The 110,388-nt window shown below is 73.4% G+C and carries 98 protein-coding genes and 2 pseudogenes (1 of these 100 cut by a window edge); 45 read left to right on the top strand and 55 right to left on the bottom strand.

The genetic code is table 11. The features are described 5' to 3' along the window. Positions 1–192, bottom strand: a pseudogene (locus tag OP18_RS33395) (sugar ABC transporter permease); the annotation flags it as partial. Continuing rightward, the gene (locus OP18_RS33390) at positions 189–992 is read right to left on the bottom strand and encodes an IclR family transcriptional regulator (RefSeq protein ID WP_033363075.1); all 804 of its coding nucleotides are present in this window, start codon (positions 990–992) and stop codon (positions 189–191) included. The gene OP18_RS33390 and the pseudogene OP18_RS33395, both read right to left, overlap by 4 nt. Before the next feature lie 85 nt (positions 993–1,077). Here OP18_RS33390 and OP18_RS33385 point away from each other — a divergent pair, with 85 nt between their 5' ends. The 5 genes from OP18_RS33385 to OP18_RS62030 all read left to right on the top strand — a co-directional run bounded on the left by OP18_RS33385 (position 1,078) and on the right by OP18_RS62030 (position 6,433). Then, a complete protein-coding gene (locus OP18_RS33385; protein WP_033363074.1) occupies positions 1,078–2,223 on the top strand; it encodes a mandelate racemase/muconate lactonizing enzyme family protein in 1,146 nt (381 codons plus the stop codon). Continuing rightward, on the top strand, positions 2,220–3,161 hold the full coding sequence (locus OP18_RS33380; protein WP_245635606.1) for a dihydrodipicolinate synthase family protein: 942 nt from the start codon (positions 2,220–2,222) through the stop codon (positions 3,159–3,161). The genes OP18_RS33385 and OP18_RS33380 overlap by 4 nt, the downstream gene beginning before the upstream one ends. Next, the gene (locus OP18_RS33375; RefSeq protein ID WP_033363073.1) at positions 3,158–3,871 is read left to right on the top strand and encodes an SDR family NAD(P)-dependent oxidoreductase; all 714 of its coding nucleotides are present in this window, start codon (positions 3,158–3,160) and stop codon (positions 3,869–3,871) included. Before OP18_RS33380 ends, OP18_RS33375 begins: the two co-directional genes overlap by 4 nt. A gap of 85 nt (positions 3,872–3,956) precedes the next feature. After that, complete coding sequence (locus OP18_RS33370; RefSeq protein ID WP_052387702.1) at positions 3,957–4,895, top strand: sugar kinase; 939 nt, start codon at positions 3,957–3,959, stop codon at positions 4,893–4,895. Positions 4,896–5,143: 248 nt separating this feature from the next. After that, entirely contained in the window at positions 5,144–6,433 is a 1,290-nt protein-coding gene (locus OP18_RS62030) for a methyl-accepting chemotaxis protein (protein ID WP_033363072.1), read from the top strand. Between the two features lie 334 nt (positions 6,434–6,767). Here the strand turns inward: OP18_RS62030 and OP18_RS33360 are convergent, their stop codons facing one another. The 4 genes from OP18_RS33360 to OP18_RS33345 form a co-directional block, all read right to left on the bottom strand. Then, positions 6,768–7,916 (bottom strand): MFS transporter, encoded by a 1,149-nt coding sequence (locus OP18_RS33360; RefSeq protein ID WP_211273751.1) that lies wholly within the window; start codon positions 7,914–7,916, stop codon positions 6,768–6,770. 71 nt (positions 7,917–7,987) lie between these two features. After that, positions 7,988–8,803 (bottom strand): YhjD/YihY/BrkB family envelope integrity protein, encoded by an 816-nt coding sequence (locus OP18_RS33355; protein WP_052387701.1) that lies wholly within the window; start codon positions 8,801–8,803, stop codon positions 7,988–7,990. A 222-nt stretch (positions 8,804–9,025) separates the two neighbouring features. After that, positions 9,026–10,864 (bottom strand): chorismate-binding protein, encoded by a 1,839-nt coding sequence (locus tag OP18_RS33350; protein WP_052387700.1) that lies wholly within the window; start codon positions 10,862–10,864, stop codon positions 9,026–9,028. A 231-nt stretch (positions 10,865–11,095) separates the two neighbouring features. Next, positions 11,096–12,070 (bottom strand): aldo/keto reductase, encoded by a 975-nt coding sequence (locus OP18_RS33345; RefSeq protein ID WP_033363069.1) that lies wholly within the window; start codon positions 12,068–12,070, stop codon positions 11,096–11,098. 52 nt (positions 12,071–12,122) lie between these two features. On the opposite strand from OP18_RS33345, the gene OP18_RS33340 reads away from it, so the two are divergent. Then, on the top strand, positions 12,123–12,542 hold the full coding sequence (locus OP18_RS33340; protein WP_245635605.1) for a MerR family transcriptional regulator: 420 nt from the start codon (positions 12,123–12,125) through the stop codon (positions 12,540–12,542). Here the strand turns inward: OP18_RS33340 and OP18_RS33335 are convergent. Further along, positions 12,479–13,312, bottom strand: coding sequence for a hypothetical protein (locus OP18_RS33335; protein WP_052387698.1), 834 nt, complete (start codon positions 13,310–13,312; stop codon positions 12,479–12,481). The genes OP18_RS33340 and OP18_RS33335 overlap by 64 nt on opposite strands. A gap of 87 nt (positions 13,313–13,399) precedes the next feature. On the opposite strand from OP18_RS33335, the gene OP18_RS33330 reads away from it, so the two are divergent. Genes OP18_RS33330 through OP18_RS33320 form a run of 3 tightly spaced genes read left to right on the top strand, consistent with a single transcriptional unit; the run spans position 13,400 to position 15,505 of the window. After that, positions 13,400–14,059: a copper resistance CopC family protein gene (locus OP18_RS33330; protein WP_081971322.1), complete on the top strand. Its 660-nt coding sequence runs from the start codon at positions 13,400–13,402 to the stop codon at positions 14,057–14,059. A 36-nt stretch (positions 14,060–14,095) separates the two neighbouring features. Next, complete coding sequence (locus tag OP18_RS33325) at positions 14,096–14,485, top strand: response regulator (protein ID WP_033363066.1); 390 nt, start codon at positions 14,096–14,098, stop codon at positions 14,483–14,485. Positions 14,486–14,521: 36 nt separating this feature from the next. Continuing rightward, entirely contained in the window at positions 14,522–15,505 is a 984-nt protein-coding gene (locus OP18_RS33320; RefSeq protein ID WP_052387697.1) for a YihY/virulence factor BrkB family protein, read from the top strand. Between the two features lie 4 nt (positions 15,506–15,509). Here the strand turns inward: OP18_RS33320 and OP18_RS33315 are convergent, their stop codons facing one another. Further along, a complete protein-coding gene (locus OP18_RS33315) occupies positions 15,510–15,902 on the bottom strand; it encodes a roadblock/LC7 domain-containing protein (protein WP_033363065.1) in 393 nt (130 codons plus the stop codon). Beyond that, on the bottom strand, positions 15,899–18,031 hold the full coding sequence (locus tag OP18_RS33310; protein ID WP_033363064.1) for a sensor histidine kinase: 2,133 nt from the start codon (positions 18,029–18,031) through the stop codon (positions 15,899–15,901). Before OP18_RS33310 ends, OP18_RS33315 begins: the two co-directional genes overlap by 4 nt. Positions 18,032–18,267: 236 nt before the next feature. On the opposite strand from OP18_RS33310, the gene OP18_RS33305 reads away from it, so the two are divergent. Further along, entirely contained in the window at positions 18,268–20,190 is a 1,923-nt protein-coding gene (locus OP18_RS33305) for a DUF1800 domain-containing protein (protein WP_052387696.1), read from the top strand. Positions 20,191–20,215: 25 nt separating this feature from the next. Further along, entirely contained in the window at positions 20,216–21,568 is a 1,353-nt protein-coding gene (locus OP18_RS33300) for a DUF1501 domain-containing protein (RefSeq protein WP_052387695.1), read from the top strand. 36 nt (positions 21,569–21,604) lie between these two features. Here OP18_RS33300 and OP18_RS33295 read toward each other — a convergent pair whose 3' ends face one another. Then, complete coding sequence (locus tag OP18_RS33295) at positions 21,605–22,021, bottom strand: subtilase-type protease inhibitor (RefSeq protein ID WP_033363063.1); 417 nt, start codon at positions 22,019–22,021, stop codon at positions 21,605–21,607. A 1,167-nt stretch (positions 22,022–23,188) separates the two neighbouring features. On the opposite strand from OP18_RS33295, the gene OP18_RS53420 reads away from it, so the two are divergent. Both OP18_RS53420 and OP18_RS33285 read left to right on the top strand, forming a co-directional pair. After that, complete coding sequence (locus tag OP18_RS53420; protein ID WP_052387694.1) at positions 23,189–23,797, top strand: MarR family transcriptional regulator; 609 nt, start codon at positions 23,189–23,191, stop codon at positions 23,795–23,797. A 92-nt stretch (positions 23,798–23,889) separates the two neighbouring features. After that, entirely contained in the window at positions 23,890–24,234 is a 345-nt protein-coding gene (locus OP18_RS33285) for an STAS domain-containing protein (protein WP_033363062.1), read from the top strand. Positions 24,235–24,285: 51 nt separating this feature from the next. On the opposite strand, the gene OP18_RS33280 is transcribed toward OP18_RS33285, so the two are convergent. The 3 genes from OP18_RS33280 to OP18_RS33270 all read right to left on the bottom strand — a co-directional run bounded on the left by OP18_RS33280 (position 24,286) and on the right by OP18_RS33270 (position 28,001). Further along, positions 24,286–24,852 (bottom strand): GtrA family protein, encoded by a 567-nt coding sequence (locus OP18_RS33280; protein ID WP_063745659.1) that lies wholly within the window; start codon positions 24,850–24,852, stop codon positions 24,286–24,288. A gap of 67 nt (positions 24,853–24,919) precedes the next feature. Then, positions 24,920–26,734 (bottom strand): tetratricopeptide repeat protein, encoded by a 1,815-nt coding sequence (locus OP18_RS33275; protein WP_156089972.1) that lies wholly within the window; start codon positions 26,732–26,734, stop codon positions 24,920–24,922. 265 nt (positions 26,735–26,999) lie between these two features. Then, a complete protein-coding gene (locus OP18_RS33270; protein ID WP_033363112.1) occupies positions 27,000–28,001 on the bottom strand; it encodes a glycosyltransferase family 4 protein in 1,002 nt (333 codons plus the stop codon). Positions 28,002–28,112: 111 nt separating this feature from the next. Between OP18_RS33270 and OP18_RS33265 the strand changes: the two genes are divergently transcribed. Beyond that, on the top strand, positions 28,113–30,440 hold the full coding sequence (locus tag OP18_RS33265) for a bifunctional diguanylate cyclase/phosphodiesterase (protein ID WP_081971320.1): 2,328 nt from the start codon (positions 28,113–28,115) through the stop codon (positions 30,438–30,440). 170 nt (positions 30,441–30,610) lie between these two features. Here the strand turns inward: OP18_RS33265 and OP18_RS53415 are convergent, their stop codons facing one another. Beyond that, the gene (locus OP18_RS53415) at positions 30,611–31,381 is read right to left on the bottom strand and encodes a hypothetical protein (protein ID WP_052387692.1); all 771 of its coding nucleotides are present in this window, start codon (positions 31,379–31,381) and stop codon (positions 30,611–30,613) included. Between the two features lie 148 nt (positions 31,382–31,529). Between OP18_RS53415 and OP18_RS33255 the strand changes: the two genes are divergently transcribed. After that, positions 31,530–31,766 (top strand): DUF2795 domain-containing protein, encoded by a 237-nt coding sequence (locus tag OP18_RS33255; protein WP_052387691.1) that lies wholly within the window; start codon positions 31,530–31,532, stop codon positions 31,764–31,766. 13 nt (positions 31,767–31,779) lie between these two features. On the opposite strand, the gene OP18_RS33250 is transcribed toward OP18_RS33255, so the two are convergent. Continuing rightward, positions 31,780–33,414, bottom strand: coding sequence for a RecQ family ATP-dependent DNA helicase (locus tag OP18_RS33250; protein WP_033363060.1), 1,635 nt, complete (start codon positions 33,412–33,414; stop codon positions 31,780–31,782). Positions 33,415–33,463: 49 nt separating this feature from the next. Between OP18_RS33250 and OP18_RS33245 the strand changes: the two genes are divergently transcribed. Further along, positions 33,464–34,549, top strand: a complete 1,086-nt coding sequence (locus OP18_RS33245; RefSeq protein WP_033363059.1) for an S-(hydroxymethyl)mycothiol dehydrogenase — start codon at positions 33,464–33,466, stop codon at positions 34,547–34,549. A 108-nt stretch (positions 34,550–34,657) separates the two neighbouring features. Next, positions 34,658–35,236, top strand: a complete 579-nt coding sequence (locus OP18_RS33240) for a PadR family transcriptional regulator (protein ID WP_052387706.1) — start codon at positions 34,658–34,660, stop codon at positions 35,234–35,236. Between the two features lie 60 nt (positions 35,237–35,296). Here the strand turns inward: OP18_RS33240 and OP18_RS33235 are convergent, their stop codons facing one another. From OP18_RS33235 to OP18_RS33155, 17 genes are all read right to left on the bottom strand, one after another. Next, positions 35,297–36,187: a DMT family transporter gene (locus tag OP18_RS33235; protein ID WP_033363057.1), complete on the bottom strand. Its 891-nt coding sequence runs from the start codon at positions 36,185–36,187 to the stop codon at positions 35,297–35,299. 10 nt (positions 36,188–36,197) lie between these two features. Then, positions 36,198–37,031: an AraC family transcriptional regulator gene (locus OP18_RS33230; protein ID WP_033363056.1), complete on the bottom strand. Its 834-nt coding sequence runs from the start codon at positions 37,029–37,031 to the stop codon at positions 36,198–36,200. Continuing rightward, positions 37,028–37,771 carry an energy-coupling factor ABC transporter ATP-binding protein gene (locus OP18_RS33225; RefSeq protein WP_033363055.1) on the bottom strand — a complete coding sequence of 248 codons (744 nt, stop codon included), beginning with the start codon at positions 37,769–37,771 and terminating at the stop codon, positions 37,028–37,030. The genes OP18_RS33230 and OP18_RS33225 overlap by 4 nt, the downstream gene beginning before the upstream one ends. Continuing rightward, positions 37,768–38,532, bottom strand: coding sequence for a cobalt ECF transporter T component CbiQ (gene cbiQ / locus OP18_RS33220; RefSeq protein ID WP_033363054.1), 765 nt, complete (start codon positions 38,530–38,532; stop codon positions 37,768–37,770). The genes OP18_RS33225 and cbiQ overlap by 4 nt, the downstream gene beginning before the upstream one ends. 1 nt (position 38,533) lies before the next feature. Beyond that, on the bottom strand, positions 38,534–38,896 hold the full coding sequence (locus OP18_RS33215; RefSeq protein WP_033363053.1) for a PDGLE domain-containing protein: 363 nt from the start codon (positions 38,894–38,896) through the stop codon (positions 38,534–38,536). Next, positions 38,893–39,594 carry an energy-coupling factor ABC transporter permease gene (locus OP18_RS33210; protein ID WP_033363052.1) on the bottom strand — a complete coding sequence of 234 codons (702 nt, stop codon included), beginning with the start codon at positions 39,592–39,594 and terminating at the stop codon, positions 38,893–38,895. The genes OP18_RS33215 and OP18_RS33210 overlap by 4 nt, the downstream gene beginning before the upstream one ends. A gap of 63 nt (positions 39,595–39,657) precedes the next feature. Next, positions 39,658–41,127 (bottom strand): GGDEF domain-containing protein, encoded by a 1,470-nt coding sequence (locus tag OP18_RS33205; RefSeq protein WP_081971319.1) that lies wholly within the window; start codon positions 41,125–41,127, stop codon positions 39,658–39,660. Positions 41,128–41,187: 60 nt separating this feature from the next. Next, positions 41,188–42,387, bottom strand: a complete 1,200-nt coding sequence (locus OP18_RS33200) for a cytochrome P450 (protein WP_033363051.1) — start codon at positions 42,385–42,387, stop codon at positions 41,188–41,190. Positions 42,388–42,423: 36 nt separating this feature from the next. Next, positions 42,424–43,101 (bottom strand): ABC transporter ATP-binding protein, encoded by a 678-nt coding sequence (locus tag OP18_RS33195; RefSeq protein WP_052387689.1) that lies wholly within the window; start codon positions 43,099–43,101, stop codon positions 42,424–42,426. Then, positions 43,098–43,829 (bottom strand): ABC transporter ATP-binding protein, encoded by a 732-nt coding sequence (locus tag OP18_RS33190; protein WP_033363050.1) that lies wholly within the window; start codon positions 43,827–43,829, stop codon positions 43,098–43,100. Before OP18_RS33190 ends, OP18_RS33195 begins: the two co-directional genes overlap by 4 nt. Next, positions 43,822–44,769 carry a branched-chain amino acid ABC transporter permease gene (locus tag OP18_RS55785; RefSeq protein ID WP_033363049.1) on the bottom strand — a complete coding sequence of 316 codons (948 nt, stop codon included), beginning with the start codon at positions 44,767–44,769 and terminating at the stop codon, positions 43,822–43,824. The genes OP18_RS33190 and OP18_RS55785 overlap by 8 nt, the downstream gene beginning before the upstream one ends. Before the next feature lie 23 nt (positions 44,770–44,792). Then, positions 44,793–45,662, bottom strand: a complete 870-nt coding sequence (locus tag OP18_RS55780) for a branched-chain amino acid ABC transporter permease (protein ID WP_245635604.1) — start codon at positions 45,660–45,662, stop codon at positions 44,793–44,795. A gap of 5 nt (positions 45,663–45,667) precedes the next feature. Continuing rightward, a complete protein-coding gene (locus tag OP18_RS33175) occupies positions 45,668–46,852 on the bottom strand; it encodes an ABC transporter substrate-binding protein (RefSeq protein WP_033363048.1) in 1,185 nt (394 codons plus the stop codon). A 65-nt stretch (positions 46,853–46,917) separates the two neighbouring features. Continuing rightward, a complete protein-coding gene (locus OP18_RS33170; RefSeq protein WP_033363047.1) occupies positions 46,918–47,493 on the bottom strand; it encodes a GTP-binding protein in 576 nt (191 codons plus the stop codon). Further along, a complete protein-coding gene (locus OP18_RS33165) occupies positions 47,490–47,885 on the bottom strand; it encodes a roadblock/LC7 domain-containing protein (protein ID WP_033363046.1) in 396 nt (131 codons plus the stop codon). The genes OP18_RS33170 and OP18_RS33165 overlap by 4 nt, the downstream gene beginning before the upstream one ends. 32 nt (positions 47,886–47,917) lie before the next feature. Further along, the gene (locus OP18_RS33160) at positions 47,918–50,674 is read right to left on the bottom strand and encodes a sensor histidine kinase (protein WP_156089971.1); all 2,757 of its coding nucleotides are present in this window, start codon (positions 50,672–50,674) and stop codon (positions 47,918–47,920) included. 337 nt (positions 50,675–51,011) lie between these two features. After that, the gene (locus OP18_RS33155) at positions 51,012–51,698 is read right to left on the bottom strand and encodes an aldolase/citrate lyase family protein (protein ID WP_052387687.1); all 687 of its coding nucleotides are present in this window, start codon (positions 51,696–51,698) and stop codon (positions 51,012–51,014) included. Between the two features lie 122 nt (positions 51,699–51,820). Between OP18_RS33155 and OP18_RS33150 the strand changes: the two genes are divergently transcribed. Both OP18_RS33150 and OP18_RS33145 read left to right on the top strand, forming a co-directional pair. Then, positions 51,821–52,261, top strand: a complete 441-nt coding sequence (locus OP18_RS33150) for a hemerythrin domain-containing protein (RefSeq protein ID WP_052387686.1) — start codon at positions 51,821–51,823, stop codon at positions 52,259–52,261. 58 nt (positions 52,262–52,319) lie between these two features. Then, positions 52,320–53,198: a helix-turn-helix domain-containing protein gene (locus OP18_RS33145; RefSeq protein ID WP_063745658.1), complete on the top strand. Its 879-nt coding sequence runs from the start codon at positions 52,320–52,322 to the stop codon at positions 53,196–53,198. A 58-nt stretch (positions 53,199–53,256) separates the two neighbouring features. Here OP18_RS33145 and OP18_RS33140 read toward each other — a convergent pair whose 3' ends face one another. Then, the gene (locus tag OP18_RS33140; protein WP_052387685.1) at positions 53,257–53,985 is read right to left on the bottom strand and encodes a TetR/AcrR family transcriptional regulator; all 729 of its coding nucleotides are present in this window, start codon (positions 53,983–53,985) and stop codon (positions 53,257–53,259) included. 70 nt (positions 53,986–54,055) lie between these two features. Between OP18_RS33140 and OP18_RS33135 the strand changes: the two genes are divergently transcribed. The 5 genes and pseudogenes from OP18_RS33135 to OP18_RS61050 all read left to right on the top strand — a co-directional run. Further along, entirely contained in the window at positions 54,056–55,558 is a 1,503-nt protein-coding gene (locus OP18_RS33135) for a fibronectin type III domain-containing protein (RefSeq protein WP_156089970.1), read from the top strand. An 84-nt stretch (positions 55,559–55,642) separates the two neighbouring features. Beyond that, complete coding sequence (locus tag OP18_RS33130; protein ID WP_033363044.1) at positions 55,643–58,207, top strand: fibronectin type III domain-containing protein; 2,565 nt, start codon at positions 55,643–55,645, stop codon at positions 58,205–58,207. A gap of 121 nt (positions 58,208–58,328) precedes the next feature. Then, entirely contained in the window at positions 58,329–59,285 is a 957-nt protein-coding gene (locus OP18_RS33125; RefSeq protein ID WP_245635608.1) for an AAA family ATPase, read from the top strand. A 2-nt stretch (positions 59,286–59,287) separates the two neighbouring features. Next, the gene (locus OP18_RS33120; RefSeq protein WP_033363042.1) at positions 59,288–60,514 is read left to right on the top strand and encodes a DUF58 domain-containing protein; all 1,227 of its coding nucleotides are present in this window, start codon (positions 59,288–59,290) and stop codon (positions 60,512–60,514) included. Positions 60,515–60,546: 32 nt separating this feature from the next. Continuing rightward, positions 60,547–62,019 (top strand): annotated as a pseudogene (locus OP18_RS61050) (transglutaminase TgpA family protein); the annotation flags it as partial. A gap of 722 nt (positions 62,020–62,741) precedes the next feature. Here the strand turns inward: OP18_RS61050 and OP18_RS55775 are convergent. The 4 genes from OP18_RS55775 to OP18_RS33095 all read right to left on the bottom strand — a co-directional run bounded on the left by OP18_RS55775 (position 62,742) and on the right by OP18_RS33095 (position 66,432). Beyond that, positions 62,742–63,935, bottom strand: a complete 1,194-nt coding sequence (locus tag OP18_RS55775) for an alginate lyase family protein (protein ID WP_033363041.1) — start codon at positions 63,933–63,935, stop codon at positions 62,742–62,744. Between the two features lie 76 nt (positions 63,936–64,011). Next, entirely contained in the window at positions 64,012–64,641 is a 630-nt protein-coding gene (locus OP18_RS33105) for a nucleoside/nucleotide kinase family protein (protein ID WP_081971314.1), read from the bottom strand. A 7-nt stretch (positions 64,642–64,648) separates the two neighbouring features. Beyond that, complete coding sequence (locus OP18_RS33100) at positions 64,649–65,467, bottom strand: SDR family oxidoreductase (RefSeq protein ID WP_033363040.1); 819 nt, start codon at positions 65,465–65,467, stop codon at positions 64,649–64,651. Next, entirely contained in the window at positions 65,467–66,432 is a 966-nt protein-coding gene (locus tag OP18_RS33095) for an LLM class F420-dependent oxidoreductase (protein ID WP_081971329.1), read from the bottom strand. Before OP18_RS33095 ends, OP18_RS33100 begins: the two co-directional genes overlap by 1 nt. A 128-nt stretch (positions 66,433–66,560) precedes the next feature. Between OP18_RS33095 and OP18_RS33090 the strand changes: the two genes are divergently transcribed. Further along, complete coding sequence (locus OP18_RS33090) at positions 66,561–66,767, top strand: hypothetical protein (protein ID WP_033363038.1); 207 nt, start codon at positions 66,561–66,563, stop codon at positions 66,765–66,767. Between the two features lie 145 nt (positions 66,768–66,912). Next, positions 66,913–68,331 (top strand): GH1 family beta-glucosidase, encoded by a 1,419-nt coding sequence (locus OP18_RS33085; RefSeq protein WP_081971313.1) that lies wholly within the window; start codon positions 66,913–66,915, stop codon positions 68,329–68,331. A 122-nt stretch (positions 68,332–68,453) separates the two neighbouring features. Here the strand turns inward: OP18_RS33085 and OP18_RS33080 are convergent, their stop codons facing one another. Further along, on the bottom strand, positions 68,454–69,119 hold the full coding sequence (locus tag OP18_RS33080) for a response regulator (RefSeq protein ID WP_033363037.1): 666 nt from the start codon (positions 69,117–69,119) through the stop codon (positions 68,454–68,456). A gap of 293 nt (positions 69,120–69,412) precedes the next feature. Beyond that, positions 69,413–71,257, bottom strand: a complete 1,845-nt coding sequence (locus OP18_RS59220) for a histidine kinase (protein WP_169788977.1) — start codon at positions 71,255–71,257, stop codon at positions 69,413–69,415. 184 nt (positions 71,258–71,441) lie between these two features. Here OP18_RS59220 and OP18_RS33070 point away from each other — a divergent pair, with 184 nt between their 5' ends. The 5 genes from OP18_RS33070 (at position 71,442) to OP18_RS33050 (ending at position 74,952) form a co-directional block, all read left to right on the top strand. Next, positions 71,442–71,927, top strand: coding sequence for a DUF1707 SHOCT-like domain-containing protein (locus tag OP18_RS33070; RefSeq protein ID WP_063745657.1), 486 nt, complete (start codon positions 71,442–71,444; stop codon positions 71,925–71,927). Between the two features lie 72 nt (positions 71,928–71,999). Then, the gene (locus tag OP18_RS53395) at positions 72,000–72,632 is read left to right on the top strand and encodes an SDR family NAD(P)-dependent oxidoreductase (protein WP_052387679.1); all 633 of its coding nucleotides are present in this window, start codon (positions 72,000–72,002) and stop codon (positions 72,630–72,632) included. 42 nt (positions 72,633–72,674) lie between these two features. After that, on the top strand, positions 72,675–73,484 hold the full coding sequence (locus OP18_RS33060) for a metal-dependent hydrolase (RefSeq protein ID WP_033363036.1): 810 nt from the start codon (positions 72,675–72,677) through the stop codon (positions 73,482–73,484). Continuing rightward, positions 73,481–74,350, top strand: a complete 870-nt coding sequence (locus tag OP18_RS33055; protein WP_245635603.1) for an amidohydrolase family protein — start codon at positions 73,481–73,483, stop codon at positions 74,348–74,350. Before OP18_RS33060 ends, OP18_RS33055 begins: the two co-directional genes overlap by 4 nt. Next, positions 74,347–74,952, top strand: coding sequence for a hypothetical protein (locus OP18_RS33050; RefSeq protein WP_033363035.1), 606 nt, complete (start codon positions 74,347–74,349; stop codon positions 74,950–74,952). Before OP18_RS33055 ends, OP18_RS33050 begins: the two co-directional genes overlap by 4 nt. 48 nt (positions 74,953–75,000) lie before the next feature. Here the strand turns inward: OP18_RS33050 and OP18_RS33045 are convergent, their stop codons facing one another. After that, on the bottom strand, positions 75,001–75,897 hold the full coding sequence (locus OP18_RS33045) for an SRPBCC family protein (RefSeq protein ID WP_260710329.1): 897 nt from the start codon (positions 75,895–75,897) through the stop codon (positions 75,001–75,003). Between the two features lie 139 nt (positions 75,898–76,036). On the opposite strand from OP18_RS33045, the gene OP18_RS33040 reads away from it, so the two are divergent. Further along, the gene (locus OP18_RS33040; RefSeq protein ID WP_033363033.1) at positions 76,037–76,858 is read left to right on the top strand and encodes a CPBP family intramembrane glutamic endopeptidase; all 822 of its coding nucleotides are present in this window, start codon (positions 76,037–76,039) and stop codon (positions 76,856–76,858) included. A gap of 41 nt (positions 76,859–76,899) precedes the next feature. Then, entirely contained in the window at positions 76,900–77,220 is a 321-nt protein-coding gene (locus OP18_RS33035; RefSeq protein ID WP_211273749.1) for an ester cyclase, read from the top strand. A gap of 40 nt (positions 77,221–77,260) precedes the next feature. Here OP18_RS33035 and OP18_RS33030 read toward each other — a convergent pair whose 3' ends face one another. The 3 genes from OP18_RS33030 to OP18_RS33020 all read right to left on the bottom strand — a co-directional run bounded on the left by OP18_RS33030 (position 77,261) and on the right by OP18_RS33020 (position 81,054). Beyond that, positions 77,261–78,112, bottom strand: coding sequence for an FAD binding domain-containing protein (locus OP18_RS33030; protein ID WP_033363032.1), 852 nt, complete (start codon positions 78,110–78,112; stop codon positions 77,261–77,263). Continuing rightward, positions 78,109–80,415 carry a xanthine dehydrogenase family protein molybdopterin-binding subunit gene (locus OP18_RS33025; RefSeq protein WP_081971311.1) on the bottom strand — a complete coding sequence of 769 codons (2,307 nt, stop codon included), beginning with the start codon at positions 80,413–80,415 and terminating at the stop codon, positions 78,109–78,111. The genes OP18_RS33030 and OP18_RS33025 overlap by 4 nt, the downstream gene beginning before the upstream one ends. A 126-nt stretch (positions 80,416–80,541) precedes the next feature. Next, complete coding sequence (locus OP18_RS33020) at positions 80,542–81,054, bottom strand: (2Fe-2S)-binding protein (RefSeq protein WP_211273748.1); 513 nt, start codon at positions 81,052–81,054, stop codon at positions 80,542–80,544. Between the two features lie 389 nt (positions 81,055–81,443). Between OP18_RS33020 and OP18_RS33015 the strand changes: the two genes are divergently transcribed. Further along, positions 81,444–81,722 carry a LysR family transcriptional regulator gene (locus tag OP18_RS33015; protein ID WP_033363031.1) on the top strand — a complete coding sequence of 93 codons (279 nt, stop codon included), beginning with the start codon at positions 81,444–81,446 and terminating at the stop codon, positions 81,720–81,722. Here OP18_RS33015 and OP18_RS33010 read toward each other — a convergent pair. From OP18_RS33010 to OP18_RS32995, 4 genes are read right to left on the bottom strand one after another with little or no spacing between them, the layout of a single operon-like run. After that, a complete protein-coding gene (locus tag OP18_RS33010; protein ID WP_081971310.1) occupies positions 81,710–82,936 on the bottom strand; it encodes an XdhC family protein in 1,227 nt (408 codons plus the stop codon). The two genes, OP18_RS33015 and OP18_RS33010, sit on opposite strands and share 13 nt — an antisense overlap. Then, positions 82,929–83,993, bottom strand: coding sequence for a vWA domain-containing protein (locus OP18_RS33005; RefSeq protein WP_081971327.1), 1,065 nt, complete (start codon positions 83,991–83,993; stop codon positions 82,929–82,931). The genes OP18_RS33010 and OP18_RS33005 overlap by 8 nt, the downstream gene beginning before the upstream one ends. Then, positions 83,983–84,852, bottom strand: a complete 870-nt coding sequence (locus OP18_RS33000) for an AAA family ATPase (protein WP_033363029.1) — start codon at positions 84,850–84,852, stop codon at positions 83,983–83,985. Before OP18_RS33000 ends, OP18_RS33005 begins: the two co-directional genes overlap by 11 nt. A 33-nt stretch (positions 84,853–84,885) precedes the next feature. Then, positions 84,886–85,554 carry a nucleotidyltransferase family protein gene (locus OP18_RS32995; RefSeq protein WP_389253631.1) on the bottom strand — a complete coding sequence of 223 codons (669 nt, stop codon included), beginning with the start codon at positions 85,552–85,554 and terminating at the stop codon, positions 84,886–84,888. On the opposite strand from OP18_RS32995, the gene OP18_RS32990 reads away from it, so the two are divergent. The 3 genes from OP18_RS32990 to OP18_RS32975 are packed head-to-tail and all read left to right on the top strand — an operon-like array spanning position 85,543 to position 88,003. Continuing rightward, positions 85,543–86,046, top strand: a complete 504-nt coding sequence (locus OP18_RS32990) for an NUDIX domain-containing protein (RefSeq protein ID WP_033363028.1) — start codon at positions 85,543–85,545, stop codon at positions 86,044–86,046. The genes OP18_RS32995 and OP18_RS32990 overlap by 12 nt on opposite strands. Then, positions 86,043–87,794, top strand: coding sequence for a WD40 repeat domain-containing protein (locus OP18_RS53390; RefSeq protein WP_052387677.1), 1,752 nt, complete (start codon positions 86,043–86,045; stop codon positions 87,792–87,794). The genes OP18_RS32990 and OP18_RS53390 overlap by 4 nt, the downstream gene beginning before the upstream one ends. Continuing rightward, positions 87,779–88,003 (top strand): hypothetical protein, encoded by a 225-nt coding sequence (locus OP18_RS32975; RefSeq protein WP_033363025.1) that lies wholly within the window; start codon positions 87,779–87,781, stop codon positions 88,001–88,003. Before OP18_RS53390 ends, OP18_RS32975 begins: the two co-directional genes overlap by 16 nt. A 179-nt stretch (positions 88,004–88,182) precedes the next feature. On the opposite strand, the gene OP18_RS32970 is transcribed toward OP18_RS32975, so the two are convergent. From OP18_RS32970 to OP18_RS32940, 7 genes are all read right to left on the bottom strand, one after another. Continuing rightward, positions 88,183–89,844: a bifunctional 3'-5' exonuclease/DNA polymerase gene (locus OP18_RS32970; protein ID WP_033363088.1), complete on the bottom strand. Its 1,662-nt coding sequence runs from the start codon at positions 89,842–89,844 to the stop codon at positions 88,183–88,185. Between the two features lie 84 nt (positions 89,845–89,928). Further along, positions 89,929–90,846: a carbohydrate ABC transporter permease gene (locus tag OP18_RS32965; protein ID WP_063745656.1), complete on the bottom strand. Its 918-nt coding sequence runs from the start codon at positions 90,844–90,846 to the stop codon at positions 89,929–89,931. Between the two features lie 10 nt (positions 90,847–90,856). After that, positions 90,857–91,765: a carbohydrate ABC transporter permease gene (locus OP18_RS32960; protein ID WP_033363024.1), complete on the bottom strand. Its 909-nt coding sequence runs from the start codon at positions 91,763–91,765 to the stop codon at positions 90,857–90,859. A gap of 13 nt (positions 91,766–91,778) precedes the next feature. Further along, the gene (gene ngcE, locus OP18_RS32955) at positions 91,779–93,224 is read right to left on the bottom strand and encodes an N-acetylglucosamine/diacetylchitobiose ABC transporter substrate-binding protein (RefSeq protein WP_033363023.1); all 1,446 of its coding nucleotides are present in this window, start codon (positions 93,222–93,224) and stop codon (positions 91,779–91,781) included. Positions 93,225–93,245: 21 nt separating this feature from the next. Beyond that, the gene (locus OP18_RS32950) at positions 93,246–93,998 is read right to left on the bottom strand and encodes a sugar isomerase domain-containing protein (RefSeq protein WP_033363022.1); all 753 of its coding nucleotides are present in this window, start codon (positions 93,996–93,998) and stop codon (positions 93,246–93,248) included. Next, positions 93,995–94,906: a MurR/RpiR family transcriptional regulator gene (locus OP18_RS32945; RefSeq protein WP_033363086.1), complete on the bottom strand. Its 912-nt coding sequence runs from the start codon at positions 94,904–94,906 to the stop codon at positions 93,995–93,997. Before OP18_RS32945 ends, OP18_RS32950 begins: the two co-directional genes overlap by 4 nt. Positions 94,907–95,365: 459 nt before the next feature. Continuing rightward, the gene (locus OP18_RS32940; protein WP_033363021.1) at positions 95,366–96,634 is read right to left on the bottom strand and encodes an aspartate aminotransferase family protein; all 1,269 of its coding nucleotides are present in this window, start codon (positions 96,632–96,634) and stop codon (positions 95,366–95,368) included. A gap of 66 nt (positions 96,635–96,700) precedes the next feature. Between OP18_RS32940 and OP18_RS32935 the strand changes: the two genes are divergently transcribed. Then, positions 96,701–97,708, top strand: a complete 1,008-nt coding sequence (locus tag OP18_RS32935; RefSeq protein WP_033363020.1) for a coiled-coil domain-containing protein — start codon at positions 96,701–96,703, stop codon at positions 97,706–97,708. A gap of 15 nt (positions 97,709–97,723) precedes the next feature. Here OP18_RS32935 and OP18_RS32930 read toward each other — a convergent pair whose 3' ends face one another. Next, on the bottom strand, positions 97,724–99,280 hold the full coding sequence (locus OP18_RS32930; protein WP_033363019.1) for a PucR family transcriptional regulator: 1,557 nt from the start codon (positions 99,278–99,280) through the stop codon (positions 97,724–97,726). Between the two features lie 74 nt (positions 99,281–99,354). On the opposite strand from OP18_RS32930, the gene OP18_RS32925 reads away from it, so the two are divergent. From OP18_RS32925 to OP18_RS32895, 7 genes are all read left to right on the top strand, one after another. Beyond that, on the top strand, positions 99,355–100,146 hold the full coding sequence (locus tag OP18_RS32925; protein ID WP_156089968.1) for a M23 family metallopeptidase: 792 nt from the start codon (positions 99,355–99,357) through the stop codon (positions 100,144–100,146). Positions 100,147–100,903: 757 nt separating this feature from the next. After that, on the top strand, positions 100,904–104,338 hold the full coding sequence (locus tag OP18_RS32920) for a penicillin-binding transpeptidase domain-containing protein (protein ID WP_156089967.1): 3,435 nt from the start codon (positions 100,904–100,906) through the stop codon (positions 104,336–104,338). Continuing rightward, complete coding sequence (locus OP18_RS32915; protein WP_033363016.1) at positions 104,335–105,027, top strand: hypothetical protein; 693 nt, start codon at positions 104,335–104,337, stop codon at positions 105,025–105,027. Before OP18_RS32920 ends, OP18_RS32915 begins: the two co-directional genes overlap by 4 nt. A gap of 2 nt (positions 105,028–105,029) precedes the next feature. Next, the gene (locus OP18_RS32910) at positions 105,030–106,454 is read left to right on the top strand and encodes a protein kinase family protein (protein WP_033363015.1); all 1,425 of its coding nucleotides are present in this window, start codon (positions 105,030–105,032) and stop codon (positions 106,452–106,454) included. Further along, positions 106,442–106,756, top strand: coding sequence for a hypothetical protein (locus OP18_RS32905; protein ID WP_162189870.1), 315 nt, complete (start codon positions 106,442–106,444; stop codon positions 106,754–106,756). The genes OP18_RS32910 and OP18_RS32905 overlap by 13 nt, the downstream gene beginning before the upstream one ends. After that, positions 106,753–108,528: a hypothetical protein gene (locus OP18_RS32900; RefSeq protein ID WP_033363013.1), complete on the top strand. Its 1,776-nt coding sequence runs from the start codon at positions 106,753–106,755 to the stop codon at positions 108,526–108,528. Before OP18_RS32905 ends, OP18_RS32900 begins: the two co-directional genes overlap by 4 nt. Next, a protein-coding gene (locus tag OP18_RS32895; protein ID WP_156089965.1) for a hypothetical protein crosses the window boundary here: on the top strand, positions 108,521–110,388 show its 5' portion. 397 nt of this gene lie beyond the right edge of the window; the window shows 1,868 of its 2,265 coding nt (coding positions 1–1,868); the start codon lies at positions 108,521–108,523; its stop codon lies beyond the right edge, outside the window. Before OP18_RS32900 ends, OP18_RS32895 begins: the two co-directional genes overlap by 8 nt.

The following is a 110,388-nucleotide window of genomic DNA, read 5'->3' as shown; positions in this document are numbered from 1 at the left end:
CAACACCGGCCAGAAATTGCGCCGCAACACCTCGGTGAAGTTGTCCAGACCGGCGAACGAACGACCCGGCAACACCAGACTCTGGTTGAACAGGCTCGTGGACAGCGACCCGACCAGCGGATACAGCACGACCGCGCCGAGCAGCGCGAGCGCCGGCAGGGTCAGCAGGAACCCGAACGTCCGGTCCTTCACAGTGACACCGCGCTGGGGTGGTGTGCCGGTCCGACGTACCCGAGGCCGATGCTGATCGAGTCGGCGGCCTCGATGACGATCCGCGACAGCGTGGCCTCCCGGTTCTGCAAGTCGATTGCAGAGAGCGGGCCGGAGACGGACAGCGCGGCGACGACGGTGCCGGCGCCGTCGCGGATCGGGGCGGCGACGCAGGCCCGGCCGAGGGCGAGTTCCTCGAGCTCCGAGCCGTAGCCGCGGGCGACCGTGCGGTCGATCTCGGCGTCGAGCTGCTCGTGGGTGGTGATGGTGCGGGGCGTGTAGGCCACCAGGGCGGCGGCCGGCAGCAGCCCCCGCCGCTCCAGCGGGGTCAGCCCGGTCAGCAGGGACTTGCCCAGGCCGGTCGCGTGCAGCGGGTTGCGCTGCCCGGCCAGGACGAACGCCCGCGGCGCCTGCCGGCCCTCGAAGTTGAGCAGGTAGAAGAGGCTGGCGTCGCGGCGGACCGCGACGTTGACGCCGAGACCGAGGTCGGCGGCGAGGTTCTGGGCGATCTGGCGGGCCTCCCGGTGCACGGGGTGGCTGTTGAGCACCGCGCCGCCGAGGCTGACCGTGTCCAGGCCGAGCCGGTAGAGCCCGCTGACCGGGTCGCGGTCGACGAAACCGGCCGCCTCCAGGGTTGCCAGCAGCCGCGACGCGGTGGAGAGTCCAAGGTCTGCGAGCTTGGCGACGTCGGAGACGCGCAGCTCGGAGCGGCCGGCCGTGAAGACCCGCAGCACCGTCAGCGCCCGCTCGACGCTCTGGTTGCTTCCGACATCCGAAGCCATCGGGACCCTCTCTGGAAGTTGCTTGCGTGATACGGCAAGATATCCCGCATGCTGCAAGTGGTCAACCACAGAGCGGGGGTGCTCCGTGAAGATCGTTGACGTGACGACCTTCCCGCTCAAATTGCGCGGCGACGATGTCTACCTGGGCGCCGCCACGCGGGAGAATCCCAACACATCCGACTATTACCTCCGGCCGCCGTGGCGCAGCCTGTACTCGGACCGCTACGAGACGCTGCTGGTCAGGATCGCGTGCGACGACGGCACGGAAGGCTGGGGCGAGGCGCTCGCACCCGTCGGGCCGGAGATCGCGCAGGCGATCGTCGACCGGCTGCTGGCGCCGGTCCTGCTCGGCCAGGACCCGCGCCGGGTCCGGCCACTGTGGAGCCGGCTCACCGGGCTCATGCGGGAGCGCGGCCATCTCGTCGGGCACCAGGCCGACGCGCTCGCCGCGGTGGACATCGCCCTGTGGGACCTCGCCGGCAAGGCGGCCGGGCTGCCGGTGCACGCGCTGCTCGGCGGCGCGTTCCGCGACACCGTGCCCACGTACGTCTCCGGCCTGCCGGTGCCCACCGACACCGAGCGGGCCGCCCTCGCCCGCAACTGGATTGCACAGGGCGCAACGTCGGTCAAGCTCCATCTCGGCCGCGGGGTGGAGGAGGACCTCGCCACGTACGACGCGGTCGCCGCGACCGGCATGCGGGTCGCCGTCGACGCGCACTGGGCCTACGACCTCGCCGACGCGCTGCGCCTCGGCAAGGCGCTCGACGCCCGCGGCGCGTGGTTCCTGGAGGCGCCCCTCGCGCCCGAGGACGTCGACGGCCACCGCGAGCTCGCCGCCGCGCTCGTCACCCCCGTGGCGATCGGCGAGACGCTGCGCAACCGGTTCGAGTTCAAGCTGTGGCTTCGGGAACGGGCCCTGGACCTGGCCCAGCCCGACGTGGGACGCACGGGCATCACGGAGGCCATGGCCATCGCGGAGATCGCGTCGGCGCATCACGTACCGGTGGCGCCGCACCACTCCGTCGGGCTCGGTGTCGTGCTCGCGGCGGGGCTGCACGTCGCCGCCGCGATCGAGGCCATGCCGGTCTTCGAGTTCCAGCCCGGACCGTTCCCCGTCGCCAACCGCATCCTCACCCGGCCGCTGACCGGCGGACCCGGGTCGTTCGACCTGCCGGCCGCGCCGGGACTCGGCGTCGACGTCGACATCACCGCCCTTCTGGAGGACCAGTGAGCCGCTCCACCGACGTGCGCGGGCTGATCCCCGTGCTCGCCACCCCGTTCCACCCCGACGGTTCGCTGGACACCGGCAGCCTGCGCCGGCTCGTCGAGTTCTCCGTGCGCTCCGGCGTCGACGGGGTCGCCGTGTTCGGCTTCGCCAGCGAGGGCTTCGCGCTGACGGCGCCGGAGCGGGCCGAGATCCTCGCGGTCGTCCGGGAGGCGCTCGGGCCCACGCTGCCGATCGTCGCCGGGGTATCGGCGACCGGCACCGGCGACGCGATCGACCAGTGCCGCGCCGCGGCCGACGCCGGCGCCAGCGTCGCCATGCTCATCCCGCCGTTCATGGTGAAGCCCTCCCCCGCGCAGATCGTCGACTTCTACGGTGCCGTCGCCTCCGCCGGCGGGCTGTCCGTCATGGTCCAGGACGCGCCGGCGTCCACCGGCGTGAACCTGCCCGTGCCGCTGATCGCCGAACTGTCCAAACTCGACGGTGTCGACTCGGTGAAGGTCGAGACCCAGCCGACCGCCCCGAAGGTCGGCGCCGTCATCGAGGCCACCGCCGACGACTTCCTCGTCCTCGGCGGCCAGAACGCGCTGTTCGTCCTCGAGGAGTACACCCGGGGCGCGGTCGGCACCATGCCCGCGAGCGAGTTCCCGGACCTGCTCGTCCCGGTCCTCCGCGCGCACGAGGCCGGGTCGCCGGCCGAGGCGCGGGCCGGATTCAACCGGCTGCTGCCGCTGATCCGCTTCGGCCTGCAGCCGGGCATCGCGTGGTCGATCCACAAGCACGTGCTGCACCGGCGGGGCGTCATCGCCTCCACGACGGTGCGGGCGCCCGCGGTCGACGCGGACCCGGCGACGCTCGACGCGCTGACGCTCGTCCTGGAGGACCTCGGCCTGGAGGGCGTCGACCTGGACGGCGGGGCCGGTTCCGGAGGTTCGGGACGGTGAGGGGTGTCCTCGTGCTCGGGGCGACCTCGCCGATCGGGCTGGCGATCGGGCGGGCGTTCGCCGGTGACCGGGTCGCCGGGGCCGCGCTGGACACCACCGACGACCCGGCGTTCGAGGCGAGCTGGGCGGTCGACTGCGCCACCAGCGACGGCGCCGCGACGGTCGTGCGGCGGGCCGTGGAGCTGTTCGGCCGGCTCGACGTGCTCGTCCTCGCCGCCGCGGTGATGCCGGTCGCCCCCGCGGAGACGCAGAGCGACGAGCAGTGGCGCGCCGCGATCGACGTGACGCTGTCCGGCGCGTTCTACGCCTGCCGGGCGGCGCTGCCGCACCTGCCTTCCGGCGGCAGCGTCGTCGCGGTCACGTCCGTCAACAGTTTCCTCGCCGCGCCCGGCCTGCCCTCGTACGCCGCGGCGAAAGCGGGCCTGGACGGGCTGGTGCGCCAGCTCGCCCTCGAGTACGGCCCGCGCGGCATCCGGGTCAACGCCGTCGCGCCCGGCATGATCGGCGGCGAGCACCTGCCCGCCGTCGCCGAGGGGTACCCGCTGGGCCGGGTCGGACGCCCGGAGGAGGTGGCGGCGGCGGTGGCGTTCCTGGCCTCGCCGGGCGCCGGCTTCATCACCGGCGCCTGCCTGCCCGTCGACGGCGGGCTGTCGATCGCCTCGCCGGCCGCCTTCCTCCGGCCGGACCTGCGGGCCCGGTGGCTGTCGTGAGCGGGCCGGAGCGCAGCGCAGGAGCCGCGAACCATGGGCTCAGTATTGGCTCACGGCGCCGCCGGAGCGCAGCGGAGGCGACGTCGTGAGCGGGCTCATCGTCGGGCTCGGCGAGGCGATGGTGCTGTTCCAGCCCGCCGATCTCCTCCCCCTGGAGGAGTGCCGGACCGCGTCGGTGCACGTGGCTGGCGCAGAGCTCAACCTCCTTGCCGCGGCCCGGCGGGCGGGTGCCCGGGCGGCGTTCTGCAGCCGGGTCGGCGACGACCCGTTCGGCCGGCGGGTCGTCGCGGCGGCGGACGGGCTCGGGGTCGACGCCGGGCTGGTCGGCGTCGACGGCGCGCGGCCGACGGGGGTGTTCGTCAAGGACGTACGCCCCGACGGTGCCCGCCGGGTGCACTACTACCGGGCCGGTTCGGCCGCGTCGGCGCTCGACGAGGCCGACGCCGACCGGGCCCTGGCCGCCGGGCCGGACCTGGTCGCGGTGTCCGGGCTGACCGCGGCGCTCGGTGCGGGGCCGCGGCGGGCCGTGCTGCGGCTGGCCCGCGAGGCGCACGCCCGGGGCGTGCCGGTCGCGGTCGACCCGAACCTGCGGCCGGGCCTGACCGGCGCGGCCGAGACGGTGCGGCAGCTGCTGCCGTTGACGGCGTACCTCCTGCTGGGGATGGACGAGGCGGGGCCGCTGTTCGGCACGGACGACCCGGCGACGGTCTTCGCGCGGGCCAAGGCCCTCGGCGTGGGCGAGGTCGTGCTGAAAGCCGGTGCCGACGGCTGCTGGCACGAGGCCGGGGCGGCGGGTGACGGGCCGGTGCACCTGCCGTCGGTGGCGGTGCGGGTGGTCGATCCGGTCGGTGCCGGCGACGCGTTCGCCGGGGCGTACCTGGCCGCCCGGCTGCGTGGCATCGGGCCGGGCGGCGCCGCGTGGCTCGGCACCCGGTTCGCGGCGGGAGTGGTGGCGACGGCCGGGGACACCGACGGCCTGCCGTCCGCTGCCGAGGTCGTGGCCCTGCTGGAGGAGGCCGGCTGACCGGAGTGCACGCCCGTTGCGGCGAGCTGGTGCCCTGGTCGTACAGGAGGAGGAGACCGAGCGGCCGGGGCGCGCGGCCGAGGTGCGGTCACCCAGGCGGAGGCGCCGCCGCAGTGAACACCTTCAGGTCGGCGTTCCGGCGGCCGATTGGCGGTTGGGTCGTTCAGGAGATCCCGCTCCACCGTCAGCAGGTCCCGCTCCACCCTTCGCAGGTCCCGGTCCACCGTCCAGAGGGAGCGTCGAACGCCATGTCCGGAGTCCTCGCCTGGCTCATGCCGAACGTCCGGCTGAGCGACGCGGCCTTCCAGTCCAGACACCGGGCGCTGCGGGTGCTGCTGGTCCTGCACCTGCCGGTGCTGGTGGCGATCAGCGTCCTCAACGGGCACTCGATCGTCGGGGAGCACGCGCACGGGGCGGCGTGGCTGGTCTGGTCGGCGAACGCGGGCGTGCTGATCTGCGCGGTCGCCGGCAGCGTCGCCCGGAGCAGGCGCGGCGGCTCGTTCGCGGTGTCGACCGGGCTGGTCCTGGCGGCCGCGGCGCTCGTGCACGCCGGCAACGGCCTCACCGACCTGCACTTCCACTTCTTCGTGGTGGTGGGGTTGGTCAGCCTGTACCAGGACTGGACGACACTGCTGGTGACCGTCGTGCTGGTGGCGGCGCACCATCTGGTGGTGGGCGTGGCGATGCCCGAAATGCTGTTCAACAGCCCGCAGGCGCGCAGCCACCCGATCCTGTTCGTGCTCTTGCACGCGGCGTTCGTCATCGCGATGTGCCTGACGCAGCTGACGTACTGGAGGTTCGCCGCCAACGCCGAGGCGGAGGCCGACGCGCAGCGGGCACGGATCGCGGCGGAGAACCAGTCGGCGCTGCTGGCGGCGGCACAGGACGCGACCCGGCGGGAGGAGGCGGCCGCGAGCAACGCCGCGGAGCAGGTCGCGCACAGCGAACGCCTCGGGCGGCAGCTGGAGACCGTGCTGGCCGATGTCGCCGACGCCGGGGTGCGGCTCGGGGCGGAGGCGGGCGCGGCGATGGAGTCGTTCGAGCAGAAGCTGGCCGGGATGAGCGGCGCGGTCCGGGGCGCGGTCAGCGACGTGGAGGCGGCGCTGCACGACTCGAACCGCGCGCGGACCGTCATCGGCGAGCTGGAGACCGCGATCGCCGACATCGCCACCGTGGCCGGCCTCATCCAGGCGGTCGCGGACCAGACGAAGCTGCTGGCGCTCAACGCGACGATCGAGGCGGCCCGCGCCGGTGAAGCGGGCAAGGGGTTCGGCGTGGTCGCCAACGAGGTCAAGGATCTCGCCGCGCAGACCGCCGCCGCGACCGGGCGGATCGAGACGACCGTCGGGCAGGTGACCTCGGGTGCGGCGGCGGCCGCCAACGCGGTCGGCGGGGTCGCGGACCGGCTCAGCTCGGTCGCGGCCGCCCAGCGTGAGGTGGAGGCGTCGCTGCACGAGCAGACGAGCCTGGCCGCCGCGACCCGCGGCTCGGTGGCCGCGGCCGCCGAGAAGGTCAGCGCGACCGCCCGGCAGTCGTGAGCGGGCTCGGCCGGGGCCGCCCCGCAGTCGTGAGCGGCGTCAGCGCGACCGGCCGGCGGTCCTGCGTGAGGTCAGCGCCGGCCTGACCCGCGGGTTCCCGTACCGGCCGCCGCGGGTCGACCTGCCCGGCGCGGCCGACGATGGCCGACGGGGCGGAGGGCTGACCGGCCACGGGCGGCGAAAGGCGACCGGGCGAGGAGATGACCGGGCGCGACCGGCGAAGGGCCGCCGGACGAGAAGACGGTCGGGCGCGGCCGGCGAAAGGCGACCGGGCGAGGAGACGACCGGGCGCGACCGGCGAAGGCCGACCGGGCGGGAGACGACCGGGCTCAGCTCAGCCGGCGGTGGGCGCCGGCACCTCGGCCACAGGTGACACCGGGGCCTGCGTGCGGAACGCCGGGGCCAGCGCGACGATCCCCGCCGCCAGCACGGCCGGCACCACGAAGGCCAGCCGCAGCGACGCGCTCTCGGCCACCGCGCCGATGAGGCCGGCGCCGACCACGAAGCCGATGTAGTTGAACAGGTTGACCCGGGCGATCGCGACGCCGGTGCCGGCCGGGTCGAGGCGGCCGGCGGCGGAGAAGGACTGCGGGACGACCAGCGACAGCCCGATGCCGACGACGGCGAACCCGGCGATGCCCACGGCCGCGGTCGGTGACGCGGCGACCAGGCCCAGGCCGATGCCGCCGACGACGCCGCCCACGGAGACGACGCCGACGGGGCCGAAGCGCCGCACGACGAGGTCGCCGGCGGTGCGGCCGATGAGCATCATCGCCTGGTACGCGGCGAGCCCGAGCGCGGCGACGCTGGTGCTCGCGGCGAACGTGTGGTCCAGGAAGACGGTGCTCCAGTTGGAGACCGCGGAGTCGGCGATGAACATCAGCATCATCGCGATGCCGACGAGGATGACGGGGCGCCAGGGGACGGCGGTGGCGGCGCCGGGCGGCACGTCGGCGATCTCCTCGGCGCGGCGCAGCTGCCACGGCCCGGCCGCGAGGGCGAGGACGGCGCCGACGAGCGCGACGGCGCCGAGCGACGCGGCGACCGACCAGTCGAGCCGGGACGTGCCGGCGGTGGCGAGGGCGCCGAGGATCGCCCCGACGCTCCACACGGCGTGGAACGAGTTGAGCACGGGGCGGCCGTACCGGCGTTCGACGCTGACACCCTGCATGTTCATGGTGGCGTCGACGACGCCGAGCATGAGGCCGACGAAGGCGAGCGCGAGGTACAGCTGCCACGCCTGCCCGGCGAGGCCGACCGAGGTGATGGCGAGGGCGACGCCGGGGCCGCCGGCGCGCAGCACCGGTGAGCTGCCGAGGCGGCTGGACAGCAGGCCGGCCAGGACGCTGCCGATGCCGGCGACGACGGGGACCGCGAGCAGGACGAGGGACAGCTCGCCGTCGGAGAAGCCGAACTTCTCCTGCAGGACGCCGACCTGGGTCAGCAGGGCCGCGAAGCAGAAGCCCTGGACGAGATACGCCACGGCGACGCTGAATCTTGCCCGGCGGTCCCGCATGAAGGCCCCCAATAGTGAGAATTCTTCGGAAGCATCGTTCACGATTCCGCGGAACGCAAGGCCCACCATCGGCTCGCCTGCAGGGTCGCACCGTATCCGATGAGTGTCAGCAGGTGTAACACGTACAGCCAGAGCAGGACGGCGACGACGGCGCCGACCGCGTCCAGCCCGCCGAAGGGCACGCCGAGGTCCAGTGGCAGCGACCAGAACAGCACAAAGCCGTGCGCGAAGCCGGACACGTTCGCCGCGGTGAACGAGCCGACCACGATCGTCGGGGCCCAGGCGGGCGTGGGCGGGGCGCACCACCGGTACACCATGACGAAAGCGGGACTCAACGCCAGCCAGGCGGCGAGGAACGATGCGACCACCGCCCCTACGCCCGACCAGCCGCCGTCCTGCAAGCGCCTTGCGGCGCTGGTGAGCACCAGGAGGAGGCCGAGCAGCAGCGCCGGCGCGACGGCGAGGACGGGCAGGATCAGCAGCCGCCCCCGCCAGCCGGCGACGGGTGCGCCGTCCGTGCCGGGGACGGCGAGGGAGACGAACGCGCGGCGCAGGCCCTCGCCGTACCAGGTGGCGGGAAACAGGGCGGTGAGCGTCAGCGGCCATGACATGCGCAGGCCCGCGTCGAACAGCAGCGCCGTCGCGTGGTCGGCGCCGAGGCGGTCGGGCATCGCCTCGATCACCGGGCCGGCCAGCTCCCGGATCCGGTCGGCGCCGGCGATCAGCCCGGCGAGCTTGACGGTGAGCAGCGCGACGGGCACGACCGCGACCGCGCCGTAGAACGTGACGGCGGCGGCGTGCAGGTTGAGGTCCCGCCCGTGGAAGAACCGCTGGACCACCCGCACCAGACCCATCACGACCGCACGGTACCCACCGCGGGTTGCGACCGGCGGTGCGGGAGCGGCGGTGCGGGAGCGGCGGTGCGGGAGCGGCGGTGCGGGAGCGGCGGTGCGGGAGCGGCGGTGCGGGAGCGGCGGTGCGTGAGTGGTAAGCGGGACCGAGGACGGCGGCGGGACTGGAGGTGGCACCGACGGACCCGACCCGCGCAACCCGGCCGCGGAACGGGGCAACAGCGCCTACGACACCGCGGCCGCCGGCAGCAGCGTGGTCAGCATGGTCCGCAGCAGGTCGATCCCGTCGTAGCTGAGCACGGACTCCGGGTGGAACTGCACGCCCGCGAACGTCGGCCCGCGCAGGGCGTGCACGTCGCCGTTGGCCGGGTCGCGGGACAGCTCCACCGGGCCGTACGGGGTGTCGAAACGGTCGTGCGGGTGGGTGGCGGTGAAGGTGGAGTAGAAGCCGACGGTCGCCGGGCGGCCGAAGAAGACGATGTCGCGCTGCATGCCCTGGTACGGGTTGGCCTTGCGCCGCAGCGGCAGGCCCAGCAGGCCGGACAGCAGCTGGTGGCCGAGGCACACGGCGAGCGTCGGGGTGCCGTCGGCGAGCAGCCGCGCGGCGACGGCCCGCATCGCGGCCATCTTCGGCTCCTCGGTCCGCCGCGGGTCGCCGGGGCCGGGGCCGAGCACCACCAGGTCGTAGCCGGTCGCCGAGACCGGGGCCGAGTACTTCTGGAGGGTGACGTCCAGGCCGAGGACCCGCAACTGGTGGTGCAGCATGCCGGTGAACGTGTCCTCCGCGTCGATGATGAGGACCCGCCGGCCGGCCAGCTCGGGGATGGTGAGCGCCCGCTCGTGGTGGTCCTGCAGCCAGAACGGCGCGAGGGTGCCGTTGCGGGCGACGAGGGCGGCCTGCACCGCCGGGTCGGCGGCCAGCGGCGCGGCCGGCCGGGCCGGGCCGGCGGGGGTGGCGCCGAGGCCGAGGGCGGCCAGGACGCCGGCGGCCTTGGTGTGGGTCTCGGCGACCTCCCCGGCGGGCGTGGAGTGCCGCACGAGGGTGGCGCCGACCGGCACCCGCAGCCGGCCGGCGGCGGAGATGTCGGCGGTGCGGATGAGGATCGGCGCGTCCAGCGTCTGCCGGCCGAGGGAGTCCCGGCCGATGAGGGCGAGGACCGCGCCGTAGTAGCCGCGGCCGCGCCGCTCGTGGCGGGCGACGACCCGGCAGGCGTTCTCGATCGGGCTGCCGACGACGGTCGGCGCGAACATGGTCTCGCGCAGCACGTCACGCACGTCCAGTGCGCTGCGGCCGGCGAGGAGGTACTCCGTGTGGACGAGGTGCGCCATCTCCTTCAGGTACGGCCCGACGACCTGCCCGCCCTCGGTCGCGACGGTCGCCATCATCTTGAGCTCCTCGTCCAGCACCATGGACAGCTCGTCGATCTCCTTGCGGTCGGACAGGAACCGCAGCACCGCGTCCTTGTCCGGCACGCCGCCCGGGTGCCGGAAGGTGCCGCTGATCGGGTTCATCATGACCAGGCCGTCCTCGACGCTGACGTGCCGTTCCGGGGTGGCGCCGACGAGGGTGCGCTCGCCGGTGTGCACGAGGAACGTCCAGTAGGCGCCGCGTTCGCGCTCCAGCAGCCGCCGGTACACGGCGAGGGCGGCGGTGACCGGGACGCCGTCGATGCCGGCCTCGAACACCCGGTGGATGACGAAGTTGGAGCCCTCGCCGCGGCCGATCTCGTCGCGCAGCACCTCCTCGACGATCGTGGCGTAGTCGGCGTCGGACACGTCGAAGCCGCCGTCGCGCAGCGCCACCGGCGTGGCCGGCAGCGCGGCCAGCAGGTCGGGCACGGCCCGCTCGGTGCGGTCGGCGATGCGCAGCACCGACAGCGGCGTGCCGTCGTCGAGGCAGTCGAACCCGCGCTCGCGGACCTGGCGGAACGGCACCAGCGACAGGGACTCGTCGGGGATCTCGGCGAGCGAGGCGACGGTGACGACGGTGCCGGTGAGCACCTCGACGACGTCGCGGCTCTCGCGGCGCAGCAGGGCGAACGGGCGGGTCGGGTCGGGCAGCATGCGGGTCGTCCCTCTCAGGTCTGGCCGCCCGTCCCGGTGGCCGGCCCCTGCGAGGAGGCAACAAAAAAGCGACCGCCGGATGGGCGGCCGCGGATGTGGGTGTCACGCGGAGGTGGGCCGCCTCGTCAGGCGGGCCACCAGCATCGGTTCAGGAACGCGGACACGCCGAACACCATACGACGAACCACCGGGGTGGCGCCAGCACCGCGCGCCACCCCGGGAGGAGTGCGGTCAGCGGTTCAGCGACGCCATCGTGTCCGCGGGGTACCGCGAGCCGGCGACGTCGCTGCCGATGGCCAGCTTCTCGATCGCGGCCAGGTCGTCCGGGGTGAGGGTGACGTCGAGCGCGGCGACGTTCTGCTCCAGGTACGTGCGCCGCTTCGTGCCCGGGATCGGCACGATGTCGTCGCCCTGGGCGAGGACCCAGGCGAGGGCCAGCTGCGCCGGGGTGACGCCCTTCGCCTCCGCCAGGGACCGGACCTCGGCGACCAGGTCGAGGTTGCGCTGGAAGTTCTCACCCTGGAAGCGCGGGTTGTGGCGGCGGAAGTCCGACGGGTCGAACTGCGACGGGTCGGTGATCTCGCCGGAGAGGAAGCCGCGGCCCAGCGGGCTGTAGGCGACCAGGCCGATGCCCAGCTCGCGGAACAGGCCGAGGATGGCGTCCTCCGGGTCGCGGGTCCACAGCGAGTATTCGTACTGCCCGGCGGTCACCGGGTGCACGGCGTGCGCGCGGCGGACCGTCTCCACCGACGCCTCGGAGATGCCCAGGTGCCGGACCTTGCCCGCGGCGACGGCCTCGCTGAGGGCGCCCCAGGTGTCCTCGATCGGCACCCGGTCGTCGACGCGGTGCTGGTAGTACAGGTCGATGTGGTCGACACCGAGGCGGGTGAGGGACGCGTCGAGGGCGGCCCGCACGTAGTCGGGGTGGCCGTTGATGCTGCGGGTGTTGCCGTCGCGCTGGATGCCGAACTTCGTGGCGAGGGTCACCTCGTCGCGGCGGCCGGCGATGGCGCGGCCGACGAGCTGCTCGTTGGTGAACGGGCCGTACATGTCGGCGGTGTCGAGGAAGGTCACGCCCAGGTCCAGGGCGCGGCGGATGGTGGCGACGGACTCGGCGTCGTCACCCGGGCCGTAGAACTCGCTCATGCCCATGCAGCCGAGGCCGAGCGCGGACGTGGTCAGAGTGCCAAGGGTTCGCTGTCGCATGCCCCCAACACTCCCCCTTCGAGCGCGCTCGAAGTCAAATACGCTGGGAGACATGCAGTTCACCATCGCGGAGGTGGCCGAGCAGACCGGCCTGACCGCCCACACGCTGCGCTACTACGAGCGGGCCGGCCTGCTGGACCCGCCGGAGCGGGACTGGCAGGGCCACCGTCGCTACTCGGAGCAGGACGTGCGGATGCTGCGGCTGCTCACCCGGCTGCGGGCGACCGGCATGTCGATCGCCGGGATGCGCCACTACGCGCAGCTGTGCCGGGTCGGCCCGGCCACCTTCGACGAGCGCCGCGCGCTGCTGGAGGAGCACCGCCGGCAGGTGCTGCGCCGGATGGCCGAGCTGCGCGACGACCTGGCGCTCATCGAGTACAAGATCGACGCGTACTACGCGGCGTCGGCTCAGGCCGAGGACGCGCCGGCCGCCATGGTCGGTCTGGCCGAACCGGACCTCGCCAGGCCGTAGAGGCAGACCAGCGCCGCGAGGACGAGCGGGACGCCGTCGCGGATGACCCCGTCGGCGCCGAGCAGCAGCCAGCACAGCACCGGCTGCACCAGCAGCACGAAGACGCTGATCATCGCCAGGAGCACGCGCGCCCAGGTGTGCCCGAACATCATCGCGAAGCTGATCAGCGACGCCACGAAGGCGACCGCGATGCCGAGCACGAACCACGAGATGACCAGCGGCACGGCGGTGGAGCGGGGCAGCCGCGGCTCGTCCCACAGCGTGCCGGCGGCGACCAGGCACGGCACGCTGAGCAGGGCGGAGTAGGACAGCGCCGCCACCCGGGCGGTCAGCGCCCACGGCGGGATCGGCCGCTTCGACGGGCGGCGGGTCAGGTGCGCGGCGATCGCCGGCGAGCGGAACAGCTGCCAGACCACCACCGTGCAGAGCACCAGGATGACCGCGAGCGCGACGAGGACCGGCCACGGCGGCAGGAACCCGTCCTTGCGCGGCTGGGCCAGCCGGGCCGAGGCGAACACGGTGGTGACCGCGAGGATCAGCCCGAACGGCCGGGCGGTGAGCCGCCCCCAGCGGATCTCGCGCATGAGGAACAGGAAACCGACCGCGCGCAGCATCGCCCAGAACGTCCGCACCCCCAGGCCGAATCCGCCCTCGGTGGAGTACTCCAGGTTGACGACGTCCGCGGCGAGGGTCAGCACGGCCGTGAGCAGCACGATGCGCCGCAGCCGCCGGCTCGCCGGGGTCGACGCCGGGGGTCGCTTGATTTGCACCAGTTCACGCCAACTGCCCTGCATGAAACGGCACGCTAACACCGTCTTCCGCACATCGCTGACGTCAATGCACTATCGTTTCCGCCCATGACCGGGCGATTTCTTGGTGTGGTCAGGCGAAGTGCAGTTCTCGCCGCGATAATTGTCGGAATTCTCGGCTTACTGCCGTTTCCGTCAATTGCAACCGCATATGCACCCCGTCTCACGCTCACCAGCAGCACGCCGGGGGCGGAGACCCGGGTCGGGCACCTGCCCCAGGAGCTCCAGCTGGTGTTCAGCGACAAGATCCTGGACGCGCAGATCATGCTGACCGGCCCGGACAGCGCCACGGTCCCCGTCGACGGGGTCACCGTGCGCAACGAGACGGCCCGCATCGCACTGGGCGTGCCCGACGGCGCGCCGGGCAGCTACACCGTGTCCTACACCGCCTCCGGCACCGGCGGCACGGCCGGCAACGGCAGCTTCTCCTTCACCGTGACCACCGGCGTGAAGAGCGGCGCCTCCGCCAAGCCGACCCGCACGCCGGCGTCGCCGACGGCGGCCCCGCCCGTCGCGACCACCGCCGCGGCCGCACCGGCCGACTTCGTCACGACCCCGGCCCAGCCGCCCGCGGCCGCCCCGACCCCGTCCGCCGGCCGGCCGGCGTGGTGGACGTACGCGGCGGTGCTGCTGGTGGTGGCATGCGTGCTGGTGGTGTTCCTCGGGTTCAGCCGCAACCGGATCCGCCCCGGCAACCCGGCAAAGTAAGGCAGATCAGGCACAATCACGAATTATCGTGAAGGCATGCTGGAGCACCTGCGCGTCCTCGTCGTCGACGACGAGCCGGACCTGTGCGAGATCGTCAAGCGGGTGCTCAGCCGCGCCGGGGCCGAGGTGTACACGGCATCGGGCCTCGCCGGCGCGGAACGCGTGTGCGCCGAGCATCCCGACGCGATCGACCTGGCCATCACCGACCTGAAGCTCAACGACGGCACCGGCGTCCAGGTCGCCGAGGTGGTGCGCGCCGCCTGCCCCGACGCGCTGATCATGTACATGTCGGGCCTGCCGTACTTCGACGCCGCCGTCGTCGAGCTGGGCCCCGAGGCGTCGGTGGTGGCCAAGCCGTTCCGGGCCACCGAACTGGTCGACATGGTGCAGGTCGCCCTGATCCGGGCCGGAAGGGTCGCGCCGTAGCGTTATCCCCGCGCGCCCCCAGGGCATAGGTACCGCATGTCGCAGGACGACCCCACCGGCCCCGAGCTCGAGAACCCCCCGAGCCGGCCCACGCAGCTCACCCGGCGCTCCTGGATGGACGTCCTCAAGCGGACGATCAAGGAGTTCAACAACGACAACCTCACCGACTGGGCCGCCGCGCTGACGTACTACGGGGTCCTGTCGATCTTCCCCGGCATCCTCGTCCTGCTCGCCGTGTCCGGCATGCTGCTCACCGACACCACCCAGAACGCGGTGCTGGAGAACGCCCAGGCGCTGTTCCCGCCGTCGATCGCGGGTCCGGTGACGGGCGCCGTCGACGAGCTCAAGCAGGGCTCCGGCTCGGCCGGGATCCTGGCGATCGTCGGTCTCCTCGGCGCCGTCTGGACCGCCTCCGGCTACGTCGGCGCCTTCATCCGCGCCGCCAACTCGATCTACGACGTCCCCGAGGGCCGCCCGATCTGGAAGGTGCTGCCGATCCGCCTCGGCGTCACCGTCGTCGTCGGCGCCCTCATCGCCCTCGCCGCCCTCAGCATCGTCTTCACCGGCCGGTTCGCCGAGCAGGCCGGCGGCTGGATCGGGCTGTCGAAGCAGGCGGTCCAGGTGTGGGACATCGCCAAGTGGCCGGTCCTGCTGCTGGTCGTGCTGCTGATCCTGGCCATCCTCTACTGGGCCTCGCCCAACGCCCGCCAGACCGGGTTCCGGTGGGTCACGCCGGGCGGCGGCCTGGCCGTCTTCATCTGGCTGCTGGCCTCGGCCGGCTTCGCGATCTACGTGTCGAACTTCAGCTCGTACAACAAGACGTACGGCACCCTGGGCGGCATCATCGCGTTCCTCGTCTGGCTCTGGATCTCCAACATCGCGATCCTGCTGGGCGCGGAGTTCGACGCGGAGCTCGAGCGCGGCCGCGCCATCCAGGGCGGCATGCCGGAGGACAAGGAGCCGTTCATCCCGCTGCGCGACGCCAGCAACATCAAGGAGGGTCGCGACCCGGACCTGTGACCGCTCAGCGCGAGGTCGGCGTCAGCACGGCGCCGACCTGGTCGACGAGGCCGCTCATCTCGAACGCGACCTCCCCTACGTCGCAGCCCGGCTGGACCATCGCCGCCAGCGACGCGAGCGTGTCGCCGTCGCCGAGCGCCATGACGAACAGCAGGCTGCGACCCATCTGCACGATCGTGCGCAGGACCGGGCCGGCGTCGGTGCAGGCCGACAGGCCCTGGGCCAGGGACACCACGCCGGCGACCATCGCGGCGAGCTGGTCGGCGCGCTCCGGCGGCAGCTCGTTGGACGCCGCGACCAGCAGGCCGTCCCCGGAGACCGCGACGGTGTGCCGGACGCCGGCGACACGCTCCGTGAAGCCGCTGAGCACCCAGTCGAGCCCCGTGGTGGCTGTCATGACGTGGCATGTCCTTCCTGGTTCACCGGCACCGGCACGGCGCCGAGGCGGCCGATCGGGTGCTGGTAGCTCGACAGCAGTGTGCTGACGTCGCCGGGTTCGGTGGCGACAGGATCCATGTGCGGTGACGTTCCGACGGTACGCCGTGGCAGTCCGTCGTCGAACGCCCGGGCCTCGACCGTCGGTCCGTCGGCCGCCACCCGGGCCGCGGCGCCCTGGCCGGCGGGCACCGGCGGGCCGGCCTTGCGCGGGTGCGGGATGTCCATCGGCTCCGCGCCGGGCAGCGCCGGGCTGCGTTCCAGCACCCGCGGTGGGAGCGGCCGGGCGGGGGCGGCGGGCTCTACCCGTACGGGCGCGATCTCACACAGCGCTGAGGAGGGCAGCCGCACGATGGCCGCGAGACCGGATCCCTGGCCGGTGGACGGCTGCAGGGTCACGTCCACGCCGTGCCGGGCGGCGAGCCGGGCCACGACGGTGAGCCCGAGCCGCGGCCCGAACGGGGGCGGGTCGGCGAGGCGGGCGTTGAGCTCCTCCAGGCGGGCCGGGTCGACGCCCGGGCCGCGGTCGGTGACGTGGACGACGGCGCCGTCGCCGGTGCGCCGGGCGTCCACCACGACGGGCCGCTCGGCGGTGGCGTGCCGGGCGGCGTTGTCGAGCAGCTCGGCCAGCAGGTGCACGACGCCGTCGACGGCGGCCGGCTCGACACCCAGGTCGTCGTCGACGCGGCCGTACTCGACCCGCTGGTAGTCCTGGATCCGCGACTGGGCGGCGCGCAGGACGTCGATCAGCGGCACCGGCGCGGCGTGCCCGTGGGCGAGGTCGGCGCCGGCGAGGACCAGCAGGCGCTGCGTGTCGTGGCGCAGCCGGGTGGCGAGGTGGTCGACGGCGAAGAGCTGCGCCAGCCGGTCCGGGTCGGCCTCGTCGCGCTCCGCGTCGTCGAGGCGGTCGAGCAGCGCGTCGGCGAGCCGGGCGCAGCGGCGGGCGACGTCGGCGTACATGCCGGTCACGCCCGCGTGCAGGGCGTCCTGCTCGGCGGCGGCCCGCGCCGCGTCGCGCCGCACGGCGCCGAACGCCTCGGCGACCCGCCCGACCTCGTCGCGCCCGCCGGCCGGCGGCTCGTGGGGCGGGGTGCGCAGCAGCGCCCGCAGCCCGCGGCGCAGGGAACGGCCGGTGGCGACGGCGATCCCGACGGCGGCCGCCGCGACCGCGAGGACGAGCGCGAGCCCGATGATGATGGTGCGGTTCTGCCGGTCGCGGGCGTCGGTGACGGTGGCGGCGTTGTCGGTGGCGACCCGCTCGGCGAGGTCACGCACCCCGTCGAGCTGGGCCAGGCAGGTCCGGGCCCAGTCGGCGGTGTCGACGGGGGCGGCACCGGTGGAGGGCGCCAGCAGCAGCTGCCCGACGTCGGCGGTGACGTCGAGGCCGGCCAGCTGCGCGCGCCAGGCCGGGGTGGCGGCCGTGGCGAAGCGTTCGAAGGCGTCCGCGGCGGCGGCCCGGTGCGAGACGAGCTGCTCGCGGTCGGCCGGGGTCAGCTCGCCGGTGGCGAGGGCCCGGGCGGCGGCGGTGTGGACGAGCGCGAGCTCCTCCTTGGCGACGGCGAGCCAGCCCGCGGCGCGGGTCCCGGCGGCCACGGCCAGCGGCGCGGGCCGCTCGGCGACACCCTGCTGGACGGCGACGAGGTCGGCGATCAGCTGCCGGTACCCGAGCAGCAGCACCTGCCCGGGCGCGTCAGGTTCGCTGGCGGCGGCGCGGGCCCGCAGCACGGCGAGCCCGTCCAGCCCGGCGACCACCCGGGCGCCCGGGTCACCGGCGCCGTCGAACCGGGCGAGCCGGTCACGCAGGACGGTGACGGCGGCGTCGGTGCGGGCGGCCTCGGCGGCGAACGCGTCGCGGGCGGCGGCGCCCCCGCCGCTGAGCAGCCGGGCGATGGCGAGGCGCTCCCGCTGCAGCCCGTCGGCGACCCGGCCGGCCTGCGCCGCCGCGGCGACCGCGCCGCGCAGGTCGCCGATGCGCCCCACCTGCTCGGCGTAGGCGGACGTGGCGACGCCGGCGAGGCCGAGAAGGCCGGCCAGCGGCAGGATCAGGACGAGGGCGATCTTCGCGACGACTGGGACGTCGGCGAGCGTCACCCTCCGACGTCGGCGGACCGGCGCAGCGTCACGCACGACCTCCACCGCCTCCCTTATCGGCTGCCTCATGCGTACCGCTTCTGCGATGTGTACGGAAGAGATAACTTTGCGTAGTTGCCCGAATTTCACGCATTGACGAGGAATGCGCCTCGCTTAAGCAAGAAGAAAGACAAAGTTGAGCCGCACCCGCATCTGCCGGCTTGAAGGGGAGATCACGCCCTCATTAGGGTTCAGGGATGCCTGAGCGGCTCTTCTCGGATGAAGGCCCCCACGAGCCCCACAGCAAGAAGGTCAAGGGCGCCATCTTCGCCGACTACACGGGCGAGTTTCCGATGCCGCGCGTGCTCAACGAGCCCTCGCCGGCACCCGAAGACGCTGCCGCCGCCGGTACACCGGCCGCCGCCAGGACCTCCCGAGGACCCGCACCGGCCTGGTTGCGCACCGGCCGGCCCGCACTGCACGAGCTGATGCGCAACCGGCGGCAGGCGCTCTGGGCCCTCGGCGGGGGCGCCGTCGCGATCGGCGGCCTCGGATCCGGCGCCGCGGCGGTGCTCGGCCGCCCCGAGGACGCCGACGACATGGTCAAGACCGGCCAGGGCGGCGGCAACGTCTCCCCGCGTGACGCCGGCTCGTTCTCCAACCGCGACTCCAGCTACACCAGCGGCCAGGGCGACCTCAACGACCTGGGCGCCTCCGGGACCGCCGACTCGGCGTCCGCGGCCGCCGTCGCCGCGATGCGCGCCACGCCGCGGTTCCCCACGCCGCTCAACCGCGACCCGGTGCTGCACCTGCTGCGGCGCTGCACGTTCGGCCCGACGCACGCCGACGTCGCCGCGGTCAAGGAGCTGGGCATCGACGGCTGGCTCGACCGGCAGCTCGAGCCGGACAAGATCGCCGACCCGGTCGCCGACGCGGCGTTGCAGAGCACGCCGACCGTCACCATGACCACCGCGCAGATCCGCGCGTCGGTCAAGGAGGGCGACAACAAGGCGATGTACGAGCTGACCCGCGCCGTCATCGCCCGGCAGATCTGGAGCAACCGGCAGCTGTTCGAGGTCATGGTCGACTTCTGGAACAACCACCTCAACATCACCAGCCCGTTCGACGGCGGCTGGGACACCCGGGTGCCCTACGACGTCAACGTCATCCGCAAGCACGCCCTCGGCAAGTTCTCCGACATGCTGATCGCCTCCGCGCGCGACCCGGCGATGATGCGGTACCTGGACAACACGTCCTCCGACAAGCGCAACGTCAACGAGAACTACGGCCGTGAGCTGCTGGAGCTGCACACCGTCGGCATCGACGGCGGCTACAACGAGAAGGACGTCCGCAACTCCGCGTACCTGATGACCGGCCGCACCGCGACCCGCGAGGGCATGTTCCGGTACGAGCAGAACCGGCACTGGACCGGCGCGGTGAAGGTGCTGGGCTTCCAGCACGCGAACAAGTCCGCGAAGGACGGCCTGGCCGTCGGCGACGCGTACCTGCTGTACCTGGCCACGCACCCGTCGACGGCGAAGTACATCGCCCGCAAGCTCGCCGTGCGCTTCGTGTGCGACACGCCGCCGCAGTCGCTCGTCGACCGGCTCGCCACCGCCTACCAGCAGAGCGGCTCGGCGATCGTGCCGGTGCTCAAGGTGCTGTTCCGGTCCCTGGAGTTCTGGATCGCGGCCGGGCTGAAGACCCGCCGGCCGCTGGAGAACTTCATCGCCACCGCCCGGGTCGTCGGCACCAAGCCCGGCGCCGACACCGGCAAGGCGCTCGAGGACCTGTACAACTTCACCCGCAAGCTCGGCCAGGCGCCGCTGGGCTGGGAGCCGCCGGACGGCTACCCCGACGTCGCGAACGCCTGGAGCTCCGCGGCCGGCATGCTGGAGACCTGGAACGCGCACCGCGCCTTCCTGCAGCAGTCGTTCAAGGGCCTCAACAACCCGCGCGCGGACTCGCTCGTCACCCAGCCGGCCGCGACCATGGCGACCTACCTGGACGTGCTGTGCAACCGGCTGATCTTCCAGCCGATGCTGCCCGCCGAGCGCGACGCGCTCATCAAGTTCCTCGGCGCGAAGCCCGACACCCGGGTCACCGACGCCAACCTCGGCGGGAAGCTGCCGAACCTGGCCCCACTGGTCCTCGACTCCGTCTACCACGCGCTGCGGTGAGGTCTCCCCTGTGAACGATCTTCCTGTGCTTCCCGAAGGTGAGCGGCGGCCGAGGTCGCTGGAGGAGTTGCGCCGGCACGGGCCGAACCTGTGCGAGGCCGCCATCCGCGTGCAGGCCGACCAGGTGCAGGACGAGCTGGCCGCCGAGCGCGACCGGTGGAGCAAGGGTTTCACCCGCCGCCGCCTCGTGCAGGGCGCCGGGTTCGTCGGCGTCGCGGCGCTCGGCGCGCAGCTGGTGACGACCCGGGCATCGTTCGCCGCGCCCGAGGACACCAAGGGCACCCTGGTCGTCATCTTCCTGCGCGGCGGCATGGACGGGCTGTCCGTGGTCGCGCCCGGCGACGACCCCAACTACCGCTCGATGCGCCCCAACATCGCCATCCCGACGGCGGCGCTGCTGCCCGCCGGGCGCGGCTTCGGGCTGAACCCGGCGATGGCCGCCCTGTACCCCTTCTGGCAGGCGGGCAAGATGGCCGCCGTGCACGCGGTCGCCTCCCCCGACGCCAGCCGCAGCCACTTCCAGGCCCAGGACGCGCTCGAACGCGGCGCCGCCTCCGTCGCGGTGCGCACCGGCTGGCTCGACCGGGTCCTCGCCCAGATGGGCCCCGGGACCACGTTCCGCGCCGTCGCGCAGGGCTCGGCGCTGCCGCGCTCCCTCGTCGGCGGCGAGCAGGCGATCGTGCTCAACGGCATCCGCGACTTCCGCATCGACAACGACGCCATGCGCAGCCAGACGATGGAGGCGCTGAAGACCCTCTACACCGGCCTGGACCACTCCCTCGCCAGCACCGCCGCCGGCACCATCCAGGCGATCAACACCGCCCAGAAGATCGCCAACTCGCAGTACCGGCCCCTCGAAGGCGTGCAGTACCCCGGCGGCGGCCTGGCCGACCGCCTGAAGGACATCGCGCAGCTCATGAAGGCCGGCGTCGGCCTGCGCGTCGCCGCGCTCGACGTCGGCGGCTGGGACATGCACACCAACCTCGGCCGCGTCGACGGCGGCGACATGCGCAACTCGCTGACCAACCTCTCCGAGGCGATCGGCGCCTTCGCCACCGACCTCGGCCCGCTGCTGGACACCACGACCATCATCACGATGAGCGAGTTCGGCCGGCGCGTCCAGGAGAACGGCAACGTCGGCGTCGACCACGGCCACGGCAACGCGATGCTGCTGCTCGGCGGCGGCCTCAACGGCGGCAAGGTGCACGGCAACTGGCCCGGCCTGTCCCCCGGCGCCCTCGACCAGGGCGATGTCGCGGGAGCCAACGACTACCGCGACATCCTCGCCGAGATGCTCAAGAAACGCTTCAACGTCCAGGACTCGGCGGCCATCTTCCCCAACCACCAGTTCAAGACGCTGGGCGTGTTCAAGGGCTGACCACGCCCCCTGCCGTCGTTGATCCGCCGGGCGTGGTCACAGGCTGAACACGGGCCCTGTCGTCGTGGACAGCGAGCACGCGTTGCCGTACGTCTTGCGGTAGTCGACCCGCTTGCCCTTCCACAGGCCGACCGCCGTCACGGTCACCGGGTCGTACTGCATCGTGCACGCGCCGCCGGTCACCTGCAGCCGGGCGAAGTCCCCACCGACCTTCGCCAGCGCCGAGCACGCGTCACGGGCCAACTTGTGCGAGCCACCGGCGGGCCGGCACGTCAGCGACGCCCGCCGCCGCACCGGCGTGGTGCTCTCGCCCTTGGCCACCGTGAGCACCAGCCGCGTGGGCTTCGCGCCCCCCGCCGTCGCCCCGAAGCTCGGCCCCGCCGCCGTCATCTCCACGGTCCCGACCGCCGCTACCAGCATCGTGGCCGTCGCGACCAACCGTCGTGCACCCATTCTGACCCCCGTCACACCCTGCTAAAACGTGCGTAGCGTACACCGCCCTTTCCGGACATTTCGTGTTTTTCATATTTTACGACTGACGCTTCAGGCGTTCACCGGGGACGACGATCCTGCAACCGACCTCCGATTCCCGGCGTCCTGCGCAGACACCCACGGCGGCACGGACCATGACACGAGGAGGCCTGCTCCGGGGTCCGCTTCCGCCAGATGCCGAACGACGTCGCCCGCACTCGATACCCGGAGCCGGATCGACCGGCACCCAGGTCCAGGTTGATCGACGTCGGAGTCGGTTTGACCGGCACTCAGGGCGAGTCGATCGGCTCAGGACCGGGTCGATCGGCTCAGGACCGGGTCGGCCGGTGCTTGGATCGGGTTGGTCGGCGCTCAGACCGGGTCGGTCGGTGCTCAGACCGGTTCCGACGGGTGCCGGACAGCGTTGCCACACCCGGCACCTACAGCCGAATTGATCGGAACTCGGGACCAGTCGATCGGCGCCCAGAGTCGGCCTGATTGACACTCGGGCCAGTTCCGGCCGGCGCTGGACGGCACTGCCCACACCCGGCGCCCGCAGGCGAGTTGAGCGGCACTCGAACCCGTGCTGTCCGGCGCCCAGGGCCGTTTCCGCCGGCGCCGGACGGCGTTGCCCACACCCGGCGTCCGCAGTCGAGTTGAGCGGCGCCCGCAGTCGAGTTGAGCGGCACTCGAACCCGTGCTGTCCGGCGCCCAGGGCCGTTTCCGCCGGCGCCGGACGGCGTTGCCCACACTCGGCGCCCGCAGCCAGGGCGACCGGCACTCGGGACCGCGCTGATCGGCGCCCGCAGCCGGCCCGACCGGCGCTCAGGACCGGCCCCACCCCGGCGCACGACAGCGTCGCCCACACCCGGCGCCCGGAGTCGGGTTGGCCGGCGCTCAGAGCCGACGCGACCGTGCACCCGACCGACTCCGCCCCACGTCCGGCCGTGCCAACCCCATACCGGCACCCACCAGCAGCGACCGCGCGACGTCCCTCCCCGGAACCGCTCGTCCCCCGCATCATCGCAGCGGGGTACGACACTTTCCGGCGCCGATCGACGGGTCGGCGGAATTGCGGCGCGCGGTGCTCCCTGTTGATCGACGTCCGGGATTAGGGTGCTACCAGCGGATGCTCGGGAGGAGGCTGCCGTGACCCTTGAGGCACAGGCGCAGAAGCTCGTCGCCGGTCTGGTGCGCGTCGCCGTGATGGCGCCCACCGACGCTCCCCCGGCCGACTCGGCCGCGCTGCCGCCGCCGCACCGGCAGGTGTTGCTGCTGCTGGGGCGGCGGGACCGCGAGTTCCGGCTCTCCGACCTCGCCGCCGAGCTCGGCTCGTCCGTCGCCGCGACCATGGCGATCGTGTCGCCGCTGGTCGCCGACGGGCTGGTGGAGATGCGGCCGGCACCGTCGTACGCGGCACACGACATGCGCATCGCCGCGACCGAGCGTGGCCTCGCCATCACCCCGGCGCCGTCCAACTGGGCCGACACCGCGCTGGGCAAGGTCGAGGAGCTCGATGAGCCGACCCAGGCCCGGCTGCTGCGGATGGTCACCACCAAGATCACACAGCTGCAGCGTGAGGGGCGCATCCCGGTCAACCGGATGTGCCTGTCGTGCCGGTTCTTCGACGGGTACCGCCACCCCGGCACCGAGGCACCGCACCACTGCTGGTTCGTGGACGCGCCATTCGGCTACCGCGAGCTGCGGCTGCACTGCCCCGACCACATCCCGGGCGGTACACCACCACGGACCGAGTAAAACCGGCGAAACCGGGTGAATGGTGCGGGGTGCCCGCTGCGGGCGGTCCGACGTGCTCCTATGCTGAGGCGGGTGAGCACCTTGGGAGCGCCATGTCGATGTCGGTAACGGTCAACGTCCTGATGGACGGCTCGACGGTGGTGTCCGTACGAGGCGAGATCGACCACGGCAACGCCGCGACGCTCCGCCAGGACCTCGTCGCCGCCGCCACCCAGCGCCGCCCCAGCGAGCTGCGGGTCGACCTGGGGCTGGTCACGTTCCTGGACTCCGCCGCCGTCGGGGCCCTCGTCGGCGCCCAGCGCGAGGCCGGCGCCGAGGGCGTCCGGCTGGTGATCCACCGGGCCAGCCCGTTCGTGCACCGCCAGCTGCGCGTCGCCGGCGTCGACCAGCTCCTCGGCGCCCCCGCCGAGCCCGACCCGGACCACATCGCGTTCTGACCAGGCCGGCGCCTCAACAGCCGGCCGGCCGCCCCAGTGCCGGTCAGGGCCTCAGCTGTCTGCCGGGCTGACCTGCGACGGGGCACTGGCCTGGGCCGGCACCGTGTGGTCCCACCGGTCCGGCGCGGGTCGCACGTCGTCGTGCGGGAAGACCCACGTCCGGTACGCCCACAACCGGAACAGCATCGCGAGGGCCGTACCGAGGACCATGCCGAACCCGAAGTCGGAGATCTCCTCCACCAGGGCGCTGACCGCGGGCTCCTGCAACCCGAAGACGTACCGCGCGACGAACAACGGCGCCGCGTTCACCGCGACGCCGATGCCATTGATGACCAGGTAGAGCGCCATCTCGTGATGGCGGCGCCGGCCGCCGCGGGTCCGGAACGACCACTCACGGTTCAGGAAGTACGACACCACCGAAGCGACCACGTTCGCGATCGTCAGCGCCGTGACCGGCTTGTCCTCCAGCAGCGTGAACCGCAGCGCGTAGTTGACCAGGAGCGTGACGAGGTAGCAGAAACCGCCCACGATCACGAACTTGACCGTCTCGCGGTGATCCCGCATGAGCCTTGCCACGGGGCGGGGTAGCCGGTTCAGCGTCCGGTCAGTGAGCCGCATCGGCCGGACTATACCGGGCGAACCTTGCGGCACGCCCAGTGGCGACCACCCGTTCCCACCCTCGCGCTCACCGCCGCTCCGTGCAGACCGACGCCCCGGCCGTGACCGCGACGGCGGCGTCGACGGGCCCCACCACCACGCAGTACGCCGCAGCCGGATCGACCCCCTTCACCACGTACGACGTCGTGCCCGGCGGCACCTGCGCCACCACGACCGCCGGCCCACCGGCCCGTGAAAGTGCCACGACCGCACTGGACTGCAGCGCCGTCCACGTGACGGCGAGCGTGGCGCCCTCGTCCCGCAGCCGCAGGTCCTGTACGCGCAGCAGCCCGCCGCCCGCACCGCCGCCGTCCTGCCCGGCGTTACCCGCACTCCCGACGTTTCCGGCATTTCCGGTGTTTCCCGCGCTTCCGGTGCTGCCGGCGCTTCCGGCGCCGCTGGCAGCGCTGTTGTCGCCGGCGGCACCTGCCGCGCCGGAGCGCCCCGCGGTCGCGACGCTCGTGGAGCCGGCCCGGCCCGCGGACCCGTCAGGCCCGTCGCCCGACGGCCACAGCACCGACACCGCGGCGACCACCAGCGCGCCGACCACCACCCCGGCGACCGCCTTGAGCGGCACGACGACCCGCCGCTCCCCCGCCGTCGCGGCGGTTCCGACCTCAGGATGACGCGTCACCAGGGCGCCTACGACCTGCGGAGGGCCCCCGACCGGCACCACTTCCGCCGGCGATCCGACCGGTGCCGGACCACCGGGACCGCCGTCCAGCTCGCCACGCGCGTCGAGCTCGAACGGATCGGCGAGCTCGAACGGATCGGCGAGCTCGAACGGATCGGCGGGCTCGAACGGATCGGCGGGCTCGAACGGGGTGCTCAGGTCGAACGAATCGTCCGGATCGAAGGAGTCACCCGGCTCGGAAGCGGCGCGTACCTCCGGGACCGCCGGAGCGGGCGCCCGGACCGGGGACGGTGCCGCGACTTCGGCCTCCCCAGCCACCGGGTTCGGTGAGGTCCGCGACGATTCCGTGCCCGCGTCCAGGCTCTCGGACCCGATGGCGTCTGATGACGGTCCGGACCCGGCGTCCAGCGCCGCAGCCGGTGGTGCAGCCGGCGGTGCGGACGCCGCCGGAGCCGGCGGCGTCGGATGGAGCAGGGACGCCGGCATCGGTGGCTCGACCGCCGCGAGCTCCCACTCGACCGCCTTCGTGAACGGGTGGCGGTTGCCGAGCCGGGACCTGGCCGCCGCGTGCGCGAGGGTGAACAGGCGGCGCGACGCGGGGACGTTGCCGTCGGCGTGGTGCAGGGCGGCGAGCTCCGCGGCGATGCGGATGGTGTCCAGGTCGTCGGAGCCGTACTCGCGGCGGTGCACCACGTACGCGGCGTTGAGCATGGCCAGGGCGAGCGGGCGCTGCCCCCGGTCGCGTTGCAGCAGGGCGAGGTTGACCCGGGTCAGGCGGATCACGCGGGCCGCCTCGGCGCCGGTGACGGGGTCGGTCTCGTCGACGCCGCTGTCCAGGACGCGGTGGTACAGGGCCTCGGCGGCGTCCCACTCGTCGTAGTCGTGGCGGACTGCGGCGAGGACGGCCCAGGCGTGCACGGTCGCGACGTGGGTGGGGCCGTACACCTGCTCGGCCTGCGTGGCGACGGCCTCGGCGAGGTCGTAGGCGGCGTCGAGCTCGCCGAGTTCGCGCAACGCCTCGGCCAGCAGCCGCCGGGCGGTGAGCCGGTCGCCGGGCGGCAATCCGGGCTCGTCCAGCAGCTCCCTGGCGGCCGCCTGGGCACCTTCCAGGTCCCAGGTGGCGACGAGCTCCTCGACCGCGGCGAGCCGGGCGCCGAAGCCGAACCCGGGTGCCACGACGAGACCCGTATTGGTATCGACGCTAGTCACAGCCTTCCCTCCGCCCGAGAGCCTAGAGAAAACGGTGACGCAACGCCAGCCTTCGATCACGATGCGCGCAGATGGCGTCGGCTCCGGCAGCCTGCCACGTCGCTGCCGGAGCCGAGCCGTCCCGCGTTGCCGCGTCGTAAGATCGCGGGCGCCGCACACTGTGAAGGTTCGGCCGACCGGCGGTGGCCTTGAGGAAACTCGGCGCCGGCTCTGAGGAATCTGCCCGGCCGGCCGGGCAGGTCAGCGCAGCGGGCAGCCCGCCGGGTCAGCGCAGCAGGCGGGTGTAGAGCCCCAGGTAGTCCTCGACCATGCGGTCGGCGCTGAAGCGGCTCACCGCGCGCCCGCGGACCGCGTGCCGGTCGAGCTTGATGACGTCGTCGAGGACCTCGACGGCCTCCTCGACGGAGCCGGCGAGGTAGCCGGTGACGCCCGGGTCGACGATCTCCGGCATCGAGCCGAGCGGATACGCCACGACGGGCGTGCCGCAGGTCATCGCCTCGACGACGGACAGGCCGAACGGCTCCGCGAACCCGATCGGGTGCAGCAGTGCGGCCGCGTCGCCCAGGACGTCGGCGCGCTGCGCGGGGCCGATGTTGCCCAGGTACACGATCTGCTCGCCGTCGATCTCGGGGAGGACCTCTTCGGCGTGGTACCGCTCGTCGTGCACGGGACCGCCGATCAGCAGCCGGCGGCCGGCCGCGCGGGCGATCCGGATCGCGTCGGCGGTGCCCTTGTCGGGGTGGATGCGGCCGAACGCGACGAGCGAGTCGCCCGGCGACGGCTGGAACGGGAACTGCTCGACGTCGATGCCGTGGTAGATCGTCGCCGCGTAGTCGATGCCGGGGCCCCGGTCGGCGTCGGAGATGGACACGAACGCCGAGCGGGCCCGCTGGTACGCCGGCAGGATCGACGGCGAGCAGAAGCCGTGCACGGTGGTGACGAGCCGGGCCTGGCAGAAGCCGCTCATCGTGAGGGGCAGCCAGTCGAGGTTGTTGTGCACCAGGTCGAACTCGGCGCTGCGCTGGAAACACTGTGCCACGTGCAGGGCTTCCCAGATCCTCCCGTCGTAGGAGGTGTCCTCGTTGTACGGGCGGGCGACGACCCCGTCGAGGTGGGCGGCGGTGACGGAGTCGAGGCTGGCGAAGAGGGTGACGTCGACCCCTCGCGCGACGAGCCCCTCGGCGAGCAGCGACACGACCTGTTCCCACGGCCCGTACGCGCGGGGCGGGGTCCGCCACGCGATCGGCCCCAGCAGTGCGACCTTCATCGGCGCTCCCTACCCGTCGCGCGGCACTCGAACCCGTCCATCTTCGCCCCGCTCAGTTCCGCGGACCGGCTGCCGATAGGCAGGTCAGCCGAACCAGCGACAAGGAGGCCCATGACCGCATGGCGTTGGTATGCGGCGGTGGGACTCGGCGCGGTGGTCGCCGGCGGGTTCCTCCCGGTCATCCCTCGCCAGATGCTGTACTCGCTGGTAGGCATCTCGACGGTGGCCGCGGTGGCGGTCGGGGTGCGCCGGCACCGCCCGGCGGACCGCCGCACGTGGTGGCTGTTCGGCGCGGGACTGGCCTGCTCCGTGCTCGGCGCCGCCGCCTGGGCCGTCGACTACGTGCTGACCGGCGACGTCGGCTTCCCCTCGGTGAAGGACGCGCTGTTCCTGGCGGCGTACCCGTTCCTCGGCGGCGGCCTGCTGACCTGGGTACGGCGGGACCCGCACCGGCCACGCTGGGAGCGGCTCATCGACTCGGGCATCGTCGCGTCCGGGGTGGCGGCGCTGAGCTGGACGTTCATCGTGCATCCGGTGCTGTCCAGCACCCGGTTCGACGCCCCGCACAAGGTCAGCCACGTGATGTACGCGGTGATCGACCTGGCGCTGGTCGTCGCGGCGACCCGGATGGCGTTCACCGCCAGCGTGCGCAACGCCGCGCACCGGCTCGTGTGCGTGGCGGCCGCGACGCTGGTCACCGGTGACATCGTGTACTACGTCGCGCTCGCGTGGACCGGCGACCCGAGGGGCGACAGCGTCTCCGCCGCGCTGTACCTGTGCGCGTACGCGCTGCTCGGCACCGGCGCGCTGCACCCGTCGATGGCCGAGGCCGCCGGCCGGCCCGAACGCCCGCAGCAGGTGATCCCCCGGCACCGCGTCCATCTGTACTCGGTGCTGTCGCTGGTCGGCCCGGCCATCGCGCTCACGATGCTGCTGGCCGCGGCGCCGCCGCCGTCGCGCTGGTGGGCGGCCGTGCCCCTCGCCACGTCGATGGTGACGTCGGTGCTGCTGATCGCCCGGCTCAGCCAGCTGGTGCGGTTCGCGAACCGGCGCGTCGAGGAACTGGACGCGCACGCCCTGGCGCTCGGCGAGGCGCTGCGCGAGCAGGAGGCGCTGCGGCAGCAGCTGACGCACCGGGCGCTGCACGACACGCTGACCGGCCTGGGCAACCGGGCACTGCTGCAGGAGCGCCTCGAACACGCGCTGACCCGCACGAACGCGGCGCACGGCCTGCTGCTGCTGGATTTGGACGGGTTCAAGGACGTCAACGACTCGTTCGGCCACCCGGTCGGCGACGCGCTGCTGATCGAGGTCGCGGCGCGGCTGCTCGGCGAGGTCGGCACCGCCGACACCCTGGTCCGCCTCGGCGGCGACGAGTTCGCCATCCTTTTGGAGGACGTGCCGGTGCTGCGGGTGAACGCGGTCGGTCAGGCGGTCGTCGACGCCCTCGCCCAGCCGTACGAGATCGGCGGGCGGGAGCTGAGCGTCACCACCAGCGTCGGCACGCTGCTGGTGCACGCACCGGCGACACCCGCGGAGGCGCTGCGCAACGCGGACCTGGCCCTGTACGCGGCGAAGGCCGCCGGCAAGAACCGGCTCGCCGCCTTCGAGCCGCGCCTGGCCACCGAGCGGCACGAGCACATGCGCCTGTCGGCGGAGCTGCGCCGGGCCGTCGCCGACGAGGAGTTCGTGGTGAACTACCAGCCGGTGGTGGACCTGGCCACCGGCCGGGTCACCGCCGTGGAGGCGTTGCTGCGCTGGAGCCCCGGGGGCCGGCCGGTGCCGCCGACGGAGTTCATCCCCATCGCCGAGCAGTACGGCCTGATCGTCCCGATCGGTGCATGGGTGTTGCGGCAGGCGTGCCGCGACGTCCGCCCGTGGCACGACCGGTTCGGCATCTGCGTCACCGTCAACGTCTCCGGCCGCCAGCTGCGGGAGCCGGACTTCACGCGGACCGTCCTGTCGGCGCTGCGGGACGCGGACCTGCCCGGCAGCGCGCTGATCCTGGAGATCACCGAGACGGTCCTGGTGTCGTCGTCGACGGAGAACGACGAGGTGACCGTCCTGCTGTCGGCACTGCGCGAGGAGGGTGTACGGGTCGCCGTCGACGACTTCGGCACCGGGTACTCGTCGCTGGCGTACCTGCGGCACCTGCCGGTCGACATCCTGAAGATCGACCGGGCGTTCACCCCGGACGGCGGGGTGGCGGAGGAGATGGCGTTCACCCGCGCGATCGTCGAGCTCGGCAACAGCCTGCGCCTGTCGTCGATCGCCGAGGCGGTCGAGACGCCGGAGCAGGCGGCGCGGCTGCGGGAGCTGGACTGCCCGCAGGCGCAGGGCTACCACTTCTCCCGGCCGCTGCCGGCCGACGCCCTCGACGAGGTGCTCACCGCCGGCAACGGCATCCTGCACGGCGTCCCCACGCCCGCCGCGACCTGAGCAGGACACGCCCGGGCAACGCCTCCGACCCGAGCCTCCGACCCGAGGATGAGCACGGCGCAGCGACAGACCCCGCGCAGCGGCGGACCCGGCGCAGGGCGCGCGGGCGCGTACGACGAACCGGCCGGGCGACTGCGCACCGGCCGGTTCGTCGTCGACGTGCGGAGTGCTTACCAGTCACGCATCCACGGGAACTGGGCGTCGAGCCAGCTGTTCAGGCGGGCCACCTGGTCGACGTCGGTGTCGAGCCAGCTCACCTGGCCGGTGATGGCGAGGATCGCGAAGATGACCGCGGTGCCGCTGAGCAGGACGCCGAGGGTACCGGTGCCGCGGCCGGCGACGTGGCGGCGGGCGCCGGCGATGATGCCGCCGAAGGACAGCAGCAGGCCGAGCGCGCCGAGCGGCAGCGCCCAGACGGCGAGCAGGCCGGTGAGGGCGGCCGCGACGGCGGCCACGCCGACGACGAGGCCGAGCGTGGAGAGCAGGCTCGCGCGGGCGGGGCGGCCGGCGTCCACGGGCACGACGTCGGCGTCGGCGTCGGTCACCGGCGTGACCTGCTCGCGGTCGATGACCGGCTTCATGGTCGTCGTGTGGGTCTCCCGCCGGTCGGCGATGCCGTCGCGGTCGGTGTCGGTGTCGCCCGGCAGCGGGCCGACGGCGGGGATCCGGTGGGTCCGGTCCGTGGAGCGGCCCGAGGTGCGCAGCCGCTTCGCCTCGACGCGGTCGTCGATGCCGTCGCCGTCCTTGTCGTGGCGCCGCTCGACGGTGGCGTCGCGCTGGTCGAGCGTACGGTCATCCATGTCCAGGGTACGGTCACCCGTGTCCAGGGTGCGGTCCCGGGTGTCGAGGGTGCGGTCCTCGGCGCGGTCGTCGACACCATCGTGGTCGCGGTCCACCACGCCGGCGTTGCGGCCGCCGAACAGCTGCCCGATGCGTCCCACGTGTGTTCACCTCCTGTGAAGCGCCCGGCCGCACACCCGGGGGTGGAGGTGCGGCGGTTCGGGCGGATGTGGTGGAGGTACCCAGGGCCGCCTCACCTCAATCGGGTGTCGTTCGTTTGGTGGGGTTTTGCCCGGGTATCGCCGAGCCATGGAACCTGAACTCACCCACGCCGAGATCGAAGCCCGTAGCCGGCTCGGCCGGTTCATCCCCCTGGCCAGCCTGCCCGGCGACCGGGACGACCTGGTGGCCGGCGCGACCGATCTCAACGCGCCCGACGACGTCCTCGCGGAGCTGGAGCGGCTGCCCGAGGACGAGCTGTTCGAGACGGTGAGCGAGGTGTGGGCGGCGCTCGGCCACCGCAACGAGGACGCCGCCCGCCGGTAGAGGCGGCAGTGGCTCAGACCGGGCGCAGCAGCCGGTGCTCCTCGACGACCGGCACCGACAGCGTCTTGTAGCCGACCTCGTCGAACAGGACCGTCATCTGCTCGCCCGCGTACGACAGCACGATGCCCTTGCCCCACTCGCCGTGCCTGACCTCGCTGTGGATCGGGAACGGCACGTCGTCGCCGGTGGCGTCGAGGCCGGCCTGCGCGCTGCCGTCGAGGCAGTTGTCGCAGTGCCCGCACGTGCCGTCGAGGTGCTCGCCGAAGTAGGCGAGCAGCGTCTGGCCGCGGCACAGCTCCGTCTCGGCGAAGTTGCGCATCATGTCCAGCCGCGACCGGGACAGGGTCTGCTGCCGCTCGGCCTGCGCCTCGGCGAGCTCGGCCGCCTTCGCCGGCGTCGGCGCCCAGCGGGGGGCCTTGACCTTGCTGCCGTGCAGCAGCTGCGCGGCACCGACCTCCTCCAGGAGGCTGAGCAGCTGGCCGAGCTTGCGGGCGCCGAGGCCGGTGCGCTCCTCCAGCTCGTCGCGGGTGATCGGGTCGGGCGCGACGGAGCGCAGCAGCGCGGCGAGCGCGCTGACCTCCTCGCGGTCGATGGAGAGCCCGGTGAAGAACTTGCGCAGCCCGGTGTCCTCGGTACGGTGCAGCAGCAGCACCTGCGCCGGCTGCCCGTCGCGCCCGGCCCGGCCGATCTCCTGCAGGTAGGAGTCCGGCGAGTCGGGCAGCGAGATGTGGTTGACCCAGCGGATGTTCGGCTTGTCGATGCCCATGCCGAACGCGGTCGTCGCCACCATGATCTCGACCTCGTCGGCGAGGAAGGCCTCGTGGGCGCGTTCGCGGTCGCCCGCGCTCATGCCGCCGTGGTAGGCGACGGCCGGCATGCCCTCCTCGACGAGCCGCTCGGCGAGCTCCTCGGTCGCGCGGCGGGTCGGCGCGTAGATGATGCCGGGCGGCGTCGACTCCCGCAGCCGGGCCAGCAGCCGCCGGAAGCGGGTCTGCTCGTCGGGGCAGTGCACCGACTCCAGGAAGAGGTTGGGCCGGTCGAGGCCGGTGACGACGATCTCCGGGTCGCGCATGCCGAGCCGGTCGATGATGTCCTCGCGCACCGGCGGCGACGCGGTCGCGGTGAGCGCGACGATCGGCGGGCGGCCCAGCTCGCGGATGAACTGGCCCAGCTGCAGGTAGTCGGGGCGGAAGTCGTGGCCCCAGGCGGAGACGCAGTGCGCCTCGTCGACCGCGACGAGGCTCGGCTTCAGGGCCTTGATCTGCGCGACGCGGGCCGGGTCGGCGAACTGCTCGGGGGTCAGGAACACGAACTCGGCGTCGCCGGCCCGCAGCGCCTCGAGGGCCTCCTCGCGCTCGGCCTTGCCCTCGGCCGAGGACAGCCGCACCGCCTGCAGCGATGCGTGGTTGCGCGCGGTCAGCGACGCGATCTGGTCCTGCTGCAACGCCAGCAGCGGCGAGATGACGATGGTCGGGCCGGGCAGCAGCGGCGCGGGCACCTGGTAGATGGCGGACTTGCCGGCGCCGGTCGGCAGGACGGCCAGGGCGTCGCGCCCCGCCATCAGCGCCTGCATCGCCCGGACCTGTTCGTCACGCAGGCGGTCCCAGCCGAAGTGTTCCTTCGCGATGCGCCGCAGGTCGTCCGTCATGCCGCTCTTACTACCATGGTCGTGGCCGCCTTCTGGTAGGACGGGGGGTATGCCTATCGAAACGCAAGGCGTGGTCGCACTGGGCAAGGGCCAGCCTGTCAGCCTCGAAACCGTCATCGTTCCCGATCCCGGCCCCGGCGAGGCGGTGGTGGAGGTCCAGGCGTGCGGCGTCTGCCACACCGACCTGCACTACCGCGAGGGCGGCATCGGCGAGGACTTCCCCTACCTGCTCGGCCACGAGGCCGCGGGGATCGTCTCGGCCGTCGGGCCGGGCGTCACCGACGTCGCGCCCGGCGACTTCGTGGTGCTCAACTGGCGGGCCGTCTGCGGGCAGTGCCGCGCCTGCCTGCGTGGGCGTCCCTGGTACTGCTTCAACACCCACAACGCGAAGCAGAAGATGACGCTGGCCGACGGCACGCCGCTGTCGCCGGCGCTCGGGATCGGCGCGTTCCTCAAGTACACGCTGGTCGCCGCCGGGCAGTGCACCAAGGTTGACCCGCGGGCGTCGGCGAGCGTCGCCGGCCTGCTCGGCTGCGGGGTCATGGCCGGAATCGGCGCGGCCATCAACACCGGCAACGTCGGGCGGGGCGACACGGTCGCGGTGTTCGGCTGCGGCGGGGTCGGCGACGCCGCGATCGTCGGTTCGGTCCTCGCCGGCGCGAGCAAGGTCATCGCGGTCGACGTCGACGTGCGCAAGCTCGCCTGGGCGCAGGAGTTCGGAGCGACGCACGTCGTCAACTCGCGCGAGACCGACCCGGTCGAGGCGGTGCGGGCGCTGACGGGCGGGTTCGGCGCCGACGTCGTCATCGAGGCGGTGGGCCTGCCGCAGGTGTACGAGCAGGCCTTCTACGCCCGCGACCTGGCCGGCACGGTGGTGCTCGTCGGCGTGCCGCGCCCCGACATGCAGCTGACCCTGCCGTTCCTGGAGGTCTTCGGCCGCGGTGGTGCGCTCAGGTCCAGCTGGTACGGCGACTGCCTGCCCTCGCGCGACTTCCCGATGCTGATCGACCTGTACCTGCAGGGCCGGCTGCCGCTGGACCGCTTCGTCAGCTCGACCGGCACCCTGGCCGACGTCGAGGCCGCGTTCCACGAGATGGAGGCGGGCTCGGTCCTGCGCACGGTGATCGTGCTGTAACCCACATATGGTGACGTATCGGTCACGATATTGTCGCCGATAGTCTTCCGATATATCGTCGAGTTATCAGCGATAGTCGCTGACACTCCGACGATAGGAGCTGTGATCATGCGATCACGACACGGATCGATGTTCGACGCCGGCGCCTGGCACCGCGGCTTCGGCGGTTTCATCCCTCCGTTCCCGCCCGGTGGGCGCGGCGGCTGGGGTCCCGGGCACGGCCGGGGCGGCTGGGGCGGCAAGGGCACGGGCCGGGGCGGACGCCCCAACGTGCGCCTCGCCGTCCTGGCGCTACTCCACGAGCGCCCCATGCACGGGTACGAGATGATCCAGGAGCTGGAGACCCGCACCGGCGGCATCTGGCGGCCGAGCCCCGGCTCGATCTACCCGACCCTGCAGCTGCTGGAGGACGAGGGCCTCATCGCGGCGGAGGAGCAGGGCGGCCGCAAGCGATTCGTCCTCACCGACGCCGGCCGGCCCGAGGCCGAGACCGCCGCGCAGAACGCCCCCTGGCAGGAGTACGGCGACGAGCACGTCTCCCAGGCCCAGGAGTTCCGCGACGCCGCGATCGGCATCATGGACGCCCTGCGCCAGGTCGGCTTCAACGGCACCGCGGAGCAGCGGTCGCAGGCCCTGGAGGTGCTGACCGAGACCCGGCGCAAGCTGTACGCGATCCTCGCCGACTGATGCGCCGGCCGAGGCCGGCGACCGGCCGTGATCCGGAGGGCCCACCGCGGACCCTCCGGATCACGAAGACACGGGCGCGGGCTCGGCGTCCGGGGCCGGCGCCGGCGCCGCCCTGCGCCGGGTCGCCAGGTACGACCCGGCGAGGATCAGCGCGAACGCGCCCACCGTCAACGGGGTGATCTCCTCACCGAGGACGGCGGCGCCGAGGACGACCGCCACCGCCGGGTTGACGAACGTGATCACCGTGGCGCGGACCCCGCCGACCTCCGCGACGAGGGCGAAGAACAGCACGAAGGCCAGGGCGGTGCAGATGACGGCGAGCCCGACCGCCGCGAGCGCCGGGCCGGGGGTCACCGTGCGGGCCAGCGACGGCAGGCCCGGCACCGCGACCGGGGCGAAGAGCAGCGCGCCGAGCAGCAGCGACGCGGTGGAGACGCCGTAGCGGGGCACGTCGGCGAGCCAGCGCTCGATGATCAGCGGGCCGGTCGCGTAGCAGACCACGACACCGAGCAGCTCCAGCAGCGGGACGGCGCCGCCCGTGCCGCCGTGGAAGCCGACGAGCAGGCCGACGCCGGCGAGCCCGGTGAGCAGGCCGGCGACGCGGCTCGCGGAGAGGCGTTCGCGCGCGATGAGGGCGGCCGCGAGGGGGACGCCCGCGATGACGAGACCGGTCAGGGAGCTGTCGACCTTCTGCTCGGCGTGCGACAGCAGCAGCCACGGCACGCCGATCTCGATGACGGTGTACGCGAGCAGCGGCAGCCACGGGCGGAACGACTCGCGCAGCTCCTTGCGGTACAGCGCGATCGGCAGCAGCAGGAGCGCGCCGATGGCGGTGCGGAGGAAGACGAGCTCGGCGGGGCCGATGTCCCGGACCGCGACCTTGATCAGCAGGTACGGCACGCCCCACACGACGGACATGGCGATGAACAGGATCCACCCACGACGGCTCATGGACTGAGCTTCACGCGGGGGTGCGGACGGGGTCTTGAACGGCGTTGCGGAATGCGGCCGGGGTGACGCCCGTCACGCGCTTGAACCAGCGGGTGAGGTGGGCCTGGTCGGCGAAGCCGACCCCGCTGGCGACCTGGGCGGGGGCGACACCCGCGGCGAGGAGCTGCCGGGCCCGGCAGACCCGCTCCAGCACCAGCCAGGTGTGCGGCGGGAAGCCCGTGACGTCGCGGAAGACGCGCAGCATGTGGAACGGGGACAGCTCGACCCCGGCGGCCAGCTCGCGCAGGCCCGGCGCGCACCGCAGGTCGGCCATGAGCCGGTCGCGGACCTGGGCGACCTTGCGCACCGCCGCCGCGTCCCGCGGCGACAGCACCGACGGGTCACCGGCGTGCGAGCCGTGCCGCCGGACGACCGCGGCGAGGGCCCAGGTCAGCTTCGAGTGCCCGGCGAGCGGGTCCGCACCGGCGGTCAGCTCCTCGTGCGCCGAGCGGACCAGGTGCACGCTGCGCGGGTCGTGCACGATCGCGTCGGCGAAGTGGGCCGGCCCGGTGCCGCTGTCGAAGAGCATGTCGGCCGGCGGGTAGAAGACGCGGTACGCCCACCCGGCCGGGCCCGCGGCCTGCCCGTCGTGCGGCTCGCCGGGCTCGAGGATGGCCAGGCTGCCGACGCCCGCGCGGTGCAGCTCGCCCCGGTAGCGGAACTGCTCGACCCCGCACACCACGACACCGATGGCGAACGTCGCGTGGCTGTGCCGGGTGAACGCGTGCCGGCGGTAGTCGGCGGTGAGCAGGTCGACCTGGAACCGTCCGTCGTCCACCCGCGTCCAGGTGGCGGACTCGGTCATGCCACGACGGTATACCCGAACGGCAGCTCGAGCCGGTGCCGCTCGAGCAGCTCGGCGTCGGCGAGCAGCTCGCGGGTGGGGCCGTCGGCGGCGATGCGGCCGTCGTCGAGGATGACGGAGCGGGGGCACAGCTCCAGCGCGTAGGGCAGGTCGTGGGTCACCATGAGCAGCGTCACCGGCAGCGAGCGCAGGATGTCGGCGAGCTCCCGGCGGGAGGCGGGGTCCAGGTTGGACGACGGCTCGTCCAGCACGAGGATCTCCGGGCGCATGGCCAGCACGGTGGCGACCGCGACCCGGCGGCGCTGCCCGAAGGACAGGTGATGCGGCGCGCGGTCGCGGGCGAAGCCCATCCCCACGGCGGCGAGGGCCTCGTCGACCCGCTCGGCCAGCTCGGCGCCGCGCAGGCCCAGGTTGGCCGGGCCGAACGCGACGTCCTCGGCGACGGTCGGCATGAACAGCTGGTCGTCGGGGTCCTGGAAGACGATGCCGACGCGGCGGCGGATCTCCTTCAGCCCGGCCCGGTCGGCGGGGTCGACGGTGAGGCCGCCGACCTCGACGCTGCCGGAGGCCGCGGCGTTGATGCCGTTGAGGTGCAGCACGAACGTGGTCTTGCCGGCGCCGTTGGGCCCCAGCAGCGCGACCCGCTCCCCCTGCGGCACGGTGAGGTCGACGCCGCGCAGTGCCACGTGCCCGTCGGGGTATGCGAAGTGCAGGCCGGTCACCCGCAGCGATGGCGTCACCGCAGCAACGCTACCGTCGCGATGGTCCCGGCCACGACGGGCACCCAGGCCGCGGCGGCCCACTGCCCGGGCGTCGCGCCGCCACCGGCGAGGGCGAGCGGGATGCGCCCCTCGTACCCGCGGGAGACCATCGCCAGGTAGACCCGCTCGCCACGCTCGAACGCGCGCAGGAACAGCGCCCCGATGCCGCTGGCGAAACCCTTGATCTGCCACAGGAACCGCGGGTCGTAGCCGCGGGAGCGCTGCGCGATGCGCATCCGGCGGCCCTCGGCGGCGAGCACGTCGAGGTAGCGCAGCATGAACGTGGCGATCTGGGTGATCATCGCCGGGCAGCGCAGCCGGTCCAGGCCGAGCAGCAGGTCGCGCGGCGTGGTGGTGCCGGCCAGCAGCAGCGAGGACAGCACGCCGAGGGTGCCCTTGGCGAGGATGTTCCACATGCCGTAGAGCCCGTCGACGGACAGGCTCATCCCGAGCCAGTGCACCCGCTCGCCGTGGCCGAGGAACGGCAGCGCGAACGCGAACAGGATGAACGGCAGCTCGATCAGCGAGCGCAGGGCCAGCCGGCGCAGGCCGATCCGGGCCGTCAGCGCCACCGCCACGATGACGGCGAGGTAGCCGCCGAACGCCCACAGCGCCTCGCGCGGCGTCGCCACGACCGCGACGGTGAACAGCACGCTGGCGGCGATCTTCACCTCCGGCGCGAGGGCGTGCACGGGCGAGTGGCGGTGCACGTACAGCGCGTGGCTGTGACCGGCGCCCACGTCAGGCCGCCTGCTTGGCCCGGTCCGGGTCGCGACGGCCGGCGCGCAGCAGCCAGAACACGCCGCCGCCGACCGCGAACGTGACGACGACCCCGATCACCCCGGACAGGCCGGTGGACAGGAAGTCGTTGCCGACGCCGCGCAGGCCGTAGTCGGCCAGCGGGCTGTCCTTGGTCTGGTTGTCGGCCTCGCCCTGGGCCATGCAGGTGCCGCCGGTGATGGTGCCGTCGGCGTCGAACGTGCAGCCCTCGCGGGCCACGGAGTCCAGGCCGTCGGGGTGGCTGGAGGCGAAGTTGCTGACCACGCCCGCGAGCAGCAGCGCGGCGATGAGTCCGCTGAGGATGAACCAGGACGACTTCTTCATGCCGTGACCGCCTCACGGGTGACCGGGCGCCGCAGGTTGCGCACCGCATAGACGAGGTCCGGGCGGACCTTCGCGACGTAGGTGACGGTGAGCGCGGTGATGACGCCCTCGCCGAGCCCGATGAGCAGGTGGGTGCCGGCCATCGCCGCGGCGATCGCGCCGAGGGACCGGCCGACGTCAACGGCGCCGCCGAGGGCGTACTGCAGCACGAACCCCTGCGAGGCGACGGTCACCGACACCACGCAGGCGGCGACGGCGGTCACGGTCAGCGCCCAGGTGGTGCGGGGCAGGACCCGCAGCAGGGTCGCCACGAGCAGGTAGCCGGCGGCGGTGCCGAGCAGCGCCATGTTGGTGATGTTGAGCCCGAGGGCGGTGACGCCGCCGTCGCTGAAGATCAGCGCCTGCACGACGAGGACGATCGAGACGCAGATCGCGCCGAGGTAGGGCCCCACGAGGATGGCGGCGAGCGTGCCGCCGAGCAGGTGGCCGCTGACCCCGGGCAGAATCTGGAAGTTGAGCATCTGTACGGCGAAGATGAACGCCGCGACCAGGCCGGCCATCGGCACGAGCCGGTCGTCGAGCTCACGGCGGCCCTGCACGAAGCACAGGCCGAGCCCGGCCAGCGCGACGGCGGCGAAGAGCAACGCGATCTGGTTGTCGATGATCCCGTTGGAGATGTGCATGGCTACCGCAGGCATGCGAGCAGCCTATTGCCATGCCAGCGTTGTTGCCAAGAGCTTGCAACAACCACGAAACGAAGTTTACGCGAGGATGCGGGTGTCCCTGGTCGTCCGGATCGGGTCGGACAGGTGAACACGGTCCCGGCCGTCGTGTTTGGCGTGGTAGAGCGCCTCGTCGGCGCGGCCGACGACCTCGTCCGTGGACTCGGCGCCATCCCACCGGACCAGGCCGGCGGAGAACGTCTGCCCCTGGGGGGTGACCTCGCGCAGCCGGTCCAGGACCCGCACCGCCTCCAGCGTGGACGCGCCGACCAGGAGCACGCCGAACTCCTCGCCGCCGTAGCGGGCCAGGACGTCGCCGGGGCGCAGCAGCGCCCGCCACGCGGCCGACGCCTCCTTGAGCAGCCGGTCACCGGCCTGGTGGCCGTGGGTGTCGTTGAACCGCTTGAAGTGGTCCAGGTCCAGCAGCGCCACGCAGATCTCCGTGCCGCCGCGGCGGGCCTTCATGGTCTCGCGGTGCAGCTCGAGGTCCCAGGCGCGGCGGTTCGGCACCCCGGTCAACCCGTCGTTGTGCGCCAGCGCCTCCAGCTGGGCGGCCTGATCGCGCACCTGCGCCACCAGACCGGACATCCGGGCCACGACCAGCAGGAACAGCACGACCGAGCCGGCGCTGATCGCCTTCCAGTCGACGTCGGTCGGGTCGGTGAGCCCGTCGTACACGAGCGTCGCCGGGGCCAGCAGCGAGGTCGCGGCGAGCACCCCGATGCGCTGCCGGTGGAAGCGTTCGGCGCGGTCCGGCGCGACCTCCGACAGCGAGCGCATCGACGGGTGCAGGGCGGCGGCGCCGAACATCAGGTAGGAGGTCATCCAGCCGGCGTCCATCGCGCCGCCCTCGTACACGGCGACGGTGTTGACGACGCTGTAGAGCACGTCGGTGCCGAGTGTGAAGGCGAAGCCGCCGATCAGGAACCGGTAGCTGGCGCTGCGGCCGCCGGGGCTGGCCACCAGGCGCAGCAGCATCGCGATGAGCAGCAGGTCGCCGGCGGGCGCGGCGAGCGAGACCAGCCGGGCGAGCAGCCCGACCGAGTGGTCCTCGGCGATCGGGCGCATCATGAACGTCCAGGTCAGCAGCGCCAGGCCGGTGGAGATGATGAGGGCGTCCTGCAGGCCCGCGCGGTCCCGGCGGGAGACCCGGCCCTTGATCAGGATGAAGACGCCGGCCGCGAACACGGGGATCGCGCCGAGGTAGCAGGCGTCGGCGTAGGAGGGGAACGTGGTGTCCCCGCGCACGTAGTACAGGTAGGCGAACACGAAGTCACCGGTCGACCACATGCCGAGCCCGGCTGCGACGCAGTACCAGACCGACGGGCGCACCGGGCGGTTGCGCCGGATCCCGGCCACCACCATGAGCGTGCAGGACGCCGACAGGGCCGGGTACAGGAAGCCGCGTCCGGACCCGCCGGCCGGCAGCACGTAGTACACGACGATCATGAGCGCCCCGCAGCCGAGCCAGACCTGCCACGGTGCGGGGCGCCGCATGATCGCTGTCATGCCTGCCTGTTCGGCAGGGCGGCGGGTGGACGTGAGGCGTTTGCCGGATCGGCCGTGGTGCTACCAGGTGACTGGCAGCGCCTCGACGCTGCGCACGATCATGCCCTGCTTGAAGCGCAGCTCCCCGTCGGGCACCGCGACCCGCAGGCCCGGCAGCCGGGTGAACAGCCCGCGCAGCGCCTCCTGCAGCTCCATGCGGGCCAGCTGCGCGCCGAGGCAGTGGTGCACGCCGGCCCCGAACGACAGGTGCGACAGCTCCTTGCGGGTCACGTCGAGGCCGTCGGGCTCGTCGTACACGCCGGGGTCACGGTTGGCGACGGCGAGCGCCGGCAGCACGACCGCGCCCTTCGGGATCGTCACCCCGCTGAGCTCGACGTCCTCGGTCGCGACCCGGGGCAGCGAGGTGGCGCCGTCGCCGAGCTGCACGAAGCGCATCAGCTCCTCGACCGCGCCGGGAATCAGCGACGGGTCGGCCCGCAGGAGGGCGTCCTGCTCCGGAAAGTGCCGCAGGGTCAGCAGGATCATCGTGATCTGGTTGGCGGTCGTCTCGTGGCCGCCGATGAGGATGCCGAGGCTGAGCCGCACCAGCTCCTCCTCGGTGAGCCGGTCGTGCTCGTCGCGGGCCGCGATCAGCGCCGTCATCAGGTCGTCCTCGGGCTTCGCCCGCTTGGCCGCGATCAGGCCGGCGAAGTACTCCCCCATCGCCCGCAGCGCGGCGCCCATCACCCGCGGGTCGGCGCCGGGACCGCCCAGCAGCGTGTCGGACCAGCCGTGGAACGTGTCGCGATCGCCGGCGGGCACCCCGAGCATGTCGCAGATCACCCGTACCGGCAGTGCGAGGGAGAAGTGCTCGACCAGGTCCGCCGGCTGGGGCAGGTCGAGCAGCGCGTCGATGAGCTCGTCGACGATCCTCGCCGTGCCCGGCCGCAGCTGCTCGACCCTGCGGGCGGTGAACGCGCGGGCGACGAGCTTGCGCAGCCGGGTGTGCTCCGGCGGGTCCATGCCGACGATCGAGTCGGTGGCCAGCGCACCGAGCCCGAAGTCCGCGGCGGCGGAACCGGAGGCGGCCGCGGCGGCGCGGCTGAACCGCGGGTCGACCAGGACGGTGCGCACGTCGGCGTAGCGGGTCACCACGTAGGCGACCCCGCCGTCGGGGGTGTCGATCCGGGCGACGGCCTGGTCGCGCTGGATCTCGCCGAGCGCGGGCAGCGGCGCGTACAGCGTCGGCGCGTTGGGCAGCGGGAAGGACAGTGTCGTCATGGAGGGCTCCCTCTCGGAGAGTGACTCCAGGACAACCTATCGAAACATGGAAATTTCTGATACCCCTTCGGTGCTCGTCTCGCCACGTTCCGTGATCACGCCGTTGGACAGGACGACCAGGCGGTCGGTGACGGCGCGGGCGTGCTCCGGCTGCTGCTCGACCAGCAGCACGGTCAGCCCCGTGCGGGTCAGCTCCGCCACGACGCCACGCACCCGGGCGGCCAGGTCGACCGCGAGCCCCTCGCACGGCTCGTCGAGCAGCAGCAGCCGCGGCTGGGTGAGCAGCGCCCGGGCGATCGCGAGCATCTGCGCCTCGCCGCCGGACAGCTGGTTGCCCCTGTGGGTGCGCCGCTCGCCGAGCCGCGGCAGCAGCTCCAGCACCCGTGGCACGGTCCACTCACCCTTGCGCCGGGACAGCCCCAGGTGCTCGGCGACGGTGAGGCTGGCGAAGACCCGGCGGCCCTGCGGCACCAGCGCGACACCGGCCCTGGCGATGCGGTGCGCCGGGCGCCCGGCCAGCTCGGCGCCGTCCAGCCGGATGCTGCCGGAGCGCGCTTTGACCAGGCCGGCGATGGTGTGCACGAGGGTGGTCTTGCCGGCGCCGTTCATGCCGAGCACCGCCAGGGCGGTGCCCTCCGGAACCGTGAGGTCGACCCCGTGCAGGACGGTGCCGCCGCCGTACCCGGCGTGCACCCCTTCGATCGTGAGCGTCATGGTGCGACTCCGGCGTAGGCTGCCGCGACCTCGGGCGAGGAGCGGGTCTCCGGGACGGTGCCGGTGTGCACGTGCCGCCCCGAGTGCAGCACGGTGATCCGGTCGGCGAACCCGTAGACCAGGTCCAGGTGGTGCTCCACCAGCAGGATCGCCACGGTGCGCGGCAGCGCCGCCAGCAGCGACGCCAGCAGCTCCACCTCCGGCGGCGCCAGACCGGCGGCGGGCTCGTCGAGCAGCAGCAGGCGCGGCTCGCCGGCCAGGGCCATCGCCAGCTCCAGCTGCCGGCGCTGCCCGTGCGACAGCGCGCCCGCGGCGGTGCGCTCCACGCCGGCCAGGCCCACCTCGGCGAGCAGCTCCCGGGCCCGTTCGCGCCCGCCGGCCCGCAGCCGCCCCCACGGCCGGCGGCCGGCGACGAGCACGTTGTCCAGGGCGGGCAGGCTCGACCAGACGGCCGGGTGCTGGTGGGTGCGCCCCACGCCGAGCCGGGCCCGGCGGGCCGGGCCGAGCCTGGTGACGTCGCGCCCGTCGAAGCGGATCCGGCCCGCGGTCGGCCGCAGCGACCCGGCGATCAGGTTGAGCAGGGTGGACTTGCCGGCGCCGTTGGGACCGATCAGCCCGAGCCGGTCGCCGGGCGCCACCCGCAGGTCGACCCCGTCGAGGGCGGCGAGGTCACCGTACCGGCGGCCGAGACCGTCGACCCGCAGGAGGTCGCTGGGCAGGTCACTCATGTGCCGACCGCTTTCCTAGCAGGCCACGGGGCAGGAGATAGACACAGATGACGAACAGCCCGCCGAGGATCAGTGGCGCGTGCCCGGCCAGGCGGTCGTCGGTGCCGGCGAGCCAGTCGCGGGTCGCCACCACGAGGCCCGCGCCGAGCAGCGCGCCGACGAGCGACGTGGCGCCGCCGATGACGACCGCCAGCAGTACCAGCGCGGCGACGTCGAAGCCGCCGGCGCCGGGCGAGACGTACCGCTCGACGGTGACCAGTAGCGCGCCCGCCGCGCCCGCGAGGGCGCCCGCGGCGACGTAGGCGACGGTGAGGTACCCGGCGACGGGATGACCACTGGCCCGCATCCGGGTCTCGCCGTCACGGGCGGCCCGCAGCATCGCGCCCGCCGGGGAGCGCAGCACCAGCAGCACCACGCCGACCAGCACCGCGACGACGGTGAGGACGTAGAGGTACGTCGCCCGGTCGGTGTCCAGCGTGACCAGCCCCGGCAGCGGCGCCGGCGAGGCGAAGGCGAGCATGCCGTCGGTGCCGTTGGTGACGGCCTTCCACCGGCCCGCGACGGTCGAGGTGAGCTCGCCGAGCGCGAGGGTGATCATGAGGACCACCACGCCCCGGGCGTACACCACCAGCGGCGCGGTGACGAGGGCGAACAGGGCCCCGGCCCCGGCCGCCGCAAGCAGCTGCACGACGCCGATGTGCACGTCGTGGCGCACCAGCGTGGCCGCGGTGTAGGCGCCGACGAGGTACGGCGCGGTCTGCCCCAGCGTCGGCAGGCCCGCGACGCCGGTGAGCAGCGCGACGCTGACGGCGAGCAGCCCGACGACGAGGATCTTGGTGAGGGTCTTGGTGGCGTACTCGTCCAGCACCCAGGCCATGGGCACGAGCGCGACGATCAGCGCGGGAAAGCCGAACGGCGCCAGGCGCCTCAACACGCTCATGCCGCCGCCTCCACTGCGCCCGCTCATGTGGCGATCCGCCGGGACTTCAGCAGGCCACCGGCCCGCAGGGCGAGGACCACGGCCATCGCGCCGAACATGAGGAACGGGGCGAGGGTCGGCTGGGCGGTGACGCCGACGGTCTGGATCTCGCCGACCGCGATCGCGGCGACCAGCGCGCCACCGATCGACCCCATCCCGCCGAGCACCACCACGACCAGCGACAGCAGCAGCACCAGGTCGGCGACGCGCGGGCCGGGCCCGATGATCGGGGCGCCGAGCGCACCGGCCAGCCCGGCGAGGGCGCCGCCCACGGCGAGCACGCCGGTGCGCACCTTGAACGGGTCGACGCCGAGCATGGCGACCATGTCCCGGTCGTCGACGGTGGCGCGGACCAGGCTGCCGGCCCGGGTGCGGGCGACCACGACGTAGAGCGCGACCGCGATGAGCGCGGCCACGCCGATGAAGGCGAGCCGGTAGCCGGGGTAGGAGTGCCCGGCGATGTCGACGGACCGGTCCAGGGAGGCCGGCACGGTGACCGGCAGCTCATCGGGGCCGAAGACGGTGACGAGCAGGTCGCCGACGACGAGCGCGACGCCGAAGGTCAGCAGCGCCTGGGCGAGGTGGCCCCGCCCGGCGAGCGGGACGAGCAGCACGGACAGCACGGCCCCGCCGGCCGCCGCGGTCGCGGTGCCGATGAGCACCGCGACCGCGAGCGAGCCCCACGAGCCGTCGCTGACCTTCGCCGCCGCGTAGGCGCCGAAGGCGAACAGCGTGCCGTGCGCGAGGTTGAGCACGTCACCGACGCCGAAGGCGAGGGTGAGCCCGGCGGCGACGACGAACAGCAGCAGGCCGTAGGCCACGCCGTCGACCGCCGGGATCAGGTACGCGTCCAACTCGGTCAGGCACCGACCGTCGCGAGGTCCTGCACCATCACGTTGGCGAGGGCCCGGCCGTCGTTGCGGACCTGCCGCAGGTACCACTTCTGGATCGGCGAGTGCGTCTTCGGGCCGAACTGCCAGGAGCCACGCGGCGAGGGGATCTGGCCGAGCTTGGCGACCGCGGCGTTGATCGACTCCGGGGTCGGGTTGGCACCGGCCGCCGCGATCGCGCGGTCGAGGACCGCGGCCGCGTCGTAGGAGGCCATCGCGTAGGTGGTCGGCGTGGCGTCCGGGTGCTTCTGCCGCCACGCGGCGACGAACTTGCGGTTCTCCTCGTTGTCGAGGTCGGGCGAGTAGTTGCAGACGTTGAGGATGTTCTCCGCGGCGTTGCCCTGCGCCTGCAGCACGGAGCCCTCGGTGAGGAAGCCCGCGGCGTACAGCGGGATGTCCTTGGCGTCGGACTGCGCGTACTGCTTCACGAAGTCGATCGCGGCCTTACCGGCGTAGAACGTGTACACGGCCTTGGCGTTGCTCTGCTTGATCTGCGAGAAGTACGGCAGGAAGTTCGTCGTCGTCGGGAACGGCGTGAACGTGGCCTTGCCGTTGACCAGCTGGCCGCCGAGCTTGGTGAACTCGGTGGTGAAGCCGCCGACCTGGTCGTAGCCACCCTGGTAGTCCGGGCCGATCGCGAAGACCGGGCCGTTGACCTTGTCCTTGATGTACTGCGCGATCGACTGGCCCGTGTCGGTGGACATGAAGCTGGTCGTCCACACGCCGCTGAGGTCCTTGAGGTCCGGCCGGCCGTTGGAGCCGATCAGCGGGATCTTCGCCTCGGCGAGCAGCGGCGCGACGGCCGCGACCGAGCCACCGCCGACGATGCCGGTGAGCGCGACGACCTTGTCGTCCTTGATGAGCTTCGTGGCGGCGGGCACCGCGGTCGGCGCGCCGTCGCCCTCGTCGGCGATCTTCAGGTCGATCGGGTGGCCGCCGAGCTTGTTGTCGTGCGTCGCGAGGTACAGCTCGAAGCCGCTCTTCAGGTCGGTGCCGACCGCCTGGTAGGTGCCCGAGAGGGAGCCGAGGAAGCCGATCTTCAGGGTGGAGGCGGCGCCGCCGCTGGAAGTCTTCGGGTCGGAATCGGCGCAGCCCGCGGCTGCGAACAGCAGCCCGGCGGCGAGCGCCGCACTGACCAGCGATCGTCGTTGCATGGTTCTCCTACGTTTCTGTGCGTTCGCGGTTGGTGAAACGGTTCAAGGGGAAGTTCACCGGGGGTTCAGCGGCGGGCACCGGTGCGCTGCGCGAGCGCGTGCTCGGTCACGGCCACCAGGATCTCCTTGGCCGAGGCCCGCGAGCGGACATCGGCGTTGATCATCGGGACGCCCCGGCTGACCGCGAGGGCGTCGCGGACGTCCTCCAGGTGGTACCGGGCCGCGCCTTCGAAGTGGTTGACCGCGATGACGTACGGCAGCCGCCGGTTGTCGAAGAAGTCGATGGCGCCGAAGCAGTCCGCGAGGCGCCGCGTGTCGGCGATGACCACCGCGCCGATCGCGCCGCGGCACAGCTCGTCCCACATGAACCAGAACCGCTTCTGCCCGGGCGTACCGAACAGGTAGAGCACGAGGTCCTGGTACAGCGTGATACGGCCGAAGTCCATGGCGACGGTGGTGCTGCCCTTGTCGGGCACGAGGGTGGAGTCGTCGTGCCCGAGGCTGGCCGCGGTCATCACGGCCTCGGTCGTCACGGGCGGGATCTCCGAGATCGACCCGACGAGGGTCGTCTTACCGGCGCCGAACCCGCCGGCGATGATGATCTTTACCGCGGTCGGCCGCCCGCGTCCGGGAGTCGTCACGCCGGTGCCCCACGCACGGTCGGGGACAGCGCGTCACCGATCCGGTTGGCCAGCTCGGTCATCTCGTAGGACACCTTGCCGACGTCGGCGTGCGGTGAGGCGAGCACCAGCAGCGACGCGCCGTCGCTGAACGCCATGCAGAACATGAAACCGCCGTCGAGCTGGGTCACGTTGGAGATGACGCTGCCCGCCTCGAAGAACCGTGCCGCGCCGGCGAGCAGCGCGACGAGGCCGCTGCCGGTGGCGGCCAGCTGGTCGGCGCGGTCGCGCGGCAGGGCCCGGGTATGCGCCAGCACCAGCCCGTCGGCCGAGATCGCCAGCGCGTGGCTGACGTCGGGGGTACGGCTCGCAAAGTTGTCCAGCAGCCAACCGAGATTACTCGGGTCGGTCACAGAAATGGTCCTCTCTTGCTGTTCTTCGTGCTTCAGGAGCCGGCCGGCCGGCGACCGGCCACACCGCGGGCGTAGGCGGACATCGCGGCGGCGACCTTGGTGGGGTCGCGGCGCGCGGCGGAGGAGCGGTCCGCCTGCGACGGCACGGCGGCACCCGGCACCAGATGCCGCTGGGGGGCGCGGACCGGTAGGCCCGACGCGGTGACCGCGCTGACGTCCGGCGTGGCCGCCTGCTGGGCGGCGCGCCAGCCGACGTCGGCGCTGGACTCCCAGTTCGGCGGCTCCTCGGCGGCGGCGTACCCGCCGGGGGTGACCAGCTCGGCCGGTGTCTCCGTACGGAACCAGCCGTTGACCGACTGGAAGATCGGCAGCCCGATCGAGTCGTCGGCGTCGGCCAGGATGGACGGCACCTCCGGCTCCGGCAACGGCGGCCACGCGCCCGGTCCGGGCGGCATCGGGGTCGCGGTGCGCTGGGGCGTGAACTCCTGCGTCGGCGCGTAGTCCTGCCCGTAGTCCTGCACCGGCGCGTAGTCCTGCGCCGGGGTGAAGTCCCGGCCCGGCGAGGCGACCCGGTACTCCTGGGTGGGCACGTCGAACAGGCTCGGCGGTGCGGTGCGCGGCGCGGGCGTGAACAGCTCGGCGGCGACCGGGCGGCCCGGGGCGCCCCCACCGCCGTTGCCGTTGCCGTTGCCGGTCGTGCTGTACCCGGCCGGCGGGCCCGCGGTGACCGCCGGCGCGAGCTGCGGCTGGCGCTCCGCGGCCATGATCGGGCGGAACACGTCCTTGGGGATGACGACCTCGGCGAGGGTGCCGTTGTGCTGGCCGGGCCGCAGCTGCACCTGGATCTGGTACCGGGCCGCGATGTGCCCGACCACGGTGAGACCCATGGCGCGCACGGCGGCGATGTCGATCGCGGGCGGCTGGGCCAGCAGCTCGTTGAGCTGCTCGCGCCGCGACGGGGCCAGGCCGACGCCCTCGTCGACGATCTGCAGGATGACCCGGTCGCCGAGCGCGCGCCCGGTGACCCACACCTCGGACTCCGGTGGCGAGTAGCCGGTCGCGTTGTCCAGCAGCTCGGCGAGCAGGTGCACGATCTCGTCGACCGCCTCGGCCACGACCGCGACGTCGTCGTCGACGCTGCCGAACCGGACCCGGGTGTAGTGCTCGATCTGCGAGATCGCGGCCTGCAGGACCTTGCCCATCGGGGCGTCCTCGCGGCGGACCCGGGCCGCGCCGGAGCCGCCCAGCACGAGCAGGCTCAGGTTGATCCGGGCCATCCGGGTGGCGAGGTGGTCCAGCTGGTACAGCTGCTGCAGCCGGTCCGGGTCGGTCTCGTCGCGCTCCACCCGGTCGACCTGGGCCAGCACGGCGTCGACCAGTCGCTGCTCGCGGCGGGACAGGTGGACGAAGATCTCCGCGACGTTGGAGCGCATGACGGCCTGCTCACCGGCGATGCGGACCGCCTCGCGGTGGACCGCGCGGAAGGCCTGTGCCACGTCGGCGACCTCGTCCGCGCCGCCGACGACGAGCCTGGCCGACGCCTGGTCGGCGACCTCGTCCGGGTCGACGGTGCCGGGTGCGGCCGCGCGCAGCTCCGCGACGACCGCGGGCAGCTGCTCGTAGGCGACCTCACGGGCCGAGTCGTGCAGGGCGCGCAGGCGGCGGGTGATGCGCCGGGCCACGATGCCGGTCAGCACGATGGCGATGAGCAGCACCAGCGCGACGCCGGCGATCTGGATGATCGCCTGGGTCAGCTGCTCGTCGCGCAGGTCGCCGACCTTGGCCACGATCGCGTCGTCGACCTTCTGCTGGACCCCGAACAGCAGGCCCGACCAGCCGGACATCGCGTTGATCCAGCCGCCGGTGTCCAGGGCGATGCGCTGCCCGGGGCGGGTGCGGTTGACCTCGTCCTGCAGCCGCTGCGCGGCGATGATCTGCTCACCGGTGCTGGCCTGCTCGTACCAGCTGCGCCACTCGACCGGGGCGAGGTCGTTGAACTGGACCGTGGCCTCGACGAAGCTGGTCCGCGTCGCGGTGATCTCCTGCTGCAGCGCGGGGGTCAGCTCGCCCGCCGCGACGGCGCGCAGCACGGCCGCCTGCTGCTGGCCGAGGGCCTCCGCCGCGCGGGACAGCGCGGCCGCGGCGCGGATCTGGTCGGCCAGCTCCGTGGGCGCGCCGGAGCGGGCCACGGACTCCCGGTAGGACAGCAGGTCGGCGATGAGGATGCGGTAGCTGAACGCGATCCCGGACACCGACGCGCGGGGGTCCTTGCGGACCTGGTCGCGCAGGTTGGCCAGGTCGTCGAGGTTGGCGTCGACGCGCCGGACGACCTCGGGCACGTCGCTGACACCGGCGCGGCGCTTGCGGTACGCGTCCACGTTGTCGTTGGTGATCATCACCTGCGACGAGTAGGCCTCCAGCTGCGCCGAGGCCGGGTTGAGCAGCACGTTGACGGCCGCGGCACGCTCGCGCTGCAGCGCGTGGGCGAGGCCGCCGGCGTCGGCGGCCAGCTCGGCGAAGTTCTGCAGCTGCCGGCTGCGGTTCACCTGCTGCACGGTGCTCACCAGGGCGATGCCGGCGAACACGACGACGGCGACGAGCGGCACCGCGACGATGAGGCGAAGTTGGTCGATGATCCGGCGGCCGGGCCGCTCGCGGCGTCCGCGCAGGTCCTGCTGCGGCGCGGTGGCGAGGGCGGCATGACGTGTCGGCCGTCGATCGGGACTCGGCCGAGGGTCGCGCTCCTGCCTCGGGACGGGCAGCGAAGACGAGCTCTGGCTTTGGGTCACGAAGAGTCCCCGCAGGCATCCGAGATTGACAATACGGGCCAGTCCTGACAAGCAGGCGCATGACGTTGAGCACAATCACAGCTCGGCCGATCGGTGTCAATACCGACGTCCCGGATACCGCGCCGAACGCCTCGTTTTTCCTCATCCGTTGGGTCGGTGTACAGGAACCCATACGGACCCTAACGGCTGCCACGGGGCCAGATTTCCGGGGGCGGTGGACGCTCGGCGCAACACCGACGTTTCAGGGTTTTTACGGTACCGAAATACTCACCCAACGCATTGTCGACAGCACGACCGGTAATCACTTGTCGCGGGCCACATAATTTGATGCCAATGTTTATGCGTTCGCAAATACCCTGTTGGCGACCCTGACCTGTTCGCCGTCCAGGCAGGTGCGGCCGCCGAAACCGAGCCGGCGCAGGGCCGTCGCGGACGGTTCGCAGTCGGTGCCGGCGGGGCAGGCGGCGGCGAGCGGCGGGCGCAGACCGGCGGCGGCGCCGGCCAGCACGACCATCGACCGGGCCCACAGCAGCTCGCGCTCGTCGCGGCCCGGCTCGACGCGCAGCTGCCGGATCAGCGGCCCCTCGGCGAGCTGCAGCCGGGCGACCCGTGGCGCGCGGGCGATCTCGGCGGCCTGCAGCACCGCGGCGGCGGACGCCAGCCGCGCGATCACCGCGACGCTGCCGACCCGCAGGCCGACCGCCTCCTCCGCCTCCGCGACGACCGTGCCGAGGGCGGCCAGCTCGTTGGCCGACTCGGCGGCGACACAGATCCCGCTCAGCGCCGGCGACACGACGTCACGCACGGCGCGGTGCCCGGCCTCGCCACCCGCGAGCCGGGCCCAGACGGCGGGCCGGCCCGCCCCCGCCCGCCGGCCGGACGCGGCCTCGATCCATGACCGCACCCCGGCCGGGTCGCCGGCGCGTTCGAGGTCGACGACGAGCGCGTCGGCGGCTTCGGCGGCTCCATCGGCCCGGCCGGCTCCGACCTCGCGGACATCGGGGACGTACAGCCACGACCTCATACCTCGATCATCGGCCGCAGGGCGCGGTGCCGCACGGCGTGCGGTGCGGTTTGACCGTTTAGCCCCTCTTGTACCCGGGTATGCGTGCACGCTGGACGGTGACCGAGACAACAGGGGGAGTCATGGCATCCGACGCCGTCACGCTGATCATGAGCGACCACCGGGTCATGGAACAGCTCTTCGACCGGCTCCGGGCAGGCTCCGGCGACCGGCAGCTGCTGCTCGACGAGATCGCCGCGCGGCTCACCGCGCACAGCCACGCCGAGGAGCAGCGGGTGTACCCGGAGCTGCCCGCCGAGCTGGCCCACCACGGTGCCGACGAGCACCACGAGGCCGAGCGGATGCTGCACGACCTGCAGCGGATGGGGCCGGACGACGAGGCGTTCGCCGACCGCCTGGACGACTTCATCGCCGCCGTCGGCCACCACGTGCAGGAGGAGGAGAGCACCGTGCTGCCCGCGCTGCGCGACGCGGTCGGCGACGCCCGGCTGATCGAGCTCGGCGCCGCCTTCGAGCAGGTCCGTCTGGAGGAGCTGGCCGTCGCCGGCATCAGCGTGTCGTAGCCGTCCGCGCCGGGTGGCATTCCGCACCGGGCCGGGCTTGGGTACAGTCGGCCTGGTCATGGTGCTTCTGGGCGCTTCACCGACCGCGGCCGTCGATGCGGCCCGGCTCAGCGACCTGCCCGCGCACCGGGCGCCCCAGCGCCCCAAGGACCATGTCGTCATCCTGGTCAGCGCCGGGCAGGGCACCCACACGCTCGACTTCGTGACCCACGCGTGCCGTCCCGGCACCCTGCTGTGGGGCCGGCCGGGCCAGGTGCACCAGTTCGGCGGGCAGGCCGGCTTCGACGCGACCGTGCTCGCCTTCGCGCCGTCGATCCTGCCGCCGCTGCCCGTGCGGCTGGTGGCCGACCCGTTCGCGCCCGCCTGCTGGCAGCCCGCCGGCGAGGACGAGGAGGCGATCGTCGCGGAGATCGCGCAGATCGCGGTCGACCGGGCCCGCAGCGACGGCAGCGAGCTCAGCCGCACCCTGCTCGCGCACCAGGTCGCGGTCCTGCTGATGCGCATCGTCGCCCTGGCCCCGCCGCCGCGCACCGGCCCGGCCGCGGACCTGATCGAGCGGCTGCGCGCCGAGATCGAGCGCCACGTCACCCACCGGCGGGTCGAGGACTACGCCGAGACCCTGGGCTGCTCGGTGCGCACGCTCACCAGGGCGAGCCTCGCGGTGACCGGCCGCAGCGCCAAGCAGCTCATCGACGAGCGGATCGCCCTGGAGGCCAAGCGCCTGCTCGCCACGAGCGACCTGCCGGTCGCCGAGGTCGGCCGCCGGCTCGGCTTCGACGAGCCGACGAACTTCGGGCGCTTCTTCGGCCGCGAGACCGGCCAGGCACCGGGCGCGTTCCGGGCGCAGCTGCTGCGCTCCCCCGCCGCGCCGCGCATCCCGCACCAGCGCTCGTCCCTGCCGGGCCGGCTGACCCCGCTGGCCCCGCGCACCGCCTGACCCCGACGCGCCCCGCGCATAGAGACACAGATATATGGTGTGATCCCGCGGGCGCGGGTCAGCCGGTGTCGGCGAAGTGGCAGCCCGACGGGCCCTCGGGGACCGGGATCGCCAGCTCGCTCGCGGCCTCCTCACGGCCGACGAACGGCACCAGCGTGAAGTACGCGAGCATCGGCAGCAGCGCCGGCAGCTGCTCCACCCGGCCGGCCGCGACGTAGCGGTAGATGGTCGCGTAGATGCCGCCGACGACGGTCTCGACCAGCTCCTCCGGCATCGGCAGGTCACCGGCGCTCGGCGCCTCGCTGAAGAACCGGTCGAAGCGGCGCAGCAGCTGCGCGCGCTCGGCCCGGGCGAGCGGCCCGGCCGCGTCGATCTCCACCACCGCCGTCGTGGCGAACGCCGGCAGCTCGGCCAGGACCTGCAGCAGCACCCGCAGCGCGGCGCGGGCGCCGTCGCGCCAGGCGGGCTCGGCGCGGTACGCGGACTCCATCAGGTGCAGCAGCAGGTCGGTGCCGTGCCGGTAGGTGGCGATGAGTGCGTCGTCCTTGCCGGCGAACAGCGCGTAGAACGCCGGGCGGGTCACGCCCGCGGCCCGGCAGATGTCGCTGACGGTCGCGTTGGCGTAGCCCTTCTCGGCGACCGTGTGCACGACGGCGTCGTAGAGGCGCTCGCGCTGGTTGGCCGCGACGACCTCGGGCGGCACCCTGCTGGGCCCGCGTTTGATGGCGCGGGCCGGGTCCCGCGCCTCACGCGCGCCGGGCAGCGGGCTCAGCGGGTGGTCTGCCATCACACAAGTATCGATCAGGCGCGCTGCATCGGGGTGGCGCCGGGGGTGCGCGACAGGGCAGAGTATCGGCGTGTCCTCGTCCGCCCAACTCGCCAACGCCGTGCAAGGTGCCCGCGCGGTAGCGGCACAGGGCGACGTGCGGGGCGCGTTCACGCTGCTCGACCAGGCACTCGACGCCGCCGGCGGCGCGCTCGGCGCCGACGATCCGGACGTGCTCGCCGCGACCTGCCTGCTCGCGAAGTTCCACACCGACCTCGGCGAGCTCAGCGCCGCCCGGCGCCTGCTGGAGGAGAGCCTCGCCGCCGGATACCACCGCCTCGGCGACGGGCACGCGGTGATGCTGGCCCTGTCCTACGAGCTGGCCCGCATCGCCGACGAGCTCGGCAACGTGTACGAGGCGAAGCGCCGCTACGGGCAGCTGGCCAGGCTCGGCCCGGCCGCGCTCGGCGAGGACCACCCGAGCGTGCGGGCGGCCCGGCGGTACCTGGGGCTGCCGGAGCCGGCGGAGACGTTCCACGTGCCGCACCAGTCGGCGCCGGCGACGTTCGAGCCGCTGTCCGCCCCGACGGGCACGGCCACGCCGCCCGCCGCGGGGGTGCCGGCGCCGGACGGCCCGGACGGTGGGCCGGCGACGTGGCCCGTGGAGCAGCGGTCCGCGCCGATCTTCCGGCCCGAGCCGCGCGACGAGGTGTGGCCCGCGCAGCCGGTACACGCGCCGCTGTGGCGACAGGACGAGCACGACGACTGGGACGAGCCGGTGTCCCCGCCGGTGGCGCCGGCGCCGGCCGGCGACGACTGGCGGCCGGTCGACCGGGGCGTGCTGCAGCGGCCCGGCACACCACCCTGGTCGTCCACGCCGGACGGGCCGACCAGCGGTGGCGCCATCCCGACCAGCGGCGGGGCGTATCCCACCAGCGGCGGCGGCTTCCCCACCGGCGGGGCCTCCCCCACCAGCGGCGGCGCGCCCGTCAGCGGCGGTGCGCCGGTCAGCGGTGGTGCGCCCGTCAGCGGTGGCGGGTATCCGGCGGGCGGCGCGGTCGTCGAGGAGCGCGCGCCGTGGACGCTCGACCAGGCCACGCCGCCGCTGCCGCAGGGCGACGCGCCCCGGCGCCGGTCGCCGCTCGTCGCGCTGCTGGTGATCCTGGTCCTGGCGGTGCTCGGCGGAGTCACCGCGGCGGTGGTGTCGTTCCTCGCGGCCCGCCCCGACAGCCCGGCCGCCCAGCCCGGCGGGCCGGCCCCGACCAGCGTGGCGCCGAGCCGGGCGGCGAGCGCGGCGGGCCAGCCGGCGAGCGGCGCGGCCGGCAACCCGAAGGCGCCCGGCTCGCTGCGGCTGCGCGACGACAAGACATCCATCACACTGACATGGACCGATCCGTCGAAGGGATCGGTGCCGTTCATCGTCGCCGGCGGCCAGCAGGGCGCGCTGCGGCAGTTGCAGGTGCTCGCGGCGGGCGCCACGACGTACACGCTCAACGGCCTCAACCCGAAGCTCGACTACTGCTTCACAGTCGCGGCGGTCTATGGGACGGACAGCGTCGCGCTCTCGGATCTGGCCTGCACGCAGCGCAGATAACGAAGCGAACAGATCACGATACGCCGGGTATGCAGGGCCAATCGACAGGAATATGATGGGCGCCGGTTTCGGGGAGGGGGCCGCATGGTGAGCTTTCGTTCGCGCAAGGGCGGCGGGCTGGTCACGCTCGGCACCGTCGTGGGCCTGATCGCCGTCCTCGGACTCACGCTGTTCGGCACCGGCGCGGCCAACAACGCGGTGGCCAGCTACGACGTCAGCTCGTGGCTGTGGAGCAACGACAAGGGCGAGGTCGCCCGGGTCAACGGCGTCACCGGCAAGGTCGACACCCGCACGAAGATCACCGACGCGCAGGGGCACACCATGCAGGTGACCCAGAGCGACCGGTTCGTGATCCTGCGGGACCTCAACACCGGCAAGATCAGCGTGCTGGACCTGACCAGCCTGACCCTCGGCGCGACGACCCAGGCCACGCCCGGGCTCGGCGTGACGGTCGCCGTGCACGACGACGTGGCGTTCATCGTCGACACCGTGCAGGGGCAGGTGCGCCAGCTCGACCCGGCGACGCTGCTGCCGGTCGGCGAGACCCTGACGTTCCCGCCCGGGATCTCCGGCGGCACGTTCGACGACACCGGGCGGCTGTGGCTGCTGGTGCCCTCGGAGGGCACCGTCGTGGCGGTCAAGCCGGCGCCGGCGAAGAAGCCCAGCGGCGGCGCGGGCGGCGGGTTCGCGGCCGACCCGACCAAGGTCAAGACCGTCGGCGTCGCCGACCCCAACCACGACCTGGCGCTGTCGATCCTGGACACCGGCGTCGCCGTGCTGGACAAGACCGCCACGACGCTGACCACGCTGCGCGGCGAGGCTCTGAAGAAGGTGCCGCTGCGCCTGACCGGCAACGGCGCGATGCCGCAGCGCACGGTCGGCGGCGACGTGCCGGTGACCGTCGTGGACGACCGGCACGTCTACGTCGTCAACGGCGACTCGGTCACCGACTTCACCGTGCCCGGCGAGAGCCCGAAGCTGCAGCCGTGCGTGGCCTGGTCGGGGCGGTTCTACTGCGCCGACGACGCGACCGGCACGGTCTACGTGCTGGACGCCAGCGGCAAGCCGCTCGACGCGATCCAGATCAAGGCAGGCGGCAAGGCCCTGGAGATCGAGGTCCGCGAGGACCGCATGTTCATCAACGCGCCCGGCGGGTCGACCGCGCGGGTCGTGGACTCCAAGCACCACGTGCAGGTCGTCGACAAGTACAACAACGACGTCGTCGGCGGCGAGGCCCCGCCGGTGCCGCCACCGCCGCCGGCGAAGCCGCCGGTCGGCCCGCCCAGCGCGCCGCCGCGGGTGACCGCGACGCCCGGCAACGCCTCGGCCCGGGTCACCTGGACCGCGGCGCCCGCCAACGGCAGCGCGGTGACGAAGTACGTGGTCGAGGGCGACGGCAAGCAGCACGAGGTCGGCGCGAGCCAGCGGGCGATCGACATCACCGGCCTGACCAACGGGCAGTCCTACCGGTTCACCGTCTACGCGGTGAACGCCAAGGGCAGCGGCCCGAAGAAGGCGGCCAACCCGGTGACACCGACGTCGCAGGTGCCCGACGCGCCGGTGAGCGTGGCGGCGACCGCCAACCCCGACGGCACGGTCACCGTCACGTGGCCGGCCGCCAACGGGCAGGGGCACAAGATCGTCCGGTACACGATCACGACGGTCTCCGGGGACGAGTCGAAGACCTTCGAGTCGGCGCAGCCGACGTTCAAGGTCCCGGCCGGTGAGCTGCCCTACGGCACGCAGGTCGCGTTCCGGGTCGCGGCGGTCAACGACATCGGCGCGAGCTCCGGGCAGTCGCCGCTGAGCCCGTCGGTGGTGCCGTTCACCAAGCCGGGCGCACCCGGCGGCCTGACGGTCCGCGCGGTCACCACGAAGCGCGGCACGATCGTGGCCGCGTGGCGGGCCGCGGAGGACAACGGCGCGCCGATCACGGGCTACGAGGCGACGGTCAACGGCGTCAAGCAGGACCTCGGCACGGGGCTGTCGAAGGAGTTCGGCGGCTTCGGCGACAACGAGCGGGTCACCCTGCAGATCCGGGCGGTCAACAAGGCCGGCGAGGGCGCCCCGGCCAGCGGCGCGGCCAACACCCTGGCGGCACCCACCATGCGCGTCGACACGGCCAACAGCCGGGCCGCGCTGCAGTCGATCACGGTGGCGTTCACCGCGACCGACGGCGGCGGCGCGCCCGCGCGGTGCCGGCTCGACGTCGCCGGGGTCGGCGCGGTGGAGAACGCGTGCGCCGGCTCGCTGACCATGGGTGGTCTGTGGCCGAACACCGACTACAGCTACACGGTCACGATCACCAACGCGGCCGGGATGACGGCCGACGGCACCGGCTCGATCTCCACGCCCGTCTACCAGGGCACCGTGGTCTGCGGCAACGCCAGCTACTGCGGCCACGGCGCGCCCAACGGCGGCATCTGGGTGTACCGGACGGCGACCCAGAACGGCTCGGCGGTCGGCGACGTCTACGCTCCCGACCGTTACACCGCGATCTGCCAGACCAACGGCTCCAGCGTCGACGCCACCCCGTGGGGCGGCAAGCGGAGCAGCGTCTGGATCAAGATCAGCTTCAAGGGCGAGAACTACATCCCGTACGCGTGGTTCGACCTGCCGAACGGCACCGGACCCTTGAAACAGTGTTGAGCGCATGGCCGGCAGGAGCACCGTGAGCACACCCGAACCACCCCCTGGCACCCAGCCCGTCGCACCGCCCGTCGCACCGCCCGTCGTGCCGCACGACCAGGGTCCGCCCGGCCCCGAGGAGATCGCGGCGGCGGCGGACCTGGTCGGCCGGCTCGCCCGCAACATCGACTCGATCGTGCTGGGCAAGCAGCAGGTGATCCGGCTGACCATGACGGCGCTGCTCGCCGAGGGCCACGTGCTGCTCGAGGACGTGCCCGGGGTCGGCAAGACGACCCTGGCGCGGGCCATGGCGGCCAGCGTGCAGGGGCAGTGGCGGCGCATCCAGTTCACGCCCGACCTGCTGCCGTCCGACGTCACCGGGGTCACCATCTTCAACCAGGCGACCCGCGGCTTCGAGTTCCACCCCGGGCCGGTGTTCGCCAACATCGTCATCGCGGACGAGATCAACCGGGCGTCGCCGAAGACGCAGTCGGCGCTGCTGGAGGTCATGGAGGAGCGGTACGTCACCGTCGACGGCGTGCGGCACGCGGTGCCCAGGCCGTTCCTCGTCGTCGCCACGCAGAACCCGATCGAGATGGACGGCACGTACCGGCTGCCGGAGGCGCAGCTGGACCGGTTCCTCATGAAGCTCGCCGTCGGCTACCCGAGCGAGGCGGTCGAGATCGAGGTGCTGCGCGGCGCCGTGACCCGGTCCCCCGAGGCCCTCGACCCGGTCACCGACACGCAGGTGGTCGCGCAGCTGGTGCGCCTCGCCCGGCGGGTGCACATCGCGGATCCGCTGCTCGGCTACGCGGTCCGGCTGGGCAACGCGACCCGCGCCCATCCGCGGGTGCGCGTCGGCGTCAGCCCCCGCGGCGTCATCGCGCTGACCCGGGCCGCGTCGGCGTACGCGCTCATCGACGGCCGCGGCTACGTGGTGCCCGAGGACCTCAAGGCCCTCGCCGAGGCGGTGTTCGCGCACCGGCTGCTGCTGTCGCCCGACGCGCAGGTCCGCGGCGTCGCGCCCGGCGACGTCGTGCGCGAGGTGCTCGACGCGGTGCCGGTGCCCGTGCCGGCCGCAGCACCCGCCACGGTCTGACGATGCGGCTCACCTCTCGCGGGGCCGGTCTGTCCGCGGCCGCGACGGTCCTGCTCGCCGTGGGGTTCGGGTTCCAGTACGCGCAGCTCACCGTCCTCGGCACGGCCGCCGTCGCCGCGGTGCTGTTCGGGTTCGCGTACGTGTGGTGGCGGCCCCGGCTGACCGTGCGGCGGGCCGTCGACCCCGACCGGGTCATGCGCGGCGAATCCAGCACGGTGACGCTCACCGTCGGCAACAGCAGCCGGCTGCGGGGCGCGACGCTGGTCGCCCACGACCGGTGCGGCCCGGCGGCGGTGCCGGTGCCGCTGCTGCGCCTCAAGGCCGGCGGCACCACCACCGCCTCCTACCCGGTGCCGACGGCCCGCCGCGGCGTGGTCGAGATCGGGCCGCTGCGCGTCGTGCGGCGCGACCCGCTCGGGCTGCTGACCCTCGCGCGCGGCTACGGCGGCGTCAGCAAGGTGTGGGTGTACCCGACGGTGCACCACCTGAGCGCGGTGCCGACCGGGGTGATGCGCTCCCTCGACGGGCGGGTCGACCGGGTGCCGCACGGCAGCATCACGTTCGACACGCTGCGGGAGTACGTCGTCGGCGACGAGCTGCGGCACGTGCACTGGCGCACGACCGCCCGGGTCGGTGAGCTGATGGTCCGCGAGCACCTCGACACCAGCCTGCCGCGGCTGGTGGTGCTGCTCGACGACCGCCTCGCCGCCTACCCCGACGCCGACCGGGCCCAGGCCAGCGAGCACTTCGAGTCCGCGTGCGAGGCGGCCGCGTCGATCGTGATGGCGGCGTTCCGGGAGGAGCTGCCGGTGACGCTGCGGCTGGCCCGCGGCGGGCACGCGGCCGGCCGGGACACCCGCGCCTACCTGGACCTGCTCGCCGAGGCGACCCTCGCCACCGGAAGCGGCGGCGCCGACGGCGACCGCAGTGCCGACGGCGACGGCGGCCGTGGCGGCGACGGCGGCCGTGGTGGCGACCCGCTGGACGCGACGGTGGCGCAGCTGCGCACCCGCCGCGCCGGCGACACGCTCGTCTACCTGACCGGGCCCGGCGGCGTCGCCGACCTCGGGCGGGTCGGGACGCTGCGGGCCGCGTACCCGTCGCTGGTCGCCGGCGCGTTCGGCACCGCCGACGGGGAGGTGCCCACCGCTTTGCCGGGCCTGCAGGTGCTCGCCGCCGCCGACGGGGCCGACTTCGCCGCCGCGTGGGACGGGGTCGGCGCGTGGTGAGGCGGCTGCTGGTCGCCGTGGCCCTGCTCGGCATGCTGGTCATGGCCGCCTTCGCGCTGTCGCCGATCTACCACGGCCCGCTGCTGCTGCAGCTGATGGCGGGCGCCGCCGCCGGCGCCGTCGGCATCAGCGTCGCGGCCCGCCGCCTGCCCGGCTGGAGCGCGGCCCCGCTGAGCGTCCTCGGCCTCACCGCGGCCGTCATGATCGCCATGCGGGTCTCCTCGGCCGCGGCCGGCGTCGCCGGTGACCTGCCCGCGCTGCGCGAGGCGCTGCGCAACAGCATCCCCCGGCTGCTGCTCGCCCTGATCCCGATCGAGCCGCAGCCGGACACCGTGCTGCTGCCGGTGATCCTCACCTGGCTCGCCGGGCTGGCCGCCGCCGAGCTCGGCGTGCGCTACCACCGCGTCCTGCTGTCCTACGCGCCGCCGACGGTGCTGTTCGGCGGCGCGCTGTACCTCGTCGGCCCCAACGGCACGGCGGCGAGCTGGGTGCCGCTCGCGTTCGCGGGCTTCGCCGCACTCGGGCTGATCGTGTCCAACCGGCCGCCGCCGGCGGAGTCCGACCAGCGGCTCAGCGCCGACCAGCGGCGCACCCTGCGGCTGCGGGTCGGTGCCGGGGCCGTCGCCGGCCTGGCCGCGATCGTCGCGCTGTCGCAGCTGCTCGGCCCGAGCGTCGCGGCCAAGGTCGGCACCAGCCCGGCCGAGCCGCGCAACATGGTGACCCCGCCGCAGCTCGACTCGCTCGACGAGAGCCCGCTGGTCCGGCTGTCGGGCTGGGCGCTCAACCACGACCAGCATCTGTTCGACGTCGAGGTCACCGGCACCGACGCGCCGCCGCCGGTCCGCCTCGCGGTGCTCAACGACTACGACGGCGTCACCTGGCGCGTCGGCGCCACCTACCGCAACGCCGGCCGGGTGCTGGCGGCGAAGCCGGTGCTCACCGACCCGCAGGTCCGGCAGGTGTTCCGCATCGCCGACCTCGACGGGCGGCTGCTGCCCGGCATCGCCACCCCGGAGGAGGTCAACGGCGTGCGGGTCGCCGTCGACACCACCGACGGCACGATGATCCTCTCCGACGGGCTGCGGCCAGGGCTGCGGTACAGCGTCGTGTCCCGGGCGCACCGCCCCGACGAGAACGCGATGCAGGTCGCCGACGTGCCCAACACCGACGCCGTGGCCCGGCACCTGGCGCTGCCCGGCAAGGTGCCCGACTCGATCGCGCAGCTGGCGCAGCACCTCGGCGAGGGCGTGTCGTCGCCGTACCAGAAGGCGTTCGCGATCGTCGGCTGGCTGTCGGAGCACTACAAGGTGGTCGGCGACGCCCCCAGCGGCCATGCCTACCCCAACGTCGAGTACTTCCTGTTCGGCCCCAAACAGGCCGGCGGGCAGAAGGGCACGTCGGAGCAGTTCGCGGCGGCGTTCGCGGTCCTCGCCCGGCTCATGGGGCTGCCGACCCGGCTGGCCGTCGGGTTCCGGGTCGCCGCCGGGCGCAACGAGGTCCGCGGCGGCGACGCCGTCGCCTGGCCGGAGGTGCTGTTCAACGGCGTGTGGGAGCCGTTCGACCCGCTGCCGAAGGCCGACACGGTGCAGCGGCCGACCGAGGACGACTTCCGGCCCAAGCCGCCCGCGTCGCAGCCGCCGCCGGAGACCGTGCCGGCACCGTCGGGCTCGGCCGCGTCGCCGTCGGCGAAGCCGGCCGTGGCCCCGACCGGCGACGGGTCCGGCAAGGGCTCGGGCACCGGGGTCGCGGTCGCGATCGGCGCCGGTTCCCTCGGGCTGGCCGTGTTGGCGTTCGCGGTGGCGGTACCCCTGGCGAAACGCGTCCGCAGGCGCCGCCGGCTCACCCGGGGCACCCCGGCGCAGCGCGTCGAGGCCGCCTGGGCGGAGGTGCTCACGGGGCTGCGGCTCGCCGGGCGGCCCGCCCCGCCGCACCTGACGGCGTCCGAGGTGGCCCGGTTCGCGGCGACCGCGGCCACCAGGCTCCGGCGGCCCAGGCTCCGGCGGCCCAGGCTCCGGCGGCCCAGGCTCCGGCGGCCCAGGCTCCGGCGGCCCAGGCTCCGGCGGCCCAGGCTCAGGCGGCCCGGGCTTCGGCGGCCCGGGCGAGGAGCAGGCCGCCCGGGCCGCCGTGCAGGCCGTCGCGTACGTCGACGAGCTGCGCGCCAGGCGGGGGTTCTGGCGCCGGCTGAGCTGGACGCTCGACCCCCGCCCGCTGTTCTGGAGGTAGTAGGTCAGGCCGGGTTGTCGGCGTGGGTGAGGGTCTCCCACGCGACGAACAGGTTGTTGCTGCCGGCCGGGCGGGACTGCTCGGTGAGCCGCTGCGTGTTGGACATCGCGATGCCCATCCGGTTGTGCAGGGCGTTGTAGCCGACCTCGGTGACCGGGCCGAGGCCCAGCGTCAGCTTGCCGCCACACAGCCAGGACGGCACGCTCTCGCCCAGCTGGTACTTGCTGTGGAAGCCGAGCGCGTGGCGGAGCCGGTCGGCGATCTCCGGGTACACGTCGGCGCCCTGGATGCGGGTGGTCTCCGCGACGTGCGAGATCGCCGAGATGCCGTAACCGGTGTGCGTGAAGTCGCGGCAGGTCTCCTGGGACAGGCCGTCGACGAACGTGCTCTGCCCCTGCCAGTAGTTGATGATCTCGGTACGGGTGTCGATGCTGCCGATGCCCTTGGGCAGCGCGCCGTCGGCGGTCACGTACAGGTACGCCGGGACGCGGGCGCGGAACTTCGCCATGGCCTTGTCCCAGCTGGTGCGGTCCTCCAGGAAGACGGAGATGCCGATCGCGGCCTCCATCATGGACAGTTCCCAGTTGCCGTTGCTGCTGGAGCCGTTGATGACCTTCGGCAGGTACACCGTGCGCAGCATCGTGGCGAAGCGGGCCTGGTTGGGCCAGGACGAGTACGTGTACCGGATGATCTCGGCGGCGCGCGGCCACGACGAGCCGGCCCAGCCGGTCTGCAGCGGCGCGTTGCTGTTGGTGTGGTCCTTGATGGTGGCGGACCAGGCGTCCATGATCGCGATGGCCTTGGTGGCGTACCGGCTGTCGCGGGTGATGTACCAGGCGAGCGACAGCGTGTACGCGGCGAGGGCGTCCTCGCGCTCGTCGGTGCAGCCGTAGTTGGGGTTGGAGTAGGAGCCGCACTCCACGACCGCGCGGGGCTTCGGGGTGCGCGACAGCGACGCGTACCTGCTGCCGAGCATCTGGTCGTAGGCGGCCTTCCACGGCTGGGCGCCGGCCTGGACCTTGCCACGGACGAAGTCGAGCTGGGCGCGGCTGACGAACACGCCGGGGTGGGCGAACGTGGCGGGCGCCGCGGCGACGGCCGGGGCGCGCTCGGCGTTCACCGCGGCGACGGCGTAGGTCGTGCCCGCCACGGCGATCGCGACCGCGAGCCCGGCGGCGCCGAGGACGAGTCTGCGCATGGTGCTCCTCACGGATAGACAACTGTTAGGCAGGTTGCCTATCCGATCGGTGCGGGTCAATCCGGCACAGGAAGATTTAACCCGCGTTTCGGGTCAGGATGAGGTCGGCCCGGTCCCGGGTGCCGGCGATGACGGCCGCGTTGCGCTCGTCGCTGCGCTCCACCCAGTCGTGCGCGTCGTGCAGGTCGAGCCCCTTCGCCAGCTGCCGGCGCACCAGCGAGTCCTGCCGCAGGTCGTCGGGGGCGTCCAGGTACAGCACCAGATCCAGCAGCTGCCGCACCTCGGCCCACGGCCCCTCGTCCAGCAGCAGGTAGTTGCCCTCCACGACGATGACCCTGGTGGTGACCGGCACCGGGATCACGCCGCCGATCGACTCGTGCAGGGTGCGGCTGTAGCTCGGCGCGTACACGAGGTGGTCCGCGGCCCGCAGCCGCCGCAGCAGGTGGACGAACCCGGCCGCGTCGAACGTCTCCGGGGCGCCCTTGCGGTCGGCGAGACCGAGCCGGTCCAGCTCCGCGTTGGACAGGTGGAAGCCGTCCATCGGCACGGCCACGCTGCTGTCCAGGGCCGCGGCGATGGCCGTGGACAGCGTCGACTTGCCCGCCGCCGGCGGGCCGCAGATGCCGATGACGCTGCGACCCTCGTGCTGCCGGACGAACGGGCCGATCACGTCGAGCGCCTCACTGAGCACGTCCGGCCTTCTCATGCCGCGCTCATGACTCCAGGCTGGCGGCCAGCCCGCGCATGCCGCTCAGCCACCGGTCGGTGTCGCCCGCCCGGTGCAGGTAGTACTTCTGCACCTCGGGGTGCGGCAGGATCAGGAACCGCTCCGCGGCGAGCCCTTCCACGACGGCCCCGGCGACCGACTCCGCCGACAGCACCGCGCCGCCGGCCGCGGTGACCTTCGCGCCGATGTGCCCGGCGGCGAGCCCGTCCTGCAGCATCGGGGTGTCCACGCCCTGCGGGCACAGCGCGCTGACCTTGATGCCCCGCGCGCCGTACGTGATGGACAGCCACTCCGCGAACGCCACGGCCGCGTGCTTGGTCACCGCGTACGGCGCGTCGCCGACCGCGGTGAGCAGCCCGGCGGCGGAGCAGGTGTGCAGCAGGTAGCCGCCGCCGCGCTCCAGCATGCCGGGCAGCACCGCGCGGGCCGAGGACACGTGCGACTGGACGTTGACCGCCCAGGCCCGCGACCAGGTCTCCGCGGACGCCTCCAGCCCGGCGCCGGTGGTGATGCCGGCATTGGCGCAGAACAGGTCGATGCGGCCGGCGCGCTCCTCGGTCTCGGCGATGAGCTCGGCCACCTGGTTCTCGTCCGTGACGTCGACGGCCACCGCCCTGGCCTCGGTCCCGGCGGCTCGGGTGGCGGCGGCGTCGCCGATCTCGGCGGCCAGGGCCGCGGCGGCGTCGCCGTCGAGGTCGGCCAGGACGAGGGTGGCGGCGCCCTCCGCGGCGAACCGGCGGGCCATGGCGGCCCCGATGCCACCGGCCGCACCGGTGATGACGACGACCTTCCCGGCGATGTCCATTACCGCGCTCCCAACGCCCGCAGGGTGTCCAGCAGGACCTGCGGGCCGCCGGCGGTGAGCTCCGGGGTCGGCAGCAGCGCCATTACCGGGGTCGTGACCCCGGCCTCGGCGTACCGCCGCACGTGCTCCCGGCACCGCTGCGGGCTGCCGTGCACGATCAGCGCGTCGACGACCTCGTCGGGGATCGCCGCGAGCGCCGCCTTGCGGTCCCGGGCCGCCCACGCGTCCCACATGGCCTTGAGCACCTCACCGCGGCCGAGCCAGCGGTGGAACGCCGCGTACGCGGGCACGGTCAGGTAGGCGGCGATGAGCCTGCGGGCCGTCTCCCGCGCCACCCGCTCGTCCTCCGTCGGGCAGACGAAGATCCGGGCGGCGACCTCGAACCCGTCGGCGGCACCGGCCAGCTCCCGGCGGACCGTGCCGACGTCCTCGACCGACAGCCAGTTGAGCACCACGCCGTCGGCCTCGGCCGCGGCCAGTCGCAGCATCTTGGCCCGCAGGGCCGCGAGCAGCAGCTTCGGCGGTACCGACGGCGGCCGCTCCAACTTGAAGCGTCTGACCTGGAACGTGTCGAACGCGCCGTCGACCACCTCGCCGGCGAGCGCGGTGCGCAGGAAGCGCAGCACGTCGCGGCTGCGCTCGAACGGCCGCTCGAACGGCACCGCGTTCCAGTCGCCGACGACGACCGGCGAGGACGCGCCGATGCCGAGCGCGACCCGCCCCGGCGCCGTCTCCGCCAGCGTCGCGGCCTGCATCGCGATCAGCGCGGGGCCGCGGGTGAAGACCGGCACGACGGCGGTGCCCAGCCGCAGCCGCGGCGACCACACGGAGGCCAGGGCCAGGGGCGTGAACGCGTCGGTGCCGGCGACCTCCGACGACCACACGTCCGTGTAGCCCAGGTCGGGCAACGCCTGCAGCAGTGCCGCGTGCTCGGGCAACGGCACACCGGCGAGCGGCACCGTCAGCCCCCATTGGCTGGTCATCAACCGATCATCTCCGCGGCACGGCTGGTGTGGCAAGCGAGAGTGCGGGGTAGCCTTCCTCCGGTTTCTCACACCAGTTTCGTGGACCACGATCGAAGGAGCAGTCACACATGCTTGGTCTGGAGAAGAAGCTCGTCAAGGAGTGGGAAGGCAAGAGCGCCCAGGAGCTGGCCGACGCCCCCGTCACCGCGATCGCCGGCGTGACCGAGGCCGACGCCGAGAAGCTGCTGGCCGCGTTCGGCATCAAGACCGTGCGCGACCTGGGCACCAACAAGTACTTCCGTTGGGCGCAGGGCCTCGTGGCGCTCGCCGACTGATACTCCGGCGCGCTCTCCAGCGCGCTCTCCGGCCGTTCCCGGGTCCGCCCGGGGACGGCCTCGGCGTTTCCGCTTTCTCGCGCCTTTCCTGTTGTGGCGCGTGCGTGGGGTCGTAACGCGTGCGCGACGGAGCTACGTTTGCCGCATGCGACGGCGTCACGTGATCACCCTGGCCGCCGCCGGTGCCGTGACCGCCGGCTGCGGCCCCGGTGGCACGCCGCGGCAGCGGGACTCCAGCGCGCCCGCCGCGCCGGTCGCTCCCGTGGGCCTGGTGTTCCCGAAGGGGTTCGGGTGGGGGGCGTCGACGTCGGCGTACCAGGTGGAGGGCGGCGCGACGGCGGACGGCCGGGGCCCCTCCGTGTGGGACGTGTTCAGCCACGAGCCCGGGCGGACCCGCGACGGCGGCACCGGCGACGTGGCCGCCGACCACTACCACCGCAGTTACGAGGACCTGGACCTCATGCGGGCCCTGGGCCTGAAGAGCTACCGCTTCTCGATCTCGTGGTCGCGGGTCCTGCCGACCGGCCGCGGCACCGTCAACGCCAAGGGCCTCGACTTCTACCACCGGCTCGTCGACGGCCTCCTGGAGCGCGGCATCACCCCGCTGGTCACCCTCTTCCACTGGGACACCCCGCAGGCGCTGCAGCAGGTCGGCGGCTGGCAGCAGCGCGACTGCGCGAAGTGGTTCGCCGACTACGCCAGCACCGTCTGCTACTCCCTCGGCGACAAGGTCCAGTCCTGGCTGACGCTCAACGAGCCGAAGACCGTCGTCGAGGTCGGCTACACCGCCGGCGTGCACGCCCCCGGGGTACGCGACCGCCGCATCGCCAACGTGGCCGGCCACCACCTGCTGCTCGGCCACGGCCTGGCGGTCCAGGCGTTCCGGGCCACCGGCCGCAAGGGCCGCATCGGCGCGGCGCTCAACCTTTCGCCGGTGTACCCGGCCGACGACTCCGAAGCGGCCCGCCGCCAGGCCGTCCTCGCCGACGGCGAGGAGAACCGGCGCTGGCTCGATCCCGTGCTGCTGAGCCGGTACCCCGACGACTGGCTCGCCACGCAGCCCGCCGACGCCCCGGTCCGCACCGCCATCCACGACGGCGACCTGGCCGTCATCGGCGCCAAGAGCGACCTGCTCGGCGTGCAGTACTACAACCCCGCCTACGTGACCGCGAAGGGCACCCGGGTCCAGAAACACCCGACGACGCAGGCCAGCTGGCAGGAGGTGTACCCCCAGGGCCTGTACGACCTGCTGACCCGGATCAAGCGCGACTACGGCGACATCCCGCTCACCATCACCGAGAACGGCATGCCGACGGTGCGGGAGATCGACGACCAGGACCGTATCGCCCTGCTCCGCGACCACCTCACCGCCGCCCACCAGGCGATCAGCGAAGGCGTCCGGCTGGAGGGCTACCACGTGTGGTCGCTGCTGGACAACTTCGAGTGGGCCGAGGGGTACACCCAGCGCTGGGGCATCATCCACGTCGACTACGCGACCCAGCAGCGCCGCCGCAAGGCCAGCGCCGACTGGTATCAGCAGGTGATCGCCCGCAACGGCATCTGAGCCACCTCTCGCCGCCCGGCCGCGTCTGAGCCACCTCTCGCCGCCCGGCCGCATTGCGTCGCCCGGCGGCATCGTGTCGCCCGGCCGCGTCTGAGCGACGCCATTGCCGCCCGGCCCTGGTCTCACCCGAGCCAGCCGGGCCGGACCAGGCCGGCCTCGTACGCGAACACCACCAGCTGCGCCCGGTCCCGCGCCCCCAGCTTGATCATGGCCCGGCTCACGTGCGTCTTCGCCGTGGCCGGGCTGACGAACAGCTTCGTCGCGATGTCCTCATTGGACAGTCCGGCCCCGACCAGCGCCATCACCTCCCGCTCCCGCTCGGTCAGCACCGCCAGCGACATCGGCGCCAGCGGCGCCCTCGACCGGCTCGCGAACTCCTCGATCAGCCGCCGCGTCACCCCCGGCGACAGCAGCGCGTCGCCACCGGCCACCGCCCGCACCCCGCGCAGCAGGTCCACCGGCTCCGTGTCCTTCACCAGGAACCCGCTCGCCCCGACCCGCAACGACTCGAACACATACTCATCGAGGTCGAACGTCGTCAGGATCACGATCCTCACCGCCGCCAGCCGCGTGTCGGCCACGATCTGCCGGGTCGCCTCGAGACCGTCGAGCACCGGCATCCGGATGTCCATCAACACCACGTCCGGCCGCGTCTGCACCGCCAGCCGCACCGCCTCCGCCCCGTCCGCCGCCTCCCCGACAACCTCGATGTCGGCCTGCGCGTCGAGCAGCGCCCGGAACCCCGCCCGCACCAGCGCCTGGTCATCAGCCAGCAGGACCTTGATCACCCTCGCTCCTCCGCTCCTGGGACCGGCCACGCCGCGGCACCGCGCACCCGTGCCGGCACCGCCGTGGCGGCCTTGTCATGGTGCCCACCGCGACCGCCGCCCCCGGACCCGGTCCTGGCCTTGCGCACCAGTCGATGACGGCACAACGCCTCCCCATGTCATGGCCCCTCGTCGCACCGCCCGACCCAGCGCGCCCCGGTCATGACCACACCACCCGGCGCCCGGACGAGCCCGCTCCCAACGCCGGCCGGTCGGGCCCGCACCGGACAGGGCGGCATCGCCGCGGCGCGGGCTCACGGCCGCTCCTCCCCGAGGGGAATCCTGGCCCGCACCTCGAAGCCACCACCGGGCCTCGGTCCCGCCTCGACCACACCACCGAACGTCGCCGCCCGATGCCGCATCCCGGCGATGCCGTTGCCCTCGCCGCGCGCCTGCCCCCCGACACTGCCTCCACCGGCCACCGCACCCCCGCCCGACGCCGCGCCGCCAACCACTTCTGCGCCTCCGACCGCCGTCGCGTCACCGCCCGCCGCACCATGGACCGCCGCACCATGGACCGCCGCACCATGAACCGCCGCACCAGCAACCGCCGCACCAGCAACCGCCGCACCAGCAACCGTCGCGCTCCTGGGCGCGTCCCTCACCTGCCCGGCGCCGCCACCGTCCCCTGCCGCGCCACCGCCCTCGCCGCGCACCTGCGCCCGGCGTCCTTCCGCCACCACGCCGTCGGCCCGGCCCCGCACCTGCGCCGCCCCGCCGGCGGCTCCCCCCGGCAGCTGCGCCCCGGCAAGGGCAGCGCCGGGCGGGCGCCCCATGCCGCTGTCTCCACGCGCCACCACGCCGGCACTCTCGCCAGCCGGCACACCGATGCCGTCAGCCAGCACTCCCTCGCGCTCGCCGGCCGCGCCGCCACCGCCGCCGGGGTCGCCGCCGTCACCGGACCCACCCGGGCCGGCGTCAGCGGCATCGGTCACCCCGGCAACCGGGACCGCCGCGGCGCCGCGGGTGTCGTCGGCGCCGGTGGCGCGGCCGTCGTCGGTGACGTGGATGGTCAGCTCGCCCGGGGCGTAGCCGACGACGATGGTCGCGGCCGCCCCCGGGCCCGCGTGCCGGCGGACGTTGGTGAGCGCCTCCTGCACGATCCGGAACGCGGCCCGGTCGACCTGCGGCGGCAGCGGCCGGGGCGCGCCGAGCGTGTCGACGGTGACGGGCAGGCCGACCGCGCGGGCCTCCTCGACGAGCCGGTCCAGGTCGCGCAGGCCGGGCGCGGGGGTCCTGGGCGCCGCCCCGCCGGGATTCAGCCCGGCGAGCACGGAACGGGTCTCGCGCAGCGCCTCGGCGCTGGCGTGCTTGATCGCGGTGAGCGCGACCCTCGCCTGCTCCGGCTGCTCGTCCATGAGGTGCAGGCCCACGCCGGCCTGGACGTTGATGAGCGACAGGTGATGGCCGATGACGTCGTGCAGCTCGCGGGCGATGAGCAGCCGCTCGTCGCTGGCCTGCCGGCGCTCCTGCTCGACGCGCGCCTTCTCCTCCTCGGCCCGGGCCAGCTCCTGCTGCGCGGACCAGTCCCGGGCCATCTGCGAATAGCGTTGGGCGCGGACCCGGGCGGCCTCGCCGAAGCCCGCGATGACGAGGCACCACACCCCGATGAGGACCACGCGGGACGCCGATTCGTCCCCACGCACCAACACCGCGAACACGCTGAAGGCGGCGGCGACGGCGGCCCAGGTCAGCCACCGGAAGCCCGAGGCGAGGGCGGTGAACATCGCGACGATCGCGGCGACGAACCCCGGGCCGTCGGGATAGCCGAGGCTGAAGTAGGCGGCCGTCGGCACCAGCGCGCCGACCAGGGCGACCAGCGGCCACCGCTCGCGGACCAGCAGGGCGAGAGGGCCGGCGACGAGCAGCAGATAACCGGTGCGGTCCAGAACCTCCGCGCCCGTGGTGCCGTAGGCGGCGGCACGGGTGCCCAGCACCTGCACCAGTGCCATGATGATGACGATCCCGGCGGGGTGCGGGCCGCGCCACCGGCCACCCTCGCGTCGCTGCAGGGATTCCATGCGGTGCGCCAGCCGCGCGGAACGCCGGGCCTCGCGCGCCTCGCGCAGGTCCCGGGTCCAGGGCGGTCGTCGTCTCACACGGCAAAGGTAGTGCAGCGCCGGAAGCTGCGACGTCGCCTTCAGGTCGCGCGGTTTCGTACTCCCTGAGTCGTACACGCCGCGCCCATGTGCGACCCGAGCAGTACACGACGACACGACATGAGTGCGACGCGCGACGCGCCGATGCCCGGCACGCTGGGGTGCGACACGGAAGGGGGCCGAGATGACCGGCGAACGGGTACGAGCATCCGACAAGGAGCGCGAGCAGTACGCCAACATGCTGCGGGCCGGGATGACCGAGGGGCGGCTGACGCTGGAGGAGGGCGAGGAGCGGCTCGCCCAGGTGTATGCGGCGAAGTTCCGCGACGAGCTGACGCCGCTGACCGCCGACCTGCCCGACGGAGGGCGGCGTGGGCTGTTCGAGCTGCCGGAGACGCAGGCGGAGTTCCTGCGGCAGGGCCGGCGGCACCTGGCCCGCCACGGCGCGTTCGTCGCCGTGGTCGCGGTGGCGCTGACCGGGTTGTGGGCGCTGTCCGGCGCGCACTTCTTCTGGCCGGCGATCCCGCTGTTCTTCCTGGTCCTCAGCGTCTTCCGGCACGCGCGCTGGCGGCGGTGGGCGGCGGCGGGGGGTCCGCCGTGGGCTCGCCGGCACTGGGGGCACGGGCACGGCCCGTGGGCGGCGGCGTCGGACCGTCAGGGCTGGGGCTGAGGCGATCCAACGGGGCGTCGCCGCGGCGCGGCGCCCCGCGGCGACGAGAGCGATGACGAGAGGCTGGATGGCATGTACCGAACCGAGCTCAAGGGCCGGGTCGCGGTGGTGCTCGGCGGTGCCGACGGCGTCGGTGCCGCGGTGTGCCGGCTGCTCGCCGCCCGCGGCGCCAGGATCGCCGTCATCGGCGACGACGAGAGCGAGCTGCAGGATCTGGTCGACGAGCTGCGGTGGGTCGGTGCCGACGCGATCGGCGTCGTGTCCGCCGGCGTGGATCCGGCGTCGGTCCACGCCGGGGTTCTCGACGAGGTCGGTCCTCCCGATCTGTTGTTCGTCCTCCCGTGTACGACCAGCGCAGGCACCGATTTCCGCCGGCGGGTCGACAGTGGGCTGACGGCCACGTTCGAGGCGTTGCAGGCGTTCGTGCCGCGGATGGCCGAGGCGCGCGCCGGTGCGGTGGTGACGGTCGCGCCCTTCGGCACGGACGCGGCGACGAGCGCCGTCGGCGGCGGGGTGACCGCGCTCACACAGCACGTCGCGCGGGAGTTCGCGGAGACCGGCGTGCGGGCGAATGTCGTGTCCTGGACACCCGCGGCGGAGCGGGTGGAGGATGTGGCCTTCGCCGCGGTCTACCTGGCCTCCGACGCGTCACCGACGCTGACGGCGACCACGTTCGACGTCGCCGGCACACATTCACGGCTGTAGCTCCTATGTACGAACAGGAGTGCGCATGAAATAGTCCCGATCATGATGGGCTCCTCACATGCGCTTTCCGGAGCGGCCGTGTGGTTGGCCGGCTCGCTCGTGCTGGACCAGCTCGCCGACTTCCACCAGACGCCGCTGCAGCTCGCCGTCGGCACGGCGATCTGCGCCGGTGGCGCGCTCCTGCCGGACCTGGATCTGTCGGGCCGGGTCACGACCCGGCAGGGGGGCGCGACGGTGGCGCACACGTTCGGGGTGCTCACCCTGTTCCTGGCCGAGGTGGTCGAGAAGTTCTCCCTCGGCGTGTACAAGCTGACCCGTCTCAAGCACGACCCGCGCCGGCGCAACGGGCACCGCACGCTGACGCACACCATCGTGTTCAACGTCGGCGTCGGGTACGGCACGCTGGCGCTGTGCAACGCGTACGGCAAGTGGGCCGTGATGGGCGTGCTGTTCTTCGCGTTCGCGATGGCGCTGCGCGGGCTGTTCGAGCGGTGGGCGGAGCGGGCGGGCTGGGTCATCGTGACGCTCGCCGCCGCCGCGGCCGCGTACCTGGTGTACGAGCGGCTCCCCGGCGACCGCGGCTACCCGCTGCTCGGCATGGCGGTCGGCGTGGGTGGCCTCATCCACCTGGCCGGCGACATGATCACCCGGCACGGCTCCCCCATCTTCTGGCCGATCCCGACCGGCCGGCGGCTGTGGCGCAACATCGGCCTGCCGCACTCGGTGGCCCTGACCGCGGGCGACAAGACCGAGACGGTCGTGCTGCGCATCGTCTTCACCACCATCGCCATCTTCGCCGGGGCGATGCTGATCGCGCCGGTCCTGCTGGAGCGGTTCAACATATCGGTGTGAACGATGACACCGAGGTCCCCGCGTTCTGGCAGGCGCTGGGCCTGCCCGGCCTGTTCGACGTGCACACCCACTTCCTGCCGGAGCGGATGCTGCGCAAGGTGTGGGCGCACTTCGACGCCGGCGGGCCGCTGGTCGGGCGGCCCTGGCCGATCCGATACCGGGGCTCCGACGAGGAGCGGGCCGGGCACCTGCGGGCCATGGGCGTGCGGCGGTTCACCGCGCTCGCGTACGCGCACCGCCCCGCCATGGCCGCCGACCTCAACGCGTGGACGCTCGGCTTCGCCGCCCGCACGCCGGAGTGCGTGCCGAGCGCCACGTTCTTCCCCGAGCCGGGGGTCCTCGACGTCGTGGACGCGGCCCTCGCCGCCGGCGCCCGCATCTTCAAGGTGCACCTGCAGGTCGGCGCGTACGACCCGAACGACCCGCTGCTGGAGCCGGTGTGGGGGCGGCTGGCCGAGACGGGCACCCCGGTCGTCGTGCACGCCGGTTCCGGTCCGGTCGCCAACGGGTACACCGGCCCCGGCCCGTTCGGCGAGGTGCTGCGCCGCCACCCGGCACTGGCCGCGGTCATCGCGCACTTCGGCGCCCCCGAGTACGAGGGCTTCCTCGACCTCGCCGACCGGTACCCGAACGTCAGGCTCGACACGACGATGGTCTTCACCACCTTCTTCCCGGGTTTCCCGCCGGCGCTCCTACCCAGGGTGGAGGAGCTCGGCCTGGCCGGCCGGGTGCTGCTCGGCAGCGACTACCCCAACATCCCGCACCCGTACGCGCACCAGCTGGACTCCCTGCAACGCCTCGGCTTCGGTGAGGACTGGCTGCGCGCCGTCTGCTGGGGCAACGCGGCGGGCATGATGGAACGGTGACGACTTCTTCCTCGAACTCCTGGCACGGCCTGGCTGAGCTGCTGCTCGCGGGGCCCCAGTACCGGCGCAGCGGCACCATCCGGCTCCGGGTCACGCCGGCCGGTTTCGCCACGGTCGCCGCACCCGACGTGCAGGCCGAGGCCGACGCCCTCGTCGTCGAGGGGCGCCGCATCCCGTACGCGGGGCAGACGTTCGCCGAGCTGGCGGCGGCCGCCGGGCTGGACGTCGGCGCACCGGAGGGCCTCTACAAGGACGGCTCCGGCGCGTCCGCGGACGACCCGGTCGTGACCACGGACGCCGAAGTCGTGCTGGGCGGCCTGGCGATCGGCGACGCGGCACTGCGCCGGTTCGCCCCGGACCAGACGCCGGTGCTGTGGCCGGAGCACTTCGACGTCGGGATCTCCCTCGACGAGGTGAACTACGGGGTGTCGACGGGCGACTCGGCGGTGTCCGAGCCGTACGCGTACGTGGGGCCCTGGACCCCCCGCGAGGGCGGCTTCTGGAACATGTCGTTCGGGGCCGCACGGCCGCTGCGCGAGCTGGGCGACGCGGCGGCGGTGGCGGCGTTCTTCGCCGAGGGCCGGGCGGCCGCCGCGGGCTGACGGATCGCGGGGCCGGCCGGCGGTTTCGGGCGCCGGCCGGCTGACCGGTCAGCGGCGCTTGATCCACCAGATGATGCCGAAGACGACGGCGAAGCTGGCCGCGGCGGTGACGACGTACGGCACGGCCCGGCGCACGACGGATCCGACGCCGCTCACCGCGAGGAGGTCGATCGGCTCGACGTCCTCGGCCGGGTCCACGGACACCGAGGACTCCGAGAGCGCGGTGGGCGCGGACCTGGCGACCGCCGCCTGAGGCTGCCGCTCGACGGTCGCGTCCGGGCCCGTTCCGGTCGCGTCCGGACCCGCTTCGCCGGCCACCGTGCCGGCTGAGATCCCGGCCGGGGTCTCGGCTGAGGTCTCGGCTGAGGTCTCGGCTGAGGTCTCGGCTGAGGTCTCGGCCGGCGTCCCGGCCAGCGTCTCGGCCGGCGGGGTGCCGGCGGCGAGCTTGCCGGCGAGGCAGTCGGCGAACTGGCCGATGAGCTTGGCGCTGACGTCGCCGATGAGGCCGCGGCCGAACTGGGCGGCCTTGCCGGTGATGTCGAGGTCGGTGGCGACCTCGACCCTGGTCTGCGCGTCGCCGGCCTCGTGCAGGGACGCGGTCACCCGGGCCGAGGCGGTGCCGCCGCCGCGGCTGTCGGCACCGGAGGCGGTGAGCACGACCCGGTGGGCCGCCTCGTCCCGCTCGACGAACCGGCCCTTGCCCTTGAACGTGAGGCTCACCGGGCCCAGCTTCACCTTGACGGTGCCGGTGAAGTCGTCGCCCTCGAACGAGGTGAGCGCCGCCCCCGGCATGCACGGGGCGATCCGCTCGATGTCCAGCAGCACGTCCCACGCCTGCGACACCGGGACGGGCACGGTGAAACTGTGTTCCAGCAGCACGGTCGTCAGACCCCCAGCACTCGGCGGCACGGCCCGCCTGGTGCCCCGGGCCACGCTGTCGACCATAGACCCGTCCCGCCGCACCGCGCAGCATGGTCACCCCGAGACCCGCGCCAAATCTGTGCTCACGCACACAATTGACCCCCGGCCCGGGCGGACAAAGAATGTGCGTACGCACATATCTGGTCGTGAGAGGGGTCCTCTGATGTCGCACCACACCCGCCCGCTGGCGCTGTTCGCGGCCGTCGCGCTGCCCACCGGCTGGCTGCTGCTCAGCGCGCCACCGCTGCTGGACCTGCCGGTCGAGCCGTTCGTGCTGCTCACCCTCGCCCTCGCGCTGGTACTGCCGGCGGCGCTGCTGGTCCGACGCGAGCACGACCACGGCGTGCGAAGACTCCTGCACGACGGCGTCCGGCTCCCCCGCCCCTGGTGGCTGCTGCTCCCCGCCACCGCCCTGATCCCGGCGCTCACCTGGGCGGCGGCGGCCCTCGCCGGCAGCCGTCCGACCTTGGCAGGACCCGACCTGGCCGCCCTCGCAATCTCCTTGAGCTCGAGCGTGCTCATCGTCAATCTCTGGGAGGAGATCGTCTGGACCGGCTTCGTCCAGCGCCGTGCCATGGCCCGCTGGGGCACGCTCGGCGGCAGCCTGGTGACCACGGCGTTGTTCGCCGGGATCCACCTGCCCCTGGCGTTCGCGGGCGGCGGCGACGCCGGCGCTGGCCTGGCCGCCCTGGCCGTCTCGGGCCTGGGCCTGCGCCTCCTCGCCGCCGCGGCCGACCGGTGGAGCGGGGGTAGCCTGCTGACCGTGGCGATCCTGCACGCCTCGTTCAACACCGCCGGCGACGTCGTGCGACCTGAGGACGACTGGCTCCGCTACGCGGCGACCGCCGCGCTCGGCCTGCTCGCCCTGGCCGCCATGGCCCGCCGCCGGACCACCAGCAGCACGGGCGGCGCACCGACCACCACGTCCACCAGCAGCGGCACCGGCGGACGGTCCCGGGCCGTCACGGCGGTCGAGGCGACATGAGCACGACGACGGACGACATGCAACACCACGACGGAGGCGGCGTGAGGCGGTTCGAGATCCGGCCCGGCGAGCCACCGACCTGGCAGGGCATGAGTCCCGCCGCGCGCACGGTCGCCGCGTTCGGCCGGTTCCGGTTCACGGTCACGGCGCTGCTGGCCGAGGGCGACCACGTCTACGTGCGGTGGCGGCAGGACGGTCACCACCTCGGCGACGTCGACGGGCACCCGCCGACCGGCGCGCCGCTGACCGAGGTCGGCTCCGCCGTGTACCGGGTCGAGGACGGCAGGGTCGCCGAGTACTGGGTCCAACTCGACCGGCTCGGGCTTGCACGGCAGTTGCGGGACGGCGGCGGCGCGGGATGAGGGCCGTCCGGCGAACCGGACGGCCCCGAACGATCCCGGCTCAGATGCCGAGCGCCTTGCACACCGCCCTGGCGGTGAGGACCCGGGCGAGGTCGCGGCGGTAGTCCGCGGAGGCGGTGAGGTCGTCGACCGGCGACGTGCCGGCCGACGCGGACACGCAGGCCGCCGCGACGGCCTCCGGCGTGGCCGGCGAGCCGGTCAGCGCCGCCTCGACCTCGACGGCCCGGTGCGGCACCGGGCCCATGTTGGTCAGCGCCACCCGGGCGCCGGAGATGGCGCCGTCGGAGCGTGACACCGCCACGGCCACCCCGACGATCGCCCAGGCCTGCGCCATCCGGTGGAACTTCTCGTAATGGGACGACCAGCCGTCCACCGTGGACAGTCGCACCTCGACGAGGACCTCGTCGGGGGCGAGTGCCGTGGTGAACAGGTCCACCGAGAAGTCGGCGGCGCTGACCTCGCGCCGCCCCGACGGGCCCTGCACGACGTAGGTCGCGTCCAGCGCGGCGGCGACCGCGGGCAGGTCGGCGGCCGGGTCGGCGTGGGCGAGGGAACCGCCGAGCGTCCCGCGGTGGCGCACCTGGCGGTCCCCGACGGTGCCGGCGGCCGCGGCGAGCAGCGGGGCGTGGCGGCGTACCAGCTCCGAGGAGGCCACCTCGGCGTGCGTGGTCATCGCCCCGACGACGAGGGTGTCGCCGTCGAGCCGCACGCCGCTGAGGCCGGCGACGCCGGCCAGGTCGACCAGCACCGTGGGCGCGGCGAGGCGCAGCCGCAGCACCGGCAGCAGCGACTGCCCGCCGGCGAGGACCTTCGCCTCGTCGGCCGCGCCGAGCGCCGCCACCGCCTCCTCCACTGTGGACGGTTTGACGTAGTCGAACGCCACGGGGATCACGACGCACCTCCGCGCTTGATCGCCCGCCACACCTGCTCGGGCGTGCAGGGCATGGGGATGTCGTCGACACCGAACGGGCGCAGCGCGTCGACGACGGCGTTGACGACGGCCGGGGTGGAGGCGATGGCGCCGGCCTCCCCGACGCCCTTGACGCCCAACGGGTTGGAGGTCGCGGGTGTCTCGGTGCGGTCGGTGACGAACTGCGGCAGGTCGGCGGCGCTGGGGATCGTGTACTCGACGAACGACCCGGTCAGCAGGGTGCCGGAGTCGTCGTACACCGCCTGCTCGTGCAAGGCCTGTGCGATGCCCTGCGCGACGCCGCCGTGCACCTGGCCCTCGACGATGAGCGGGTTGACGACCTTGCCGACGTCGTCGACGGCGACGTACCGGTGGATGCTGACGTGGCCGGTCTGCGTGTCGACGAGCGTCGCGCACAGGTGCGTGCCGTGCGGGAACGAGAACGTCTGCGGGTCGAACGTCGCGTCCGCGTCCAGGGTGGCCTCGACGCCGTCGGGCAGGTCGTGCGCGGCGAACACCGCGAACGCCGTGTCCGCGACGGTCTTGCTGGCGTCGGGGGTACCGCGCACCCGGAACGCCCCGCCGGTGAACTCCAGGTCGTCGGGGCTGCACTCGAGCATGTGCGCGGCGACGACCCGGGCCTTGTCCCGCACCTTGCGGCACGCCTCGACCAGCGCGACGCCGCCGACGGCGAGGGAGCGGGAGCCGTACGTGTCCAGACCCTTGTGCGACGTGCGGGTGTCGCCGTGCAGGACCTCGACGTCCTCGAAGGCGACGCCGAGCTCGTCGGCGACGATCTGGCTCCACGCCGTCACGTGGCCCTGGCCGTGCGGGCTGGTGCCGGTGACGACCTCGACCTTGCCGGTCGGCAGGACCCGAACGGACGCGGTCTCCCAGCCGCCGGCGGCGTACCGCAGCGCGCCCAGGATCCGCGACGGTGCCAGGCCGCACATCTCGGTGTAGGTCGACACGCCGATGCCGAGCTGCACGGGGTCGCCGCTGTCGCGGCGGCGCCGCTGCTCCTCGCGCAGGCCGGCGTAGTCGAACAGGTCGAGGGCCTTGTCGGTGGCGGCGTCGTAGTCGCCGGAGTCGTACACCAGCCCGGCGACGGTGGTGAACGGGAACTCCTCCGCCTTGATCCAGTTCTTGCGGCGCAGCTCGACGGGGTCGATGCCGAGCTCGTCGGCGAGGTCGTCCATGGCGCGTTCGATCGCGTACGTCGCCTCGGGCCGGCCGGCGCCGCGGTACGCGTCGGTGATGGTGGTGTTGGTGAACACGCCGGTGCACTCGAAGCGGTACGCGGGCACCTTGTAGATCGAGTTGAACATGAACGCGCCGAGGATCGGCACGCCCGGGCCGACCAGGCCGAGGTAGGCGCCCATGTTGGCGATGAGCTTCACGTCGATGCCGGTCAGCGTGCCGTCACGGGTCGCGGTGAGCGTGATGTCCTGGATCTGGTCGCGCCCGTGGTGCGCGGACAGCATCGTGTCGCCGCGGGTCTCGGTGTACTTGACCGGCTTCTGCACGCGCCGTGCGGCGAAGAACGCGATCATCTCCTCCGGGGTGACCTGCAGCTTCCCGCCGAAGCCGCCGCCCACGTCCGGCGCGATGACCCGGATCTTGTGCTCGGGGACGCCGGTGAGCAGCGCGTAGAACACCCGCAGGATGTGCGGGATCTGGGTGGCCGACCAGATGGTGTACTCCCCCATGCCCGGGTCGACGACGACGCTGCGCGGCTCCATGAACGCGGGGATGAGCCGCTGCTGGACGTAGCGCCGGCGCAGTGTCACCTCGGCCGACGCGGCCTCGGCGGCGACGTCGGTGCCGGTGCCGGCCTGCGCGGAGTCGAAGACCCAGGTGTACGAGCGGTTCGTGCCCTTGTCGGGGTGGACCAGCCCTTCGTCGCGCGCGGCGGCCGCCAGGTCCAGGACCGGCGGCAGCGGCTCGTACTCGACCTCGATCGCCTCGAGCGCGTCGACGGCGCTGTCCCGGTCGCGGGCCACGACGACCGCGACCGCCTCGCCGTGGTGGCGCACGTACCCGTCGGCCAGCGGCGGGCGGACCGGGTGGACGATGTCCTCGGTGACCGGCCACGCGCAGGGCAGGCTGCCCTGGACGTCGGCGACGTCGGCCCCGCTGAACGCGTCGATGACACCGGGTTGCCGCAGCGCGGGCCGCACGTCGACGGACACGACGCGGGCGCTGGCGTGCGGGCTGCGCAGGATCGCCAGGTGCAGCATCCCGGGCAGCGCGATGTTGTCGGTCCACCGGGTCCGGCCGGTGATGAGCCGCGCGTCCTCCTTGCGCCGGCGCGCCGCGCCGTCATGACGTCACCTCCGCTGCGCTCCGGCGCCGCCCTGACCTCGAAACCGCGCCCATGATGCCCGACCCTCCGCTGCGCTGCGGGCCGGTCATACCGTCGCCTCCTTGGGGAGGACGACCTCGGCCGACGCCTGCAAGGCCGTTGCAGCCGACTGCACCGCGCGGACGATGTTCTGGTACCCCGTGCAGCGGCACAGGTTGCCCGACAGGCCCTCACGGATCTCGGCCTCGGTCGGGGCGGGGTTGTCCCGCAGGAGGTCGACCGCGGACAGGATCATCCCCGGGGTACAGAAGCCGCACTGCAGGGCGTGCAGCTCGTGGAACGCCTGTTGCACGGCGTGCAGCGAACCGTCCGGACCGGCGAGCCCTTCGATCGTGGTGACGGCGGTGCCGTCGGCCTGCACCGCGAGCACCGAGCAGCTCTTGACGGAGCGCTGCTCGCCGTCGGCGCTGCCCATGAGGACGGTGCACGAGCCGCAGTTACTGGTGTCGCAGCCGACGACCGTGCCGATCTTGCCGAGACGTTCTCGAAGATGATGGACGAGCAGCGTCCGGGGCTCGACGTCGTCGACGTAGCGACTGCCGTCGACGTCGACGCTCACCCGGACTCGATGGGAAGAGGACACGATTGCCTCCCGCGGGGACGTGCCGAAACGGCCCGTCGCGCGGCGGACGCACCCGGGCCACTGCCTGATCAGCAGAACCCAGAAGCGGTGATCAACGCAACCCTCCACGGGTCTTGACTTCCACGAATCTGGACCTTGACAACGCACCGCGGTCCGCCTTCGACCAGAAGGGCGCGAGCTGGGCTGACGCGGTGCCCAGGTCGGACCGGCAGACGCCGACGGAGACGACACGGCGCGAGCACGGGGCACGAAGGCACGCGCTGCACGCCGTGCGCCGGAGCGGACGCCGCCGCGCACCGCAAGGCCGGCGCACGCCGGGAAGTGTCGTATCCCGGACTCGCCCTCGATTGTCGCCCGGCGGCGATGTGGGCGAGGATCGATGGATCAACGCCCACGGTGCAGCGCGGCACGAGCTGGAGGCGTTCCTCACGTTGGCTGAGGAACTGCACTTCGGCCGGACGGCCGCGCGTCTGCACGTGTCGACGGCGCGGATCAGCCAGACGATCCGGTCACTGGAGCTGCGGGTCGGGGTGCGGTTGTTCGCGCGGACCAGCCGGCGGGTGTCCTTGCTGCCGGTCGGCCAGCAGCTGCTCGACGACCTGCGCAGAAGCCGCGATCAGCACCCCGACTGTCAAGCTCCCTGATCGGCGAGCCCCGCAGACTCGGCAAGCCCCGCAGGCTCGACAAGCCCCGCAGCATCGGCAGACCTCGCAGGATCGGCAAGCCCCGCAGGATCGGCCACGTCGTGGTGGATGCGGCCTACCGTCGTGGTGAGACGGGCGCCGCCGCCGCCCCAGCGGCCGGCGATGATCTCCGCGGCGATGCTGACCGCGGTCTCCTCCGGCGTGCGCGCCCCGAGGTCCAGGCCGATCGGCGAGGACAACCGGGCCAGCTCCTGTTCGGTCATCCCGGCCTCGCGGAGACGGGCGAGGCGGTCGTCGTGGGTGCGGCGGGAGCCCATGGCGCCGACGTACGCGAGGTCCTCCCGCAGCGCGACCTGCAGCACCGGCACGTCGAACTTCGGGTCGTGGGTGAGCACGCACACCACGGTGCGGGGGTCGACCCGGCCGGCGTCGAGCTCGGCGCGCAGGTACCGGTGCGGCCAGTCGACGACGACCTCGTCGGCGCCTGGGAACCGCTTCGACGTGGCGAAGACGGGGCGGGCGTCGCAGACGGTGACGTGGTAGCCGAGGAACTCGCCGATGCGGGCCACGGACGCGGCGAAGTCGATCGCGCCGAAGACGATCATCCGGGCGGGCGGGGCGTAGGAGGCGACGAACAGGGTCAGCCCCTCGCCGCGCCGCTCGCCGTCCAGGCCGTAGTGCAGGGTGTCGGTCCGACCCGCGGCCAGCAGACCTCTGGCGTCGTCGGCGGCGGCGGCATCAAGACGTTCGGATCCCAAGGACCCCGACACGTCAGCGGGCGACGGCCACACCACCATCCGCCGGCCGATCCGCTCCGGCGGGCCCTCGACCACCGACACGACCGCGACCGGGTCGCGCGAGGTGATCGCCGCAGCCACCGCGTCCAGCTCCGGGAACGTGTCCCGCGACACCGGCTCGACCAGCAGCTCGATGATCCCGCCGCAGGTCAGACCGACCGCGAACGCGTCGTCGTCGCTGACGCCGTACCGCTGCACGATCGGCACACCGGACTCGACGACCTCCTGCGACAGCTCATAGACGGCGCCTTCGACGCAGCCGCCGGAGACGCTGCCGACGGCGGTGCCGTCGGGGCCGACGAGCATGATGGCCCCCGCCGGGCGCGGTGAGCTGCGCCAGGTCCGCACGACGGTGGCCATGCCGACGGTTCGGCCTGACTCCCACCAGCCGAGCAGATCGCTGAGAACCTCACGCACGGCGGACCTCCTCAAGGACGGCGTGTAGCGCCGCCACCGTATGCCCCGCCACGAGCGCGTCAACATGCGGGAGCACGGCGGCGAGACCGCCGGCGGTCGGGGCGAAGCCGGGGCGCCCCGCGTGCGGGCTGACCCAGACGGTCCGCGCGGCGAGGCGGCGCAGGTGGGCGACGGTGGCGCCGAGCCGGGCGGGGTCGGCGGACTCCCAGCCGTCGCTGAAGACGACGACCGCGGCACGGCGGGCGACGCCCCGGTGGCCGTCGCGGCGGACGAACGCGGCGACGCCGTCGGCGAGGCGGGTGCCGCCGCGCCAGTCGGGGATGTGCCGGCCCGCCTCGCGCAGCGCCGCCTCCACGTCCCGGATCCGCAGTGCCGGGGTGAGCCGGGTGAGGCGGGTGCCGAGCGAGTACGTCTCCGTCCAGCGTGGACGGTGCCGGGTGAAGGCGTGGGCGAGGCGGAGCAGGGCGTCGGCGTACGGTGACATCGACCCGGACACGTCGATCAGCAGCACCAGGCGGCGGGGGCGGGGCGCCCGCACCCGGTGCAGGAGCGGCCGGGGCTCCCCGCCGGCCCGCAGCATGGCCCGGACGCTGCGCCGGCGGTCGACGTCGCCGTGCCCCGCGGGACGGTGCCGGCGGCCGGGGCGGGTGATGTCTGCGGTGGCGATCCGGGCGAGCAGCGCGGCGGCCTCGGCGCGTTCGGCGTCCGACAGGGTGGCGATGTCGCGGTGGCGCAGCACCTCGGCGTCCGCGGCCTGCACGGACAGCGCCGGGTCCCGGTCGTCGGCGGCCGCGGACGGCGGCACGGTGGACCGCAGGAGCGAGCGCTCCGGCAGCCGCCGGACCTGCCAGGACGGGCCGCGGGCGGCGGACGGGGGCGGGGCGAGGGCGGCGTCGTAGCGGGCGATGTCCTCGGGCGAGCCGCACAGCGTGAGCCGGCCGACCCAGTACGCGTGGGCGACCCCGGCCGTGTCGAGGGCCTCGGCGTATGCCGCGAGCCGGTCGAGTGTCACCGGCAGGCCGGCCGCCCGCAGCTTCCCGGCCAGCTCAACGAGCACCGACGGCACCCGTGGCCAGGGCGATGTCCTCGCGGACCTTGAGCACCACCCCGAGGGTGGCGTCGGCGAGCTCGGCGGTCAGCGTGTCCGCGGACAGCGCCCGCAGCGCCGCCGCCCAGTCGATGGCCTCGGCGACGCCGGGCGGCTTGACCAGGTCAAGGGTCCGCAGGTGGGCGGTGGCCGCGGCGACCTGCGCGGCGAGGCGCTCGTCGAGGCCCGGCAGGCGCCGCCGCAGGATCGCGGTCTCCCGTTCAGGGCTGGGGTGGCCGACCCAGTGGTACAGGCAGCGACGCTTCAACGCGTCGTGCACCTCGCGGGTGCGGTTGCTGGTGACGACGACGACCGGCGGCACGGCGGCGGTGATCCGGCCGAGCTCCGGCACGGTCACGGCGGCGTCGGCGAGGACCTCCAGCAGGTACGCCTCGAACTCGTCGTCGGCCCGGTCGACCTCGTCGACGAGCAGCACGCACGGTGCGCGCTCGACCGCCTGCAGCAGCGGCCGGGCGAGCAGGAACCGGCGGTCGTAGAGGTCCGCCTCCAGGTCGGCGGCCGACACGGTGCCGTGCGCCGCGGTCTCCACCGCGCGCAGGTGCAGGACCTGACGGGCGAAGTCCCAGTCGTACAGGGCGTGGGAGGCGTCGAGGCCCTCATAGCACTGCAGGCGGATCAGCTCGACGCCGGCGGCCTCGGCGAGGGCGGCCGCGAACGCGGTCTTGCCGACGCCGGCGTCGCCTTCCAGGAAGATCGGCCGGTGCAGGCGCAGCGCGAGGAAGCCCGCCATCGCGAGCCCCTCGTCGGCGAGGTAGCCCGCGTCGGCCAGGCCGGCCGCCAGTGCGGCCGGAGACGCGAAGTCCGGCACCGCTCCACTATGCGCGCCGGGGTGCTCCGGCGGCTACTGCTCGGGCGGCACGTCCAGGTCGGTGTCGTCGGCGATGTCCTCGCACGGCACCGCCTGGACCTGGTCGGCGTGGGCCGCCAGGTAGGCCCGGGCGCCGACGTCCGCGGTCGCGAGCGTGGCCACGCCAGCCCAGTGGTCCCGCCCGAGGATCACCGGGTGGCCGCGTTTGCCCTGGTACGACGCGGTCACGAGCGACTTCGACCCGCCGTTGGTCGCGGCGAGCAGCCGGGCGACGGCGTCGGGTCCGATGCCGGGCGTGTCGACCAGCAGCACCGCGACCGCGACCGCGTCGGCCTCGCTCTCGGCTTCGGCGACCGCGGCCAGCCCGACCCGCAGCGACGAGCCCATGCCGCTCTTCCAGCCCGGGTTGTCGACCAGCCGGGCGTCGCCCAGCTGCGCCTCCGCGCGCACGCGCGCCGACTCGGCGCCGAGGACCACCACGATGCGGGTGCAGCCGCCCTCGCGCAGTGTCGCCACGGCGCGCTCGACCAGCAACCGGCCGTCGTCATGGCGCACGAGCGCCTTGGGCCCGCCATATCGGCGGCCGCCACCTGCGGCGAGAACGAGTCCGACGATCGTGCTCAGCGGGAACTCCTCGGGTGCGACACCAGCGCGAGGCTCAGCGTAATACCGTCGGTAGGCTTCATGCTCATGGCCCTGCACGATCACTGTTCGTATTGCGGCGTCGCCTATGCGTCGGGGGCACCGTGGCCCCGCCAGTGCGCCTCCTGCGGCGAGACGACCTGGCGTAACCCGCTGCCGGTCGCGGTCGCGCTGCTGCCGGTGGAGACCGACGACGGCCGTGGCCTGGTCCTGGTCCGCCGCGACATCGAGCCGATGCGCGGCGAGCTGGCGCTGCCCGGCGGCTTCATCGAGCTCGGCGAGACGTGGCAGGAGGGCATGGTCCGGGAGCTGCGCGAGGAGACCACGCTGCTGGCCGACCCCGCCGACGTGCGCCTCTTCGACGTGCAGAGCACCGCCAACGGCAACCTCATCGTGTTCGGCGTCCTGCCCCCGCGTCCCCTGTCGGCGATCCCGTCGTCGGTGGCGACCGAGGAGTCGCTCGGCTTCGAGATCGGCGTCGGCCCGCAGCGGCTGTGTTTCCCGACCCACACCGACGCGATGGCCCGGTACCTCGCCAGCGCCGACTGGTGACCGCCACCCGGCGGCAGGCGGCCGGCTTCCCCGACGCGCTCGCCGCCTGCTCCGGCGACGGCGCCTTCGCCGCGGTCGCCCGCGGACCGGCGATCGAGATCCTCGACCTGCCCTCCGCCGCCGTCGCCCGGGTGTTCCCGACCGGCGTCAGCCACCTCGACGCCCTGGCCGTGACCGAGCTCGACGGCCGCCGCGTCCTGCTCGGCGTTTCCGATGATCTCCGCCGGTACGCCTGGGACCCCGCCACCGGTGCCCCGCTTCCGCCCGGCCCCGCCTCCGGCGGGCAGCCCCGGCCCGCGGCGCCCGGCGAAGGGTGGTCGCTGACGGTCGACGGTGACCTGGTGCGGGTCGTGGACCCGGCGAGCGGCGAGGAGGTCGGCGTCCTGGCCGGGCACGCCGGCCGGGTCGACCACGTGGTGGGCTGCTCGACCGGCGGCCAGGCGTACGCCGTGACCGCCGGCCTCGACAGGACCGTGCGGGTGTGGCAGCTGCCGGCGTGCACGCAGGTGGGCGCCTCGTCACCGGCGGTGGTGGGCCTGACCGCCGTGGCGACCGGCCGGGTGCCCGCCCCCGGCGGCATCGGCGGCACCGGTGGCCTGGACGGCGCCGGCGGTCTGGACGGCGGCGGTGGCCTGGACGGCGGCGGTGGTCTGGACGGCGGCGGCGAGGTCGGAGGCGGCGGCGGCACCGGTGGCCTCGACGGCGGCGAGGAGGTGGCCGGCGTCGTTGGTGGCGGCGGTCTGGACGGTGGCGGGTCCGCATGGCGCACGGTGGTCGTGACCGGCGACATCGAGGGGCGGCTGCGCCGCTGGGACGCGGCCACGTCCGAGCCGCTCGGCGAGCCGGTCCAGGCGCACACGGGCTGGGTCCGCGCCGCCCGCGCCGCCGACGTCGACGGCCGGCCGCTGCTGGTCACCGCCGGTGGCGAGACGATCCGGGTCTGGGACCTGGCGACCCTCGACCCCGTCGGCGACCCGCTGCCGACCCGCTCGTGGACCGAGGTGCTCGCCGTCGCCGACCGGGACGGCGGCCCGGTCGTGGTGTGGCGCTCCGGCGACAACCGGGTCTCGGTCGTGGACCTGCGTACCCGGCGCACGGTCGCCGACGGCATGTCCGACTGGCCGCTCGCGGTGGCCTTCGCCCGCGCCGGCGGCCGGCTGCTCGCCGTCGTCGAGGACCACCCCGAGCGGGACGGCGACTTCGACGCCGAGGAGACCGCCCTGCGGGTGTGGGACTTCGAAGAGGGCGAGCCCCTCGGCCCGCCCCTGCCCGGCGGCGGCTTCGGCGGCACGGTGCTCCGCACCCCGGTCACCGTCCTGGACACCCCGACCGGCCCCCTGCTCATCTCCGGCGCCGGCGTCGACGCCACCTACGCATCTGGCCCGTCCCGGCGGCCACGCACCCCGGCCCGGACGCCACACGCACCGGCCCGGACGCCGCGCACACAGGCCCGGACGCCGCGCGCACAGGCCCGGACGCCGCGCACACAGGCCCGGACACCGCGCGGACCGTCCCAGACGTCGCGCGGACGGGGCCAGAGGCCGCGCACGCCGGCCCGGACGCGGCGCGGACCGGCGCAGAGGCCGCGCACGCCGGCCCAGACGCCGCGCACGCCGGCCCGGACGCGGCGCGGACCGGCGCAGAGGCCGCGCACGCCGGCCCGGACGTCGCGCGGACCGGCCCGGAGCCGGTCAGCGGGCCGCTGGCCGGGCACCACGGGCAGATCACCGCCGTGGCCGCGCTGCTGACCGGCGGCCGCGCGGTCGCCGTCACCGGCGGTCAGGACGGCACCCTGCGCGCCTGGGACGCCACGGCGGGCACCGCGCTCGGCGACCCGCTGCTCGCCCACACCGCGACCGTCCACGCGGTGACCCTCGCCGAGATCGACGGCGGACCGGTCGCCTTCAGCGCCGCCGCCGACGGCACCTTCCACACCTGGCCACTCCCCCACCCCTGACCGGCCCGGTCTCCGCGCCGCACCCAGCCCCGACCGCCACCAGCCGCCACCCGCACGACCCGACCACCACCCGCAGCGACCCCCACGCGACCAGCAGGCGCCCACCCGGGCCGACCGCCGCCCACCCGGGCCGACCGCCCGACCCGGCCGCCGACCGCCCGACCCGGCCGCCGGCGCGCCTACTTGGCCTCGGCGTAGCAGGTCACCACGGCCACGTCGAACGGGAACCGCACCGGGGTGTCGGCGAACAGCAGCCGCCTCGCCTCGTCGCCCGCCGTGTGCACCGCGGCGACCACCGCCTCCGCCTCACCTTCGGGGCAGTGCACCACGAACTCGTCGTGCTGGAAGAACACCAGCTCCGCGGCCAGCCCGGTGAGGTGCGTGCGCAGCCGGGCGAGCACGACGAGGGCCCACTCGGCCGCGGTGCCCTGGATGACGAAGTTGCGGGTGAACCGGCCCCGGGCACGGCCCCTGGCGCCGCCGCGGGCGTCGACCTCCATGCCCGGCTCGTCGAAACCCTCGCGCCAGCTGACCGACGAGGGCGGGCAGGTGCGGCCGAGCCAGGTGCGCACGAGCCCGCCGGCCTCGCCGGTGCGGGCGGCCTCCTCGACGAGGTCCCAGGCGGTCGGGTAGAAGCGGCGCAGGGCGGCGAGGGCGGGTGCGGCCATGCCGCCGGTCTGCCCGTACATGGCGCCGAGCAGCGCGACCTTGGCCTTGGTGCGGTCGCCGTCGAAGGCCTCGGCGGCGAGGGCAGCGTAGAGGTCGCCGGCGGCGCCGGCCCGGGCGAGGCGGTGGTCGGCGGAGACGGCGGCGAGGATGCGCGGCTCCAGCTGGCCGGCGTCGGCGACGACGAACGTCCAGCCGGGGTCGGCGACGACGGCCTTGCGCACGACCCGCGGGATCTGCAGGGCGCCGCCGCCGCGGGTGGCCCACCGGCCGGAGACGACCCCGCCGGGGATGTACTCGGCGCGGAACCGGCCGCCGGTGACCCACTGGTCGAGCCACGACCAGCCGTGCGCGACCCACAGCCGGTAGAGCTCCTTGTATTCGAGCAGGATCGGCACGGCGGGGTGCTCGACGTGCTGCAGCTCCCAGCGGCGGGTGCTGCGCAGCGTGATGCCCTGGCGGGCGAAGGCGCGCAGCACCTCGGCGGGCGAGTCGGGGTGGACCCGGGCGCCGAACGCCTCGTTGAGCCGGGCGTTGAGCTCCACCAGGCGGGCCGGCGGGCCGCCGTCGACCGGGGACGGCGGGCCGAGCAGCTCGCGGAGCAGGGCGTCGTGGATGTCGGCGCGCCAGGGCAGGCCGGTGAACCCCATCTCGGCGGCGACGAGGGCGGCGGCGGACTCGGCGGCGACGAGGGTGCGCACGGCGCCGCCGCCGGGGGCGAGGGAGGGCGCCGCCGCGGTGCGGGTGCGCTGGTCGGCGAAGACCCGCAGGACCGCGTCGAGCGGCGGCGGGGGTGCGGCGATGAAGGTCTCGTCGAACAGGGACTCCTGCGCCCCGCCGGGCGGCAGCGCGGCCCGCGACGGCGGGTCGGGCGGCACCGGGTCGCCGGTGAGGCGGGCCAGGGCGGCGGCGAGGGACCGCGGCTGGCCCCACCGGCCCTCGGCGCCGAGCAGGATCGCCTCGGCCAGCTCCAGGTCGTGGCAGCGCTCGACGCGCACGCCGGCGGCGAGCAGGCGCGGATAGAGCTCGGCGGTGGACGGCCACAGCCAGCGGGGGCGGTCGCGGGCCTCGATCGCGGCGACCGCCGAGGCGAGGTCGTCGACCCGGCGCTCGGGGCCGAGCACGGCACCGTCGTCGGCCAGCGGACGCAGCAGTCCACCGGCACCTGAGGGCATCACCGCGACGAGCACGACCGCATTACATCGCACACCCCCGACAGTTTTCTGGAAACCGTCGGGGGTGCGCGTGCCTGGGATGGGTTACTTCACAGCTCCGGCGGTGAGGCCGGCCTGGATCTGCCGCTGGAAGATGACGTAGATCACGATCATCGGCAGGATCGCGATGCTCAGCGCGGCGAAGAGGCCGGACCAGTCCGCCTCGTACCCGGCGGCCGTGGAGATGTCCGCGATGCCCTGGGTGAGCACCCACTTGTCCTTCGCGCCGGCCATGAGCACCAGTGGCAGCAGGTACTGCGCCCACTGGCCGATCAGGTTGAAGATCGTGAGGCTGATCAGGCCGGGCTTGGCCATCGGCAGCATCACCGAGAAGAACAGCCGGGTGTGCGACGCCCCGTCGATCGTCGCCGCCTCCGCCACCGAGTTCGGCAGCGAGCGGAAGAACGACGTCAGGAAGAAGATCGTGAACGGCAGCGAGTACGCGATGTACACCAGGATGAGGCCGGTGTACGTGTTGAGCAGGCCGAAGTTCTTCACCACGAAGAACAGCGGCACGACCGCCAGGAACGGCGGGAACGCGATGCCGGCCACGAACAGGAAGTAGATGATGCGGTTGCCCCAGAACCTGTAGCGGGCCAGCACGTACGCGGCCATCGAGCTGAGCAGGATCGTGCCGGCGGTGCTGATCGACACGACCAGCACGCTGTTGAGCAGGTACTGGCCGACGTGGGCCTTGGTCCACGCCCGGCCCCAGTTCTCCCAGCGCAGCTCGGCCGGCAGGGTCCACGGGGCCGAGAAGATCTCGGTGGTGTTCTTGAACGACGCCAGGAACACCCAGGCCAGCGGGATCAGGATCAGCAGGGCCCAGATGGCGAGGAAGATGCTGCCGAGGGCACCGGCGATGTTGAGCTTCTTGCGGGGACGGGGGGCGTGCGTCACCGCACGCGCTCCCGGCCTGTCGCTGCGCTGACCCGGCGTCTCCCGGCCGATCGTGGTGGTCATGTCCGGCCTCTCAGAACTCGTAGGATTCGCGACGGGTGACCCGCAGCGTGAACGCCGCGAACACCAGCGACAGCACGCACAGCGCCACGCCGTAGGTGGCGGCGTCGCCGTACCGGCTCTGCTGCATGTTGTTGTAGATCTCCAGGCCGAGCACCGTGGTCGCGCCGTCGGGGCCGCCGTTGTCCTGGGCGAGCACCGAGACGATGGCGAAGCCGTCGAAGGCCAGGATGCCCAGGTAGACCCACGCGGTCTGGATCGTCTCCCACAGCAGCGGCAGCGTGATCCGGAAGAACAGGCTCACCTTGCTCGCGCCGTCGAGCTCGGCGGCCTCGTAGATCTCGCCGGGGATGTTGGCCATACCGGCGGAGAAGAGCACCACGTAGAAGCCGACCGCCTGCCAGACCAGCACCGCGATGAGCGAGGCCAGCGCGAGGTTGCGCTCGATCAGGAAGCCGATCGGCTCCTCCAGACCGGCCTTGAGCACGAACCCGTTGATCAGACCTGACTCGTTCGGCCGGTACACCGTCGCGAACAGCACCGCGACGACCGGCACGGCGAGGACCTGGGGGAGGAAGAACACCACCCGGTAGAAACTCGACCCCCAGACCCCCGACGTCTTACCGCCCCTGCCTTTGCCTCCCACGTTCAGGAGGAAGGCAAAGAACAGGGCGAATGCGATCGTGGCCAGCGGCAGGGTGACGAGCATGATTGCGTGATGCTCCAGGGCCTGCCAGAACCGGTCGGCGTGGAACATCCGATCGTAGTTCTCCAGCCCCACCCAGCGCTTCTTCGTGAAGCCGCGCCATTGGTAGAAGGACAGCTGGACCGTCTGGAAGTACGGCGAAAGAACGAAGATCGAGTACAGCGTTACCGGCGCAACCAAGAACCCCAGGATGAAGGGGAGTCTCCCATGCCGCATGATCAGGCTCCGATCAGCGCTTGAACTTGGTGATCGACGAGTCCTTCTTGATCTCGTCGGCCTTCTTCTGGATACGCTCGACGAACTGGTCGGCCTTGATGCGACCGAACATCAGCTCGTTGGTGGCGGTGCGGGCCTCCTTGTCGAGGTCCTTGTACCAGCCGTCGAAGAACAGGTTGAAGACCTCCTGGCCGGCCGCCTTCAGCGCGTCCTGCGACGACTGCGTGCCGGGGGTGAAGGTCAGGCCCTCGGTGCTGCCCAGAACCACGGTAGGCGCCTTGACGACCTCGGTGAAGCCCTTGCCGCCGGCCTTCGACAGCATCTGGCGCATGTACTCCATGCCGCCCTTGGGGTTCTTGCTCTTCGCCAGGACCATGTAGCCCTCGCCGGCGGTCGCGCGCAGCGCCGTCGACTTGAGCTTGTCCGAGCTGGTGATGCTCGGGGTGGTCATCATCTGGTACTTGAAGTCGGCCGGTGTGTCCTTCTTCTGCTCGTTCTCGAGCCAGTCACCGGACGGGTACATCGCCAGCTGGTACTGGTTCTGCTTGAGCTGGACGTCGGTGTGCTTGAGACCCTCGGCGCCCTGCAGGTTGTACTTGGCACCGATCTCGGCCCACGCCTCGGCGGCCTGCTTGACCGCGTCGACCTTCCAGGCACCGTCCTCAAGGTTGTCGATGTTCTTGAGGATGTCCGCGCCACCGATCTTCGCGGCGCTGGTGAGGATGACGTTCCACTGGTAGTACGCGGCGTTGGCACCGGCGTAGGCGTACGGCGCGATGCCCTTGGCCTTGATCTTGTCGCAGAGCGCGGTGAACTCGCTCCACGTCTTCGGCGCGGTCCAGCCGTTGTCGGCGAAGAGCTTGCCGGAGTACCAGATGCCGAACACGGTCGAGACGTAGTACAGGACGTACGGCTTGCCGTTGAACGAGCCGGTGTCCACCGTGCCGGGGACCAGCGTGTCGCGGACCTTCTTGCTCGGGTCGTCGACCGACGGCGCGTCGAAGAGCGGGGTCAGGTCCTGCAGCTGGCCGTCGGCGACGAGGGCGCCGAAGTCCAGCGACTTCTCACCGGAGTTGTTGACGAACTCCGGCGCGTTGCCGCCCGCGATCAGCGGCTGCACCAGGGTGGAGATGGCCTGGCTGGACTGGTGCTTGACCTCGGACTTCGGGTGAGCCTTCTTGTACATCGGCTCGTGGACCTCGGTGGCGTACTTGTCGCCGTAGCCGCCGTTGAAGATGACGACGTTGATCGGCTGGTCCTCGGGCGCACCCAGCGGGTTGGTCGCGGAGGTGGCACCGGTGTTGCTGGTGCCCGGCTCCTCGTCGCTGCCGCTGTCGGCGCACGCGGCGAGGATGCCCGCCGCGGGCGTGGCGACGAGGCCGGCGACGGCTGCGCGCTGGAGGACGGTCCGCCGCGAGAGCGCGATTGGCTGCGACGGGGACTCGGGGGTAACGGACATGATCTGTCTCCTCGGTTCGGGTCAGGCGGTTCGCCGGACACGTCCGGCGTACCGCGACTCGAGGGTGTGGTTGTGCTCGTCCCCGCCGGGGACGTTTGCGGACAGGTAGACGGGAGCCACCTCGCCCGCAGCCTCGATGCGTCGCACGACCTCGGCGACCACCAGCTGCGCCATGAGCGCGTTGGTGACCGAAGAGACCGGGCAGACCGCGCCGCCGCTTTCCAGCGACAGCAGTGCGTCGCCGTACGGCGCGCCGTTGTCCAGCACGACGTCGGCAATATCGGCGAGCCGCTTGCCCGACGGGTGCCTGGGGGACACCCGTTCGGTGTGCTCGACCGACGTGATTGCGATCAACTTGTGTCCGCGCTGCTTGATCAGCAGCGCCATCTCGACGATCCCCCCGTTGATCCCGGACTGTGAGGCCATCACGAACACGTCCTCGGGACGCGGCGCGGCGATCTCGTACAGCTGGGCGGCGATCCGGGGATCGCGTTCCAGCTTCTCGTCCTCGAGGATCTGCGGGGCCTGGCCGCCGTAGACGACCAGGTCCCGGAGGAGGATCTTGTTCGTCGGCACGAGCCCGCCGGCGCGGCCGGCGAAGTCCACCGCCACCGCCTCGGAGTGCCCGGTGCCGAACGCCTGGAGGAGGCCACCGGCGCGCAGCGCGGTGACGATGTGGTCGGCCGCCTGGTTGACGTTGTCGACCTGGGTGGTGGCGATCCGGTCGATGACCGTCTGGATCGCGGATACGTAGCCGTGCGCCGTAACGGTCATGCGGATGCCTCTTTTCCACTGGCCGACCGGTGACCGGCGACCGCCTGCGCGGTGACGCTGAATGCCGCGTGCGCGCGTTCGTGCGTGCGCTGCGCCACCGCGATGTACAGCAGGTCCAGCACCACCAGCTGCGGGTGCCGGGCGGAGAGGGCATCGGGCCGGAAGGTCGTCGCCTGCGTCGCGGTCAGCATGACGATGTCGGCGACCTCGGCCAGCGGCGAGCGCGGGAAGCTGGTCAGCGCGATCGTGGTCGCGCCCCGGCTGCTCGCCTCGGCGATCATCTCGATCGTTTCCCGGGTCTGTCCGCTGTGCGAGACGCCCAGCGCCACGTCGCCGGGCTTGAGCAGCGCGGCGCTGGCCAGGCCGTTGTGCACGTCGGTCCAGGCCCACGCGGCGATGCCGATGCGGTGCAGGCAGAACTGCATCTCGCCACCGACCAGGGCGCTGCCGCTGGCGCCGTAGATGTCGACCCGGTCGGCCCGGGCGATCGCCTCCGCGGCGCGCTCGACCTCGGTGAGGTCCAGCAGCGAGGCGGTGTCGTGCATCGCCTGGGTGTCGGCGGCCATGATCTGACCGAGGACGCGCTCCAGGGGGTCGGTCGGCTGGATCTCGCGACCGATGTCCATCGTCCAGCCGCCGGTCCGCGACGCGCGGCCGGTCTCGCCGGCGATGGCCAGGCGCAGCTCGGCGTAGCCGACGAAGCCCAGCGCCCGGCAGAAGCGGGTCACCGTGGCCGGCGAGGTGCCGCTGCGCTCGGCGAGCTCGACGATCGTCGAGCGGGCCGCCGCGGCGGGGTCGGCGAGGATCAGCTCGGCGACCCGCTGCAGGGCGCCGGTGAGCTCGGGCAGCTGCGCCCGGACCTTGGCCAGGACGCTGTCGCCGGTGCCCATGGCCGGGAAACCGTCCATCGGGCCGGCCAGGGGGCCGGACAGCGCGCCCGCCGGGATCGACGACACGGGCGAGGCGCTGACAGCGGTGTGCACCGCCGTCGTGAGCTCCTCGCGAGGTGTCATGTCGCTCCCTTTCAGCAAAGTTCCTTAACTGTTAGTGGTAAAAGTTCTTACTGAGGGGCCCTTCTTGTCAAGGAGTTGGGTGAAGTTTTCAAACTGTTACCAAAGAAGTGGATCTTAAAGCAGGCTAAAAGGCCAGCTCAGAGCCGTTGGACACACGCCGGCAACAGAGCCCTGAGGGGCGGTACGACCCGACCAAGAAGACCAGACGCGACGGGGTGAGCGTCAGGGTCGGCGGCAGATATGGCCCGTTTTGTTACATGCGGGGAGGCCGAGATGATCGGCCGTTTTCATGGAGAAGGGCCGAACAGACCCATTCGGTCCGTTCGGCCCTTTACCACCGCATGTGAGCGGGCGTCAGCCGGAAGCGCTCCCAGCGGCCGTCAGCGCGCTGGTCAAAATTTCCAACCCTTCGCGGGCTTCCGCCTCGCTCAGGTTGAGCGGCGGGCCCATCCGGATCGTCGTGCCGTACAGGCCGCCCTTGCCGACCAGCAGCCCGTCGCGCTTGCACGCCTCGAACACCGCGTTGGTCGTGGCCACGTCGACCAGTTCGACGCCGATCATCAGGCCCTTGCCGCGGACCTCGAGCACGACCGGCGAGTCGACCGCGCGCAGCCCGTCGAGGAGGATCGCGCCGACGCGGGCCGCGTTGGCCTGCAGGTCGTGCGCCACGATGTAGTCCAGCACCGCGTTGCCGGCGGCGGTGGAGATCGGGTTGCCGCCGAAGGTGGAGAACGAGATGCCCTGCACCGACTCCATCACCTCGGCCCGCCCGACCACCCCGGCCAGGGCGAAGCCGTTGCCGATGCCCTTGGCGAAGGTCAGCAGGTCCGGGGTCACGCCGTGCGCCTGGTAGCCCCAGAAGTGCTCGCCCGTGCGCCCCCAGCCGGTCTGCACCTCGTCGGAGACCAGCAGGACGCCGTGCTCGTCGAGGATCTCCTTCCAGACCCGCAGCAGCCCGTCGGGGCCGCTGGTGAAGCCGCCGACGCCCTGGATCGGCTCGGCGATCAGGCAGGCGACCGGGCCGGCGGTCGTCGTGGCGAGGACCTCGCGCAGGTCCTCGGCGGCGGCGCGCAGGTAGTCCTCGTCCGACAGCCCCTTGAGCACGCCGCGCAGCCGGTCGCCGGAGTGCAGGTAGCTGACGTTGAACGGGCTGAGCGGCGAGGCGGACCAGGCCCGGTTGCCGGTGACGCCGATCGTCGCGGCGGTGCGGCCGTGGTAGCTGTTGCGCACCGCGAGGATCGTGCTGCTCTGCCGGGCGTTGGTGGCCAGCTGCAGCGCCGCCTCGTTGGCCTCGGTGCCGGAGTTGGTGAAGAACACCCGGGCGTCGGGGATGCCGGACAGCCGCGCGATCTTCTCCGCGAGCTCGACCTGCTGGCGGATCAGGTACAGCGTCGAGGTGTGCGCGATGCCGGTCCGCAGCTGCCGCTCGACGGCCTCGCGGACCTCCGGGACGTCGTAGCCGAGGGAGTTGGTGAGCACCCCGCCGAAGAAGTCGAGATAGCTCCTGCCGTTACTGTCCGTGACCCGCGCACCCTTGCCGGTGACGAGCTCGATCGGCTCGGCGTAGTAGATCGGCATCCAGGAGGGCATGACACCCCGGTGCCGCCTGAGTAGGTCGTCCATCCCATCATTTTGGCCCGTCCGTTCCCGCGCTGGCGTTTTCACGCTGCTTCGATATGCTGTCCGGCGATGTTGACGGCGCCGCGACGGATCCTCACGTTCCTGGCCACCACACTCCTGCTGGTGGTCGCGTTCGCCGACCCCGCCCGTGCGGAGCCGGGCGAGGACGGTGGCAGCAACCTCACTGTCCGTCAGGCCCTGGACAAGGCGCTCGGCGAGTACAACGACGCCAAGGGCCGCCTGGACAAGTCGACGGCCGACCAGGCCGCGATCGAGGCCGACATCGTCAAGACCCAGGCCCGGCTCGCGGAGCTGGAGGTGGCGGCGACCTCCGTCGCCAGCGCCGCCTACCGCGGCCGCCGGGTCAGCCTCGTCAACGTCATGATCGGCAGCAACAACCCCCAGGAGCTGCTGCACGACATGTCCACGATCGAGTACATGGTCTCCCGCGACGACAAGTCCCTGCGCGAGCTGGGCGAGACGCGCAAGAAGCTGGAGCAGCAGAAGGCGGACATCGCCGCGGCGATCGCCAACCAGCAGGCCCAGCTGAAGATCATGGAGGCGAACAAGAAGGCCGCCGAGGACGCCCTGCGCAAGGCCGGCGGCGGCGGGGCGGTGGGCAGCTCACCGAGCGGTGGCCGGGTCACCACCAAGCCGGTCGCGCGCAACTCCGACGGGTCCTACCCGAAGGAAGGCTGCACGGTCAACGACCCGACGCCGGCCGACGGCTGCATCTCACCGCGGATGCTCAACGCGTACAACGAGGCGCGGCTCGCCGGCTTCACCCGGTACACCTCCTGCTTCCGCAGCGGCGGGGGCGGCGACCATCCGCTCGGCAAGGCCTGCGACTTCTCCGCCAACACCAGCGGCTTCGTCGACGCGAACGCGACCGGCGGCGACAAGGCCTACGGCGACAACCTGGCCGCGTGGTGCGTGGCCAACGCGAAGAACCTCGGCGTCAAGTACGTCATCTGGTACCGGCAGATCTGGCAGCCCAGCAGCGGCTGGAAGAGCTACAGCGGCAGCGGCGGGCCGGCCGCCACGCACACCAACCACGTCCACCTGTCGATGCAGTGACGCGGTCGCCGTGGATCAGTCCCTGAGGGCGTCCAGCGCCAGCAGCGCGACGTGCAGCGACAGGCAGACCCGCACCGAGTCCAGGTCCGCGCCCAGCACCTTGCGGATGCGGGCCAGCCGCTCGTAGAACGCCGGCCGGGACAGGTGGCTGTGCTCCGCGGCCGCGGACTTGTTGCGCCCGCACTCGAGGTAGACCCGCAGCACCTCGAGCAGCTGCTCGCGCGGGTGCCGGGCGTCGTAGGCCAGCAGCGGGCCGAGCTCCTGCTCCACGAACGTCTGCAGCCGCGGCTCGTCGCGCAGCATGTGCAGCAGGCCGGGCAGCCCGACGTCGGCGAGCCGCACCACCTCCGCCGGCCCCGACGCGGTGTGCCGGACCGACATCGCGACCTGGCTCGCCTCCAGCAGCGACCGACGGGCCTCCTTCGGCGTCGCCGCCCCCTCCCCCGCCGCGACGACCACGTCGCCGTCGGCCAGGGCCCGGATCCGCACCGCGAGGCGGCGCAGCGCGTCCGGCTCCTCCTCCACGCTGCGCAGCGCGAGCAGGATCCCGGCCAGGTCGCCGTCGAGCGCGCCGGCGAGGCCGGTCAGCGCCGCCTCCCGCAGCGCCCGCGCCGCCGTCTCCGCCCTCGCCGGCCGGATCACGACGCCGACGAGATGGCGGCGTTCCAGCGGTACGCCCAGCGCCCGCGCCCGCACGACGACGTCGTCGACCGGTGCGGTGTGCCGCAGCAGCGCGGTGAGCAGCGCGGTCTGGGTCTGCTGCTCGACGTCGTCGCGCCGGGTCAGCCGGGCCAGGGCCAGCGTCGAGGCGGCCCGCTCGATGAGGATCACGTGCCGCGTCTCGGGCGCCGCCACCGGCAGCCGGATCAGCAGGCGCCCCCAGTCCTGCCCGCGCGCCCCAACGACGGTGACGAGCCAGCCGGCCTCCGCGTCGTGGCCGGTGCGCCCCGGCGGCTGCACCGCCCGCGAGTGCGCCTCCCAGTTGGCCAGCAGCAGCTCCGCCGAGCCGCCGGCGGCGTCGTAGGCGAGGACCTGCCGCGACAGGTTCTCCAGCACGACCGGCGCGCCGGCCAGCGCCGCGGTCTGCGCCACCACCTCCGCCGGCGCCGCGCCCTCCACCGACAGGTCGGTGAAGCGCTGGTGGATCTCGGCGGTGGCCCGCAGCTCGGCCAGCTGCGCGTCCACGATCATCCCGTGCACCGCCTGCGTGATCAGCACGAACGGGGTGCCCCGGTGCAGCTCGACGAGCGGGAACCCGAGCGCCTCCGCGGTGCGTACCATGACCGCCGGCAACCGCTGCGTGTACCGCCGCCCCATCTCGACGGCCAGGCCGCAGGCCCCGACGTCGGCGAGGTCGGTGATGAACCGGCGCAGCCCCGCGTCGTCGGGCGGCAGCCCGATCCCGGTGATCAGGATCAGCTCGCCGCCGCGCAGCAGGCTCGCGATGTCGGGCACCTCGGAGCTGTGCACCCACCGCACAGCCTGGTCCAGGCCGCGCTCCCCCGCCACGACCCTCGGCGCACCGTTGCGCACCGGGTCGAGGTCGAGCACCTCACGCACCGACGGGAACATCAGCGCGGATGCTACAACCCGGGCCGGTTACCACCTAGTACAAAATATAGACATTTGACGATATCGTCGATCGCATGGTGACTCTGCGTCCGTCCCGGCGCGCGTTGATGCGCGCCTTCGCCGTCCTGGTGGGTGCCGCCGCCGTGGTCGTCCCGGCGACCGCCGCGCTCGCGGCACCCACGTTCAAGGTCCCGTTCCCCTGTGGCCAGACCTGGTCGGGTCAGACCCGCTCGGACCACAGCCCGGCCAACGCCATCGACTTCAACCGCGCCAACGACGACGGGGACCCGGTCGTGGCCAGCGCGCCCGGCACCGTCGACCGGGTGACGGACCTCGGCAACACCAGCTACGGCAAGTACGTCCGGATCGACCACGGTGGCGGGTACACCACCTACTACGCCCACCTGAGCCGCTTCAACGTGTCCGTCGGCCAGAGCGTGCGGTACGGCCAGGTCATCGGCTACGTCGGCACGACCGGCGGCTCGACCGGCCCGCACCTGCACTACGAGCAGCGCTCCGGCGGCACCTCAATCAAGATCAAATTCAACGGTGCGCAGGCGCTGTACTGGGGTACCAAGAACTACACCAGCGACAACGGCTGCTCCTCCGGCGCCGGCAACGGCACGGTGAACACCTCCGGCACGCCGCTGACCGTGCGGTCCGGGCCGGGCACCGGCTACTCCCCCGTCGACACGGTCGCCGACGGCACCCGGGTCACGATCGTCTGCCAGACGACGGGCACGACGGTCGACGGCACGTACGGCACCAGCAACATCTGGGACCGGATCGGCGCCGGCCGTTACATCGCCGACGCCTATGTCCTGACCGGCTACGACGGCTTCATCCCTGGCGTACCACGCTGCTGACCGTCGCACGGCATGCACCGGCACCCAGCGTCGCGCGAAGCGCGGCGTCCGGTGCATGCCGTCCTGCCGCCGAGGCCGGCGGGGTCGCCGCCCGCCAGCACCGCCGCCTGATCCCCGACGCCTGACCCGAGCGGGCCCGCCCCGCCCACCGCGTCTTCACGCGAGCCCGCACCGCCTGCCGCGGCTTCACACCGGTCCGCCACGCCCGCCGCCCGCCACGCCCGCCGCCGCCCGCCACGTGGGACCCGCCCCGGCGCGTCGCGACGACCGCGCCGCCCCCGCCTCCGGGGCCGAACCCGACGGCGGCCCGCTCGCCGGCCCGGCGGACGAACCCACCCGCGCCCCGGCCGGCCACACCGCGCGAGGACCGCGGCGACGCGTCCCCACGGACCGCCCCCGGCGCGAGCCGGGCACCGGCGCCCGGCCGGGTGGACACGTCCGCGCCGGAAACGGCAACCGCGACCTGCCTGGGCCGGTGGCCGGCGCATTCCATCGGGGGGCCGAGACTGGCCGTTCGGACCGTTGGTGCGGCAGTTGCCACGCAACTACGTTACGTCTGACGGCAATCACGAATTCGCATCCGAATAACTCTCACTTGAGGAGGTTCGGTCACATCGCCGCGCTCTTCTCCGGCCCAGGCTGGACCAATCTGCTGATTCTCGCGGGAATCGTCTGGTCGATATGCGGTGCGTTGCGGCTGTTGCTGGCATCCCGCGGCGGTCAACCATTGCGGTGGTCCGCGGTAAGCCTTTCAGTGGTGCCGCTGCTGCTCATCGGCGCCGGATTCTGGCTGAGTCGCTCCGCGTGGGCGCTGTGGACCGTGGGTGTGCTCGTGGTCGTCGGCGGGCTCGGCCTCTGGGGGCTGCGACTGCTGCGCGGGCGGCCGGCGACACCGGCGGCGGTGCCCGCCCTGCTGTCCGTCAGCACCACGCTGACAGCGTTCGGCGCCCTGCTCACGGTGCGTCTGGTGGTCCTGCCCGACCCGTCGGACGGGCTCGCCGCGGCGACCGCCCGCAAGGCGCTCGACGCCGCGCTGCCCGCGCTGATCCAGCCTCTGCTGGTCGTGGCGGCCGTGCTGGGCGTGGTGGCCGCGCTGTCGGGCGGCGCGGCCGGCGGGCGCCGCGCGCGCATTCGCGGGATCGCCACCGGCTGGCGGGCAATGGTGGTGCACCCCATCCGGCCGGTCGTGGTCGACCCCGTCACCACGGCGTTTCCGCACACCGATCGGGCCGGCCCGGACAAAGCGAAAAGGTTCCACATCTCGGCGCGGACCGGTATCGCGGCCGCGATCGCATTGACGGCCGCATTGTTCCTCGCGCCGCTGACCCCCGGGCTCGGCGGCGGCACCGGCGGCGCGGCGCTGACATTCGCCGGACTCGCCACGCCGGAATACGCGAAATTGGTGCTGATCGGCGTCCTGGCATTGCTCGTGGCGCGGCACAGCCACCAGTACCGCAACTTCCGGTTCCGCGGGCTGCGCGACGTCCTGCGGGGGGTCCGCCGCGACGGCGGCCGCACCCGGGTCACGTTCTGGCACCAGACCCGCTTCGTGCTCGCCCCGTTGCTGCTCTTCTCGGCGGTCGCGGTCACCAGCGTGCTGCGCAGCGACTTCGGCACCCTGATCCCGGTGCTGGCCGGCACGATCGGGGTCACCTGGGCCGCGACGGCGTTCAACGCCGACCACGACACCGCCGGCGGCTCACGGCTGTGGCGGGTCGCGCTCGGGTACCGCGTGTTCCTCCTGCTCGGTGCGGCCCTGTCGCTGATCACCTTCCTGGTCGCGATGGCCACCAACGTCGTGGTCGGCGAGCGGCTCAGGACGTGGCGCGACCCGTGGACGTTCCGCTGGTCGGCCGGGTGCGTGCCGGTCGAGGTCCGGGGGCCGACCCCGCCGGCCGGGGCGGTCGCCTGCCAGACGTCCCTGGCCGCGGACACCGAGAGCCAGCACTCGCAGATCGCGCAGTCGCTGTCGGCGATCGCCGACGGCGGCCTGTGGGGGCGGGGGCTGCTGGACAGGGCCTCGGGCAGCCTGCCGGCCGGGTCGACCGACTTCGTGCTGGCCGTCGTGTGGAGCAAGCTCGGCGGCCTCGTCGTGCTCGCCCTGGCGCTGCTCATGACGCTGCTGCCGATCCTGCTGACCCGGGCGGTCACGCCGGACGCGCAGCGGATCGCGATCGCGCCGAGCCGCGCGCAGCTGTTCGCCGCCGGCCTCGGCGCGATGATCCTCGGCCAGTTCCTGTTCGTGCTCGCCGCCACCGTCAACCTGGTCCCGCACTCGGGGATCACCGCGCCGCTGCTGTCGCGCGGCGGGCAGGCCAACCTGACCCTGCTGCTCGGCCTGGTCGTGGTGCTGCTGCTCGGCACCGACCAGGCGCTGCGGCCGCCGGGCGACACCGGACAGCGCCGGCCGGGCGTCCTGACCGTGCTCGGCGTCCCGGCCGCCGGCGCCGTCGCCGCGGTCGCGATGGTCGCGACCGTGACCGCGATGCCCTACCTGGCGCTGCGTCCCGCCTCGGGCTTCCTGCCGGCCGCCTACGACGAGCACCGCCCGGCGTGCCCGGCGCGGCCCGAGGGACGGGCCGGGCTCACGTCCCCACCGCCGGACCCGGTGACGTGCTCGACCGACCGGACCGCGTACAACCGCACCGTCGTGGAGGTCCGGCTGGCCGGCGGCACCACGGTCGGGCAGCGGCGGCCGTCGGGCACCTGGGAGCTGCGCGGGGACCGCGCCGGCCTCGTCGCCGCCGACCTCAACGGGCTGCTGCGCACCCCCGGCGGGCAGAGCGGGCTGATCGACCAGGCGTACGCGGACGTGCTCGCCGGCACGGCCGGCACGTCGCTGCGCCGCCGCCTGCTGCCCTGGCCGCCGGCCTCGCACGCGGACGGCGGCGTCGAGCTGACCGTCGACCCGCGGCTCCAGCACGCCGCGGCCGCCGCGCTGCGCGACGCCCCCGACGGCGGCCCGCCACTGCTCGCCGGCGGTGTGGTGGTCATCGAGGCGGCGACCGGCCGGGTGCTGGCGGCCGCGTCGACGCCGGTCGAGCCGCAGGTCACCGACACCGCTGCGCCGCCGGTGGACCGGGGCGAGGCGAACCGGTACATCTCCGAGAACCCGGACTACGGCGAGCTCGGCCCCGGCGGCCAGCTCGACGGCAGCGGCGACGAACGCTGCGCCGACCCCGCACCGCAGGACCGCGACAACTGCTGGCGGTGGAGCTACCTGCAGCGGCCGGTCGCCGACACCGCCCGGCGCGCCGAGGAGCTGCGCCGGTACGTCGGCGGCGACCAGAAGGCCGACCCGCCCAGGCCGGAGATCAACCGGGCGCTCGGCGGCACGTACGGGCTCGGCTCCACGTTCAAGGTCGTCATCGCCGCGGCGTTCCTCGCCCAGGGCGGGCACACCGCGCAGAGCCTGCTCGAGGCGCCGGACTCGGTGACGCTGTCCAGCGGGCAGCGGATCCGCAACGCCGGCGGCGGCCCGTGCCGCAACGTCCAGGACGGCAAGGTCACCCTCGCCGACGCGCTCGCGTACTCGTGCAACACCGCGTTCGTCCGGCTGGCGATGCGCCTGTCGTGGCCGGCGGTCGCGGCGCAGGCGGAGAAGTTCGGCCTGCGGGTCGGCGGGTGCCGGGACGCCGGGCCGTGGCTGGCCGGCCGGCCGCTCGGCAAGGGCGCGGTCGCCACGTGCGTGCCGGCGCGCAGCGTGGAGGCGGCGATCGGCAACAACGCGCTGGGCGGCCAGGACGTCCAGGGCAACCCGCTGGGCCTGGCCACGGTCCTCGCGGCGGTGGCCAACGACGGGGTGGCGGTGCAGCCGTCGCTGGTCGTGTCCAGCACCGACCCGGCGACCGGCGTGGTGACCCGCACCCCGCGGGCCGAGCAGCGCACGGCGCTGACCCCGCAGCAGGCGGCGGAGCTGCGCACGGCGCTCGCCGGCACGGCCGAGCACGGCACCGCGCGCGGGCTCGACGACACCCTGTCCAAGGGCCTGTACGCGAAGACCGGCACCCACGACGTGACCCCACCCGGCCGATTCGTGCGCCAGCACCTGTGGCTGACCGGGTTCGTCGACACCCCGCACGGGCCGGTCGCCTTCGCCGTGACGGTGGAGAGCCGCGACCAGGCGCCGGGCACCGAACGCGTCCACCTCGTCGTCGAGCAGCTGCTCCGAGCCCTGCAGGAGGCGAAGTGACGGCGGCGGACACCCGCTACGAGGACGAGGTGCTGCGGGCCTTCGCCCTGCGGCTGTCGGAGTACTGCGGCCGCGTCGCCGGGCGGCGGGACCGGCTGCCCGCCGAACCCGTCGACATCACGCTGGTCACCCGCACCTCCGTCGACCGGATCCGGCCGCGGCTGGACGTGCTGGCCCGCCAGTACCTCGGCGAGGTCCTGCCGGCCGCGCCGGTGACGGTGCACCGCCGGGTCACGGCCACCCTCACCGACCCGGGCTACCTGATCCGCATCGAACCGGACCAGGAGCACCACGACGCCGGCTGGCCCGCACCGGAGCCGGCGCCGCCGGCGGTGCTGCTGCTGAGGGTCAGCGACTGGCCGCTGGAGTGGACCTACCGGCTGCTGCCGGTGCGGCAGTGGATCCCGGTGGGGCGGGCCGCCCCGGTGCTGGACGGGCGCACCCCCATCCTGCTGCCGGAGGACGCGCCGCAGGTGCCCGCCGGCGGGCTGCTGCGGCTGCGGTACTGGGACGGCGAGGTGACGTTGGAGCGCACCGGTGACCGGCCGGAGTACACGGTCGTGCTCGACGGCTGGCAGCAGCGGCGCTGCCACCGGGTCGAGGACCTGCCGGCGGACGGGTCGATCGAGTACCGGCGCGGGCCGGCCGCCGCCACGGTGCTGCGGTACCGGCTGGAACGAGGGGACTGAACGTGGGCTACGCGCGCGACGACGACTTCATCATCGACATCAACGCGACCTCCTGGTACGCCAAGCTCGCGGTCGAGCCACCGGACGGCACCGCCTGGGAGGAGGTGCTGTTCGACGTCACCGCGCCGGGCGCCCTGCCCGGGCAGGGACTGCGGGTCCGCGCCGAGGTGCTGTACACGACCGCGGTCAACCACGCCGAGGAGACCGAGCACCTGCGCGCGTGGCACGTGAAGGTGTACCGGTGCGCGCACAAGGGCGACGCCGACGTGCTGCGCCGCCACCTGGACCAGCAGGCCCGGGCGCTGCAGGCGGCCAACGACCGGGTCGCGGACATCCGCCGGCAGATCGACCTGCCGTGGGCGCTGGTCCCGGTCGAGATCCGGGGCGTCGAGACCAGCACGGTGAGCCGCCGGACCCGGCTCGGCGCGCCGGCCGGCGAGGTCGTCGACGAGCTGCGCGGCACCCTTCCGGCCTGGTTCGGCCAGGGGGTACCGCGCCCCGAGTGCTTCGTGCTGGCGGTGTCGCCGACCGTCGAGCCGGCCGAGTGGCGCCTGCCGTCGGCGAAGTCCGCCAAGCGCCCCGCGACGCAGCACCTGCGGGCGTTCGAGAAGCTCGCCGCGGGTCTCGACGCGCTGCACGCGATCGGCTGGGCGCACTGCGACATCAAGCCCGAGCACGTGTGCCGGTACCAGTTCGAGAACACCGAGCACTTCGCGCTCATCGACAGCGACTCGGCCACCGCCCTGGACTCCGCGCCGACGACGCTGCGCACGTCCGGGCACTACGACTACGGCCCGGTGCGGCGGTGGCGGCGCCGCACGCACCTGCCGGACAACGGCGGGCTGGACGCGGGGTACCTGCGCGCGCAGGACCGCTTCGGTTTCGCGCTGATGGTGCTCGCCGCCCTCGCCGGCGTCGACTGGGTGGACCGGTCGCTGCTCGGCGGCGCCGGCAACGACTTCGCCGCGCGGGCCGTGGACAACCGCGACGACGTGCGCGACGCCCTGTCGCGGTACCTGGGGCGGCAGTGGGCGCCGCTGGTGGCGGTGCTCGCCGAGCCGTTCGGGGTGTCCCGCGACCTGGCCGGGCACCAGCCGATGGAGGACGCCGGGAAGTGGGCCGGTCCGTGGCTGGCCCGGCTGCTGGAGGCGACCGAGGAGTCGCGCCAGATCATCGCGCCCGAGGTCGTCCCCGTCGACGAGGAGCTGCTGCGGCGGCACGAGCCGTCGGTGGCCCGCATCCTGCGGGCGACCGCCGGGGTGCGGGCACCGCGCCCCGACAAGCCGGTCGTGGCGATCAACTTCATCCGCTCGGAGGCGCTCGCCGTGGCGGTCCGGGCCGCGCTGTGGCGCATGGCGGTCTGGACCGGCGGGATCGTGACGCTCGGCGCGGTGTTCATCGTGAGCGCACTGGGATGGGGGAAGTGATGCACGTGCCGTGGGACCGGCTGCCGTTGCCCGGCAGGCGCCTGCTGCAGCACAGGGTGCTGACCCGGTGCGGGCCGGCGGAGCTGTTCGCCGAGTTCGGCTACCGCTTCGGCGAGTGGGCGGTGAACGGCCGCCGGGCCGCGCCGCACTACGTCGCCGAGGTCGAGGGGCGGCTGGTGGAGTACCTCGCGGCGGCCGACGGCGTCGGGCGGCGCTGGGGCACCGCCGCCGGGGTGGCCGCGGGGCTGCTGCTCGTCGCCGTGGGTGGCCTCGCCGCGTGGCTGTGGACGGTCGTGCGATGAGCATCATCGACCGTTTCCGCCGCCGGGTCGGGCGCTCCCCCGTCGAGGTGTACGGGGAGACGTGCCCCGTGTGCGGCTCGCTGCTGGGCTGGGCCGAGCCGCAGCGCGACCCCGGCACCGGCATGTACGTGCGCCCGCCGTCGGTCCGGCTGGAGCTGGGCCAGCGCCTCGGTGAGTACACGTGGCGGGTGACGCTGCTGGCCGGCAACTACCGCCCGCGGATGTCCGTGGACCCGCCGTTCAACGAGTACGAGGTCGACTGGGTCTACGTGCTGTGCGGTGACGGGCACATCTTCCCGGACTCGTCGGTCGCCGGCGGCGCCGGGCGGCACCAGTACCGGCCGACGGAGACCGTCCGCGAGTGGAACATGGTCGCCGCGATCGGCGCGCTGGCCAGCGGCAAGACCTATCTGCTGGTGCGGATGCTGCACCAGGAGCTCAACAACCTGGAGAACTGGCACCTGCGCAACGACAACCAGATCCGCCGGCACGACCTGAGCCCGCTGGAGTCGCTGCCGCTGGAGATCCGTTCCCGGGCGTACAACGACACGCTGAGCCACGGCGCGGCGATCAGCCCGACGAGCGCGATGGGGCAGGGCACCCCGGCCAGCATCCTCGCCGACCGGCTGCCCGGCGCGCTGGACGACATCAAGTACCTGGTCGCCCGCACCGTCGTGGGTGGCGAGCGGCGCGCGGAGGAGTGGGGCACCGGCTTCCGCCAGCCGCTCGTCGTGCGCACCGAGGGCCGCAACCACCGCATGTGGACCGGCATCGCCGACCTGCCCGGCGAGATGTTCGCCGACACGTCGCCGGGCGCGCCGCGGGAGGCGAACCGGCTGCGCGCCTTCAACGCGCTCATCTGGGTCATCGACCCGGTCATCGCGGCCGAGGCGGCGGGCTGGCTCACCGACGGCGGGCTGGCCAGCGCCGAGTACGCGTCCGTCCTGGAGGGCAGCCTGCGGCCCGGCACGATCCCGCAGGACGGCGGGCTGGCCGCCCTGCAGCGCAGCCGCGACTACATCCAGAGCCGCATCGGCCAGCAGCTCATCGCGGCCGGCGGGCCGTTCATGGAGGACCGCGGCGAGCGGCTGCGGATGCTGGTCGCGGTGACCAAGTGCGACCTCATCCACGCCGCGCTGCAGCGCCGGCGGCGGCTCACCGACTTCGGCCCGCCCGGGGTGGTGCTGCGGGGCATCGCCGCGTACCTGGCGTCCGTCGCGGAGCGCTGGGCCGACGGCGAGCAGGCCGTCGACGCCGGCACCGAACAGGTGCTGCACCTCATCAACCCGCAGCTCATCGTCGACCCCGACGAGCGCCGCGCCCGGGTGATCCAGGTCGCCGAGGGGCTGCTGTACACGTACTCGCTCGACTCGGCGTTCTGGAACCTCGTGTACACCGGCGGGGCGCAGGTCGTGACGCTGCTGCCCAACCGGCAGGTCACCGTGCCGTCCATCGGCGACCACCTGGACCTGGCGATGCGCGCCGACTCGTTCGACCGGCTGCTGCTGCGCGACCTCATCATGTCCGCCATCGGCTGTGGGATCAGCTACGGCATGGGCCAGCAGGCCGCCATGTACGGGCTGCTGCAGGACCGCCGGCACTCGCTGCGGTTCTTCCTGTGCTCGCCGCTGGGCACCGTGCCGCACAGCACCGACCGCGAGACGCTCAGCCCGCTGGCCGCCAACCAGCCGTTCCCGAAGCTGGAGGAGCGTTCCGCGGCCCTCACCCAGCTCCTGCTCGCCGCGCTCGGAAAGGCGCATGCGCATGAGTGACCCGCAGCTGATCTCCGTCAAGTGGGCCGACACCACGGGCACCGGCTTCACCCGCCAGGACGACGGTGCCCCGCCGCCGCAGCCGTACGTCATGGCGGCCCAGCGGCTGCTCAACGGCGACCTGAGCCAGCCGCCGGAGGCGCTGCGCATGACGCTGCCGCACCCCGTGTGGTCGATGCGGACCGTCGACGTCGGCGGGCAGCAGCTGTGGTGCTTCGTGGTGCAGGGCCGGCGCGGCCCGTTCGGCGTCGCCGGCACCTGCTGGTACCTCTTCGCCGAGCCCGGCGCCCGCCCCGCCGACGTGTGGACGGCCGGGTGCGAGCTGGCCGCCGCCGACCACGAGGACCTCGAACGCCCAGATGCCGGATGGCTGGCGGCAGCCACCCTGGACGTGCTGACGGCCGTCCTCGTGCCGGGCCGGGAGCAGCAGGCGCTGCCGGGCACGCCGGCGCAGAACCGGTTCGCCATCGAGGCCGCCCTGAAGGCCCTGCCGGACTGGGCCGCCGAACGGTTCACCTGGTCGACCTGCCTGCTGCAGCGCCCGTCGCCGATCAGCCGGCCGGTCTTCTCGGGCCGCTGGCCGGAACAGTTCCGCGCCGCCGACCCGGCCCGCGCCGCGCAGCTGGACAAGGTGCTGCCGCCACCCGCGCCGGAGGACGAGCGGCTCACCGTCAAGCTCGACGCCGGCCGGCGGCGGGCGGCACTGACCGCGCTGGCCGGTGGCGAGCCGCTGCCCGAGGACCTGCGCCGGTACCCCCAGGACCTGGTCGCCGTCCTGGACGAGCTGGCGGTGCGCAAGCACGGGCTCACCTGGCAGGACGTGGCGTCCTACGCCGCGGCGAACAGGATGTCGGAGCTGGACCACCCCGGTGTCGAGGACAAGGTCGAGGAGTGGGCGCACAACCGGCCGAGGGACGCCTGGGACTGGATCGACCGGCAGCGCCAGGACCGGCTCGCGGTGCCGGCCGTCCGGGGGTTGCTGGCCGCGCAGGCCGACCGGAAGTTCACCCTGCCACTGCTCGGCGCCACCGGTGACGTCACCGACCGCCAGCGCGACCTGGCCGGCCTCCTGCGCAGGGCGTTGGTGTCGCCCGCCGAACGCCTCGACGAGGTCACCGCGTGGGCCGGGGCGGGCGGGCCGCTCAGCCGGCCTGCGGACCTCCTGCGCGCGCACGACTTCCTGCTGCTGCTCGGCATCCGCCCGGTCGACGCGCCGCGGCTCTTCCCGCCCCGGCTCGCGCACATCGCGGCCCACATCGACGCGGCCCGGGCGCTGGACGATCCGGCCGCCGAGGAGCTCGGCCGCGCGCCCGTGCCGTTCGACGCCGTGATCGGGCTCGTCGGACAGCTGCGCAGGCCGGTGCCGGTCGACGTCGCCGCGTCGCTGCTCGTGTGGGCGATCAAGGACCAGCAACCGCTGCACCGTGAGGACATCCGCCGGGCCGTGATCAGGATGGTCCGGCAGGGTACCGCCGAGCGCCGGCAGCACCTGCACGCGTGGGTCACCGACCTGCTGCTCGGCACGGGCCGGGCGCACGTCTCCCGCCCGCCGTTGCGAGAAGTCATGCACGCCGCCCTGTCCGTCGTCGCGGAGCAGCGGCCGAAACCCCTCGCGAAGGACGACCCGCTGCGTGAGGTGTGCCTGAGAATCGGCGTCGAGCAGGACGCGCCGCCCCACGTGCGCAAGCTGCTCCCGCTGCCGCCCAGGCCGCAGTACGACGACGGCCGTGACCCAGGCGGGCGTTTCCGGTGGGACGAGGTCCCTCTGCCGACCAGGATCATGCTGGCCGGCGGCGGCGTCGCGCTCGTCGGGGTGGTGGTGTGGGCGGTCATGCACGCGGGGCAGCAGCCGCCCGCGCA

This window comes from Dactylosporangium aurantiacum (genome assembly GCF_000716715.1).
GTDB lineage: Bacteria > Actinomycetota > Actinomycetes > Mycobacteriales > Micromonosporaceae > Dactylosporangium > Dactylosporangium aurantiacum.
Note: the sequence above shows the minus strand (reverse complement) of the source record. Positions and strands in the feature narration are given on the sequence as shown.

Coding starts and splice junctions, on each gene's coding strand:
- OP18_RS33390 (WP_033363075.1), bottom strand. CDS start 992: ATGGCTTCGGATGTCGGAAGCAACCAGAGCGTCGAGCGGGCGCTGACG.
- OP18_RS62030 (WP_033363072.1), top strand. CDS start 5,144: ATGTCCGGAGTCCTCGCCTGGCTCATGCCGAACGTCCGGCTGAGCGAC.
- OP18_RS33355 (WP_052387701.1), bottom strand. CDS start 8,803: ATGGGTCTGGTGCGGGTGGTCCAGCGGTTCTTCCACGGGCGGGACCTC.
- OP18_RS33350 (WP_052387700.1), bottom strand. CDS start 10,864: ATGCTGCCCGACCCGACCCGCCCGTTCGCCCTGCTGCGCCGCGAGAGC.
- OP18_RS33345 (WP_033363069.1), bottom strand. CDS start 12,070: ATGCGACAGCGAACCCTTGGCACTCTGACCACGTCCGCGCTCGGCCTC.
- OP18_RS33340 (WP_245635605.1), top strand. CDS start 12,123: ATGCAGTTCACCATCGCGGAGGTGGCCGAGCAGACCGGCCTGACCGCC.
- OP18_RS33330 (WP_081971322.1), top strand. CDS start 13,400: ATGACCGGGCGATTTCTTGGTGTGGTCAGGCGAAGTGCAGTTCTCGCC.
- OP18_RS33325 (WP_033363066.1), top strand. CDS start 14,096: ATGCTGGAGCACCTGCGCGTCCTCGTCGTCGACGACGAGCCGGACCTG.
- OP18_RS33320 (WP_052387697.1), top strand. CDS start 14,522: ATGTCGCAGGACGACCCCACCGGCCCCGAGCTCGAGAACCCCCCGAGC.
- OP18_RS33315 (WP_033363065.1), bottom strand. CDS start 15,902: ATGACAGCCACCACGGGGCTCGACTGGGTGCTCAGCGGCTTCACGGAG.
- OP18_RS33305 (WP_052387696.1), top strand. CDS start 18,268: ATGCCTGAGCGGCTCTTCTCGGATGAAGGCCCCCACGAGCCCCACAGC.
- OP18_RS33295 (WP_033363063.1), bottom strand. CDS start 22,021: ATGGGTGCACGACGGTTGGTCGCGACGGCCACGATGCTGGTAGCGGCG.
- OP18_RS33285 (WP_033363062.1), top strand. CDS start 23,890: ATGTCGATGTCGGTAACGGTCAACGTCCTGATGGACGGCTCGACGGTG.
- OP18_RS33280 (WP_063745659.1), bottom strand. CDS start 24,852: ATGCGGCTCACTGACCGGACGCTGAACCGGCTACCCCGCCCCGTGGCA.
- OP18_RS33270 (WP_033363112.1), bottom strand. CDS start 28,001: ATGAAGGTCGCACTGCTGGGGCCGATCGCGTGGCGGACCCCGCCCCGC.
- OP18_RS33265 (WP_081971320.1), top strand. CDS start 28,113: ATGACCGCATGGCGTTGGTATGCGGCGGTGGGACTCGGCGCGGTGGTC.
- OP18_RS33255 (WP_052387691.1), top strand. CDS start 31,530: ATGGAACCTGAACTCACCCACGCCGAGATCGAAGCCCGTAGCCGGCTC.
- OP18_RS33250 (WP_033363060.1), bottom strand. CDS start 33,414: ATGACGGACGACCTGCGGCGCATCGCGAAGGAACACTTCGGCTGGGAC.
- OP18_RS33245 (WP_033363059.1), top strand. CDS start 33,464: ATGCCTATCGAAACGCAAGGCGTGGTCGCACTGGGCAAGGGCCAGCCT.
- OP18_RS33240 (WP_052387706.1), top strand. CDS start 34,658: ATGCGATCACGACACGGATCGATGTTCGACGCCGGCGCCTGGCACCGC.
- OP18_RS33235 (WP_033363057.1), bottom strand. CDS start 36,187: ATGAGCCGTCGTGGGTGGATCCTGTTCATCGCCATGTCCGTCGTGTGG.
- OP18_RS33230 (WP_033363056.1), bottom strand. CDS start 37,031: ATGACCGAGTCCGCCACCTGGACGCGGGTGGACGACGGACGGTTCCAG.
- OP18_RS33215 (WP_033363053.1), bottom strand. CDS start 38,896: ATGAAGAAGTCGTCCTGGTTCATCCTCAGCGGACTCATCGCCGCGCTG.
- OP18_RS33210 (WP_033363052.1), bottom strand. CDS start 39,594: ATGCCTGCGGTAGCCATGCACATCTCCAACGGGATCATCGACAACCAG.
- OP18_RS33205 (WP_081971319.1), bottom strand. CDS start 41,127: ATGACAGCGATCATGCGGCGCCCCGCACCGTGGCAGGTCTGGCTCGGC.
- OP18_RS33200 (WP_033363051.1), bottom strand. CDS start 42,387: ATGACGACACTGTCCTTCCCGCTGCCCAACGCGCCGACGCTGTACGCG.
- OP18_RS33195 (WP_052387689.1), bottom strand. CDS start 43,101: ATGACGCTCACGATCGAAGGGGTGCACGCCGGGTACGGCGGCGGCACC.
- OP18_RS33190 (WP_033363050.1), bottom strand. CDS start 43,829: ATGAGTGACCTGCCCAGCGACCTCCTGCGGGTCGACGGTCTCGGCCGC.
- OP18_RS55785 (WP_033363049.1), bottom strand. CDS start 44,769: ATGAGCGTGTTGAGGCGCCTGGCGCCGTTCGGCTTTCCCGCGCTGATC.
- OP18_RS33175 (WP_033363048.1), bottom strand. CDS start 46,852: ATGCAACGACGATCGCTGGTCAGTGCGGCGCTCGCCGCCGGGCTGCTG.
- OP18_RS33155 (WP_052387687.1), bottom strand. CDS start 51,698: ATGAGGTCGTGGCTGTACGTCCCCGATGTCCGCGAGGTCGGAGCCGGC.
- OP18_RS33150 (WP_052387686.1), top strand. CDS start 51,821: ATGGCATCCGACGCCGTCACGCTGATCATGAGCGACCACCGGGTCATG.
- OP18_RS33145 (WP_063745658.1), top strand. CDS start 52,320: ATGGTGCTTCTGGGCGCTTCACCGACCGCGGCCGTCGATGCGGCCCGG.
- OP18_RS33140 (WP_052387685.1), bottom strand. CDS start 53,985: ATGGCAGACCACCCGCTGAGCCCGCTGCCCGGCGCGCGTGAGGCGCGG.
- OP18_RS33130 (WP_033363044.1), top strand. CDS start 55,643: ATGGTGAGCTTTCGTTCGCGCAAGGGCGGCGGGCTGGTCACGCTCGGC.
- OP18_RS33120 (WP_033363042.1), top strand. CDS start 59,288: ATGCGGCTCACCTCTCGCGGGGCCGGTCTGTCCGCGGCCGCGACGGTC.
- OP18_RS55775 (WP_033363041.1), bottom strand. CDS start 63,935: ATGCGCAGACTCGTCCTCGGCGCCGCCGGGCTCGCGGTCGCGATCGCC.
- OP18_RS33105 (WP_081971314.1), bottom strand. CDS start 64,641: ATGAGAAGGCCGGACGTGCTCAGTGAGGCGCTCGACGTGATCGGCCCG.
- OP18_RS33100 (WP_033363040.1), bottom strand. CDS start 65,467: ATGGACATCGCCGGGAAGGTCGTCGTCATCACCGGTGCGGCCGGTGGC.
- OP18_RS33090 (WP_033363038.1), top strand. CDS start 66,561: ATGCTTGGTCTGGAGAAGAAGCTCGTCAAGGAGTGGGAAGGCAAGAGC.
- OP18_RS33085 (WP_081971313.1), top strand. CDS start 66,913: ATGCGACGGCGTCACGTGATCACCCTGGCCGCCGCCGGTGCCGTGACC.
- OP18_RS33070 (WP_063745657.1), top strand. CDS start 71,442: ATGACCGGCGAACGGGTACGAGCATCCGACAAGGAGCGCGAGCAGTAC.
- OP18_RS53395 (WP_052387679.1), top strand. CDS start 72,000: ATGTACCGAACCGAGCTCAAGGGCCGGGTCGCGGTGGTGCTCGGCGGT.
- OP18_RS33060 (WP_033363036.1), top strand. CDS start 72,675: ATGATGGGCTCCTCACATGCGCTTTCCGGAGCGGCCGTGTGGTTGGCC.
- OP18_RS33045 (WP_260710329.1), bottom strand. CDS start 75,897: ATGGTCGACAGCGTGGCCCGGGGCACCAGGCGGGCCGTGCCGCCGAGT.
- OP18_RS33040 (WP_033363033.1), top strand. CDS start 76,037: ATGTCGCACCACACCCGCCCGCTGGCGCTGTTCGCGGCCGTCGCGCTG.
- OP18_RS32990 (WP_033363028.1), top strand. CDS start 85,543: ATGGCCCTGCACGATCACTGTTCGTATTGCGGCGTCGCCTATGCGTCG.
- OP18_RS32970 (WP_033363088.1), bottom strand. CDS start 89,844: ATGCCCTCAGGTGCCGGTGGACTGCTGCGTCCGCTGGCCGACGACGGT.
- OP18_RS32965 (WP_063745656.1), bottom strand. CDS start 90,846: ATGACCACCACGATCGGCCGGGAGACGCCGGGTCAGCGCAGCGACAGG.
- OP18_RS32960 (WP_033363024.1), bottom strand. CDS start 91,765: ATGCGGCATGGGAGACTCCCCTTCATCCTGGGGTTCTTGGTTGCGCCG.
- ngcE (WP_033363023.1), bottom strand. CDS start 93,224: ATGTCCGTTACCCCCGAGTCCCCGTCGCAGCCAATCGCGCTCTCGCGG.
- OP18_RS32950 (WP_033363022.1), bottom strand. CDS start 93,998: ATGACCGTTACGGCGCACGGCTACGTATCCGCGATCCAGACGGTCATC.
- OP18_RS32945 (WP_033363086.1), bottom strand. CDS start 94,906: ATGGACGGTTTCCCGGCCATGGGCACCGGCGACAGCGTCCTGGCCAAG.
- OP18_RS32940 (WP_033363021.1), bottom strand. CDS start 96,634: ATGGACGACCTACTCAGGCGGCACCGGGGTGTCATGCCCTCCTGGATG.
- OP18_RS32935 (WP_033363020.1), top strand. CDS start 96,701: ATGTTGACGGCGCCGCGACGGATCCTCACGTTCCTGGCCACCACACTC.
- OP18_RS32930 (WP_033363019.1), bottom strand. CDS start 99,280: ATGTTCCCGTCGGTGCGTGAGGTGCTCGACCTCGACCCGGTGCGCAAC.
- OP18_RS32925 (WP_156089968.1), top strand. CDS start 99,355: ATGGTGACTCTGCGTCCGTCCCGGCGCGCGTTGATGCGCGCCTTCGCC.
- OP18_RS32905 (WP_162189870.1), top strand. CDS start 106,442: ATGGGGGAAGTGATGCACGTGCCGTGGGACCGGCTGCCGTTGCCCGGC.
- OP18_RS32900 (WP_033363013.1), top strand. CDS start 106,753: ATGAGCATCATCGACCGTTTCCGCCGCCGGGTCGGGCGCTCCCCCGTC.